This is a genomic window from Streptomyces sp. NPDC021093 (assembly GCF_044333135.1).
Taxonomy (GTDB): Bacteria; Actinomycetota; Actinomycetes; order Streptomycetales; family Streptomycetaceae; genus Streptomyces.
Genome location: NZ_JBIRQJ010000011.1, coordinates 169,446 through 283,652, shown reverse-complemented (window position 1 = coordinate 283,652; position 114,207 = coordinate 169,446). Strand labels below are relative to the sequence as shown.

The window sequence follows — 114,207 nt, the reverse complement described above, 5'->3', positions numbered from 1 at the left end:
GTGTCCTCAAACGCCGGACGGGCTGAAAATTCAGCCCGTCCGGCGTTTGAGGACCGCGCGGCCGCAGGCCGTGCACCAGCCCGCCGCAGGCGCTTCGCACCCGCACGCGCCGCCTCCCGCCTACTCGTCCAGGAAGCTCACGTCCAGCCCCGCCAGCCGCTCCCCGTCCGCCAGGATGTTCAGCTCGACGATCCTCCCGTCCACGACCGTGAAGTCCATCACCGACATCGTCCGGCCGTTGATCACCGTGACCAGCCCCGGCGCCCCGTTGACCAGCGCGATCCGCGCGAACTGCGCCGCCCGCGAGAACATGAGCGCGTTCGAGACGACCTCCCGCGCCCCCCTGATCACCCTCGACGCCCCCGGGACCGCCGTCCCCACGTCCGCCCGCAGCACGCACTCCGGGTCCAGCAGCGCCAGCAGGCCGTCGAAGTCGCCGCCCCGGGACGCCGCCAGGAACGCGCCGACGATCTCGCGCCTGCGTACCGCGTTCGTGTCCGGTGCGGGCGCGGTGCCCTGGACCCGCCGGCGGGCCCGGCTCGCGAGCTGCCGGGTCGCCGCCGGGGTCCGGTCCACCAGCGGCGCGATCTCCTCGAAGGGCACAGCGAACATGTCGTGGAGGACGAAGGCGAGCCGTTCCGCGGGGCCCAGCGTCTCCAGTACGACGAGCAGTGCGAGCCCCACCGAGTCCGCGAGCAGCGCCTGCTGCTCCGGGTCGGCGTCGTCGCGGCGCACGATCGGGTCGGGTACGTGGGTGTCATCGAGCGGGTCGAGCGGGGCCTCCCGGCGCGAGGTCCGCGAGCGCAGCTGGTCGAGGCAGACGCGGGCGACAACGGTGGTCAGCCAGCCGGGCAGGTTGTCGATGCTGCCCGCCTCCTGGCGGCCGAGCCGCAGCCAGGCCTCCTGGACGGCGTCCTCGGCCTCGCTGGCGGAGCCCAGCATGCGGTAGGCGACACCGCGCAGGCGGTCGCGGTTGGCCTCGAACTGCCCGGCCAGGAAGTCGGGTTCGCTCTGTGGGGTGGTGACGGGTTCCATCGGGCCCTCGTTCTCGCTCTCGTTGCTCGTCTTCGTCAGCGCCATGAGGTCGCAAGGGACTGACGATCCTCGGACGGCGAATGTGACGGGGGGCGGCCCCGGCCGGGCCCTGACCGGGCTCCGCCCCCGGCCGGCCGCCCCGTCAGGCCCCCGGCACCCGGTCCAGGAAGCCCTTGACCGAGGAGACCCGGCCGTCCTCGGCAACCGTGGCGACGTCGAAGCCCGCCACCGGCGCCGACCCGTCGGTCAGGGAGACCAGTTCCCAGCCGAAGCGGACGATGTCGTGGTGCCCGTCGGGCGCACCGCTCAGCCGGAACTCGAACCCGGGGAACTGGGCGAGCGCCCCGGCGATCATGGCGGTCACTTCCGCGTGCCCGCGCACGTCGGCGGCCGGGTCGGTGTAGGCGGCGTCCTCGGTGAAGGCGGCCGCGACGGCCTTGGCGAGGTCGTCGGCCCCGGTGGTGGTGTTCCAGGCGGCGAAGTAGCGCTGGAGGGTGGTCTCGAAGGCGGCGCTCATGGTCGTGTCCTCGTCTTCCGTGGATCCGTGGATCCGTGGTCTCTACCGCTGTGCGGGCCGGCCGGGATCGGTACCGGCAGAAGTACGATCTCCCGCCGGCGCGGCACCGTCGATTACCCCCGAGGTAACTCCCCTGCCGCTCAGGGCATTTCCGGGCCGAGTGGCACACCCCGCCACAGCTCGCGCGGCGGGCCGTCCGCCGTGGGCGCGCCCCAGATCCGTACCGCACCCGCGTCCGTACCGTCGTACGACGGCCATCCGGGGTCCCCGTGGGCCACGAACCCGGCCCAGGCGCGGACCAGTTGCACGGACAGCTCGTCGTCGGCCGCGGTCGGCGGCCCGCCGACGAGGAACTCCAGGTGCGGGTCGTGGTGGTTGCCGAAGGCGAAGGGGATGTCCGCGCAGTGCCAGGCGCGCACCACGGGCCGCCCGGTGGAGTCCGTACGGCGGCGGGCGAAGCGGGAGAGGAAGGTGCGGCCTCCGGCGCCGACATGGGCGTCGGCGACGCGGTTGCTGTACTCGGCGAACCTCAGGTCGCCGAACAGCGCGAGGTAGACATCGAGGACGGAGGCGTCCGGCATGCGCTCGCGGTAGCCCTCGACGAGGGGACCGGGAAGGCCGAAGTCGTCGCAGAAGGAGGACAGTTGGGGCTCTGTGGTGATCTTCGCGCTGCTGCCGACCGCGTCCAGGAGCCAGTACTCCTCGGTGGTGTGGCAGACCAGGAGATCCACGCCTTCGACGGGCGCGGCGGCGTGTGCGGCGAGGGGGTCGGCGGGCAGGACCGTGCCGTCGGCGACCGGGCCGTACAGGACGGGGTCGTAGTGCCGGGAACCGGAGCCCGGGTCCCGGCGGAGGGTCTCGGCCACCTGGTCGGAGGCGGCGACGAGGTCCCGCGGGGAGGCGGCGAGCAGCCCTTCGGCGGTGGCGGGGACGCCTGCGGCCGCGGCGATCCAGCGGGTGTTCTCGGCTGCGGTGTCCCGCGAGAAGCACGGGCCGACGGCGCTGTGTGCGACGACCCGCCGGAACAGCCCGCGCGCCTCGTCCATGAGCATGAGGCTCACCGCGGAGGTCGCCCCTGCCGACTGTCCGGCGACGGTCACCCGGTCCGGGTCGCCGCCGAAGGCCGCGATGTTCGTACGTACCCAGCGCAGTGCGGCGGCCTGGTCGAGGAGGCCGCGGTTCTCCGGGTGGGCGTCGCCGCCGCCGGGGACGTGCCCGAACCCTTCGAAGCCGATCCGGTAGTTGACGGTGACCACGACCAGGCCCGCGCGGGCCAGGGCCGTGCCGTCGAAGTCGGGCTGGGCACTGGAGCCGAAGGTGTAGGCGCCGCCGTGGATCCAGACGAGCACCGGCAGCGGTCCGTCCACGCCCGCGGCCCACTCGCCGGCGCGCGGCGCCCACACGTTGAGCGTGAGGACGTCCTCGTCGCCGGGTGCCCAGGCGGGTGCGCCTGGCAGTTCCGCGGACTGCGGACAGACCGGGCCGAAGGCGGTGCAGTCCCGGACGCCGTCCCACGGGGCGGGCGGCTGCGGGGCCCGGAACCGGTGCGGGCCGAACGGCGGTGCGGCGTAAGGGATTCCGAGGTGAGCGGCGATGCCGGGGGCGGCCGTCAGGCCCCGTACCCGGCCCTGCTCCACCCGTACGACGAAGCCTTCGGACGCGGCGTCCGCAGCCCCGTCCGGCACGCAGTCCACCGCTCCGCCCACCACTCCGTCCGCCGCGGCGTCCGCAGGCCGGAGCAGCCGCTCCCACCTGACCTCACCGTCCTCCCGCTTCTCCGTCGGCTCCAGCCCTGCGGCCCGTGCGACGGCCTGTGAGGCCAGGTGCTCCGGGTGGACGTGGGCGCACAGTGCGCCGATGCCCGGCTGCCTCGACAGCCACTCCGCCAGGCCGCGGGCCGCCTCGGTCGCGATGCCGCGGCCCTGCAGGCCGGTGCCCACCACCCAGGCGATCTCGGCGACCCCGGCCTCGACCGTCGCCTGGACGGTGCCCGCCAGGCGGTTCTCGTCGCGCAGCCGGACGACCCAGTTGAACCAGCCGACGGCCGGGTCGGGCGAGCCGGCCGCCAGGCGTACGTACCGGGTGTGCAGCGCTTCGGCGGACAGCGGTTCCCCGCCGATGAACGTGTGCAGGGCGGGGTCGGCGAGGACCTCGGCCATCTCCGCTGCGTGCGCGGCGGCGAGGGGGACGAGGTCGAGGCGGTCGGTCCTGAGGACCTCGGGCTGCGGCAGTTGGTGCGGGCGGGGCATGCGGTGCGGGTCTCCGTCTGTCGGTGTGCCGTCACGTTAGCCGCACGCCCGTCTACGATCCCAGGGAGTTTCCGCGACTCGATCAGGACCCAGCCCGTACCGACCCACCAGGGAGAACCCGATGGCCGACGAGACCGACCTGACCCACCTGCGCCGCTGCGTGCGGCTCGCCGCCGAGGCGCTGGCCGCAGGCGACCAGCCGTTCGGCTCCGTACTCGTCGGCGCGGACGGCTCGGTGCTCGCCGAGGACCGCAACAAGGTGGGCGGCGGCGACCACACCCAGCACCCCGAGTTCGCGCTCGCCCGCTGGGCCGCCGCACACCTGACGCCCGAGGAGCGGCGGACCGCGACCGTCTACACCTCCAGCGAGCACTGCACGATGTGCGCCGCCGCACACGGCTGGGTGGGCCTCGGCCGGATCTCGTACGCCAGCTCGTCCGAGCAGCTCATGGGATGGCTCGCCGAGTTGGGTGCCGGCGCACCGCCGCTGACGATCCTCCCGGTGCAGCAGGTGGTACCGGGCATCACGGTGGAGGGGCCGGTGCCGGAGCTCGCCGAGGAGATCCGCGGACTGTTCCGCAAGATGCTGGGAGCAGGCTGACTCCGCCTCGCGGACGGGCGTGAACAGCGCACGGAGGAGCGTAACTTCGCCTCGTACCCGCCGAGTTGACCGATTCGTTGCGGTACGAGGTCTTCTGGCGGGCGGTGTCCCGGCCGTAGGCTCCTGGCCGTGTACGACAAGGGTCTGCCCCTCGCCGAGCCCCGCTCCGAGCCCTGTCCCGGGTCCCGCTCGCTCCACGCCTTCGCCACCGCTCCCGCCGCCACGGTCTGTGTCCTCGTGGCGGCGCTGCTCACCGCGCTGTCCGGGCGGTACGGCTACCACCGCGACGAGCTGTACTTTCTCGTCGCGGGCGACCATCCGGACTGGGGCTATGTCGACCAGCCGCCCCTGACCCCGCTCCTGACCAGGGCGTTCAGCTCGGTGTTCGGGGACAGCCCGGCCGGGCTGCGGGTCGCGGGGACGCTCGCCTGCGTACTGCTGGTGCTGCTGGTGACCGCGGTGGCGCGGGAGCTGGGCGGCGACCGGCGGGCCCAGACCCTCGCGGCGGTGTGCGCGGCGACGTCGACGTTCGTGCTGGCCGTGGGGCACATGGTGACCACGGCGACGTACGACCTGGTCGCGTGGTCGGCGATCAGCTGGCTGTTCCTGCGGCTGCTGCGGTCCGGCGACGCCCTGTGGTGGGTGCCGGTCGGGGCGGCCGTCGGCATCGGCGTGCAGAACAAGTACCTGGTGGCGATGCTGGTGGCCGCGCTGCTCGGCGGGCTCGCGATCGCCGAGCCGCGCAGGCTGCTGCGCAGCGGGTGGCTGGGCGTCGGCATCGCGGTCGCGGTGCTGATCGCCTGGCCCAACCTGTGGTGGCAGGAACAGCACGGCTGGCCCCAACTCACCGTCGCGGGCGGCATCGTGGCCGACGACGGCACCGAGAACCGGCTCCTGTTCGTACCGCAGCAGCTGCTCTTCCTCTCCCCGCTGTACGTTCCGCTGTGCGTCGCGGGCTGGCTGCGGCTGTGGCGGCACGCGGAAGCGCGCTGGGCACGGGCGGTGGCCTGGGCGTACCCGCTGCTGTGCCTCCAGGTGGTCGGCACGGGCGGCAAGCCGTACTACGCGCTGCCGCTGCTACTGGTGCTGCTCGCGGCGGGCTGCGAACCGGCGGTGGAGTGGCTGGCGCGCGGGACGCGGCGGCTGCGGCGGGGGCTGCCGGCCGGGGCGGTCGCGGTGACGGCGGCGATGAGTCTGGCGGTGGGGCTGCCGGTGCTGCCGCCGAGCGAGCTGAAGTGGGTCGTCGGGATCAACCCGGAGCAGGGCGAGCAGGTGGGCTGGCCGGAGCTGGCGGACGCGGTGGCGGCGGGCTGGCAGCGGATACCCGAGGCCGAGCGGGCCACGTCGGTCGTCTTCACGCAGAACTACGGCCAGGCCGGCGCCCTCGTACGGTACGGGCCCGCGCGCCGCCTCCCCACCCCGTACTCCGGCCACATGAGCTTCGCCGACTGGGGCCCGCCGCCGGACACGGCGGACGGCCGGGTGCTCCTGCTCCAGCAGCGCGGCACCGGGGCGGGGACCGGGGCGTTCTTCCGCGACTGCCGCCGGGTGGGCCGCGTCGACAACGGCCGGGACGTGGAGAACGAGGAGCAGGGCACAGCGGTCCTGCTGTGCGCGGGCACGACCGAACACTGGTCCCGACTCTGGCCCCGCCTAAGGCACTTCTACTGACGGACGAGCCTCCGCCCCCTTGGGCAGCGGGGCCGCCCCCCGGGGGCAGTGGGGTCTCCCCTGCTCCTTAAGAGCTTGGGGAAGGGTGGGCAAGGGGGCGGCCCCCACGCGGACCGCGCCCTCTCACGACCGCACGCGCCCGCCCCACCTCACTCCTCCGCCCCGCGAACCCGCACCACCGTGTCCGGCCCCGGCGACATCACCGTCTCCCGCCCGTCCGCGAACCGCACCCGGTACGGCGGCGTCCCGTCCGGCCCCAGCACTTCGACGATCTCCGCGACCCGGTCCTGCTGGCCCACGATCCTGCCGTGTGTCAACAGCCGGTCGCCCACACTCGCTCGCATCGGGACTGACCTCCTGAGCTCGGACGAGGTCGGACGAGGTCCGATCTGCGGGGCCAAGTCTAGGTCCGCCCAAGGGAGTTGACACCCGCCGGTACCACCGGGTGTCAATACTGGCCGACTCCCGCCGTCGACTCCCGCCGCCAGCTCCCGCCGCCGGCTCCTGCCGTCAGCTCCGCACCCGCTGGGTGACCGCGATGCACACCAGCACCGCCACCGCCGCGACAGGAGCCGCCACCGGCAGCACCTCGCCGAGCAGCAGCACGGACCAGACCAGTGTCAACAGGGGCTGGGCCAGCTGGAGTTGACTCGCCCTGGCGACCCCGATCTCGGCCATCCCCCGGTACCACACCACCAGCCCCAGGAACTGCGACCCGATCGCCACCCACAGCAGTCCGGCCACGCTGTGCACGGTCGGGTGCAGCGGTTCGACGGTGAGCGCGACCGCCGCCACCGGTACCGCCACCGGCAGGCACATGACCAGCGCCCACCCGATGACCTGCCACCCCGGCATCTCCCGGGCGAGGCCTCCGCCCTCGGTGTATCCGGCGGCGCACACCAGCAGCGCCCCGAACAGGCAGAGGTCCGCCGCCGAGAGTTCCCCGCCGCTCTGCTGCACCGTGAAGCCGATGACCACGGCCGCTCCGGCGAGTGCCGCCGCCCAGAAGGCGCGCGAGGGCCGGTTCCCGGTGCGTACGGCCGAGAAGACGGCCGTGGTCAGCGGCAGCAGACCCACCACCACCGCGGAATGGGCGGTGGTGGACGTCTGGAGCGCGAGCGTGGTCAGCATCGGGAAGCCGAGCACGACCCCGATGCCGACGACGGCGAGGCCGCCCCAGTGCCGGCGGTGCGGCACGGGCACCCGCAGGGCGAGCAGCGCGCTCCCGGCGACGAGCGCGGCGAGCACGCTGCGCACGGCGACCAGGGTCCACGGCCCGAAGCCTTCGAGACCCCACGCGGTGGCGGGAAAGGTGAGCGAGAAGGCGACGATGCCGAGGGCGGCGAGCAGGGTGCCGTTGCGGGCCAGGGGCGCGGTGTCGGGACCCGCCGCAGGGGTCGGGGCCGTCCCCCGAGCCGCAGCCGTCCCCGGAGCCTCCGGCCCCGCAACTGCTATCGAGGGAACGGGAGTAGCGCTATTCTGTGCTGTCATGCATGAGCGTAGCAGCGTCGCCGACCTGGCATCTGTCCTCCGAGCAGATCTTCACCGCTACTCCCCTGGTGGAAAGCTGCCGTCCAGCCGTGCCCTCGTCGAGCGCCATCACGTCAGCCCCGTCACCGTCTCCCGGGCCCTCGCGCAGCTCGCCGCCGAGGGTCTCGTCGTCACCCGCCCCGGCGCCGGTGCCTTCCGGGCCGAGGCGCGCGAGGAGTCCCGGCCGGCCGGTGACACCTCCTGGCAGGCGGTCGCGCTCAGCGCGGACGGGGCCACCGATCTCGTACCGCGCACGGTGGACGCGTCCGGTGTCCTGGTGACCCTGGCCGCGCCCGCCGCCGGAGTCATCGAGTTCAACGGCGGCTATCTGCACGCCTCCCTCCAGCCCGAGCGGGCGATGGCCGCCGCCCTCGCCCGCGCCGGGCGGCGGCCGGGCGCGTGGGGGCGCCCGCCCACCGACGGCATCCCCGAGCTGCGCGAGTGGTTCGCCCGTGGCATCGGCGGGGCGGTCACCGCCGCCGACGTGCTGATCACCGCCGGCGGACAGAGCGCCCTCACCACCACACTGCGCGCACTCGCCCCGCCCGGCTCCCCGGTCCTGGTGGAGTCACCGACCTACCCGGGCATGCTCGCCATCGCACGGGCCGCCGGGCTGCGGCCGGTGCCGGTGCCGGTGGATGCCGACGGGGTACGTCCCGACCTGCTCGAAGCCGCCTTCCGGGCGACCGGGGCCCGGGTCTTCATCTGCCAGCCGCTGTTCCAGAACCCGACCGGCGCGGTCCTGTCGCCGGAGCGCCGCCCGGAGGTGCTGCGGATCGCGCGCGCGGCGGGGGCGTTCGTGGTCGAGGACGACTTCGTACGCCGTCTGGTGCACACCGACGCCGGGCCGCTGCCCCGCCCCCTGGCCACCGACGACCACGACGGGGTGGTGGTCCACGTCTGCTCGCTCACCAAGGCGACCTCGCCCAGCTTCCGGGTGTGCGCGCTCGTCGCACGCGGGCCGGTCCTGGAGCGGCTGCGCGCCATCCAGGTGGTCGAGAACTTCTTCGTGCCGCGTCCCCTCCAGGAGGCCGCCACCGAACTGGTCGGCTCCCCCGCCTGGCCCCGCCATCTGCGCACCGTGGCAGGGGAGTTGAGGAACCGCAGGGAGACCCTCACCGCCGCCCTCCGTCTCCGGCTGCCCGAACTCGGCCTCGCGCACGTTCCGTCCGGCGGCTACCACCTGTGGCTCCGCCTCCCGGACACCGCCGACGAGAGCGCGGTGGTGTCCGCCGCGCTGCGGGCCGGGGTGGCCGTCGCCCCCGGCCGCCCGTACTTCAGCGCGGAGGCCCCCGCCGGGCACATCCGGCTGAGCTTCGCGGCGGTGGCGTCCGCCGCCGAGATCACCGAGGGCGTACGGCGGCTGCGCACGGCCTGCGACGGGCTGACCGGGTAGCACCCGGCAGGGGGGCAGGCCCGCCCGCTCTCACCCCAGGCGTACGTCCACCCCGTGCTCGCCCAGCACGTCGAGCGCGGAGTCGAAGAACGCCACCAGGTGGGTGCGGGCGGTATCGGATTCGGGCCAGTCGAGGACGAAGGGCGCGGTCGCGCCGAAGCCGCCGCGCAGACAGTCGCTGAGGGCGTCCAGATTGGCCCCGAAGTAGCCGCCTGGCCCGTTGACGGCCTCCCCGAGGGCGAGGAAGAGGGCGGAGCGGTCGGTGATGTGCCGCCCGTCGATCACGTACGTACGCCCGGCGGGGGCGTCCTCGCCCACGACCGGCCGGGAGAAGTGGTGCTCCTGGACGGCGGCCAGCCACGCCAGGCGGCCCTCCGGGTCGAGGTCGGTCCAGCCGCCGGGGCGGGTGAGGGCGCTGATGTCCACGGGACGCTGATCATCGCTCATGGGGGCATTGTGCCCGTACGGGCAGGGGGCCGCCGAGCGGAGACGGCTCACCCCCTCCGCCCGGAGACCCGCGCTCCTCGTTACCGGTAGTGGTCCGCCACCACCCGTTCCATCGCTCCCGTCCGGTCCGTCCCGACCTGTCGTGCCGAGAAGAACACGTGGCCCCGCACCTCGGGGTACGACGCCGCCAGCGTCAGGTGCCGGGACAGTTCCGCGGGGTCCTGCCACGCCGCCGGCTGGGCCGGGTCGCCCGCCTTGTAGAGGGCCTCGCCCACGTACAGCTCGGTCCCCGTGCCCCGCACCGTCGCCGCCCACCACCGCACCAGTTCCGCGTAGTCCGCCGGCGGGAAGCCGATGTTCCAGTAGAGCTGTGGGCAGACGTGGTCGATCCAGCCCTCCCGCACCCACTTGCGCGTGTCCGCGTACAGGTCGTCGTACGTGCCGAAGCCCGCCCGGGTCCGCGACCCCTCGGGGTCCCGGGCGAAGTTGCGCCACACCCCGAACGGGCTGACCCCGAAGCGCACCCCCGGCCGCACCTCCCGGATCCGCTCGCTCATCTCCCGTACGAGCAGGTCGGTGTTGTGCCGCCGCCAGTCGGCGAGTTCCCCGAAGCCCGCCCCGTGCGCCGCGTAGGCGTCGGCGTCGGCGAAGGTCTGTCCCGCCACCGGGTACGGGTAGAAGTAGTCGTCCCAGTGGACCGCGTCCACCTCGTAGCGCCGTACCGCGTCGAGCATCGCGTCCTGCACGAAGCGGCGGACCTCCGGCAGGCCGGGGTTGTAGAGGAGCTTGCCGCCGTACGCGACGATCCACTCGGGGTTCCGACGGGCCGGATGGGCCGCGGAGAGGCGCCCGGGGTCTGTGTGATTCGCCACCCGGTAGGGGTTGAACCAGGCGTGCAGTTCCAGACCCCTGCGGTGGGCCTCCTCGACGGCCGTGCCGAGGGGGTCCCAGCCGGGGTCGCGGCCCTGTTCCCCGGTGAGGCACTCCGCCCAGGGTTCGTACGGGGAGGGCCACAGGGCGTCGGCGGTCGGGCGCACCTGGAACACCACCGTGTTCAGCCGTCTGCGTACCGCGGTGTCCAGGTGAACCAGCAGCTCAGCGCGTTGTTCATCGGCGCTGAGGCCCTTGCGGGACGGCCAGTCCAGGTTGGCCACGGAGGCCAGCCACATCCCCCGCATCTCCCGTCCGGCGGGCGGCCCTGTACGTGCTGCGGAGCTTCCGGTCAGGGCCAGTGCGGAGAGCGCGCCGACCGCGCCCGCCACAAGCCTCCTTCGTGCGATATGTCCCACAAAACAACACCTCACCGTTCCGGTACGGACCTGCCTTCCGGCACAGCATGCCCGCCCCTCCCGGCCGCCACCGCGCAGACGCGGAGTAACGTCGGGGGTTCGGATACGTAGAGCGAAAGGCACGATGTGACCGACATCGAACGCGTCGGAGTAGTGGGCTGCGGCCAGATGGGCGCCGGCATCGCGGAGGTGTGCGCCCGCAGCGGCCTTGAGGTCAAGGTCGCCGAGACCACCGGCGAGGCCCTGGAGATCGGCCGCACCCGGCTCTACAACTCCCTCTCGAAGGCCGCCGAGCGCGGCAAGATCTCCGAGGAGGAGCGCGACGCGACGCTCGCCCGCCTGAGCTTCACCACCGACCTCGGGGAGTTCGCGGACCGCGACCTCGTCATCGAGGCCGTCGTCGAGAACGAGCAGGTCAAGACGGAGATCTTCCAGGTCCTGGACCAGGTGGTGACCCGCCCGGACGCCATCCTGGCCTCCAACACCTCCTCCATCCCGCTGGTGAAGCTGGCCGTCGCCACGTCCCGTCCGGACGCCGTCATCGGCATTCACTTCTTCAACCCGGCCCCGGTGCAGAAGCTCGTCGAGCTGATCCCGGCCCTCACCACGTCCGAGGGCACGATCAGCCGGGCGCACGCCATGGTGGAGAAGATCCTCGGCAAGCACGCGATCCGCGCCCAGGACCGCTCAGGCTTCGTGGTGAACGCGCTGCTCATCCCGTATCTGCTCTCCGCGATCCGGATGTTCGAGTCGGGCATCGCCTCGCGCGAGGACATCGACAACGGCATGGAGCTGGGCTGCGCCCACCCGATGGGTCCGCTGAAGCTCGCGGACCTGATCGGCCTGGACACGGTCGCCTCGGTGGCGGACTCCATGTACGCCGAGTTCAAGGAGCCGCTGTACGCCGCCCCGCCGCTGCTCCAGCGGATGGTGGACGCGGGCAGGCTCGGCCGCAAGACGGGCTCGGGCTTCTACCCGTACGGCTGACACAGCGTCACATGCCTTCGCAGCGCCCCCCGCACTCCTGATTCGCACGGAGTGTGCGGGGGCGCGCGCGGTGTGCGGGGTGTGCTCGCATATGCCCCGCACACACGCTCGCGCCATACGGGCAAAGGGAGTTGACTCATCGTCAACAACAGCTGAACCAACTCCCCCGTGAAGGAGCGGACATCGTGACCACCGGCCCCGAACAGAGCGTGGTCGTAGAGGAAGTCTCGGAGATTCGCCGCCGCCTCGACGTGGGGATCGCCCACATCGAGGGACGGCTCGCCGTACACACACTGCGTGACGACCAGAACGACAAGGACCTCGCCGATCTGATCACCCGCGTGAGCGTCCTGGAACACTCTCGCTGGCCGCTGCCCGCGGTGGCGGCGCTCACCGCACTCGGCGCGCTCGCCGTCGCCGTCTGGCAGGCCATCGGCCACTAGCGGCCGACCCCGGCCCACGGGCCGACCCCGGCACCGGACTTCCGCTATCCCAGCCGCAGGTGATGCAGCATCAGCAGCCCGGCCGCCATGTTGGCGGCCGGGACCTCACCCCGCGCGATCATGTCGGGGATCAGCTTCAGCGGTATCCACTCGCGGCGCGAGGACTCGAAGTCGTCCACCGGGTAGCCGGTGTAGGTGGCCCCCTCCGCCCAGTAGAGGTGGTGCCGGGCGTCGGTGAGACCGTTCGACGGCTCGACGGTGAGGAGGTGCTGCAGCGGTCCTGGCCGCCAGCCCGTCTCCTCCTCCATCTCGCGGGCCGCTGCCGCTTCGACCTCCTCGCCGTCCTCGACGACGCCCGCGGCCAGTTCCCAGCCCCAGCTGTCGGTGATGAAGCGGTGGCGCCAGAGCATCAGCACCTCGTTCGCCTCGTTGACGGCTGTCGCGACGGCGACCGCGCGCAGGCGGATGAGGAAGTGGTTCAGATGACGGCCGTTGGGGAGTTCGACGTCCGCGAGATTCACCCGGAACCACGGGTTCTCATACACAGTTTGTTCGTTTAGGTTCGTCCACTGCACGGTTCTGCCACCTTCCGGCAATTGGATGCACGTAGATGGCAACATCGCAGCAGGGAGCACGCTGGGGGAACCAGCGCCCGGCGGCCCTTACAGGGGAATACGCAGAGCCCCGTCGATCATTTCGGCCGCCTCGTCGGCCTGGGCGCATCCGCTGGCCGCCAGATGCTCTCGCACGGCACGCAGCCGGTCTCTCAGCCGCTGGGACTCCATGCCCCGCGCCTGCTCGGCCATCTCGACCGCGGTGGCCACCGCCCGGTCGGCCTCCCCCTGCCGCAGTTCGACATGGGTGAGGATGGCGAGCCGGTGCACCCGGCCGCGGTCGTGTGCGCGGGTGTCGACCGCCGCCGCCGCGTGCTCCCGCGCGGTCGCGAGGTCCCCCATGCTGAGCAGTGCCTCCGCCACCTGCACATTAACCAGGCCCGGTTGTACGTAGCCGGTCTCGTCCGGCTCGTGGCCGGGGCGGATGCGGTCGGCGGCCTTCTCGGCCCGCCGGATGCAGGCGAGCGCGCTGCCCCCGTCCCCGAGGTGGGCGTACGACTTGGCCTGCATCGCATACAGGTCGGCAGCGAGCGCCGGGCTGATTTCCCGCCCGGCGGTGCGCAGGGCGGCCTCCGCGAAGGCGACCGCCTGCCGGTACTCCCGCATGAACAGCGACTGGTTGACGAGCAGGGCGATGACGTACGCGCCAAGACCCCGGTCGCAGCTGGCCTTGGCCAGCCGCAGTGCCTGGTGGAAGTAGCGCTGCGCGAGCCCCTGGGCGTCCGAGTCGTAGGCGCAGATGCCCGCGATGGCCACCAACCCGCCGGTGGCACGGTGCAGTTGGCGCCCCGTGGTGTCGTTGTAGCCGCCGCGCAGCAGGGGCGCCGTCTCGGAGTTGAGGAAGCCGACGATGCGGGAGCGGGTCGCGACGCCACCGGCCTTGCGGTACATCTGCTCGTAGTGCGCCCGGGCGGCCTTGAGGGTCTCGATGTCCGCGAGGTTCACATGGGTCTGCCCGGACCGGGAGACGTCGCTGTCCTCGGGCGGGTTCTCCCACTCCCAGACCGGCATCACGGCCGGCGTGCCCGTGACGGCGGGGGCGCCGAGGACGTGCGGGCGCTGCTGCTCGTCGGAGCGCCACAGGGCGGTGGCCCGCTCCACGAATCCGCAGAGGGAGGAGCCGGAGCTGCTGCCCGGCGAGACCAACTCGCCCTGGAATCCGCCGAGTCCGATGTCGTCGAGCGCCACCTGCCGGTGCAGCCGTGCGCTGAGCACCTCGCAGATCAGGTCGGGCACCTGACCTCGTGGACGCTGCCCCTTGAGCCATCGGCGGACCGCCGTGTGGTCGTAACGCAGCGCCAACCCCCGTTTCCCTCCCGCGTGGTTGACGTGCGCGGCCAGACCGGCCTGGGAGACCCCGGCCTCGTCCAGCAGAGCATCGAGAAGAGCATTGGGCTGCATCGGAGCGCCTCCGGCTGACTCGGTCGTGCACCAGCGTAGTACCGGGGTATTCACACGGGGAGTGAACGGAATGCCTGCATCCAGGCCCCTCACCCACTCCCGCCGCACCCCGTGAACCGGTTGACTTAACTGCCTCGCAAGAGGCGGCCGGGCCGCCGGCTCCCCCCTCCATCAGCGCGGCGGCCCGATCCCACCCCCGTCCGTCCCGCCCGGCTGACCTGCACCTTCCGCGGCGGGACGGACGGCAGCCGCGCCGGGCCGCACCCCCTTCGGCCCGAACTCCCCTCAGCGGTGCGAGGGTTCGGGGCGCTGGCGGCGGGAGGCCGCCGTGCCCTGCACGGGCACCCGCAGCCGGTCGTTGCGCAGCACCACAAGCGCCACGTCGTCGCACACCAGCCCGCCGGTGTGCCGCAGCAGCGCCCGCTGTACGCCCGCGACGAGCGCGACGGGCGACACCGGCAGCTCGGCCGCCGCCCCGGTGAGCGCGGACCGCAGCGAGAAGAACTCCCCGTCCGCGTTCCTGGCGTCCTCCGCGCCGTCGGTGTGCAGTACGAGGAGTTCCCCGGGCAGCAGCGTGACGCACAGCTGCGCGGGCAGCTCGGCGGGCAGCGGGAACGGACCGAGCGGCGGCAGCGGATCCCCGCCGACGACGGGCTCGGCGCTCCTGCGCAGCCGGTAGGGCCACGGGTGACCGCAGTTGAGGGCCAGCACCTCGCCGTCCGCGTGGATCTCCAGGAGCAGTACGGTGACGAACTCCTCGGCCTGCGGTCCTTCCGGCTCCGCCGCCGCGGAGGCCGGCTGCTCGTCCCGGGCGCGCTCGCGCAGATGCCGGTGCAGGGCCCGCTCCAACCGCCGCATCACGCCCCCGAGTTCGCGCTCGTCGTGGGCGGCCTCGCGGAAGCTGCCGAGCAGGGCGGCGACCGCCCCGATCGCCGGGAGGCCGTGCCCCCGTACGTCCCCGATCACCACCCGCACCCCGTGCGCGGTCGACATCACCTCGTACAGGTCGCCGCCGACGACGGCCCCCTGACTCGCGGAGAGCTGTCCTGCGGCCAGGGCGAGGCCTTCGAGGCGGGCGGGCAGCGGTCTCAGCAGCACCTCCTGGGCGGCGCGCGCGACCTCCTTGATCCGGCGCAGCTCCCGCAGCGGCCCGATCCTCACCCCCACCCCCAGGGCCACTCCGCCGAGCACGAAGCACCCGCAGGTGACGAGGTCCGGGAACGGGCGGGACAGCTCCCGGGCGACGACGGCGGCGAGCCAGAGGCCGAGGAACGCGGCACCGAGCGCGTACCGGGCGGAACAGGTCCCGCGGCGGATGCACTGTCCCGTCCGTGGGCACCGCACCACCCCGATGCGCCGCCGCGGCCTGTGGCGCAGCCCCGCCCTCTGACTGATCATTCCTGACGGCCCCCTCGGAGCACTTCGCAGCGGCGCGGCCGGTCGGCCGGAATGATTCTGTCTATCGTTCGTGCCGCGATGCGTACATCGCCCGCCCATCTCACCCAAATGAGTGAGGGGCACACCCGTGTCCCGGATGTGCCCCTCGGTAACGCGCTCAACAGCGGTGACACGCCTGCACCATCGCCGCTGCGTACCGCCCCCTACGCGCCGCGCAGTACGGCTCCCGTGTGCTCGGCCGCGAGTGCCACCGCGGCGTCGCGGGCGGCCGAGGCCTCCTCGACGGTGAGCGTGCGGTCGGCGGCGCGGAAGCGCAGCGCGTACGCCAGGGACTTCTTGCCCTCGCCGAGCTGATCACCGGTGAAGACGTCGAACAGGCGGATGTCCTCCAGGAGTTCACCCGCACCCTCGCGCAGCAGGTCCTCCACCCGTACGTTCGTCACGTCGGCGTCGACGACCAGGGCGACGTCCTGGGTGGCGACGGGGAAGGTGGAGATCCGGGGCGCCTGCAGCGCACCCCGGCCGGCCTTCTCCAGCACGTCCAGGTCGAGCTCCATCGCGCAGGTGCGCTCGGGGAGGTTCATCGCCTTGATGACGCGCGGGTGCAGCTCACCGGCGTACCCGATGACCTGCTCCGCACCGTCCACGACGACCGACAGCGCGGCGCAACGGCCCGGGTGCCAGGGCGCGTTCACGGCGGCGGCGACGAGCAGCTCGGCACCGGCCTCACGGGCCAGGCCGCGGGCGGCCTCGATCGCGTCGGCCCAGGTCGCCGGGCGGCCCTTGCCCCACCAGCCGGCCTGCTCGCGGGCGCCCGCGAGGACGGCGGCCGCGTGCCGGGGCTGGGCGGGCAGCGAGGCGTTGAGGCCCGCGATCTCGTCGTCCGTGGGACGGCGGTCGACCGGCAGCCGTACGGCCTTGGTCTCCTCGCCGGACGGCAGGAAGACGAGTCCGGTCTCGAAGAGCGCCAGGTCGTGCGCACCGCGCCCGTCGTTGCGGCGCAGCGCGCCGAGCAGCCCCGGGAGCAGCGTCGTACGGAGCGCGGGCTCCGTGTCGGCGAGCGGGTTGACCAGCTTGACGGTGTTGCGGCGCGCGTCGTCGGCGGCCAGCTGGAGCTGGTCGAAGGCGGCGTCCCCGACGAACGGGTAGTTCAGCGCCTCGACGTAACCGGCGCCCGCCAGGGAGCGGCCGATGCGGCGGTGCAGCCGCTGGCGCTCGGTGAGGCCGCGGCCCGAGGGCGGGGTCGGCAGCGTGGAGGGCAGGTTCTCGTACCCCTCCAGCCGGATGACCTCTTCGGCCAGGTCGTTCGGGAACGCCAGGTCGGGCCGCCAGGACGGCACGGTCACGACGAGCTCGTCCGAGCCGTAGACGTCGCAGCCGACCTGCTGGAGGCGGCGCACGACGGTCTCGCGGCCGTACAGCACGCCCGCGACGCGGTCCGGGTGGTCCGCCCGCATGGAGATCGAGCGGGGCGCGGAGGGCGCGATGACCTCGGTGACCCCGGCGTCGGCGGTGCCGCCCGCGAGGAGGACGAGGAGGTCGACGGTGCGCTGGACGGCGGCGGGACCGGCCGCCGGGTCCACACCGCGCTCGAAGCGCTTGGACGCCTCGGAGGTCAGCTTGTGGCGGCGCGACGCACGCGCGATGGTCAGCGCGTCGAAGTGCGCGGCCTCGATGACGACGTCGGTGGTGCCGCGCGCCTCGCCGGTCTCCGCGTCCGTCTCGACGTCGGCGATCTCGGTGTTGGCGCCGCCCATGACGCCCGCGAGGCCGATCGGCCCGCGGTCGTCGGTGATGACCAGGTCCTCGGCGTCGAGGACGCGCTTGGCGCCGTCGAGCGTCGTGAACTTCTCGCCCTGCTCGGCACGGCGGACACCGATGGTGCCCTGGACGCGCGAGCGGTCGTAGGCGTGCAGCGGCTGGCCGAGCTCCAGCATCACGTAGTTGGTGATGTCGACGGCGAGCGAGATCGGGCGCATGCCGGCCTTCTGCAGCCGTCGCTGCATCCAGATCGGCGAGCGGGCCTCGGGGTCGAGACCGGTGACCGTGCGCGCGGTGAAGCGGTCGCAGCCCTGCGGGTCGCTGATCTTCACCGGGTAGCCGTACGAGTTCGGGGCGGGCACGTCGAGCAGCGCCGGGTCGCGCAGCGGCAGGCCGTACGCGGTGGCCGCCTCGCGGGCGATGCCGCGCATCGACAGCGCGTAACCCCGGTCGGGGGTGACGGCGATGTCGAGGACCTCGTCGACGAGCTCAAGCAGCTCGATGGCGTCCGTGCCGGGCTCGTACTCCATCGGCAGCACGATGATGCCGTGCGTGCCGTCGTCGCCCATGCCCAGCTCGTCGCCGGAGCAGATCATGCCGTGCGAGGTCTTGCCGTACGTCTTGCGCGCGGCGATCGCGAAGTCGCCGGGCAGGACGGCGCCCGGGAGGACCACGACGACCTTGTCGCCGACGGCGAAGTTGCGGGCGCCGCAGACGATCTCCTGCGGCTCGCCGGTGCCGTTGGCGGTGCCGACGTTCACCGTGCAGAAGCGGATCGGCTTCTTGAAGCCCTCCAGCTCCTCGATGGTCAGGACCTGGCCGACGACCAGCGGGCCCTTGAGGCCGGCGCCGGTCTGCTCGACCGTCTCGACCTCCAGACCTGCGGACACCAGCTTGGCCTGCACGTCACGGCCGGTCTCGGTGGCGGGGAGGTCTACGTACTCCCGCAGCCAGGAAAGCGGGACCCGCATCAGATCTCCATCCCGAAGGGCCGAGTGAAACGCACGTCACCCTCGACCATGTCTCGCATGTCTTCCACGTTGTGCCGGAACATCAGCATCCGCTCGATGCCGAAGCCGAAGGCGAAGCCGCTGTACTTCTCCGGGTCGACGCCGCAGGCCGTGAGGACCTTCGGGTTGACCATGCCGCAGCCGCCGAGCTCGATCCAGCCCTCGCTGCCGCAGGTGCGGCAGGGACGGTCCGGGTTGCCGACGGACTCGCCGCGGCAGACGTAGCAGACCATGTCCATCTCGGCGGACGGCTCGGTGAAGGGGAAGTAGTTGGGGCGCAGCCGGGTCTTCATGCCCTCGCCGAAGAGCGCCTGGACCATGTGGTCGAGGGTGCCCTTCAGGTCGGCCATGGTCAGGCCCTCGTCGACGGCCAGCAGCTCGATCTGGTGGAAGACCGGGGTGTGCGTGGCGTCGAGCTCGTCGGTGCGGTAGACGCGGCCGGGGCACACGACGTACACGGGCGGCTCACGGCGCTCAAGGAGCGCGCGGGCCTGCACGGGCGAGGTGTGCGTGCGCAGCACGACACCCGACTCGTCCGTCTTGGCGCCGCCCGCGCCCTGTACGAAGAAGGTGTCCTGCATCTGCCGGGCCGGGTGGTCCGGCACGAAGTTCAGGGCGTCGAAGTTGAACCACTCCGCCTCGACCTCGGGTCCCTCCGCGACCTCGTAGCCCATCGCCACGAAGACGTCGGCGACGCGCTCCATGAAGGTGGTCAGCGGGTGGCGGGCGCCGGCCGGGGTGCGGTCGTACGGCAGCGTGACGTCCACCGCCTCCTCGACCAGCACGCGCTCGTCGCGCTCGGCCTCCAGGACCGTCAGCCGGGAGCTGAGGGCCTTGTTGACGGCGCCGCGGGCCATGCCGACGCGCTTGCCCGCCTCGGCCTTGGCCTGGGGCGGGAGCGCGCCGATCTCGCGGTTGGCGAGGGACAGCGGCGAGGTGGGCCCGGTGTGCGCGGTCTTGGCGTGCGTCAGCGCGTCGAGGTCGGCGGCGGCCTCGAAGGCGGCCAGCGCCTCGTCCCGCATGCGCTCGATCTCTTCGGGTTTCAGCGCCTCGACCTCGACAGGGTCGTACGACTTATTGGGTGCGGACATCTCTTCCCGTACTTCCGATGGCTGGTGGGCGGCCCCGCTCGACACGTGTGAGGACGCAAAGGTGCCAAAGGTCGAGTCTAAAGGGCCAGGGGAGGCGAAGGTGCCCGAGGGCGGCTCAGGCCAGATAGGCCGGGGCCCCGACGGGCAGGATAAATCGGAATTCGGCGCCACCGCCGGGCCCGCGGCCGACCGTGATCGTGCCGCCGTGCGCCTCGACGATGCCCTTGACGATGTACAGCCCAAGACCGGTGCCGCCCCGCTTGCTGCCCCGCCAGAAACGGGTGAAGACGCGGCTCAGCGATTCCTCGGGAATGCCCGGGCCTTCGTCGCTGACGGTCACGGCCGTGCCCTTCTCGTCGTCCTTGCCGGTGGCGGGTGCCACCTCAATGGTGACCATTCCCTCGCCGTGCCGCACCGCATTTTCCAACAGGTTGCCGAGCACTTGGTCGACCTTGTCCGGGTCGGCCCACAGGTCCGGCAGCGGGTGCTGGATCTGCACCAGAAACCGGTCGGCGGCCTGACCTGCCGAAATGCGTGCGTGAACATGCCGTCCGACGGCGGCGGCGACATCGACGGGCTGACGGCGCAGTTCGAGCCGTCCGGTGTCGATGCGGGCGATGTCGAGGAGTTCGGCGATCAGCCGGGCGATGCGGTCGGCGTCGTTGTCGACGGTCTCCAGCATCATCAGCTTCTGGTCGTCGGTGAAGCGCTCCCACTTCCTGAGCAGGGTCCTGGTGAACCCCTTCACCGAGGTCAGCGGCGACCGCAGCTCATGGGCGACCGTCGCGATCAGCTCGGCGTGGCTGCGCTCGGTGCGCCGCCGCGCCTCGGTCCCGCGCAGCGACACCACGACGCGGCGCACCGGACCGCACGGCTTCGTTCGTACGTACCGCGCGGAGACCAGCACCTCACGCCCGCCCGGCAGCAGCAGATTGCGCTCCGGCTGGCCGCCCCGGATGGCGAGCCCGCCGTACGGGTCGGTGAGGGTCCACCAGCGGCGGCCCTTGAGGTCCTCCAGCGGCAGTACGTCGACGAGCGGCCGGCCCAGCGCGAGGGCGGCCGGCACGGCGCTGATGCGTACGGCGGCCGCGTTGAAGCAGACGATGCGGCCGGTCTCGTCGGCGACCACCAGACCGTCCGGGAGGTCGTCGGGACCGATCCCGGACGCGTCCAACTCCCGTACGCCTACGACCTGTTCCGACACTTCCGCAACCATCCCCGCCCCGCCTCCACCCGTCCGACAGTGCGGCGGGCCCGAGCCCGTCACCCTACTCCGAACCTGTTGCCCTCAGGCAGTGGTGCGTACCCGCTGTGCGCGCGCGGATGCATAGAGGCACACGGCGGCTGCCGTGGCCAGGTTCAGACTCTCGGCCTTTCCGTGGATCGGGACGCGCACGACGGCGTCCGCGAGGGCGCGGGTCTCCTCGGGGAGCCCCCAGGCCTCGTTGCCGAAGACCCAGGCGGTGGGGCCGCCCATGGTGCCGGCGTCCAGCTCGTCGTCGAGGTCCCGGTCCCCCGCGCCGTCGGCGGCCAGGATCCGTACCCCGGCCGCCTGGAGCTTCGCGACGGCCTGCTCCACGGGCACGCCGACGGCGACCGGCAGGTGGAAGTGCGAACCGACCGACGCACGCACCGACTTGGGGTTGTACAGGTCCACGGAGGCGTCGGTGAGCACGACCGCGTCGGCGCCCGCCGCGTCCGCGCAGCGCAGCACCGTACCGGCGTTCCCGGGGTCGCGCACGTGCGCGAGGACGGCGACCAGCTTGGGCTTCGCGGCGAGGATGTCCTCGAACGGGGAGTCCAGGAAGTGGCAGACGCCGACGATGCCCTGCGGGGTGATGGTCTGCGAGATCTCCGCGAGCACGTCGTCCCCGGCCAGGTGCACCCGGGCGCCGGCGGCGTGCGCGGCGTCCACGATGTCGGCGTACCGCTCGGCGGTCTCCACGGTCGCGAACAGCTCGATCAGCGTCGGCTGCCCGTCGGGCCCCCGGTGGTCGACGGCCTCCCGCACGGCCTGCGGTCCCTCGGCGATGAACCGGCGCTCCTTGCCCCGGAAGCTCCGCTTGGCCAGCCGCTTGGCGGCGGTGACGCGGGGGGAACGCGGGGAGATCAGCTCGGGGGTGCCCATGGGTGTGCGGCTCACTTCTCTACGTACGTACGAGGGGGCGGACTGTGCCGGCCCGGGGGCGACCCCCGGGCCCCCGGGAAACAACCGGACCCGCAGGCGCGGAATGCGCCTGCGGGTCCGGCTTCAAGCCAAGAAGAACTCTGCCTGCCTGAGGACTAGGCGGCGGCCTTCGGGGCGTTGACGTCGCTCGGAAGCGCCTTCTGGGCGACCTCGACGAGCGCGGCGAACGCGTTCGGGTCGTTGACGGCCAGCTCGGCGAGGATCTTGCGGTCCACCTCGATGTTGGCGGCGTTCAGACCCTGGATGAGGCGGTTGTACGTCATGCCGTTCTCGCGGGCAGCGGCGTTGATGCGCTGGATCCACAGACGGCGGAAGTCGCCCTTGCGCTTCTTGCGGTCGTTGTAGTTGTAGACCAGGGAGTGGGTGACCTGCTCCTTGGCCTTGCGGTACAGGCGCGAACGCTGGCCGCGGTAGCCCTTGGCGGCTTCGAGGATTGCCCGGCGCTTCTTGTGGGCGTTTACTGCGCGCTTGACGCGTGCCACTTTTGACTCCTTGTAGCGGGGTCGTGGGGGTGTTCACACGACCCGAAAACGAATTGGTCCCGGTCTCGATCCAGCGCCTCCGGCAGATGTGCCGGAGACAGCGGAATCACTTGCCGAGAAGCTTCTTGATCTTCGCGGCGTCGCCCGGGGCCAGCTCAACGGTGCCGGTGAGGCGGCGCGTCACGCGGGACGACTTGTGCTCGAGCAGGTGGCGCTTGCCGGCGCGCTCGCGGAGCACCTTGCCGGAGCCGGTGATCTTGAAGCGCTTCTTGGAACCGCTGTGCGTCTTGTTCTTCGGCATCGCGCCGTATCTCCTCGTCAGTGCCGCTCCCCCGGCCCCCGGTGCGGGCACCGGACTGCAGGAGCGTCAGATCTTTGGTTGGGGGTTTCCGGTCCGGGATCCGGGGGCCGCCTGGGTGGCGGCCCCGTGGATCACGCCTCGGAAGGTGCCTCGGCCGGGGCCTCGGCAGCGACTTCGGCAACCTCGGCCGCGGGCTCGTCGTCCTGGGCAGTGGTGCCCTGACGCTCCGCCTTGCGGGCGGCCTGGGCCTCGCGGGCCTCGGCCATCGCCTCGGTCTTCTTCTTGTGCGGGCCAAGAACCATGATCATGTTCCGGCCGTCCTGCTTCGGGTTGGACTCGATGAAGCCCAGTTCCTCCACGTCGGAGGCGAGTCGCTGAAGCAGCCGGAAGCCAAGCTCGGGACGGGACTGCTCACGACCACGGAACATGATCGTGATCTTGACCTTGTCACCCTGCTTGAGGAACCGGACGACGTGACCCTTTTTGGTGTCGTAGTCGTGCGGGTCGATCTTCGGGCGGAGCTTCATTTCCTTGATGACCGTGTGCGCCTGGTTCTTGCGCGCCTCACGGGCCTTCATGGCCGACTCGTACTTGAACTTCCCGTAGTCCATGAGCTTGCACACGGGCGGACGGGCGGTCGCCGCGACCTCGACCAGGTCGAGGTCGTACTCCTGCGCCAGCTCAAGGGCCTTTGCGAGGGGAACGATGCCGACCTGCTCGCCGCTGGGGCCCACAAGCCGTACCTCGGGAACGCGAATCCGGTCGTTAATGCGGGGCTCGGCGCTGATGGATCCTCCTCAGTAGCACCACACGGCTGTCTGGCAGACAGCCACGTAACGTCTTATTTCTTCGGACCAACCGCATCGGGATACAAAAAATGCCCCGGACGGGACACAGGCAGGGCTCCTGGAAAAACCGGAGCACCGCCGCGTCTGAAACCGCGGGGCGCACACATCGGACAGTTCCATCGTCCGTACGGAACGATGGGGACCGTCTTCTGACCGGTGACCCGCCGTCCCGGAGGACGGTCAGGTGGGAGAAAAGGAGCCTCCACTTGTGGGCCGGGCACAGATGTGTCCGGCCGGTCGCTCGACCAGCCTACCAGGGTGGCCGGGAAGGGGCGAACCGGTCCGGTGTGCGGGGGCCCGCCCACCGGGACCTATCGTTGACGTCATGAGCGACGCGACCAGCACTGACGACAACACCACCCCCGCCTTCGACGACATGACCCGCGACATCGCGGACGTGCCCGCCGTCGAGGTGATCACCACGGTCGCCGTGCACCTGATGAGCGCCGCCGCCGTGAACCTGGGTCTCGCCGAGGGCGGCGAGGAGCAGAAGGACCTGGACGAGGCCCGCAAGCTGATCCAGGCGCTGGCCGGCCTGATCACCGCCAGCGCGACCGAGATCAGCTCCTTCCACGCGGCGCCGCTGCGGGACGGGCTGAAGTCCCTGCAGCTGGCGTTCCGCGAGGCGTCGGTCGTGCCGGACGAGCCGGGACAGGGCCCCGGCGAGAAGTTCACCGGCCCCGTCTACGGCTAGTCCCCCGGCCCTTTTACAGCGCTGCCTCGTCCGCTTGCAGCGCTGCCTCGTCCGCGTGGTTGCGCGGGCTGTCGGCGCGGTGCGTCAGCCGGTGAGCAGGGACTCCCCGGGAGGTGTGCTGCCCGGCGGCAGCAGGGCCAGGTCGAGTCCTCGTACGAGCCGGGCCCTGAGCACCTCGTCGGAGGCGAGGGCGTTCGCGATGCGGCGGACGGTGTCGGCGGGGACGGCGTCCGGGGCGAGTACGAGCGCGAGGGTGCCGTCGGCCTCACCGGGGCCGAGATGGGCCCGGAGCACACCGGGCTCGGCGGCGACGAGACGGCGGACCGCTTCGACGACGGCCGGGTCGTCCAGCGGCCGGGGGCTGGTGCGGCCCTCGGCGAGGGCGCGCAGGGCGGGTCCGGTGAGCTGGTAAGGCACGGGGCCCGCGAGGTCCAGGACGACGGTGTCGGCCTGCTCGTGGGCGGCTGCCTGGAGCGCCTGGTGCAGCGGGACGGCGACGGGGCGGGCGGCGGGGTCCCAGCGCGCGAGGGCCTCGATGGAGGTGAAGGCGGGCAGTGCCTTCCGGTCCCCCGAGCGGAGGGTCGGAACGGCCATGTCGCTCGTCTTCTCCCGCTTCAGCCCGGTCTCCGGGTCGGTCTCGACCTCGCCGAGAACGGCGACGATGGGGACGAGGAGGCGGGCGGCGGGCAGCGCGTCGAGGACGCGCCGGTGGGCCTGCTCGTCCTTGTTCCCCTCCGCCCAGGCCGCGAGGGCCGCGGTGAGGGTGGGGTCGGCGGTGCCGTCGTCGTCGGAGAAGCCGGGGTCCGGAATGTTCTTGAGCTGCACGGGTCGAGGGTATCGGGCGGGGCCGGAGCATCTTCAGCCCGTCCGGCGTTTGAGGACGCGCGGCGCAGCCGGGCACGGGGCGCAGCCCCGGAGATCGGCCCCCACCGGCCCGCGCGCCTCAGCGCGGTCGGCCTCCGCGCCACACCACGACCGCCGCCGCCAGCACCAGTACTCCCGCACCGCCCGCGACCAGCGCCCACACCTCCGGTCCCGCCGACCGGTCGGCGGGGCTTTCCGGGCCCGCGCCGAAGTAGCGCTTCGGGTAGCCCGCCGCCGTCGACCGCACCGCCGCCCCGCGTCCGCCCGCGGCGATCGCCGCCGCCGGGTCGACCATCCCGTGGCCCCGGGAGTCGTCCCGGCCGCCCTGCGGAGAGTCCCGCGCGGTCTTCGCGAGGAGGCGTTTGATCTCGGCCGGGGGGAGCGCCGGGTGCGCGGCCCTGACCAGGGCCACCGCACCCGAGACGAAGGCGGCCGCCGCGCTGGTGCCCCAGCCCTCGTAGTAGCTGCGGTCGGGGTCCGCGATCACGATGTCGTCGCCCGGCGCGGCCACGGTCGCGTACCACCGCCGCGTGGAGAAGGAGGCGTGCGTGCCGGCCTCGTTGACGGCCGTCACCGCGATGACGCCGGGGTAGGCGGCCGGGTAGGAGATGTGGTCGCCCTTCTCGCCGCCGTTCCCCGCGGAGGCGACGACGACGGCGCCCTTGCTCAGTGCGTACTGGACGGCCGCGTCCTCCTCCGCCTCCGGGTGCGCGGACTCGCTGTCGTCGCCGAGCGAGAGGTTGATGACGTCGGCGCCCTGGTCGACGGCCCAGCGGATGCCCTTGGCCAGGGCGTTGCCGCGGGACTCGCGGGCCTTGTCGCGGGCCGGGTCGCCGCCTTCGAGGATGACCCGGACGGGCAGGATCTTCGCCTCGGGGGCGATGCCGAGCACGCCGTCGCCGCGGTCCTGGCCGTGTCCGTGGCCCGCGATGATGGACGCCATCGCGGTGCCGTGCCTGGCCCACGAGCGGTCGCCGCTCCGCGCCCCGAAGCCGACAAGGTCGTTGCCCTTCAGTACGTTGCCGCGCAGGTCGGGGTGGCGGTCGTCGACGCCGGTGTCGAGGACGGCGACCGTCGTTCCCGCGCCCTTGGTGGTACGCCACGCCTCCTGCGTGTGCATGGCGGCCAGGCCCCACTGCTTGTCGCGGATGGCGTCCGCGTGCGCGGCGGGCACCGGCAGCACGACGAGCGCGGTGGCCGTGAGAGCGGACGCCGCGGCGGTGGTCGCGGTGCGCCGCCGGGGGCCCGGACGTGAGGTGCCGAGTCGTCGGGGACTCGCGCGTCGGGGGGTCATCCGGGCTGCTCCGTGGGCGAGTTGACGGTTCTGCGCAGCCCGCGCTCGACACGGTCCGCGATGCCCTTGGCCTCGTGCGCGAGGCCCGACTCGGCGGGGGCGGAGGTCGCGCCGACGGCGGTGGCGAGCGTGGCGGGCTGAGGGTCGGTGACGGTGCGTCCGTCGGCGAAGCCGGAGACCGCGTACACGACGACGGGCACGTCCTTGAGGATGCTGATCGCCCAGCTGGCCCGCTGCCCGTCGCCGAATCCGGCCGCGACGGTGCCGGGCACCGGGAACGTACGCGGCATCAGATCGGTGCGCTCGGCGAGCTTTTCGCGGGCGAAGCGGGTGCGCAGGGCGTTCGTCGCGGCCTCGTCGGCCTGGGTGAAGACCATGCCGACGGTGGTGACGCTGCTGGTGGTGGCGTCGGTGTAGGTGGCGCGCAGCAGGCGGGTGCAGCCGACGGGGCCGAGGGCCTTGAGGAGGAGGGGGTCCAGGGCGTTCGTACAGGTGCTGTCGGGGGCGACGGCGACCCGGGTCCAGGCCCGGTCGGCGCCGCCGGGGCCCGCTCCGGAGCCCTTGAGGGCGCGTGGGAAGAGGGTGTCGACGGGGACGCTGCGCCAGGCGGTGCGGGCGTCGGCGAAGCGGGTGCTCGCGGTGGGCGTCCGGGGGGCGTCGGAGGCGAGCCAACTGCCGGCGGCGGCGCCGACGATGAGGCCGGTGCCGAGGATGGTGGAGGCGGTGAGGGTGGCCAGGCGGGCGGGGGTGCGGGGCGGGCGTGGGGCGGTCGCGGGATGGGGCGGTTGCTCGGGGCGCGGGGCGGTGGCGAGCGCGTGCGGTCGCGGGAGGGGGCGCTCCGCGTGGGGGCCGCCCCCTTGCCCGCCCGTTCCGCCCCCGGGGGGCGGCCCCGCCGCCCAAGAGGACGGCGGTGGCGGCGTGGTGGACGGAGGTGGCGGCAGCGTGTCTACAGGGGACGGTGCGGGGGACCGCAGCGGCGGCGTGGTTGTGGGGGGTGGGAAAGGGGGGACGGGTGGGGTGACGGGGTGGTGTGGTTCGGTGGTCATCCCGGCCCCCAGGTCCGTCTGTTGTCGTACTCCCGGCTTGTGCCCTTCAGCAGCCCCGTCACCCGGGCTGCCAGCGGGATTCCGTCACTCTACGGGCTGGCCGGGCCGCGACGGGAACCGATGTGCGGCATGGGGCCGATCTGACCGGATCGTCCCCCTCCGGCTCTCTCCTGCCCGAATGGAACCAGCGGCCCGTCAGGGCCTACCGGGCGGTAATCCACTCTGGCAAGCTGCGCCCATGACTCCTCGTACAGCTCCCCGAGCCGACGACCGTGCCCGTTACGACCGGGCGACCGCGCATCTCGACGGTCCGCTGGCCGTCGTCGACCTGGAGGCCTTCGACGACAACGCCGCCGATCTCGTACGTCGCGCGGGCGGCAAGCCCGTACGGGTGGCGAGCAAGTCGGTGCGGTGCCGGGCGCTGCTGGAGCGCGTACTGGAGAAGGACGGCTTCGCCGGGGTGATGTCGTACACCCTGGCCGAGTCGCTGTGGCTGGCGCGGTCCGGTTTCGATGACGTGCTGCTCGCCTATCCGTCCGCCGACCGCGGAGCGTACGCGGAGCTGGCGGCCGATCCGAAGCTGGCCGCCGCCGTGACCGTGATGGTGGACGATGCCGCGCAGCTGGAGCTGATCGAGCGGGCGCGGGACGGCGGGACGGAGGAGATCCGGGTCTGTCTGGAGCTGGACACCTCGCTGCGGATGCTGGGTGGGAGGGTGCGGATCGGGGCGCTGCGTTCGCCGCTGCGCGAGCCCGCGCAGCTGGCCGAGCTGGCCCGGTCGATCGACCGGCGGCCCGGCTTCCGGCTGGTGGGGATCATGGCGTACGAGGGCCATGTCGCGGGCGTCGGCGACTCGATCGCCGGGCGGCCGGTGCGCTCCCGGCTGGTGCGCGCGATGCAGGGTGCGGCGCGCCGCGAGCTGGCGGTGCGGCGGGCTGCCGTCGTACGGGCGGTCAGGTCGGTCGTACCCGATCTGGAGTTCGTGAACGGCGGCGGCACCGGGAGCGTGGAGAGCACCGTCGCGGAGGACGCCGTGACCGAGGTGGCGGCCGGGTCGGGGCTCTACGTGCCGCGGCTGTTCGACAACTACCGGTCGTTCAGCGGGCGTCCGGCCGCCCTCTTCGCGATGCCGGTCGTACGGCGTCCGGGGGTCGGGGTCGTGACGGTGCTCGGCGGCGGGTATCCCGCGTCGGGCGTCGCAGGGCCTGACCGCTCCCCCGTGCCGTACCTGCCCGAGGGGCTGCGGTACGACGGGCAGGAGGGGGCGGGCGAGGTGCAGACGCCGCTGCTCGGGGCGGCGGCGGACGATCTGCTCATCGGTGACAAGGTGTGGTTCCGGCACGCCAAGGCGGGTGAACTGTGCGAGCGCTTCGCCCGGTTGCAGCTGATCGAGGGCGACCGGGTGACGGACACCGTGCCCACCTACCGGGGCGAGGGCCACACCTTCCTGTGAGGCCCCGCCCGGGGGCGGGTCGCGAGGCAGCGGCGGGGGTCAGGTCGTGTTGCGGATGCCCTGGGTGATCTTGTCCATGCCGTCCAGCGGCGGTCCGCCGGGGCCCTCGTCGAAGTTGAAGCGGACCAGGATGATCGACCCGGGGCCCAGGCTGCTGGGGAAGGCGAGGGACTGGACGTGGCCGCCGGCGCCCTTGCCGGTGACGACCTTCCAGCGGACCAGGTAGCCCTGCTTGCCCGCGACGGTGACGGCCTCGGACTTGACCTCCGTGTGGGACTTCACGCCGCCGTACTTCTGGCGGCCGAGGGAGTCCTTGTTGTAGGCGAGGTCGGTGGCCTTCGCGATGTCGGCCTTGGCGACGGCCTCCGGGGTGGTCTGGTCGGAGGGCGCGGTGCGCGAGGTGACCGTGCCGTGGTGGCAGAAGCCGCCGTCGGCCGGGCAGTCGTACGTCTCCTTGGTCTGCATGGTGGCGGCTTCGCGGTCGCCGCCGAACTCGGGCCGCTCCCAGCCGTCGAGGATCGGCAGCGTGATGCCGTTCAGCTGGTCCGGGAGGGTGCCGGCGTCACCGGCCGGGGCCGAGGCGGGCGGCGGGGTGGGCACGTTCTGCCCGCCGCCGGGGACCTCGGGGGAGGACGAGGGCGCCGCGACCGGAGGCGCGGGGTCGTCGTCCTTGCCGAGGACGACGACGCCGGTGACGATCGCGGCGACCAGGACGACTCCCGCGGTGACGACCGCGATGAGCGCGCTCTTGCTGAGCCCGCCGCCCGAGCCGCCCCCGGCGGGCGGTGCCGGCGGGGGCTGCGGGGTGGCGTACTGCTGCGGGGCGGCGCCCGGGTATCCGTAACCCTGCGGCTGCTGCGGCTGGCCGAACTGCGGCGCCTGCTGGGGTGCGGGCGCCGGGGGCTGCTGGGGCTGGCCGGGGGCACGGGTGTGCGCGCTCCAGGCGTTGCCGTCCCACCAGCGCTCCTGGGTGGGAGCGCTGGGGTCCTGGTACCAGCCGGGCGGGGTCGTCATGCTCATGCGGCTCACCTTAAGGGCAGGCCTAGGGCCTGTCCGGCGGATCTTGCCGCGGTCGCATGCCCTGGCACGCACATCTGCGGCGTTGTCGTCAATCGACGACGCTCCGCGTCGCCTCAATCCTCCGCCTTGCATCTGCACGCACCAGACCCCGCTCCGCCGAACCGAACGGGCAAGGTCACCCCATGCAGCCTGATCCGCCGGACAGGCCCTACAGCGGGGTGACGTATGCGCCCGAGATGCCGCCGTCGACCAGGAAGTCCGTCGCGTTGACGAAGGACGAGTCGTCGCTGGCGAGGAAGGCGACGGCCGCCGCGATCTCGGTCGCCTCGGCGAACCGGCCGAGCGGGATGTGCACCAGACGGCGGGCCGCCCGCTCCGGGTCGGACGCGAACAGTTCCTGCAGGAGCGGGGTGTTGACGGGCCCAGGGCAGAGCGCGTTGACGCGGATGCCCTCCCGGGCGAACTGCACGCCCAGCTCGCGCGACATGGCCAGCACGCCGCCCTTGGACGCGGTGTACGAGATCTGGGAGGTCGCGGCCCCCATGATCGCCACGAAGGACGCGGTGTTGATGATCGAGCCCCGGCCCTGGCGCTGCATGTACGGGAGGGCGGCCTTGCAGCAGAGGTAGACGGAGGTGAGGTTGACGTCCTGGACGCGCTTCCAGGCCTCCAGGCCCGTGGTGAGGATGGAGTCGTCGTCGGGCGGGCTGATGCCGGCGTTGTTGAAGGCGATGTCGACGCTGCCGTAGGTGTCGTACGCGGCCTTGAAGAGCGCGTCGACCTGTTCGGCGTCGGTGACGTCGACCTTGACGAAGGTGCCGCCCACTGCTTCGGCGGCGGCCATGCCCGCCGTCTCGTCGATGTCGCCGCAGACGACGTTCGCACCCTCGGATGCGAGGCGGCGGGCGGCGGCGAGGCCGATCCCGCTGCCGGCTCCGGTGATGACGGCGGTGCGTCCGACGAGGCGGCGGCAGATGATCTCTTCAGTGGTCATGGTTCAGGCCTCCGTGCTGATGAAGACGTTCTTGGTCTCGGTGAAAGCGGTGAGGGCGTCGGGGCCCAGTTCGCGGCCCAGGCCCGACTGGCCGTAGCCGCCGAAGGGGGTCCAGTAGCGGACGCTGCTGTGGGAGTTGACGGCGAGGTTGCCCGCGCGGACTGCCTGTGCGACGCGCAGTGCGCGGCCCACGTCGCGGGTCCAGACGGATCCGGCGAGCCCGTACTCGGTGGCGTTGGCGAGGCGGATCGCGTCGGCCTCGTCGTCGAAGGGGAGGACGACGGCGACGGGGCCGAAGATCTCCTCCACGGCGGCGGGCGCGTCGGCGTCGAGGCCGGTGAGGACGGTCGGCGGGAACCAGAAGCCGGGGCCGTCGGGGGCCGTCCCCCGGATCGCTTCCGCACCCTCGGGGACGTACGAACGCACCTTCTCCAGCTGGGACTTGGAGATCAGTGGCCCCATCTGGGTCTTCTCGTCGGAGGGGTCGCCGACGACGATCGACTCGATGGCGGGGGCCAGGAGTTCGAGGAAGCGGTCGTACACGCCGCGCTCGACGAGGATGCGGGTACGGGCGCAGCAGTCCTGGCCGGAGTTGTCGAGGAACGACATGGGGGTGGCGGCGACGGCGGCTTCGAGGTCGGCGTCGGCGAAGACGATGTTGGGGCTCTTGCCGCCGAGTTCGAGGGTGACGCGCTTCACACGGTCGGCGCACTTGGCCATGATCTGCTTGCCGACGCGGGTGGAGCCGGTGAAGACGATCTTGCCGACGCCGGGGTGTTCGACGAGCGCGTTGCCCGCGACGGCGCCCTCGCCGGGGAGGACCTGGAAGAGGTGCTCGGGAAGGCCTGATTCCAGGGCGAGTTCGGCGAGCCGGAGTGCGGTGAGGGGGGTGGTCTCGGCGGGCTTGAGGAGCACCGCGTTGCCCGCGGCGAGCGCGGGGGCGGTGGCCCAGGCGGCGATCGGCATGGGGAAGTTCCACGGGGCGATCACGCCGATGACGCCGAGGGGTTCGAGGATCGTGACGTCGAGGCCGCCGGGGACGGGGATCTGGCGGCCGTTGAGGCGTTCCGCTCCCCCGGCCGCGTAGTCGAGGAGGTCCCGGACGTTGCCCGCTTCCCAGCGGGCGTTGCCGAGGGTGTGGCCGGCTTCGCGCACTTCCAGCTGTGCGAGTTCCTCGATGTGCTGGTCGACGGTGGCGGCGAAGCGGCGGAGGTGGCGGGCGCGGTCGGCGGGGGCGGCGGAGGCCCAGGTGCGCTGGGCTTCTGTCGCGCGTGCTACTGCCGCGTCGACGTCTGCCGTGGTCGCGGCGGGGACGGTGGCGATGACTTCGCCGGTGGCGGGATTCAGGATCTGCAAGGGGTTCGGTTCCTTACGGGGGTGGGGCGGTGTCCGGGGGGTGCGGTCGGGAGGGTGGGGCTTCGTGTGGGGGGGCCGCCCCCTTGCCCACCCGTCCCGCCCCTGGGGGGGGCGGCCCCGCTGCCCAAGGGGGCTAGGGGGCGGCGGCTTCAGCCGCCCGAGGGGGCTAGGGGGCAGGCTTTTAGGGGCGCGGGGAACTGCGCGGCCAGCCACGACGTGCCCGCACATGCCCACCGGCCCCGCACAGGGCGGAGGAGCTACATCCGCTCAAAGGTGCGCCGGAGCTCCCAGTCCGTGACCGCCGCATCGAACGCGTCCAGCTCGACCCGCGCCATGTTGGCGTAGTGCGCGACGACCTCGTCCCCGAAGGCCGCCCTGGCGATGGGGCTCGCTCCCCACAGCTCGGCCGCCTCGCGCAGCGTGGTGGGGACGTGCTCGTAGTCGGCGGTGTACGCGTTCCCGGTACAGGGCTCGGGGAGTTCGAGCTTCTGCTCGACGCCGTGCAGTCCGGCGGCGATCAGCCCGGCGACGGCCAGGTAGGGGTTGACGTCGCCGCCGGGGAGCCGGTTCTCGAAGCGCATCGAGGGCCCGTGGCCTACGACGCGCAGCGAGCAGGTGCGGTTGTCGTGGCCCCAGGCGACGGCGGTCGGGGCGAACGAGCCCGGCTGGAAGCGCTTGTACGAGTTGATGTTGGGGGCGTAGAGCAGGGAGAAGTCGCGCAGCGCGGCGAGCTGTCCGGCGAGGAAGTGGCGCATCAGCGGGGACATGCCGTCGGGGCTGTCGGCGTCGCCCGCCATGACGCTGCGGTTGTCGGCGTCGCGCAGCGAGAGGTGGATGTGGCAGGAGTTGCCCTCGCGCTCGTTGTACTTCGCCATGAAGGTGAGCGAGACGCCCTCCTGGGCGGCGATCTCCTTGGCGCCGTTCTTGTAGAGGGCGTGCTGGTCGCAGGTGGTGAGGGCCTCGTCGTACTTGAAGGCGATCTCGTGCTGGCCGGGGTTGCACTCGCCCTTGGCGGACTCGACGGTCAGCCCTGCGACGGCCATCTCGTTGCGGATGCGGCGCAGCAGGGGCTCGACGCGGCCGGTGCCGAGGATGGAGTAGTCGACGTTGTACTGGTTGACCGGGGTCAGTTCGCGGTAGTTGGCGTCCCAGGCCTGCTCGTAGGTGTCCTTGAAGACGATGAATTCGAGCTCGGTGCCCGCGTGGGCGGTGAGTCCGAGCTCGGCGAGGCGCTCCAGCTGGCGGCGGAGTATCTGCCGGGGCGCGGCGACGACGGGTGAGCCGTCGTGCCACAGCAGGTCGGCCATCAGCAGGGCGGTGCCGTCGTTCCAGGGCACGCGGCGCAGGGTGGCGAGGTCGGGACGCATGGCGAAGTCGCCGTAGCCGCTGTCCCAGGAGGACATGGCGTAGCCGTCGACGGTGTTCAGGTCGACGTCGACGGCGAGGAGGTAGTTGCAGCCCTCCGCGCCGTTGGTCAGTACGTCGTCCAGGAAGAACGGGGCGGCGAACCGCTTGCCCGTCAGGCGCCCCTGCATGTCGGGGAAGGCAAGGACGACGGTGTCGATCTCGCCGTCCGCGACCAGGGCGCGCAGCTCTTCGAGCGGGAGCGGGGGTGTGCGGTCTGCGGGACCTGGCTGTGCTGCCACGGGGATGTACCTCCTGCGTCGGCCGGGAGCTCTAAGGTATGACCCAAGACCATTGATTGGGAAGGGGGTTCGGGCGCGTGTCGGACGAGGTGCGAAGCGATGAGGTACGAAAAGACGGGGTACGGAGCGGCGGCGTACGCGACGACAGGCTGACGGCCGTGCTGCGTCCCGTGCGGGCGGGCAACGGTTTCGAGGAGGCGCTGGAGCAGGTGCTGCAGGTGCTCCGCCTCGGGCTCGTACCGGCGGGCGAACGACTGCCCGCCGAGCGGGAGTTGGCCGACCGGCTGCGGATAAGCCGGGTCACCCTGCGCGAGGTGCTGAAGGTGCTCCAGGAGCAGGGGCTGGTGGAGAGCCGGCGGGGGCGGTACGGGGGTACGTTCGTATGCCGTCGGCCCGAGACCCCCGGCGAGGCCGAACTGCGGCGCCGGGTCGGGGCCTTGGACGTGGAGGACGCGCTGCGGTTCCGCGAGGTGCTGGAGGTCGGCGCGGCCGGGCTCTGCGCCGGGGAGGGCCTGGCGGGAGCGGACGCGGACCGGCTGCGAGCCGCGCTGGCCGCGACGCACGACGCACCGCTGGCCGACTACCGCCGTGCGGACACCCTCCTGCACCTGACGCTGGCGGAGCTGTCCGGGTCGCCCACGCTGGCCGCCCGGTACGCCGCCGTACGGGCCGAGGTGAACGAACTCCTCGACTGCATCCCCCTGTTGGTGCGCAACCTGGAGCACTCGCAGGCCCAGCACACCGCCCTCGTCGAGGCCGTGCTCGACGGGGACGCGGAGGCGGCGCGCGAGATGATGCGGGAGCACTGCTCGGGGACGGCGGCGCTGCTGCGGGGGTTCTTGACCTGACCGCAATACCTGACCGCAATACCTGACCGCGATTCCTGACCGCGACATCTGACCGCGACACCTGACGGCGAACCTGACCGCGATCATTCCCGGTGATTCCCGGCGCGCCCTGCGGGGAAGTAACTTCCCCGTAATCGCACGGGGGTTGCGCACTCCCGCCACGGCCGCAATGGTGTGGAGCCACACCATTGCCAGGCAACGGCGGGAGCGGCCCATGGCCACGGAAGAACGCACAGGCCCAGCGAGCCCGGAAGGGGCGTCAGGGCCGGGAGGGGCTGCGGGGGCGGCAGGCCCGGCGGGCCCCGAGGGTTCCGACTACCTCAAACGGCGCGCCCTGCGCCGCGGCAGCGCGGGCTGGCTGCTGCTCACCGGGCTCGGCGTCGCCTATGTCGTCTCGGGCGACTTCTCCGGCTGGAACGTCGGTCTCTCCAAGGGCGGCTTCGGCGGTCTCGCCATCGCCACCCTGCTGATGGGCGTGATGTACGCCTGTCTGGTCTTCGCCCTCGCGGAGCTGTCCGCCATCCTCCCCACCGCGGGCGGCGGTTACGGCTTCGCCCGCCGGGCGCTCGGCACCTGGGGCGGCTTTCTCACCGGCACGGCGATCCTCATCGAGTACATCCTCGCCCCGGCCGCGATCTCCATCTTCATCGGCGACTACGTCGAGTCGCTCAACCTCTTCGGACTGACCTCCGGCTGGCCGGTCTACCTCGCCTGCTTCGTGATCTTCATCGGCATCCATCTGTGGGGCGTCGGCGAGGCGCTGCGCTTCAGCCTGGTCGTGACGGCCATCGCGGTGGCGGCGCTGCTGATCTTCGCGGTGGGTGCGTTCACCGAGTTCAACGCGGACAACCTCAATGACATCCCGGTGGACAACGGCGCGTTCGGCGCGAACTCCTGGCTGCCGTTCGGGCTGATCGGGATCTGGTCGGCGTTCCCGTTCGGCATGTGGTTCTTCCTCGGTGTGGAAGGAGTGCCGCTGGCCGCCGAGGAGGCGAAGGACCCGGTGCGGTCGATGCCGCGCGCCCTGTCGATCGCGATGGGCGTCCTGATCCTGCTCGCGATGCTGACGTTCTTCGCGGCGACCGGTGCGCGCGGCTCGGCCGCCGTGCAGGACGCGGGGAACCCGCTGGTCGTGGCGCTCCAGGGCGACGGTGCGGCGACCGGGCTCAGCCGGTTCGTCAACTACGCGGGCCTGGCCGGTCTCGTCGCCTCGTTCTTCTCCCTGATCTACGCCGGTTCCCGCCAGCTCTTCGCGCTGTCCCGGGCCGGCTACCTGCCCCGGTTCCTGTCCCTCACCAGCCGCCGCAAGGCGCCGTACCTCGGGCTGCTCATCCCGGGCGCGATCGGTTTCGCGCTGGCCGCCTCGACCGGCAACGGCGCCAGGATGCTGAACATCGCGGTGTTCGGCGCGACCATCTCGTACGCCCTGATGGCGCTGTCGCACATCGTCCTGCGCCGCCGCGAACCCGGGCTGCCGCGCCCGTACCGGACCCCCGGCGGCATCGCCACGTCGTCGACGGCCTTCGTGCTGGCGCTGTTCGCGCTGGTGGCGACGTTCCTGGTGGACAAGACCGCGGCGTTCACCGCGCTCGCCGTGTACGGCGTCGCACTCGCCTACTTCGCCCTCTACTCTCGGCACCGTCTGGTCGCGTCCGCGCCGGAGGAGGAGTTCGCGGCACTGGCCGCCGCCGAGGCCGAACTCGACCGCAAGTAGCTTTCGCACCCCCGTAGTTGGAGGATCCGCCCGTGCCCCGCAAGCCCCTCGTCGGCATCAGCACGTATCTGGAACAGTCCGTGAAGTGGGGCGTCTGGGACCTCCCGGCCACCCTGGTCCCGGCGGGCTACCCGCAGCTCGTGCAGGCGTCGGGCGGCACCGCCGCCCTGCTGCCGCCCGACGACCCGTCGTACGCGGCGGAGGTCGTGGCCCGTCTCGACGCCCTGGTGATCGCGGGCGGGCCCGATGTGGAGCCCGTGCGGTACGGGGCGGAGCGCGATCCGCGCACCGGGCCGCCCGCCGTGCGGCGGGACGCCTGGGAACTCGCCCTGATCCGGGCGGCCCTGGCCGACGGCACCCCGCTGCTGGGCGTCTGCCGGGGCATGCAGCTGCTGAACGTGGCGCTCGGCGGCACCCTCGTCCAGCACCTCGACGGGCACGCGCGGACGGTCGGCGTCTTCGGGGAGCACCCGGTGACACCGGTGCCGGGCACCCGCTACGCGGCGGCCGTGCCGGACCCGGACGACGTACCGACGTACCACCACCAGGCCGTTGACCGGCTCGGCGAAGGCCTGGTGGTGTCGGCCCACGCGGCGGACGGCACCGTCGAGGCCGTCGAACTCCCGGGCACCGCCTGGGTGTTGGGCGTCCAGTGGCATCCGGAGATGGGCCAGGACCTGCGGGTGATGCAGGCCCTGGTCGCGGCCGCCGCCTCCGAATCCGGCGTCAGGCTCCCTTGAACTTCCAGATGAACGGCTCCGTGGAGTCGTCGTCCGCCGCCCAGTGCACCTCGATCTCCTTGGCACCCTTGGGGATCATGTAGGTCTCGCAGATGACGTGGCTCTGGCCCGGCTTCCAGTTCTCGATGTCGCTGTCGGACTCACAGCCGGGGGCGTCGTCGGAGGCGCCGATCAGCAGACCGCCGCGGGCGCCGTCGGCGTGGATCTCGACGTTGTCGCCGACGTCCGGGTAGTCCGCGACGGGCTTGCCGCTCTTGTGGGTGTACTTCACATGGGCGACGACGGGCACCAGACCCTTGGCCTTCGCCGGGTCGTCGACCATCTTCTTGGCGTCGGCCTCGGTGCCGACGTCCACCTTCTGGGCGACGATCTCGTACGTGACCTGTCCGGCCTCCTTCTCCTTGAAGGGGCTGGTCACGGCCTCGCCGGTGCCCAGCTCCTTCTTGCCCGCGGCCTCCCCTGCGCCGCCCGCGCCGCCGGCGCCGTCGGCCGGGGGCTTCTCGGCGCCGCCGGTCTCCTTGGCGGCTCCGGCAGCACCGCCCTTGGCACCCTCGGCCTTGTCGTCCCCGTTGCAGCCCGTCAGGGCGAGCGCCAGGACGGCGACGGGGGCGGCGGCACGCAGGGCGAGCTTCTTCCGGTGGGACACACGAACTCCTCGGCAGATGACAGTGAAGGTGCCCGTGGGGAACCGGACACCGCCCGCAGTGGCACCGGGCACGGCGCACCCTACGAAGCGGACCGCTGCCCGCCGACCCCGGGGTCGGTGACTGTCCGTATGACACCGGGCACCCACCGCGTGCTCACGCGATGGTTTCGCTCTCCTCACCCGCCCTCCTCCGGACTGCACCCCCACCGCTCCGCGTGCGGTGCCCGGCGACCGAGGAACCAGGGGCGCGGGGAACTGCGCGACCAGCCACGACGCACCCGCACGGCGCCCACCCACACACCTCCCCCCATCACCCCGCACCGCGCCCAAGCGCCCCGCACCGGCCTTCCCCCCTACCCCCTCCGGGTAAGCCCCAGCAGATCCCTCCCCGGCCCCGCAGGACCCGGCCCCGTGGGCCAGACCGCCCGCAGGTCGCGCCGCAGGACCACCCCCTCCACCTCCACCCGCACGAGCCGCCGCGACGCCACCTCCTCCCCCACCGCCAGCTCACTCAGCACGCTCGGCCCGGCCCCGCTCACCGCCGCCGCCTTCACGGCGGTCGTGGAGGACAGCTCAAGGAGGGGTTCCGCCAGCCCCCCGTACGGGGCCAGCGCCGCGTCGAGGACCTGCCGGGTCCCCGACCCCTCCTCCCGCAGGATGAGCGGCGTGGCCGCCAACTCCGCCGCGGCCAACGGTCGTCCGCGCCGCGCCCACGCGTGCCCCGGCGCCGCCACCACTATCAGCCGGTCGTGCCCGATCACCACTCCGTCGAGCCCCTCCGGCACCGCGAGCCCCTCCACGAACCCCAGGTCCGCGGCCCCCTCCAGCAACTGCCGTGCCACAGCTGCCGAGTTGCCCGCCAGCAGCGACACGGCCGTCCCCGGCCGCTCCGCCTGCAGCGCGACCAGCCAGCCCGGCAGCAGGTACTCCGCGATCGTCATGCTCGCCGCCACCCGCAGCCGCGAGTCCCGCTGACCGCGCAGCGCCCGCGCGCCCGCGTCGAAGGCCTCCGCCGCCTCGACGATCCGCCCGGCCCAGTCCGTGACCAGCGCTCCGGCGGCCGTCAGCCGTGATCCCCGCGGCGAGCGCTCCACCAGCGTCACCCCCAGCTGCCGCTCCATCGACCGGATCCGGCCGCTGGCCGCGGGCTGCGAGATGCCCCGCTCCCGGGCGGCCCGCCCGAGGCTCCCGAGCCGGGCGACGGCGAGGAGCAGTTCCAGCGCCGCCAGGTCGGGGACACGGTGCGACAGCTGTACGGGTACCGGCGACTCGGGGCTCATAACCCCAGCTTATGTGCCCATAGAGACATAGTGCCTGGTGGGGGCGGGTCCTTGGGCCGACGCTGGATACATGGCCACCACCGCGAACCCCCTCGCTCCCACCCCAGCGCTCCCCGCCTCTCCCCGCACCTCCCCCCTGCGCCACCTCGGCCCCAACTGGTACGCCACCGTCATGGGCACCGCGATCCTGGCCACCGCCGGCACGGCCCTCCCGTACCGTTCCCCCGTCCTGCACACCGCGCTGACCTGCGCCTGGGCGCTCGCCGCAGTCGTCCTGGTGACTCTCCTGCCGGCCCGCGCCGCCCACTGGCACCACCACCGCGACCAGGCCCGCGCGCACCTCCTCGATCCGGCGGTCGCGCCGTTCTACGGCTGCCTGGCGATGGCCGTGCTCGCCGTCGGCGGCTCGACGATGGCCGTCGGGCAGGACGTTCTCGGCCCGGACGCCGCGCTCGCCGTCGCGTCCGTGCTCTGGGTGACCGGCACCGCCCTCGGACTGCTGGCCGCGCTGGCCATCCCGTACCTGATGGTCGTACGGCACCGGATAGAGGGGCCGGGGAGCGCTTCGCCGGTGTGGCTGCTGCCGGTGGTCGCGCCGATGGTGTCGGCGGCGCTGGGACCGCAGCTGATCCCGCACCTGCCGCAGGGGCAGCTGCGGACCTCGATGCTGCTCGCCTGCTACGCCCTGTTCGGGCTGAGCCTGCTGGCCACGCTGCTCCTGCTGCCGCTGATCTTCGCCCGGCTGATCGTGCACGGCCCGCTGCCGCTGGCGCTCACTCCCACGCTGTTCCTGGTGCTCGGCCCGCTCGGCCAGTCGACCACCGCCGTCAACCAGCTCGCGGACGTCGCTCCGGGGGCGATCGGGGCGACGTACGCCCACGGCTTCCAGGCCTTCGCCGTCGTCTACGGGGTTCCGGTGCTCGGCTTCGCCCTGCTGTGGCTGCTGCTGGCCGTCGCACTGGTCGTCCGGGCCGCCCGCGCCGGAATGCCGTTCGCGATGACGTGGTGGGGCTTCACCTTCCCCGTCGGTACGTGCGTGACGGGAGCCGCCGGCCTGGCCAGGCACACCGGGCTCGAAGCCCTCGGGTGGCTGGCGACGGGTCTGTTCGTCCTGCTGGTGGCGGCGTGGGCGGTGACGGCGGTCCGTACCGTACGGGGCCTGTTCAGCGGCGCGCTGCTCGCAGCGCCGCGCTGAGGGCGGCCGGGGCGTCGGCCAGCGAGGGCCCGTACCAGGTGAGCATGCGTCCGTCGACGAGCGCGGCCGGGAGCCCGGGGAAGGCTTCCGGCCCGTCGTCGGCGGTGAAGCGGTAGGGCTCGTCGGGGAGGACCACCAACTCGGCGCCGTCGGCGACCAGTTGGTCGATGCCGATCTTCGGGTAGCGGTCCTCGTGGGCGGCGTACGCGTTCTCGACGCCGAGCCTGCGCAGCAGGTCGCCCGCGAAGGTGTCCCGGCCGAGCACCATCCAGGGCCGCCGCCAGACCGGCACGACGGCCCGACGGGCGGGTGCCGCGGGGGTCACCGCGGCCCACGCCTTCTCCGCCGCGGTCAGCCACTGGGGGCGGCCGGCCGCCCCGCACGCGCGCAGCACCCGTTCCAGCTCGGTGAAGGCCTGCCGCAGGGTGCGCACCTCGGTGACCAGGACTTCGGTGCCCGCCGCCCGCAGGGCGGCGAGGTCAGGTTCCCTGTTCTCCTCCTCGTTGGCGACGACGAGGTCGGGGCGCAGCGCGAGGACCGCCGGAACGTCGGGGTTCTTGGTGCCGCCGATGCGTACGACACCGGGCCCGAGGTCCGCCGGGCGGGTGCACCAGTCGGTGGCCCCGACCAGCGCGCCCGGCACGGTGACGGCGATCGCCTCGGTCAGCGACGGCACCAGCGAGACGATCCGCACCGCGCGCTCACCGCCGCGATTCGTCGGCGGCGTCGATGTGTTCGGCGACCGCCACGACCACGATCCGGGTGTCCGGTTCGGTGGCCCGCCACCGGTGCCGCACCCCGCCGGACAGGTGCAGGGTGTCGCCGCGGGACAGCCGGTAGGCGCGGCCCTCCGCCTCGACCTCCACCGCGCCGTCCGCGACGTACATCAGCTCGTCGTTGCGGTGCTGGTACTCGCGGCCCGCGTCCTGCATGCCGGTGAACTCCACGGCGTGCAGCTGGTGGTGGCCGCGCACCAACGGCCGTACCCCGGAGCCGAGTTCGAGCCCGGGGTCGTCGGCGGCCCGCAGCAGGTCGACGGAGAGCGCGGAGTCGGCGGCGGCGAGGAGCTGCACCGCCGTGGTCTCCAGCGCCTCGGCGACGCGCTGGAGGGAACGCATGCTGGGGCGGGCCCGCTCGTTCTCTATCTGGCTGAGGAAGGGCACCGACAGTCCGCTGCGCTGGGCCACCACGGCGAGGGTGAGCTCCAGGGCGCGGCGCCGCCTCCGGACGGCCGTGCCGACCCGGAGGATCTCCTTGTCGTCCTTCTTGTCGTCGTCCTTCACGGCTTTGTCGACCTCGACGACCTTGTCGCTCTTTGGCATGGCGGCTCCTCTCCCTTCCCCATCTCGTTCTTTCCACCGACGCACAGCAGACTACGCAGCTTCATGCCATGGTTTCGTACACATGTCACACCTGCGTTACCCACCTGCTCCGTCCTCAAGTCCCTGACGAGTCCCGGACGGGCCCCGGACGGCCGAAAAGAGCCGGGCCCCGCCGTTCGTCGTGAACGGCGGGGCCCGGCGGGGAAAGCGGGGGGAAGGGGACGATCAGCCCGCGGCAGGGGCCATCTTGTCCGCGATTCCCGGGTTCTCCTTCATCCAGGCCTCGACGGCCTCCGGCTCGTGACCCGTGCCGCGCTTCTGGATCTCGTCCTCCAGGCTGGCGAGCTGCTTCTCGTCCAGCTTGAAGTCCTTGAACCACTTGGTCAGCTGCGGGTAGTTCTTGCCGAAGTCCTTGTTGCCGATGATGTGCAGGCGGTCGCCCTCGCCGAAGAGCTTCTTGGAGTCGGTGAGCTTGTTCATCTCGTACGCGTTGTACGCCCAGTGCGGCGTCCACAGCAGTACGGCGACCGGCTCCTTCTTGGCGTACGCGCGCTTCAGCTCGGTCAGCATGGCGGGCGTGGAGCCCTCGACGAGCGTGTACTCCCCGTCCAGGCCGTAGCCGGGAAGGACGTTGTCCTTGACGTTCTTCATGGCGGCGGCGCCGGGCTCGATGCCGATGATCTTGCCCTTGAACCGCTCGCCCTTGCCCTTGAGGTCCTCCAGGGACTTGACGTCCTTGACGTAGGACGGCACGGCGATCTCGACGGAGGTGGGTCCGTACCAGGAGCCGACGTCGGTCAGCTTGTCCTTGTACTTGTCCCAGTAGTTCTTCTGCGTGTACGGCAGCCAGCCGTCGAGCTGGACGTCGACGTCACCGGCGGCGAGACCCGCGTACATCGGACCGACCTCGAACTGCTTGAGGTTGATCTTGTAGCCGCGCTGCTCCAGGACGTTCTTCCACAGGTACGTGGCGGCGATGTCCTCTTCCCAGGGGAACCAGCCCATCTCGACCGCACGGTCCCGCTCGTCCTTGCCGCCTGCGGCCGGGGCGCTCTTGGCCACCGGGGCGAGCTTCTCGACCAGGCCGGGCTGGGTCTTCAGCCAGACGCGGACGGCCTCCTGCTCCTTGCCCTTGCCGGACTTCTGGATCTGCGCCTCAAGGCTGGTGAGCTGCTTCTCGTCCAGCTTGAAGTCCTTGATCCACTTGCCGACCTCGGGGTTGTCCGCCGAGAAGCCCTTGCGGGCCAGCGTGTGGACGCCGTCGCCCTTGCCCCAGGCGCCCTTCGGGTCCTTGAGCTTCTTGAGCTTGTACTCGTTGTACGCCCAGTGCGGCGACCACAGCGGAACCACGATCGGCTCCTTCTTGGCGTACGCGCGCTTCAGCTCGGCCAGCATGCCGGGCGTGGAGCCCTCGACGAGCTTGTACTCCTTGTCGAGGCCGTAGGCGCCGAGGACCTTGTCCTTGAGCAGGCCCATCTCACCGGCGCTGGGCTCGATGCCGATGATCTTGCCGCCGAACTTGTCGGCCTTGCCCTTGAGGTCGTCCATGGTGTTGACGTCCGTCATGTACTCCGGGACGGTCAGCTCCAGGGAGGTCGGGCCGTACCAGGCGCCCATGTCCTCCAGCTTGTCCTTGTACTTCGCCCAGTACTGGGCGTGCGTGGTGGGCAGCCAGGCGTCGGTGTTGAGGTCGATCTGACCCGTCGACTGACCGGTGTAGAGGGCGCCCGCCTCGTACTGCTTGGCGTCGACCTCGAAGCCGCGCTGCTCCAGGATCTCCTTCCAGAGGAAGGTGGAGGCGATGCCCTCGTCCCACGGGATGTAACCCATGGAGATCTTCTTGCCCTTGCCGATCTGCGCCGGGTCGGACGCGGTGTCGGCCTTCTTGCCGCCGAACATGCTCATGCTGCCCGCGACGAGCGCGAGGACCACGATGCCCGCGACGGCCACGACGGGCTGCGGACGGTACGACCAGATCTTCGTGCCGCCGGCCATGGCGCGGGCCTTGGCCAGGGCGCGCCGGCCCAGCGGGGAGACGGCGGTGCCCAGCGAGCTGGTCATGCGGTCCAGGTACATCGCCAGGATGACGATGGAGATGCCCGCCTCGAAGCCGAGGCCGATGTCGACGTTGCCGATCGCGCGGTAGACGGCGCCACCGAGGCCGCCGGCGCCGACCATGCCCGCGATGACGACCATCGACAGGCAGAGCATGATCTTCTGGTTGATGCCGGCCATGATCGTCGGCAGGGCCAGCGGCAGCTGGATGCGCTTGAGGATGTCGCCGGGCCTGGTGCCGAACGCCTCGGCCGCCTCGACCAGTTCACCGTCGACCTGCCGGATGCCCAGCTCGGTCATGCGCACGCCCGGGGGCAGCGAGAAGATGATGGTGGCGATGATGCCGGGGACGGCGCCGACGCCGAAGAACAGGATGCCGGGGATCAGGTAGACCATCGCGGGCATCGTCTGCATGAAGTCCATGACCGGCCGGGTCACGGCGCTGACGCGGTCCGAGCGCGCGGCCCAGATGCCCAGCGGGATCGCGATGATCATCGTGATGATGGTCGCCACGAGCACGAGCGAGAGGGTCGACATGGCGTCGTCCCACAGCTCGATGGAGTCGATCAGCGCGAAGCCGACGAAGGAGAGCACACCGGCGGTCAGACCGCGCAGCCAGAAGGCGACGACGGCGAGGATGCCCGCCATGAGCAGCGGCTGCGGGGCACCAAGGACGGCGTAGATGCCCTCCTGCATGCCGCCGACGACGGTGGAGATGAAGTCGAAGAGCCACGCGAGGTTCTTGGTCAGCCAGTCGACTGCGGAGTCGACCCACTGGCCGAGGTTGAGCCTAGGCACCTGCGGACACCTTCTTCACGTTCGTGGCGTCCTGCTGGTCGGCCTCGTCGTCCTCCATGGGCGCGGGCGCGGTCGGCTCCATCGGCTCGCCGAGCACGGCGAGCAGCCGGGAGCGCGGGACGACGCCGATCAGGGAGCCCTTCGCGTCGGTCACGGCGACGGGCACCCCGCTCGTCGAGCACGGCGTGAACAGCTCGATGATCGGGGTGTCCGCGGCGACCGTGGCGGGGGCGGCGGCGAGCACGTCCTGCGGGTTGCGCAGTTCCTTGCCCTCGTCGTCCTTCGTCCCCATCGCGGTGTGCGGCTCGGCCATGATGGCGCCTGCCGTCAGCACGCGGGAGCGGTCGACGTCCTGGGTGAAGGAGGCGACGTACTCGTTGGCGGGCGTGACGAGGATGTCCTCGGCGGTGCCGAGCTGGACGATACGGCCGTCCCGCATCACGGCGATGCTGTCGCCGAGGCGCATGGCCTCGTTGAGGTCGTGGGTGATGAAGACGATGGTCTTCTTCAGGGTCTTCTGGAGTTCGAGCAGCTGGTCCTGCATGTCGCGGCGGATCAGCGGGTCGAGCGCGCTGAACGACTCGTCCATGAGGAGCAGGTCGGCGTCGGTGGCGAGCGCACGGGCGAGGCCCACGCGCTGCTGCATGCCGCCGGACAGCTCGTCGGGCCAGGACTTCTCCCAGCCCTTCAGGCCGGCCATCTCCAGCGCCTCGTGGGCGCGCTTCTCGCGCTCGGCGCGCGGGACGCCCTGCACTTCGAGGCCGTACGCGGCGTTCTCCAGCACACTGCGGTGCGGGAAGAGCGCGAAGTGCTGGAAGACCATGGAGATCTTCTTGGCGCGCACGTCGCGCAGGTCCTTCGGGGACAGGGCGGTCAGGTCCTGTCCGTCGAAGAGGACGCGTCCCGCGGTCGGGTCGAGCAGTCCGTTGAGCATGCGCAGCAACGTGGACTTGCCGGAGCCCGAGAGGCCCATCACGACGAATATCTGGCCGGGCTCGACGCTGAACGAGGCGTCGATCACCGCGGCGGTCGTACCTTCGGCGCGCAGCTCGTCGCGGTCGGAACCGTTTTCGAGCTTCTTGACCGCCTCGCTGGGTCGTCTGCCGAAGACCTTGTACAGGTTTTCGGCTTGCAGCCTGGACACATACACCTCACGCGTTGAACCGATGACGACCTGCCACCCCCGTGGGCAGGTCGTGGAGCGGCGCGGATTCGGCCCGCTCTCACCCGCCGGAAGATGCAGCTTCAAATCAAGAAGTTGAACTTCGGACCAGGCTCGCTCCGAAGGCGCCCCTGCCCCGGGCGGCACGAGCCAAACGGAAAGTGATCCAGTTCACTTACGGATCTCCGACGCGCGGGGAGGGGGTCGCGGAGCCGTGCGGTGCAGGCGGGGCCGGGGGCGGAGGCAGGTCGTGGAGGCGGAGCCGGTCGGTCGGTCAGGGGCGGCGTCGGTCGAGGAGGCGGAGCCGGTCGGTCGATCAGGGGCGGCGTCGGTCGTGAAGCCGGAGCCGGTCGGTCGGTCCGGGGCGGTGTCGGCCGTGGAGGCTGAGCCGGTCGGCCGGTCCGGGGCGGTGTCGGCCGTGGAGGCTGAGCCGGTCGGCCGGTCCGGGGCGGTATCGGCCGTGGAGCCCGAGCCGGTCGGCCGGTCCGGGGCGGTATCGGCCGTGGAGCCCGAGCCAGTCGGTCGGTCCGGGGCCGAGGCCGGCCGTGGAGCCGGAGCCGGTCGGTCGGTCCGGGGCGGTATCGGTCGTGGAGCCGGAGCCGGTCGGTCGGTCCGGGGCGGTGTCGGTGGTGTGCGGCATCATCGGGGGCGTGACTCGACGTCTGATGCTCCTCGACACCGCTTCCCTCTACTACCGGGCCTATTTCGGGGTCCCCGACTCGGTCCGCGCCCCCGACGGCACCCCCGTCAACGCGGTCCGCGGCCTGCTCGACTTCATCGCCCGCCTGGTCCAGGACCACCGGCCGGACGACCTGGTGGCCTGCTGGGACAACGACTGGCGCCCGCAGTGGCGGGTCGACCTCATCCCCTCCTACAAGGCGCACCGCGTCGCCGAGGAGATCGAGGGCGGCCCCGACGCGGAGGAGACCCCCGACACCCTCTCCCCGCAGGTCCCGGTGATCGAGGAGGTCCTCGCCGCACTCGGTATCGCCCGGGTGGGCTCCGACGGGTACGAGGCGGACGACGTGATCGGCACCCTGACCGGCCGCGCCGAGGGCCCGGTCGACGTCGTGACCGGCGACCGCGACCTGTTCCAGCTCGTCGATGACGCCCGCGGGCGCCGCATCCTCTACCCGCTCAAGGGCGTCGGCACGCTCCAGGTCACCGACGAGGCCTGGCTGCGCGAGAGGTACGGAGTGGACGGCCCGGGGTACGTGGACCTGGCCCTGCTGCGCGGCGACCCGAGCGACGGCCTGCCGGGCGTGCCCGGGATCGGCGAGAAGACCGCCGCCAAACTGCTCGACACGTACGGGAACCTGGCCGGGATCATGGCCGCCGTCGACGACCCCGCCGCGAAGCTCACCCCGTCCCAGCGCAAGAAGCTGGACGAGGCGCGGCCGTACATCGCGGTGGCGCCGAAGGTGGTGCGGGTCGCGGGGGACGTACCGCTGCCGCCGTTCGACGCGGCACTGCCGTCCGCGCCGCACGACCCCGTGGCGCTGGACGCGCTGGCCGAGCGGTGGGGCTTGGGAGGTTCTTTGCAGCGCCTGCTCTCGGTGCTCCAGCGATGAGCTGTTAGCTTAGCTTAGGCAAGCCTAAGTAATTAAGTGATGCAGTCGTCCAGCGTTTTGGGGAGAACACCGTGGCAGAACGACCGGCCCGCAAGGCACCGCGAGCGCACGAGGCGACGGTGCTGCGCACCGAGCGGATCACCCCGCACATGGTGCGCGTCGTCCTCGGCGGCGAGGCCCTCGCGAGCCTCGGCGCCGACGAGTTCACCGACCACTACGTCAAGGTGCTCTTCCCGGCACCCGGCGTGACCTATCCGGAGCCCTTCGACATGGCCCGCATCCGCGAGGAGTTCCCCGCGGAGCAGTGGCCGGTCAACCGGACGTACACGATCCGCAGCTGGGACGCGGAGGCGGGCGAGCTGGCGATCGACTTCGTGGTGCACGGCGACGAGGGCCTGGCCGGCCCGTGGGCGGCCCGCGCCCGGGCCGGCGAGACGGTCCGCTTCCTGGGTCCCGGCGGCGGGTACGCCCCGGACCCGGCGGCGGACTGGCACCTCCTGGTCGGCGACGAGAGCGCGCTGCCCGCGATCGCGGCCTCGCTGGAGCGGATGCCGACGGGTGCGGTGGTGCACGCCTTCGTCGAGGTCTCGGACGCGGCCGAGGAACAGAAGATCGTGACGCCGGACGGCGTCTCGGTGACCTGGCTGCACCGGGGCTCCGCGCCGGTCGGCGAGCAACTGGTCGCAGCGGTGCGGGAGTTGGAGTTCCCGGCGGGTGACGTGCACGCGTTCGTGCACGGCGAGGCGGGCTTCGTGAAGGACCTGCGCCGGCACCTGCGGATGGAGCGCGAGATCCCGCGCGAGCGGCTCTCGATCTCCGGTTACTGGCGCCTCGGCCAGGACGACGACGCGTGGCGCGCGGTGAAGAGGGAGTGGAACGAGCAGGTGGAACGCGAGCAGGAGACTGCGTCGGCCTAACGGCACCCGCGGGAGCCGCACCCTCGGAGCCACACCCAGCCCCCTTGGGCACAGGGGCCGCCCCCTGGGGCGGGACGGGTGGGCAAGGGGGCGGCCCCCGCGCGGAGCCGCCCCCTTCGCTCCGGCCTGCGCCCGCTCCCGCACCGCCCCCGAGCACCCTGCGGGCCGCTGGTCGCGCCTGCGGCGGGCCACGCCCCTCCCCGCCCCTTCCCTGAACCGCTGGCCGCGGGGCCAGGGGCAGCACGCCTCGCACCGGCGGGGGCTGATGTCCGGGGCTCCGCCCCGTGCACGGCCTGCGGCCGTGCGTCCTCAAACGCCGGACGGGCTGGGTGCGCCACCCGCCCCCGCCCCATAGATCCGCGCCGACGCCTCCGCCTGCGCGATCCTCCTCAGTGATGCGAACATCGCGTCCCCCAGCACCATCCCGATCACCACACTCTCCAGTACGTCGTCCCGCGCCCCCCGCCCCCCGACGTACTCCAGGTCCGCCCGCGCCACCTTCTCCGCCGCCTCCGCGTACGCGTCGAGCGCCACCGCGAACTCCTCGTGGCCGAGCCGTTCCGCCTCGCTCAGCGTGCGGGCGAGTGCCTCGCTGTCCGGGTGGCCCTGCGGCACGAACCAGCCGCGCCGCTCCGACAGTTCGGCCACCTGTCTGCGGGCCGCGTCCGACGGCTCCCCGGCTCCGACCGCGCTCGGCGACGCCACCGCTCCCGCCACCGCGCCGAGCAGTTTGTGCGTCGGCTGCGTGGTGTCGTCCACCGCCGCGAGGATCTCGCCGATCCGGGCAAGCGACAGCTTCCCCGCGCCCAGGAGCGCGCGGATCAGGCGCAGCCGCCGCTCGTGCTCGCCCCCGTACTTCGCCTGGTTCGGGCTGGTCAACTCCCCTGCGGGGAGCAGCCCTTCACGAACGTAGTACTTGATCGTCGGGACCGGAACGCCGGTCCTGCGGCTCAACTCACCTATGCGCACTGCCCGTTCACCTCTCTTCCTACTCAAGGGCCTTGCCAACTCCCAGCCCCGCATGGATAGTTTAGCTATCCGATAGTGGCGAGTACCACTATCCATTGCATTCATGGGGGAAACTCATGCCTGACTGGCGTGCCTGGCACCGACCTCTGGTCGTCTTCTCGGCCCTGATGATCGCTTCCACCGTATTAACCGGCATCGGACTGATCGTCGACGACCGCACGGTCGTCAACTCTCCGGTGTGGTTCAAGCCGTTCAAGTTCTCGGCGTCGTTCGCCGCCTACGGCCTGGCGCTGGCCTGGATGGTGTCGCTGCTGCCCCGGGGACGGGCGGCCAAGGCCGGCAAGTGGGCCGGGAGCGTCGTCGCCGTGGCGAGCCTCCTGGAAATGGTGCTGATCGTGGGCCAGGCGGTCCGCGGCAAGCGCAGTCACTTCAACTCGGAATCCTCGTTCGACGGCGCCGTGTTCGCCGTGATGGGCCTGACCGTGGCGGTGCTGTGGCTGGGCACCCTGGTCATAGCCGTACTCCTGCTGAGGGCCCGGATCCTCGACCGGGCGACCTCCCTCGCTGTGAAGGCCGGTGCGGTGCTCGCCCTCGCCGGGACCGCGCTCGGCTTCCTGATGACGCCGCAGACCTCCGCCCAACGCGAGGCGGGCATCGAGGACACCACCGGGGCACACGGCGTGGGCATCACCGACGGCGGCCCCTCGATGGCCGTGACCGGCTGGGAGACCACCGGCGGCGACCTGCGCGTACCGCACTTCGTCGGCATGCACTCGCTCCAACTCCTGCCGCTGCTCGCCCTGTTGCTGGTGGCGCTGGCCCCGCGCGCCGCCCGGCTCGCCGACCCGGTGATCCGGCTGCGCCTGACGGCCGTCGCCGCCACCGCGTACACCGCCCTTCTCGCCCTGGTGACCTGGCAGGCGCTGCGCGGACAGGCGCTGATCCGTCCGGACGCGACGACCCTGATCGCGGCGGGCGCGATCGCCGTCCTCACCGCCGCCGGGATCGCCTTCTCCCTCCGCGCCCGCCCCGCGCACCACCGCGGCCCCGACCGGGACGACAAGGAACTCGCGGCATGACCCACACCCTCTTCGGCCTGGCGTTCTTCCTCGCCTCCCCGTTCTGGCTGCTGATGATCCTCGCGCCGCGCTGGGGCTGGACCGTACGGATCGCGCTCTCACCGCTGACGGTGCTGCCGGTCCTGGCCGTCTATCTGGCGATGGCGGTCCCGGTCTTCCCCGAGCTGTGGGCGGCGGTCAGCAGCCCGAGCCTGGCGGGCTTCCGGGAACTGACGGCCCTGGGAGGCGGCGCGGGCGCGATCTGGGCGCAGGTCATCGCCTGGGACCTCTTGATCGGGCAGTGGATGTTCCTGGAGGCGCGGAAGATGAATCTGCATCCGCTGCTGATGGGCCCGCTGCTGCTGTTCACGATCCTGCTGTCGCCGCTCGGCCTGCTGGTCTTCCTTGCGATCCGCGCACTGCACACGGCAAGGACCCGCCGGGCGGCCCCCGACCGGAGCGCCTACAGCGCCGCGGGCCGCAGCTGACCGGAGAATCGTGGGCGGGGCGACCAACCCACCGTCCCACCTCCTCCGAATACCCGGTGGGAGTGGACCGCCCGCCCCGCCGTCAGCGAAGGAAAGTCGCGTGAGAGAAGCCGTCCGCGTTCAAGGCACACCCGCCCCCGGACCCGATGGGCTCCAGGAGCTCATCGGCCGGGTGGCCAGGGGCGACCAGGAGGCATTCGGCCGGGTGTACGACCTGGTCAGCGGACCTGTCCTGGGCCTGGTCCGCAGCGTGCTGCGGGATCCGGCGCAGTCCGAGGAGGTCGCTCAGGAGGTCCTGGTGGAGGTGTGGCGCACCGCCGCCCGCTTCCAGCCGGCCCGGGGCAGCGGCATGACCTGGGTGCTCACCATGGCGCACCGCCGGGCCGTCGACCGGGTGCGCTCGGCACAGGCGTCGGCCGACCGCGAGCAGCGGGCCGCGCTGCTCGACCGTACGCCCGCGTACGACGAGGTCACCGAGCAGGTCGAGGCGCGCCTCGAACGCGAGCAGGTGCGCCGCTGTCTGCGCACCCTCACCGAGCTCCAGCGCCAGTCGGTGACCCTCGCGTACTACCGCGGCCTCGCCTACCGCGAGGTCGCCGAACTCCTCTCCGTGCCGCTGGGGACGGTCAAGACCCGTATGCGCGACGGACTGATCCGGCTGCGCGACTGCCTGGGGGTGGGCGCATGAGCACCGCCGAACTGCACACGCTGACCGGGGCGTACGCACTGCACTCCCTGCCCGATGACGAGCGGGCGGCCTTCGAACGCCATCTCGCCGCCTGCCCGTCCTGCACCCGGGAAGTGGCCGAACTGACCTCCACCGCGGCCCGGTTGGGCCGGGCGATGACCGAGACGCCGCCCGGCCACCTGAAGGACCAGGTGCTGCGGCGGATCGCCACCGAACGCCAGGAAGGCCCCTTGACGGTACGTCAGGGACACCCGCGGACCCGGTACGGTCGGACCGCCTCCCGCTTCGCCCTGGCCGCGTGCGTGGCGGCTGCCGCCGCGTTCGGCGGGATCGCCGTGTGGCAGCACCAGGAGGCGAAGGACGCGCAGCAGCAGGCGCAGGCGGCGCAGGGCAGGGCCGAGGCGCTGGCAGCGGTGCTGGCCGCGCCGGACGCGAGGGCGACCACGGGGAAACTGGCGGACGGGGCGTCGGCGACGGTCGTCGTCTCACGCAGCCGCGACCGGGCCGCTTTCGTTACCTCCGGACTGCCGCGGCCACCGGCGGGCAAGGTCTACCAGCTGTGGTTCGACGACGGCGGCACCATGCGCGCGGCGGGCCTGCTGAACCCGGCCGCGCGCACGGACGCGGTCCTGCTGGACGGCCCGGTCGGCAGGGCGTCTGGCATGGGCATCACGGTGGAGCCGGCCGGCGGATCCGCCGCACCGACGTCGGCGCCGGTCGCACTGATGGGGTTCCCCGCATGAGCCGTACGAGCCGTACGAGCCGTACGAGCCGCACGAGGTCGGACGGCAGTACGAGCCGCACGAGGTCGGACGGCAGTACGGCGCCCCGTACCGCCGTCGCCCTCTTCACCTCCGACCTGCGCGTCCACGACCAGCCCGTGCTGCGGGCCGCGCTGCGCGACGCCGACGAAGTGGTGCCGCTGTTCGTGCTCGACGACGGGGTACGGGCCGCGGGCTTCGCGGCGCCGAACCGGCGCGCGTTCCTCGCCGACTGCCTGGCGGACCTGGACGCGGAGCTGCGCGACCGCGGCGGCCGGCTGGTGGTCCGTACCGGAGCGGTCGTCGAGGAGGTCGCCCGGGTGGTGACCGAGACCGGAGCGCGGGCGGTGCACGTGGCGGGCGGGGCGAGCGGGTACGCCGCGCACCGCGAGGAACGGCTGCGGACGGCGCTCGCGCGGGCCCGCTGCGAGCTGACGGTGCACGATGCGGTGGTCACGGTGCTGGCACCGGGCGCGCAGACCCCGGCGGGCTCGGACAAGGACCACTTCGCGGTGTTCACGCCGTACCACCGCAGGTGGGAGGCGGCGGGCACGCGCGCGGTCGTCGCGGCACCGAGGACGGTACGGGTGCCGGAGCGGGTGGCGAGCGACCGGCTGCCGTCGCGCGCGGCGATCGGGTCCACCTCCCCCGCCCTGGCGACGGGCGGCGAACGCACGGCCCGCAAGCGCCTCAACTCCTGGCTTTCGGACACCGCTTCGGGCATCGAGGCGTACGAGGCCCGCCACGACGACCTGCCGGGCGACGCGACGTCGAGGCTCTCCCCGTACTTCCACTTCGGATGCCTGTCACCGGTGGAAGCGGTGCACCGGGCCCGGCGGAAGGGCGGTACGGGCGCGGAGGCGTTCGTACGGCAGCTGGCCTGGCGGGACTTCCACCACCAGGTGCTCGCGGCACGCCCCGCCGCCTCCTGGTCCAACTACCGTGACAGGAACGACCGTTGGCGCTCCGCCCCGGAGGAGATCGCGGCCTGGAAGGCGGGCCTGACCGGGTACCCGGTGGTCGACGCGGCGATGCGGCAGCTCGCGCACGAGGGCTGGATGCACAACCGGGGCCGGCTGCTGGTCGCCGCCTTCCTCACCAAGACCCTGTACGTGGACTGGCGGGTGGGCGCCCGGCACTTCCTCTCCCTCCTGGTCGACGGCGACGTGGCGAACAACCAGCTGAACTGGCAGTGGGCGGCGGGCACGGGCACGGACACCCGCCCCAACCGCCTGCTGAACCCCCTCACCCAGGCGAAGCGCTTCGACCCGCAGGGCGACTACGTACGGCGCTGGGTCCCGGAGCTCGCGGACCTCGCGGGCCCGGCGGTCCACCAGCCCTGGCGCCTGGAAGCCCGGGTCCGGGCCCGCTTCGCCTACCCGGCCCCGATCGTGGACCTGGCCGAGGGACGCACGCGCTTCGAGAGGGCACGCGCGATCAGCCCGTCCGGTGTTTGAGGACGCCCGGCGCAGCCGTACCGACTCCGCCCCTAGACCCGCACCCGCGCCGCCACCGGCACATGGTCGCTCCCCGTCCCGCCAAGAGTCCACGCCTCCACCGGCACCACCCCACGACTCAGCACATGGTCCAGCCGCGTCAGCGGAAACGCCGCGGGCCAGCTGAACCCGAACCCCCCGCCCACCACGTCCTGCACCGGCCGCAGCCTGCCCACGAGAGGAGCCAGGCTGCGGTCGCCGGTGCTGCCGTTGAGATCCCCGAGCAGCAGCACCTTGTCCCGCCGCTCCTGGGCCAGCACCCGGTCCAGCTCCTGGATGTTCCGGTCGCGTGCACCCGTACCGAAGCCGAAGAGACCGACCCGTACCGACGGCAGGTGCACCACGTACACAGCGACCGGACCGCCGGGGGTACGGACCTCGGCCCGCAGCGACCTGCTCCAGCCCGGGTCGAGGACGACCCGCCGGGTGTCGGCCAGGGGGTGGCGGCTCCACAGGGCGACGGTCCCGATCCGCACGGAGTACGGCAGCGCCTTGTCCAGAGCCCGCCGGTAGGCCGGGAGCGCACCGTCGGTGATCTCCTCCAGCGCCACCAGGTCCGGGCCTGCGGCGAGCAGGGTGCGCGCGGTTCCACCGGGGTCGGGGTTCTCGGCACCCACGTTGTGCGTCACGACGGTCAGATTCGGCTTCTCGGCGGCCGACCCGGCAGCCACCGCCGGCCAGAACGCGCCGAGCCACAGCACGGCGGCGACCCCCGCCGCCACGGCGGCCGACGCCGAACGCCGCCGCACCGCCGCTGCCAGCGCGAAGGGAACGGCCAGCCCGGCCCAGGGCAGCACCGTCTCCAGCAGACTGCCCAGATTGCCGACGGAGTTGGGCACGGCGGCGTGGACGAGCGGCAGGAACCCCACGAGAACAGCACAGACCGCTGCGACCCTCCCCCGCCGCCAGTGGCTGCCACCGGGAGCGGGAACGGGACTCAGCCGCTGGACCCACCGACGGAACGGCGCCGGGGCAACGGGATCCGCCGCGACGGGATCCGGCCCCGCGGGATCCTGCCCAACGGGATCCGGCCCAACGGAATTCTGCTCATCAGGATCCGGCTCGGAAGGATCCGATCCCGAAGCCCCGTCCCCGGACCGTGTCCCCGCCTCCGCCTCCGCCTCCGCCCCCGCCTCCGAGAACCCCCCGCCGATGTACACGTCCGGATAGGGATCGTTGCGTACGTGCGTCATGCCATGCTGCCCTTCGGAGGAAGTGTGCGCTCGGACCTGTTTCGGCTCATCGGCTTCACCCCGCCGCATCCGCCTTCAGCGCCGGGCACGTGCCGCCCGGCTCCGTGCGCAGCTCGAAGTGCCACATCTCGTTGCCGTAGACCTGGCACAGGCCGTACGCCGCGCCCTTGCGGATGAGCCAGTCGTCCGCGTTCGTGGGGCCGATGTCGATCGCCCTGCCCAGCGCGTGCTCGGACGTCTCCGGCGTCTTCACGAACTGCCGCGCCCGCTCAAGACCGCCGTACTTGATCACGCCCTCGTCGAGCAGCCGGTGCTGGTACTCCTTGCTGCGCCAGCCCGAGGTCACGAAGAAGTCGACCCCGTCCTTCTTGGCGTCCTTCGCCGCCGCCTGGACCGCCTTGAGCAGGGCGGGGTCGAGGTTGCGCAGAGCGGAGTGCCCGGTGTCGAAGGGCGTCAGCGTGCGGGCCGCGGGGACGGCGCCGTCGCCCGCGTCCGCCGCACCGTCCTCGTTCGGCGCACCGTCCTCGTTCGGGGCACCGCCCTGGTTCGGCGCACCGCCCGCCGGAGGCTTCCCGTCCGGCCCCGGCCGTCCGCCGGGCGGCACCGCCGGGGCTCCCGCCCCCGCCTCCGCCGCCTCCACCCGCGTCCCCATGCCCGAGTCGGTCGTCAGGACCGCGGCCGCTCCCACTCCCACCGCGCCCGCGAGGACGAGTCCTCCCGCCGTCCCCCAGATGCGGGCCCGCTTCACTTCACGCATGTGTTCCTCCGGACGGCGTGTGTCCCCCGGATCCGGGGGCCGCTGTGCAATACCTCCAGTGGAGCGGGCGCCGTGTTGCCCGGACGTTTCGAGTTCCGGATACGTTCCCGATATGCCCGCCGTAGTTCCATGGGGCGGCGGACCGGACGCCCGTACGACAAGCACCACGAACAGAACGAGTGCGCCAAGCACCACAAGCACAGGGAGAACCCGCCGATGCGCGTGCTGATCGTCGAGGACGAGCTCTATCTCGCGGAGGCCGTCCAGGCGGGGCTCCGGCTGGAGGCCATCGCCGCCGACATCGCCGGGGACGGCGACACCGCCCTCGAACGCCTCGGCCTGTACCCGTACGACGTGGTCGTGCTCGACCGCGACATCCCCGGCACGCACGGCGACGACGTCTGCCGCACCATCGTGGAGCGCCGGCTCGGCTGTCGCGTGCTGATGCTGACCGCGGCGGGCCACCTCGACGAGAAGGTCACCGGTTTCGAACTCGGCGCCGACGACTACCTCACCAAGCCCTTCGACCTGAAGGAGCTCGTCGTACGGCTGCGCTCGCTGGCCCGTCGCCCCAAGGACAGCGCTCCGCCGATCCTCGAACACGGGGATCTGCGCCTGGACCCGTTCCGCCGCGAGGTGTTCCGCTCGGGCCGCTACGTCTCGCTCACCCGTAAGCAGTTCGCCGTACTGGAGGTCCTGATGGCCGCCCGGGGCGGTGTCGTCAGCGCGGAGAGCCTGCTGGAGAAGGCCTGGGACGAGCACGCCGACCCGTTCACCAACGCGGTCCGCATCACCATTTCCACCCTGCGCAAGCGACTCGGCCAGCCGTGGGCCATCCACACCGTGCCCGGCGTCGGCTACCGCCTCGACGAAGGATCAGACCCCTCCGTATGAACGCCGTGAACACCCCCCGCACCCCCCTCCGCACTGCCCAGGACCCTGCCGCGACCCGTCCCCGCCGCCTCTCCGCCCGCCTTCGGCTGACGCTCAGCTACGCCCTGTTCGCCGTCGTCGCGGGCGCGCTCGCCCTGGCCGTCGTCTACGTGGCCATGTACAAGATCCCCAACTACCCGCTCACGGCGTCGAATCCGCGCGACAACGCCGTCGCCCCCACCCGGGGCGAGATCCTGCACCAGGTGGTGCAGTACTCCGCCCTCGCCCTCCTCGTCGTCACCGTGATCGGCCTCGCCGGGGGCTGGATCATCGCGGGCCGGGTGCTGCGCCCGCTGCAGGAGATCACCCGGGCGGCCGACCGGGCCGCCGCCGGTTCGCTGGAGCACCGCATCGGACTCACCGGCAGGCGCGACGAGTTCACGGATCTCTCCGACACCTTCGACCACATGCTGGGCCGCATCCAGGAGTCCTTCGAGGCACAGCGCCGCTTCACCGCGAACGCCTCGCACGAGCTGCGCACCCCCCTCACCGTCTCCCGCACCATGCTGGACGTCGCGGTCGCCGACCCGTCGGGCCAGGACTACGGGCGGCTGGTCTCCCGGCTGTACGAGACCAACCAGCGCGGCATCGAGATCGTCGAGGCGCTGCTCCAGCTGTCGGCCCTGGACCGCACCGAACTCGCCCTGGATTCGGCCGACTTGGCGGAGGCCGCCACCGAGTCCCTCGGCCTGATCGGCGAGGAGGCCGCCGAGCGGGGCATCACCGTCTCCGCCGAAACCCTGCCCGCCCCGGTCACCGGCAACGCCGTCCTGCTGCGCCAGGCCGCCCTCAACCTGCTGCAGAACGGCCTGCGGCACAACCTGCCCACCGGCGGCACCGTCACCCTGACCACCGGCACCACCCCCGCCGGGCAGTCCACGCTGACCGTGACGAGCACCGGCGAGCAGCTCCGGCCCGAGGCGGTCGCCACGTACGCCGAACCCTTCCTGCGCGGCCGTGGCCGGCTGGCGGGCACCACCGGGGGCTCGCCGCGCGGCCACGGCCTGGGGCTGGCCATCGTCTCCGGCATCGTCGACGCGCACGGCGGCACCCTGGACCTGCGTCCGGCCCCCGGCGGCGGCCTCACCGCGTCGGTCACCCTCCCCGGACCCCGCTGACCCCCTTCACCGGGTTCCCCGGGGCCCCTCTCCCGCCGTCAGCAGCAGCTGCCGCACATCGAGGTACCCGGACCGGAATCCCGCCTCCGAGTACGCCAGGTAGAAGGACCACAGCCGGCGGAACGTCAGGTCGAAGCCGAGTGCGTCCACCTGGCCCGCCCGCCCCTCGAAGCGCTCGCGCCACAGCCGCAGGGTCTCCGCGTAGTGCGCGCCGAAGCCGTCCGAGCGGGTCACCCGCAGCCCGGTGCGCGCGGCGGTGATCTGCTCGATGGCGTCCACCGAGGGGATCAGCCCGCCGGGGAAGACGTACTTCTGGATCCAGGTGTACGTGTTCCGGCTGGCCAGCAGCCTGTCGTGCGGCATGGTGATGGCCTGGAGGGCGACCTTGCCGCCGGGGGCGAGGAGCCGCTCCAGGGTGGCGAAGTACTCGGGCCAGAACTCCTCCCCCACCGCCTCGATCATCTCGACGCTGACCACGGCGTCGTAACTCCCGCTCACCCGGCGGTAGTCGCGCAGCAGAACCGTCACCCGGTCCTCGAATCCCGCCTCCGCGATGCGCCGCATCGCCAGCTCCCGCTGCTCGGTCGAGAGGGTGACGGTGGTGACGCGGGCCCCGCGCCGGGCCGCCCGGATCGCCAACTCGCCCCAGCCGGTGCCTATTTCGAGCACCTCGCTGCCCGCGCCGACATCCGCGAGGTCGAGCAGCCGGTCGATCTTGCGGCGCTGGGCGGCGGGCAGGAGTTCGTGCGTCGCCGGGAGGGCGGGGAAGACGGCGGACGAGTAGGTGAGGGTCTCGTCGAGGAAGAGGGCGAAGAGGTCGTTGGACAGGTCGTAGTGGTGGCTGATGTTGTCGCGCGACCCCTCGGGGGTGTTGCGGCGGGCGGCGGGCTGCTTCAACGCCCAGACCCCGCGCAGCCGTTGAAGGGGGCGCGGCACCAGGGCCGCCGCGTGGTCGGCGAGTACGGTCAGTACGCCGACGAGGTCCTCCGCCACCCACTCCCCGGCCATGTAGGACTCGCCGAAGCCGATCAGTCCGCCCGCGCCGACCCGCCGGTACAGGGCGCCGGGCGCGTACACCCGCATGACGGGGCCGCCGCGCCCCAGCGTCGTACCGTCCCGGAACCTCACGGTCAGCGGCAGCCCGGCCAGCGCGCGCCGCACGATCAGCCGGGCGGCGGCGGTGCGCACCGCGGACGCCTTCGGCAGCCGGGCCACATCGGGCCAGCGGCCCGCGTCCACGCGGAAGGCAGCGGCGGGCACGGTCTCCGGGGACACGGCCGTCGCGGGACCGGCCGTCGCGGGACCGGCCGTCGCGGAACGGGCCGTCACGGGACGGCCCGTCGGGGGCAGGGACACGCTCATTCGACACCCTCCTGGGGTTGATGACAGGGACATGGCCGCACGGCGGCCGCAGGCGAGGGTGCCCGTCGGCGGGACAGACCGGCGAGGACACCCAACTCCTTCTTCACATCGGCCAGTTGACCCTTCGACAGGGCCCGTCCGCAACAGGTGGCGGCGGCGTGGCCCGTCAGCGTGTCGGACCTCGGCGAAGACTCCCCCTACTTCTTCGGAACCGTGGGCCCGGTGGATTGGTCGATGCCCCGGAAGAAGGAACCGGTCCGCAGGACCAATCCGCCCCCGTACCCCGCTGCGAATCACTTGCGTGAGCGGAAAACAACGCACCTTCGCAAGCGCGGCCGGCGGTCTGGTCGCCGGATTCGCGGCGCTGTGCGCCGCGGAACTGGCGGCAGCGGCGGTACGCCCCGAGGCTGGCCCGGTGGCCGCCGTGGGCGGCGCGGTCGTGGACCGCACGCCCGCCGCGGTGAAGGACTTCGCGGTCCGCACCTTCGGCACCGCCGACAAGCTGGTCCTCCAGCTCGGCATCCTGACGCTGCTGGCCCTGTTCGCGGTGACGGTGGGCCTGCTGTCCGCCCGGTACCGCCGCACCGGGGTGCTCCTGGTCCTCGCCTTCGGCGCGCTCGGCGCGTGGGCGGCCCTGGAACGCCCCGACGGACGGCCCCCGGACGCACTGCCCTCGCTGATCGGCGGTCTGACGGGCTGCGCGGTGCTGTTTCTCCTCACCTCAAAACTGGGCCCCCGGCCGTCTCCCGCGGCTGAGGAGACGGCCGGGGCGCCCGGGTCCTGGCCGGACTCCGACAAGGGGAATGTGGGCTCCCGTTCCGGCCCGGCCGGCCCCGACCAGGCCGGGGGCCCGCCGGATGCGGCTTCCCCGGCCGCCCCCGACGGGCGGAGGCGGGGCGCTGCGGGACCTGCCTCCGCCCGTACGGAAGACTCGCCGGACGACGGTCCCGTGGCCTCGGGGCCGCACCGCCCGGACCTCCCCCGGAACATGGTCCCGGGGCCCGTCGGGAGCGACGGTGCCCGCACGGACACCGCGCACGCGGACGGCGAGGCCCCGAACAACACGGACGCGACGCCCGCCGTCACGCCCCGCACCCCCGCCCCCGACCGCCGCGCTCTTGACCGCCCCGCCTTCGACCGCCGTGCCTTCGTGATCGCCGCGTCCGCCGTTGCCGCCGCGTCCGCCGGTGCCGGGCTGCTCGGCCGTCGGCTGAACTCCGGGCGGCAGGCCGACGCCGCCGCCGCACGCTCCCGGATCGCGATTCCCGCACCGGCCGAGCGGGCCCGCCCTGTGCCTTCAGGCGCCGAGCTGCGCGTGCCCGGCCTGGGCCCGCTGACCACCCCCAACCGGGACTTCTACCGCGTCGACACCGCCCTCGTCGTGCCCCGCGTGGACGCCACCCGCTGGCGCCTGACGATCCGCGGCAAGGGCGTGTCCCGCCCGCTGACCCTCTCGTACGAGGACCTGCTCAGGCGCCCGCTGATCGAGCGCGACATCACCCTGACCTGCGTGTCCAACCAGGTCGGCGGCCCCTACGTGGGCAACGCGCGGTGGATCGGCGTACGGCTGGCGGACCTGCTCCGCGAAGCGGGCGTACGGCCGCCCAGCGGCGGCGGCCCCGCCGACCAGCTCGTGGCGCGCTCCGTCGACGGCATGACGCTCGGCTCGCCCGTCGAGACGGTCCTGGACGGCCGCGACGCCCTCCTCGCCGTGGGGATGAACGGGGAGCCGCTCCCCTTCGACCACGGCTTCCCGGTCCGCATGCTCGTCCCCGGCCTGTACGGCTATGTATCGGCGTGCAAGTGGATCCAGGGCCTCGAACTGACCTCGTTCGACGACTTCGACGCGTACTGGGTGCGCCGCGACTGGGCCCGCGAGGCGCCGGTCAAGACGCAGTCGCGCATCGACACCCCGCGCCCCTTCGCGTCGCCGAAGGCGGGCGAGGTGACGGTCGCCGGGGTCGCCTGGGCGCAGCACCGGGGCATCGCCCGGGTGGAAGTGCGCGTCGACGGCGGCCCGTGGCAGGACGCCGAGCTGGCCGCCGAGACCAGCCGCGACACCTGGCGGCAGTGGCGGTGGCCGTGGCGGGCCGCCGCCGGGAGCCACACCCTCGAAGTCCGCGCGACGGACCGCGAGGGCGACACCCAGACCGAACGCCGCGTCGGAACGGTCCCCGACGGCGCGACCGGCCTCCATTCGGTGGTGGTCTCCGTGACCTGACCCCGAACGCACCATCCCCCCACCCCAATTCCCGCGCACTGTCCAAGGAGAACGTCATGAGCACCACCCGTACCCTCGCCCGTCGTGCCGCCCTCGCCGTCGCCGCGGCGGCCGTCGTCCCGCTGGCTCTCACCGGCTGCTCGGACGACGGCAAGTCCACGGACGCCGCCGCCAAGTCCTCGCCCTCGCAGGAGGCGAGCACGGGCGCGGCCCCCTCCGACACGGCCCCGGCTTCCGGCCCGTTCGGCCCGGGCTGTGCCGGTGTCCCGAAGGAGGGCAAGGGCAGCTTCGACGGCATGGCCAAGGACCCGGTGGCCACCGCCGCGTCCAACAACCCGGCCCTCTCCACCCTGGTGACCGCGGTCAAGAAGGCAGGCCTGGTCGACACCCTCAACAACGCCCAGAACATCACGGTGTTCGCGCCCACCAACGACGCCTTCGCCAAGCTCCCGAAGGCCGACCTGGACGCGGTGCTCGCCGACAAGGCCAAGCTGACCAGCATCCTCACCTACCACGTGGTCGGCCAGAAGCTGACCCCGAAGCAGCTGGAGAGCGGCACCTACCCGACCCTCCAGAAGTCCACCCTCACCACCTCGGGATCCGGCGAGGCGTACGAGGTCAACGACGCGTCGAAGGTGGTCTGCGGCAACGTCCCGACCGCCAACGCGACGGTCTACATCGTCGACACCGTCCTGATGCCGAAGGCCTGACGGCACCCGGGCGAAGGACCCGGACGCAGGCTCGTCCGCCGGCACGGTCGTCCGCGGTCGTCCGCGGCCGTCCGCGACGCCTTGGGCGCGCCCCCGAGTTTCCCCTCGGGGGCGCGCCCCCGTGCGCTTCGGGCACTGCCGCCGACCGCACAGCGGTCCGCCCCTCCGTACCCTTGTCCCGACATGAACCGAAGACCCCGCCGCCGCAGGCCCACCCCGTCCCCGCTTCCCCAGCGCCTCGGCATCGACCCCGTCCACCTGAAGTTCCCGCCCGCCGGGACGGCAGGCACAGCAGGCACGACAGGCACGGCAGGCACAGCAGGCACGGCAGGCACAGGCTGCCCGCCCAGCGCCCGCTCCCACCTCCTCGCCACCCTCTCCGCCGCCGGCCCCGGCACCGTCGACCGCATGCTCCGCACCGGCGCGTTCGTCACCGCCGACGGCACCCCCCTCGCCCCGGACGCCCCCTACACCCCGGGTCTCGACATCTGGTTCCACCGCGACCTCCCCGCGGAGCCCCCGGTCCCCTTCGCCCTCCAGGTGGTCCACCGCGACGACCGCATCCTGGTCGCGGACAAGCCGCACTTCCTGGCCACCACCCCGCGCGGCAGCCACATCACCCAGACCGCGCTCGCCCGCCTCCGCCACGACCTCGGCATCCCCGCCCTGAGCCCGGCGCACCGCCTGGACCGGCTGACCGCGGGCCTGGTGCTCTTCGTCGTCGACCCGTCCGCCAGGGGCGCGTACCAGAACCTCTTCCGGGACCGCCAGGTCCGCAAGGAGTACGAGGCGTTGGCCCCGTACGACCCGGACCTCGCCCTCCCCCGCACGGTCCGCAGCCGGATCGAGAAGGTCCCCGGCATCGTCGCCGCCCGCGAGGTCCCCGGCGAGCCCAACAGCGAGAGCCGCATCGAACTGGCCGAACACCGGGCGGACCTGGCCCGCTACCGCCTCACCCCCCGCACCGGCCGCACCCACCAGCTGCGCGTCCACATGAACGCCGTCGGCCTCCCCATCCTCGGCGACCCGTACTTCCCGCACCTCACGGACCCGGCCCCGGACGACTTCTCCCGCCCGCTCCAACTCCTCGCCCGCACCCTGGAGTTCACCGATCCCCTCACCGGCGCCCACCGCCGCTTCGAGAGCCGCCGCACCCTCCGGGCCTGGGCGGACCCCGACGGCTGGGCAGCATGACGAAGGCCCCGGCCGGATCAGAGTCCGACCGGGGCCCAGCGCATCAGCGGGCTATCCCACCGAGCTGTACGCCACCACTCCCCGCCGCACCGCGTCCACGGCCTTCCGGGCGTTCTTGGCGACCGTGCTGTCCTCCCTCGGTGCCGCGGCGGCGACCTGCCCCAGCACGTCGATCACCTGCTTGCACCAGCGCACGAAGTCACCGGCCGGCATCTCCGCCTCGCGCAGCACCTCGTCGAGGTTCCTGCCGGAGGCCCACAGGTGGACCGCCCAGGCGAATCCGAGGTCGGGCTCGCGCTGGCCGACGCCCTCCGCCTGGTTGATCCTGTGGTCCTCCTCCAGGGCGTCGAGCCGGCCCCAGATCCGCACCATCTCGCCGAGCGCCTCCTTCGCCGCACCCCCGGGCACCTTCGGCGCCACCGCGTCGTCGGACTGGCGCGCCTCGTAGACCAACGCCGAGACGCACGCGGCCAGTTCGGCCGGGCCAAGGCCCTCCCAGACGCCCTCGCGCAAGCACTCCGAGGCCAGCAGATCCAGCTCGCCGTACAGGCGCGCCAGCCGCTTGCCGTGCTCGGTGGCCTCGTCGCCGCGCAGGTAGTCCAGCTCGGTCAGCAGGGCGTAGATCCGGTCGAAGGTACGGGCGATGGTGTTGGTCCGCCCCTCGATCCGCTGCTCCAGCTGCCGGGTGTCGCGCTGCAGCCGGTAGTACCGCTCCGCCCAGCGGGCGTGGTCCTCGCGCTCGTCGCAGCCGTGGCACGGGTGCGCGCGCAGTGCGGCCCGCAGCCGGGCGATCTCCCGGTCGTCGGCCGCCTCAGCCCGCCCCTTGCGGTGCCGCTCGGGCGCGATGTGCCCGGCCTTGGAACGCAGTTGGGACGCGAGGTCGCGCCGCGACTGCGGAGAGCGCGGGTTGAAGGACTTCGGGATCCGCATCCGGTCCAGCGCCTCCACCGGCACCGGGAAGTCGATGCCCGCGAGCCGCTTGACCTGCCGCTCGGCGGTCAGCACCAGGGGCCGCGGCCCGTCGTGCTGCTCGAACCCGCGGTGCCCGTTGGTGCGGCCCGCCGGAACTCCCGGGTCCAGCACCAGTGCCAGGCCCGCGAACTTCCCCGTCGGCACGTGGATGACGTCACCGATCTTGAGCTTCTCCAGCGAGCCTGCCGCAGCCGCCCGCCGCTGGGCCGCGCCCTGCTTGGCCAGGTCGGTCTCCCGGTCCTTGAGCTCACGGCGCAGCGCCGCGTACTGGGCGAAGTCCCCGAGGTGGCAGGTCATGCCCTGCTCGTAGCCCTCAAGACCCTCCTCGTTCCGCTGGACCTGCTTGGAGATGCCGACGACCGACTTGTCCGCCTGGAACTGCGCGAAGGAGGTCTCCAGGAGCTCGCGCGAGCGGTGCCTGCCGAACTGCTGGACCAGGTTGACCGCCATGTTGTACGACGGCTTGAAGCTGGAGCGCAGCGGATACGTGCGCGTGCCGGCGAGGCCCGCGAGCGCGCCCGGGTCCATGCCGCGCTGCCAGAGCACCGCCGCGTGTCCCTCGACGTCGATGCCGCGCCGCCCGGCCCGCCCGGTGAGCTGGGTGTACTCGCCGGGGGTGATGTCGGCGTGCTGCTCGCCGTTCCACTTGACGAGCTTCTCCAGCACCACGGACCTGGCGGGCATGTTGATGCCCAGTGCCAGGGTCTCCGTCGCGAAGACGGCCTTCACCAGGCCGCGTACGAACAGCTCCTCCACGACCTCCTTGAAGGTCGGCAGCATGCCCGCGTGGTGCGCGGCGATGCCCCGCTCCAGGCCTTCCAGCCACTCGTAGTAGCCGAGGACGTGGAGGTCCTCGCCCGGGATCGCGGCGGTCCGCTCCTCGACGATCTCGCGGACCCGCTGCCGGGCGTCCTCGTCGTTGAGCCGCAGCCCCGCGTACAGGCACTGCTGGACGGCGGCCTCGCAGCCGGCCCGGCTGAAGATGAACGTGATCGCGGGCAGCAGCCCTGCGGAGTCGAGCCGCTCGATGACCTCGGCCCGGCTCGGCGTCCAGATCCGGGTGCGGGAGCGGCGCTCGCGCTCCCGGTCGGCCTCGCGGACCATCTTGCCCTTGCGCCGGTCGCGCGGATTGTACGTCTTCTGGTTCTCCATGCGGGCCATGCGCAGCAGGTCCGGGTTGACCTCGCGGCGCCCGCCGCGGCCGTCGTCGGACTCCTCGAAGAGGTCGTACATCTTCCGCCCGGCCAGCACGTGCTGCCACAGGGGGACGGGGCGGTGCTCGGAGACGATGACGGCGGTGTCGCCGCGCACCGTGTCGAGCCAGTCGCCGAACTCCTCCGCGTTGGACACGGTCGCCGACAGCGACACCAGGGTCACCGACTCGGGCAGGTGAATGATCACCTCCTCCCACACTGCTCCGCGGAAGCGGTCGGAGAGGTAGTGCACCTCGTCCATGACCACATAGGCGAGGCCGAGCAGGGACTGCGAGCCCGCGTAGAGCATGTTGCGCAGCACCTCGGTGGTCATGACGACCACGGGCGCGTCCGCGTTGACGCTGTTGTCACCCGTCAGCAGCCCGACCTTGTCCGCGCCGTAGCGCTTCACGAGGTCCTGGTACTTCTGGTTGGACAGCGCCTTGATGGGCGTGGTGTAGAAGCATTTGCCGCCCTGCGTGAGGGCGAGGTGCACGGCGAATTCGCCGACGATCGTCTTGCCCGAGCCGGTGGGTGCCGCGACCAGTACGCCCTTGCCCGCCTCCAGCGCCTGGCAGGCCTCGATCTGGAACGGGTCCAGGTCGAATTCGTACATGGCGCGGAAGGGGGCGAGCGCGGTGGCCTCCTCGGCGGCGCGGATCCGGGAGGCGGCGTATCGCTCGGCTGGTGAGAGGTCCTCTGTCATCTTGTCTTCGAGCCTACCCGCCACCTCTGACACTCAGCCCGATCTTTATTCACCCTTGGAATCCGGCCGCGGGACCCGGCTCTCGCGGGGCGCCGGGACCGGGGTGGACCGGGGTTTCCGTGCGGCCCGGCCCGGCCCCCGTCACCGGCCCGGCGCGTCCTGCAGCAGCACCCGCACGGCCCCCGGCACGCACTGCGCGGTCAGCGGCAGCGCCCCGAGCGGCTCCCCGTCGGCGTACGCGGTGATCCCCGCCGCCGACAGCTCGATCTTCTTCGCCCGGTGGGTGCTGATGGCGGGGTGGCCCAGATGCGTCCCCCGGTACACCTTCGGGAAGACCCGGACGAGGGTCGTACGGGAGCAGTCGCCGACCACCGTCACGTCGAACAGGCCGTCGTCTAAGCGGGCGCCCGCACAGATCCGCATGCCGCCGCCGTACGACGTCCCGTTGCCGACGGCGACGAGCGTGGCGGCGATCTCCCGCACGGGCCCGTCGTCGAGGCGCATCCGGTACGGGGTCGGCCGGAAGGACGCGAGTTCGGCGAGGATCGCCAGGTCGTACTTGAAGCGTCCGGCGGGCAGCCGCATCCGGTTGCCGCGGTCGTTGACCCGCGAGTCGAACCCGGAGGCCAGCACCCCGCCGAACCACCGGCCGCCGGTCCGCCCCAGGTCGATCTCCCGGGCCCGGCCGGCCAGCAGCGCCCCGGCCGCCCGGCGGGCGGCCGCCCACGGGTCCCGTACCGGAAGGCCGAGCGCCCGCGCGAAGTCGTTCCCGGTGCCCACGGCGACCACCCCGAGCGGGACGGCGGTGCCCGCGACGGCCTGCAGCGCGAGGTTGACCATGCCGTCGCCGCCGACGGCGACCAACGCCCCGGTCCCGGCGGCGACGGCCTCGCGCGCCCGCCGCAGCGCGTCGTCGGCGTCGATGCCCAGCACCGTACGCACGGAGAAACCGGCCTCCCGCAACGCGGCAGCGGCCGGCTGCGCGGCCTGCGCGCCCCGGCCGCGGCCCGCGGTGGGATTGACGAACAGCGTGATCTCACCGCTCGTGGAACCGCTCACCGAGCTGGCCACAGAAAGGTCCCCCCAGACGTCGTCCGGGGGGACCCTACAAGATCAGGTGATGTCGTCGTAGCCGTTCAGCTGCTTCGGGCCCTTGGTGCCGGACTGCTCCGGCAGCATCCGGGCGGCGGAGACCGGTTCGACCTCGTGGCCCAGGGGCTCGGGCGTCAGGTCGAGGTCGGACGCCTCGTCGTCGTCGAGAGCTGCGTCCGGGTTGTTGCGCCGGCGCCGCTTGTCGTTCAGCAGCGAGAAGCCGACGGCGAGGAAGTAGAGGACGACGATCGGTCCGGAGAGGGCGAGCATGCCGACCGGGTCGGTCGTCGGGGTGATCACCGCACCGAAGACGAAGACGCCCATGATGACGCCGCGCCACCACTTGACCATCGTCTTGCCGCTGAGCACGCCGGTGAGGTTGAGCATCACCAGCACCAGCGGGAGTTCGAAGGCCAGGCCGAAGACCAGCACCATGCGCAGGGTGAAGTCGAGGACGTCACCGAGCGAGAGGATGTTCGCGGAGCCTTCCGGCGTGAGGCTGATCAGCACCTTCACGCTGACGGGAAGGATCATGTACGCGAGGTAGGCGCCCATCGCGAAGAGCGGCACGGCTGCGCCGACGAAGGCGTACGTGTACTTCTTCTCGTTGCGGTGCAGGCCCGGGGCGACGAAGGCCCACAGCTGGTACAGCCAGATCGGGCTGGAGACCACCAGACCGGCGGTGAGGCTGAGCTGGATGGTGACGCTGAAGGGTGCCATCAGCGTGTTGAACGAGACGATGGCGCAGTTGCCGCCGTCGCTCGTCTGGCCAGGACCGCACTTGGGCACGGACTGGGTGATGAACTGCATCAGGTCCTGGCTGTAGACCAGGGCCACGATGGTGACCGCCAGGATCGCGAGCACGCCCTTGGCGAGCCGGTTGCGGAGCTCACGCAGGTGCTCGATGAGGGGCATCCGCCCCTCGGGGTCCTTCTCCTGCTTGCGGGCAGACTTGAGCAACCCACGTCCTCATCTCGTGCGGCGGGCCGTCACCGGTTCAGGTGCTGCACCGGATCTTGCTGCTGGCGGAAGCCGGTGTCAGCGCTTGGTGTCGGTCGGCTCGGTCACCGGGCGCGAGCTGGTCACGTCCCCGGGGGCCGCCTTGATCGTGCGGGGCGCCGACACGTCCTGGGCGGTGCCCGGAGCCGGCGGGTCCGCAGGAGCGGCGGTGTCCGAGTCGTCCTTCTTCATCGCCTTCGCCTCGCTCTTGAGGATGCGGGCGGACTTGCCCAGCGAACGCGCCATGTCGGGAAGCTTCTTGGCGCCGAAGAGCAGCACGATGAGCAGAATGATCAGGATGATTTCGGTGGGACCGAGCCTACCCATTGTGTTTACCTTCTTCACCGAGGCGACGGAGTCTGGTTGCCCGACCGGCCGGACACCTGTCCGGTCGCCGCGCTGGCAGCGATCGTAACCCGTGGGGGTAAACGCAGGGCAATGCTTGTGCGTCCCCCCGGTTGCGGCCCGCCGCCTCGATCGGGGCCGCACACTTCGAGCGTACCGCCCCTGTCGGCACTGGTGGAGACCAGTGCGGTGAGTGGGGCGGGACCCGGTGCTACCGCAGTGCGTCACCGGTCCGCGCCAGGCTTTCCGCCGACCGTTCCAGGTCCCCCGCGGCGACGTTGATCCGCTGCGAGGCCTCCGCGACCTGGCGCCCCAGACGGCGCACTTCGACGAAGACCCTGATTGCCAGGGCGCCGAGCACGGCGAGTCCGAGGAATCCGAGAGCGATGGCGAGCATGGGCCAGAACATGGGCAGAGCCTAAGGGGTCGGATCGGGTCGGATCGGTGTGCGGAGCGCGGAGGTCAGAGCGCGGAGTGCAGGCGCAGCGTGCGCACGCCGCCGCGCGTGAGGAGTTCCACGATCCGCTCCCCGGCCGGCTTGCGGACCGCGTTCCCGCACTCCGGGCAGGTGAAGGAGTAGAAGGTGGTACGACGGCTGCCGCCGATCGCCAGCCGCAGCGCGTCCGCGTCCAGCTCGAAGCGGGCGCGGCAGTCCGGGCAGGCCGCCTTGAAGAAGACCGCCTCCACCGGAGCGGCAAAACCAGACATCACAGACATGTCCCCAGCTCTCCTCGTGCCTTGTTCTCCACGCGTGGTTCTTTACGCCCGCTCCGCGGGACACCTTGCTGCGCGAGCTGCTACGCGAGCCCGTCCGGCCCCTCGGCCGGCTCCGACTCGTACGCCGCGAGGGCGTCCCTGGCCGCCTCCCGCGCACTGACCGCGAGCCCGACCGGCGACACGATCCGCCCGTCCCTGCCGAGACGCAGCGCGAGCCGCCGCAGCGAGGTGGGGTCCGGGGTGCGCAGCGTGACCCGCAGCCCCCCGTCGGCAAGTTCCTCGGCACTGTCGTGCGGGTAGTACTCGGCGACCCAGCGCCCGCCGGGCCCCACCTCGACCACCACCTCCGGGTCCTCCGCGGCCGGCTGCACGAGCCCCTCCGACAGGTCCCGCAGCTCGATCTCCGGCGGCGCCGACGGCTCGTCGAGCAGCTTGATCTCCGCGACCCGGTCCAGGCGGAACGTACGCCGCGCCTCGGACAGCCGGCACCACGCCTCCACGTACGTATGACCCACCGCGAACAGCCGGATCGGGTCCACCTCGCGCTCGGTCAGCTCGTCCCTGGCCGGCGAGTAGTAGCGCAGCCAGAGCCGCCGCCGCTCCGAGATCGCCCGGTCGACGTCCGCGAAGACCCCGCCCTCCGACTCGAACGTCACCGAAAGCCGCGAGCTCGCACCGGCCGCCTCACCGGCCGCCGCCTCCAGCTTCGCCGTCGCCCGCAGCAGCGCCTGCCGGTCGCCCTCGCGCAGACCGGGCAGCGTGGACACCGCCCGCGCGGCCACCAGCAGCGCCGTCGCCTCGTCCGCCGCCAGCCGCAGCGGCTCCGCCACGTCGTCCGGGTTGTGCCACCAGATCCGCTCGCCGTCGGTGTCGATGTCGAGCAGGTCACCGCCCCTGAAACTCGTCCCGCACATCGGCAGCACGTCCAGGTCCGAGATCAGCTCGTCCTGGGTGATGCCGAAGGCCCGCGCCACGTCGTCGACGTGCGCCCCGGGCCGTTCCCGCAAATACGTCACCAGCGACAGCATCCGCCGCGTCTGGTCGATGGCATTGGTCGCCATGAGAAGTCCCCGCCCTCAGCCCTTGGCCACGGCGCGCAGCCGGTCCACGACGTCCGCCCGCAGATCAGCGGGCTCCAGCACGACCACGTCCGGGCCGAATTCCACCAGCCAGGCATCAAGACCGTGCCCGTACGGAATCGCCAACTCGTCCCACCCGTCGCCCAGTTCCCGCACCGCGGTCGCCCGCGAACGCAGCGGATACCCCGACCCCGCCCGCAGCCTGATCAGCGCACTGCGGGTCGCGGTCTCCCCCGCCCAGCTCTCCACGGTCTCCCGTACGGTCACCACGTCCGGCACCTCCACGGTGAAGGCCCCCGCCCGCGAGCGCACCTTGCCCGTGATCCGCGACAGCCTGAAGACCCGCTCCGCCCCCCGGTCGCGGTCCCAGCCCGCCAGGTACCAGTGACCGCGCCAGCACTCCAGCGTCCACGGCTCCACATGCCGGGTCTCCGGACGGGCCGCGGTCGCCTTGCGGTAGTCGAACACGACAGGACGGCGGTCCCGGCAGGCCAGCATCAACGGCTCGAACGCCGCCTCGTGCACCGGAATCCGCGGCTCCAGCGCACTGTGCTGCTGCGTCGCGTACGGGTCGTCCGCCTCCGGCATCCCGGCCGCACGCAGCTTCTGCAGCGCACCACTGGCCGCCCCCGCGAGCCGGGCCTGCTGCCACACCTTCGCGGCAAGACCCAGCGCGGCGGCCTCCTCCGCGTCGAGCGTGATGGCCGGCAGCCGGTTGCTGTCCCGGCGGGCCAGATAACCGACGTCGCCGTCCAGGTTCTCCACGGTCTCGATGACCAGACCCAGTTCGCGCAGATCGTCCTTGTCCCGCTCGAACATCCGGTTGAAGGACTCCTCGTTGCCCGCCTCCAGGTAGGCCTCGATGGACTCCTTCAACTCACGCTTGCTGAGCGGGCGCCGGGTCCCCAGCAGGCACAGCGCCAGGTTCATCAAACGCTCGGCCTTGGCAATCGCCATCGACGCCCTCTCTCCCGAAGTGCGCCGTGAACCGTCCCGGCGCTACGACCGTCGACCGTACCGCCCCGGGGTGTCGCGGCAAAAGCCGAGGGCAGAAGCAGAGGGCCCCCGCCGGTCCGGCAGGGGCCCTCGTACCACTGCGCGCGGATGCGCGCCGCTACTCTCCGCGATCAGACGGAAACCAGGTCGCAGACGAAGATCAGCGTCTCGCCCGGAGCGATCACACCGCCGCCCGCGCCACGCTCGCCGTACGCCAGGTGCGACGGGATGGTCAGCCGACGACGGCCGCCGACCTTCATGCCCTGCACACCCTGGTCCCAGCCCGCGATGACCTGACCGGCGCCGAGCTGGAACTCCAGCGGGTTGCCGCGGTTCCACGAGGCGTCGAACTCCTCGCCGGTGGAGAAGGCCACACCGACGTAGTGGACCTTCACGTAGTCGCCGGCCTTGGCAACGGCGCCGTCGCCCTCCCAGATGTCCTTGATCTCAAGGTCCTTCGGGACGTCACCCTCGGGAAAGTCGATCTCGGGCTTCTCGATGCTCACTGCTCTGCTCCTACTTCGTACCTGTCGGGACAACCGGGACAGTCTTACATTGCCGCCAGGATGTCCACCACGAAGACCAGCGTGGAGTTGGCCGGCAGGGTCTCGCCCTTGGCCTCCTTGCCGTAACCCATCTCCGGCGGGATCACCAGCAGAACGCGGCTGCCGACCTTCTTGCCGACCAGACCCTGGTCCCAGCCCGGAATGACCTGACCCGCACCGATCGCGGTGACGAACGGCGAACCCGTCTTCCAACTGGCGTCGAAGAGCTCCGCCTTCGGCTTGCCCTCGTTCAGCTTCCAGGCCGCACCGCTGTACTGCATGTACACGGTCTGGCCCTTCTTCACCTCCGCGCCGTCACCCTCGATCAGCGTGTCCGAGACCAGCTTCTTCGGCGGGTCGTTCTTCGGAATCGTGATCGTGGCGGCCTCTTCCTTGTCCGCCTGGATCTGCGGCAGGTCCGCGGCGATGTCCTTCTGCTTCCCCTCCGCCTTCTTGGGGATGATCTTCTGGATGTCCAGCACGAAGACCAGGTTGTCCTTCGGACCGACCTTCATCTCCGGCTTGCCCTGCGGACCCCACGCGGCAGCCGGCGGAGCCACGACCAGCACCCGGCTGCCGACCTTCTGCCCCAGCACACCCTGCGCGAACGCCGGAATGACCGTCGGCGAACCCGCCGAGATGACCTGCGGCGGCGCGGCCTTCTCCCCGTACGAACCACCCAGCGACTGGGCGCCCTTCCAGATCCTGGCCTCGTAACCGGCCATCACGAGGTCGCCCTTCTTGACCTCGGCGCCGTCCCCCTCCGAGACCGTCTTCACGACGAACTTCCCGCTCGGCTCCTTGTCCGGGATGGTCAGCTGGGGCTGCTTGCCCGCCTCGCCCTTCACCGTCGGCATCGGCGCGGCATCCGTCACCGGCTTGGGCGCCTCGGGCTGCTTCTCCTGCTCCGCCGCCTTGTCGGGCGACGAGGACGAGCTCTTCCCGTCCGTCGGTTCCTTGTCACCGCCCCCACAGGCGGTCAGCGCCAGGGCCGGAACGATCAGGAAGGCTGCAAGTCGGCGTCGCACAGGTGTCCTCGGGGTTGCTGGGACTGGTCAGTGGCCGCCACTCTACGGCCCGGTCCCCCCAGGACGGCGGAGGGCGTGCAGAGGGCCCCGCAGACAAAGGTCCACGGGGCCCCGGGAGTGAGAACACTCCGCCGCACGCCCGCCGGAAAGCCCGATCACCCTCCTGCCGGCGTCCCGGCTACATGCCCGCGATCAGCTTCTCCACCCGGTCGTCCACCGACCGGAACGGGTCCTTGCACAGCACGGTGCGCTGCGCCTGGTCGTTGAGCTTCAGATGCACCCAGTCGACGGTGAAGTCCCGCCGCTGCTCCTGCGCCCGCCGGATGAAGTCCCCGCGCAGCCGCGCCCTGGTCGTCTGCGGAGGCACCGACTTGCCCTCGAAGATCTTCAGGTCGTTGCAGATCCGGGCCGCCTGGCCCTTCTTCTCCAACAGGTAGTACAGACCCCGGCGCCGGTGGATGTCGTGGTAGGCGAGGTCTATCTGCGCGACCCTCGGGTGCGACATGGGCATGTTGTGCTTCGCCCGGTACCGCTCGATCAGCTTGTACTTCATGACCCAGTCGATCTCGGTGCCGATCCGGTCCAGATCCTCCGCCTCGATCGCGTCGAGGGTCCGGCCCCACAGCTCCAGCACCCTCGCCACATTGCCCTCACGGATCCCGCGACGGTCGACGAAGTCCACGGCCTTCTCGTAGTACTCGCGCTGCACCTCCAGCGCGGACGCCTCCCGCCCACTGGCGAGACGCACCTTGCGCTGGCCCGTGATGTCGTGACTGACCTCACGGATCGCCCGGATCGGGTTCTCCAGCGTCAGGTCCCGCATCACCGTGCCCGCCTCGATCATGCGCAGCACGAGATCGGTGGCACCGACCTTCAGCAGCATGGTCGTCTCGGACATGTTCGAGTCGCCCACGATCACATGCAGACGGCGGTAGCGCTCCGCGTCCGCGTGCGGCTCGTCACGGGTGTTGATGATCGGCCGGGAACGGGTCGTCGCGGAACTGACGCCCTCCCAGATGTGCTCGGCACGCTGACTCACGCAATACACCGCACCGCGCGGCGTCTGCAGCACCTTGCCCGCACCGCACAACAACTGGCGCGTCACCAGGAACGGAATGAGGATGTCCGCGAGCCGCGAGAACTCACCGTGACGGGCCACGAGGTAATTCTCGTGACAGCCGTAGGAGTTCCCGGCGGAATCGGTGTTGTTCTTGAACAGATAGACGTCGCCCGCGATTCCCTCCTCGTGCAGGCGGCGTTCGGCGTCGACGAGCAGGCCTTCGAGAATGCGCTCGCCGGCCTTGTCGTGGGTGACCAGCTCGGTCAGGTTGTCGCACTCGGGTGTTGCGTATTCCGGATGCGATCCCACGTCGAGGTACAGGCGGGCGCCGTTCCGCAGGAAGACGTTGCTGCTGCGGCCCCATGACACAACACGGCGGAAGAGGTAGCGCGCCACTTCGTCAGGAGACAGTCGGCGCTGTCCCCTGAACGTGCACGTGACGCCGTACTCGTTCTCCAGCCCGAAAATGCGGCGGTCCATGTCTGAACATTACGCCTGATGGCCTGAGCTGAAACCGGGTTCGACGGCACCGATTCGATCATTTTCAAAAGCCCCGTCGATGTTTACGGCCGCTGCGCCTCCCTCGCCCACCAGGCCGTCAGCCGGAGGAACCGTCAGCACCCGGCGCGTCGACAGCAGAACCAGCAGCGCCAGCACCCCGCCGACCGACGCCACCGCGAAACTCGCCGCCGTACCGCCCAGTTCGACCGCGGGCCCCGCCGCACCCGTACCGACCGCCGAACCCACCCCGAACGTCGTCACCAGCCACGAGAACGCCTCCGTCACCGTCCCGCGCGGCGCATGACGGTCCACCACGATGAACGCACACGCCAACGCCGGCGCCAGGAACACCCCCGCCACCCCCGCCAGCACCGACATCGCCACGATCCCCGGCGTCAGCATCAACGGCAGATACCCCGCCGCCAACAGCGCCACGATCACCCGCAGCCGCGGCTCCGGAGCCCCCGCCCACTGCCGCGCCCCGTACACCAGACCGCCCAGCAGCGCACCGAGCCCCAGCGCCGCCATCAGCACCCCGTACACCCACGACTTCCCGTGGTCGTCGCCGTACGCCACCCCCGCCACCGTGATCGACCCCAGCGCCACCCCCACGAAGAAGAACGCCCCGAGCAGCGCCAGCAGACCCGGCGAACGCAGCGCCCCCAGCCAGTGCGCCTCGCGCGGCGCCGAACGCCACTTGCGCGACGGCTCCGAGACCACCACCGAGAGCGCGCCCAGCACACCTATCCCGTTGATCACCAGCAGCGCGGCCGCCGGGGACCACAACGACACCAGCAGCGTCACCAGCAACGGGCCGACCGTGAACATGATCTCCTGGGCGACCGCGTCCATCGCGTACGCCCGGTGCACCTTGTCCCCGTCCCCCAGCACACTCGGCCACAGCGCCCGCAGCCCGCCCTCAAGAGGCGGCGTGAAGAGACCCGCGACCACCACCGCCGCGTACGCGAGCACCGGGTGGCCGATGCCGGACAGGCACAGCAGCAGCACACCCAGCGCGGACAGGAACGCCGCCGGGAGCTGCACCCTCGGCTGCCCCTTCAGGTCCACCGCCCGCCCGAGCAGCGGCTGCCCGACCGCGTTCGCCACCCCGTACACCGCCGCCAGCGCACCGCCCAGCGTGTAGCTCCCGCCCTCGGCCCGGGTGAACAGCATGATCGCGATCGGCGCCGTCGCATTCGGCAGCCGCCCCACCAGCGTCCCGGCCAGCAGGCGCGCGGCGTGCCGCGTCCCGAGCAGTTCGGCGTATCCCGCGGCCATCTGTTCCGCCCTTCGCCTCGGCGCCGTCAGCGCGCAGGTTTTACGTATAACGTCCGGCGTCATACGTACCATGTGCACAGCCCGGAGGTCCACCGCACGACCCCGGCCCAGGCACGTACGGAGAACCCGGTGACCACCCCCGCCCACCCCGCCCGCACCACCCCCACCAGCCGGGACGTCGCCCGGGCGGCAGGCGTCTCCCAGGCCACCGTCTCCCTCGTCCTCGGCGACAAGTGGCAGGGCCGCGTCTCCGAACGCACCGCGGGACTCGTCCGCGCCACCGCCGCCGACCTCGGCTACCGCCCCAACCAGGCCGCCCGCAGCCTGCGCCTCGGCCGCACCCGCACCGCCCTCCTCGTCGTCCCCGCCCTCACCAACGAATTCTTCGCCCGCGTCTACGCCGGAGCCGCCGCCACCGCCGCCGAGCACGGCTTCGGCGTCGTCCTCTACCCCTCCCCCGACGGCATCGGCCCCGCCCGCGACCCCTTCGCCTCCGCCCGCACCGCCCTCGACGGCGTCATCGCCTCCTCCATGGCCACCGGCGCACTCGGCGCGCTGCGCAGCGCGGGCCTCCCCCTCGTCATGCTCGACAGCGACCCCGACGACACGGACGACACCGACGGCACCGGGGGCACCCGGGACACGGGAAGCACTGGTGGCGCCGAGGGCGCCGCCGCCCACGTCAACCTCGCCATCGCCGACGGCATGCACCAGATCGCCGCCCACCTCCTCGACCTCGGCCACCGCCGCTTCGTCCACCTCGCGTCCGCCGTCGACTCCTGGACCTTCGACGTGCGCGCCCGCGCACTCGCCGAAACCCTCGGCGCGACCCCCGACGCCTCGCTGCGCACCGTACGGGCCGCCCTCGACGTGCACAGCGCCCGCGAGGCCACCACCCGCACCCTCACCGAAACCACCACCCGCCCCACCGCCCTGATCTGCGACGACGACATCCTCGCTGCCGGCGCCTGCAAGGCCCTGCACCGCCTCGGACTGCGCGTCCCCGACGACGTCTCCGTCACCGGCTTCGACGACCTCGCCCTCGCCACCGCCCTCGAACCCGAGCTGACGACCGTACGACTCCCCGCCGAACAGGTCGGAAACCGCGGCATGGCCGCCCTCATCGCCGTGCTTGAGGGACGGACCCCCGACAGCACCGACCTCCCCGTCGAACTGGTCGTACGGGGCACCACCGCACCGCCCCCTCCCGCGCCCTGACACACGTGTGGCCCCGGACCGCGCTCACGGTCCGGGGCCACACGCCGACTCCTGGGGAACTACTCCTCCTCGGTGTCCGAAGGCACCTCGGTCGGCGCCGACGCATCACCGTCGGCCTCAAGCAGCCGCGACAGCTGCCGCCCCACGATCCGCTTGAACTTCCGCTGCTGCGGCCGCGTACGATCCAGCACGGCCACTTCGAGCCGCTCCGCCGGAATCTCCCGCTCCGTACCGTTGGTGTCCCGCGACAGCGCCTGCACGGCAAGCTTCAGCGCCTCCGCCAGACCCATGTCGTCACGGTGCCGCTGATCCAGATAACTGCTGATCTGCTCGGCATTGCCGCCCACCGCGACCGAACCGTGCTCGTCCACGATCGACCCGTCGTGCGGCAACCGGTAGATCTGGTCGCCCTCCGGCTCCGTACCGACCTCGGCGACCACCAGCTCCACCTCGTACGGCTTCTCCGCATTGCTGGAGAAGATCGAACCGAGCGACTGGGCATACACGTTCGCCAGACCGCGCGCCGTCACATCGTCACGGTCGTAGGTGTACCCGCGCAGATCGGCGTACCTGACGCCACCGATCCGCAGGTTCTCGTACTCGTTGTACTTGCCGGCGGCCGCGAAGCCGATCCGGTCGTAGATCTCGCTGAACTTGTGCAGCGCACGGGACGGGTTCTCGCCGACGAAGACAATGCCGTCGGCAAACTGCAGCACAACCAGGCTGCGTCCACGGGCGATGCCCTTCCGAGCGTATTCCGCCCGGTCGGCCATGGCCTGCTGGGGTGAGACATAGAACGGCGTCGACACCGGCTATCCGTCCCTTTCTGTCAGAGGCAAAAACATCAAAGAAGCTGAAGAATCTCGGGAATTCACACAGAACCCCGGAACTCAGAGCAGCGCGGCCCGCGGACCGTCGGGCTGCACCAGACGCTTCTCCAGAATCGTCCGGGCCAGCTCGGCGGACTCGTCGTCCGTCAACCGCCGGAAACCGTCCTCCGTGATGACGGTCACGATCGGATAGATCCGCCGCGCCACATCGGGCCCGCCGGTCGCCGAATCGTCGTCGGCCGCGTCGTAGAGCGCCTGGATGACCAGCGTCGTGGTCTCCTGCTCCGTCAGGTCCTTCCGGTACAGCTTCTTCATCGAGCCGCGCGCGAACACGGAACCCGACCCGGTGGCCGCGAACCCGAGTTCTTCCGAGCGGCCGCCCGTGACGTCGTACGAGAAGATACGGCCCTTCTCGCGGTCGACGTCGTAACCGGCGAAGAGTGGCACAACGGCCAGCCCCTGCATGGCCATTCCGAGATTCGACCGGATCATCGTCGAGAGGCGGTTCGCCTTGCCCTCGAACGAGAGCGTGGCGCCTTCCACCTTCTCGAAGTGCTCCAGCTCAAGCTGGAAGAGCTTCACCATCTCGACGGCCAGACCGGCCGTGCCCGCGATCCCGACCGCCGAGTACTCGTCGGCCGGGAAGACCTTCTCGATGTCGCGCTGGGCGATCATGTTCCCCATGGTCGCGCGCCGGTCGCCGGCGAGGACGACCCCGCCGGGGAACGAGGCGGCCACGATGGTCGTCCCGTGCGGCGCTTCGACGACGCCCTGCACGGGCGGCAGCACCCGGTTGCCGGGGAGCATCTCGGGCGAGTGCTCACCGAGGAAGTCCATGAACGAGGACGACCCGGGCGTCAGGAAGGCAGCTGGTAGACGCCCGGTGCTACGAGTGTTGGCTTCCACGCGTTTCCCTCCAGGTATGCGATGGCCCGACGCAAGGTGTCGGGATCATCTCCCAACTGGCCGATGGCCGCATTGCAGTTGAAGCACAGTACGCCTCGGACCCTACCCGTCTCGTGGCAGTGATCCACATGCACGGCGGGAGCCTTCAGACAGATCGTGCAGACGCCGGCTTGGGAGGCGATCATTTCGTCGCGTTCGGCTTCGGTGAGGCCGTAGGAGCGTTTCAGGTGGTCGGCACGCCCCTGTTCCGCCCGGCACGGTTTGCACCGCGTGGCCAACCCGTCCGAAGCGGTGGCATTGCGATGCCATTCGCTGTGCGGCTTGATCTGGCCACAACCGCGGCACTCTTTGTAGCCAGGCGGAACATGCACTTTTTCGCGAACCGCTTTTCCCAGCGCTTCTTGGCGTCGACGGTAATGCTGAGCACCATATTCCGCGACACATTGTCGACACCTGACTTGAAGCCCATCAGGCCGCGAACGGTTGGCAGCGAATTGCTCCAGAGGAAGAACTCGAGAGCATCCCGTACAGCGTTTCTCTTTCACAACCCGAACCGTGTCCGATTTGCCCTACTGACCGCCCTTTTGTACGAATCCGCGCACGAACTCCTCGGCATTTTCCTCAAGCACGTCGTCGATTTCGTCGAGTACAGAGTCCACGTCGTCCGAAAGCTTTTCCTGTCGTTCCTTGAGGTCTTCCGAGCCCTGCGCCTCCGCAGTCTGCTCTTCGGTCTCCTCGGTGGAACGCGTCGCCTTCTGCTGTCCGCCGCCGGTGTCCTTGGTCGCCATCTCTACCTCACCCCGCTCGGTTGGATGCTTTTGCTGCTGGTCGCTTACCGGACCCTTGATCAGACCCTATAACCGGGGTCCGACATCCGCTCCGTACTTCTGTGATTCCCACTTGTCGCGCATTTCAGCCGCGCCACCGTGTGTCAGCCGCGCATCAGCCGCACATCAGCCGCCCGACAGCACCCGGACCAGTTCGTCCGCCGTGCGACACCTGTCCAGCAGCTCCTTGACGTGGTTCCTGGTGCCCCGCAGCGGCTCAAGCGTCGGTACCCGCTGGAGCGAGTCCCGCCCCGGCAGGTCGAAGATCACCGAGTCCCAGGAGGCCGCCGCGACGTCGTCCGCGTACTGCTCCAGGCAGCGGCCGCGGAAGTACGCCCTGGTGTCCTCAGGAGGCTTCGTCTCGGCCCGCTCGACCGCGCTCTCGTCCAGCAGCCGCTTCATCTTTCCGCGGGCCGCCAGACGGTTGTAGAGCCCCTTGTCAGGCCGTACGTCCGCGTACTGGAGGTCGACCAGGTGGAGCCTGGGCGCGTCCCATTCGAGGTTGTCGCGGCGGCGGTAGCCCTCCAGGAGCTCCCGCTTGGCGATCCAGTCCAGTTCCCCGGACAGGCTCATCGGGTCGTTCTCCAGACGGTTCAGCACGTCCTCCCACCGAGTGAGGACGTCCTTGGTCTGGTCGTCGGCGTCGGCCCCGTACCGCTCCTCCACGTACTTCCTGGCCAGCTCGAAGTACTCCATCTGCAGTTGTACGGCGGTCAGTGAGCGGCCGCTGCGCAGCGTGACCAGATGCTGCAGGGAGGGGTCGTGGGAGACCTGGTGCAGGGTGCGCACCGGCTGGTCCACGGCGAGGTCGACGTTGATGAAGCCGTCCTCGATCATGGACAGCACCAACGCCGTCGTCCCCAGCTTCAGGTACGTCGAGATCTCGGAGAGGTTCGCGTCACCGATGATCACGTGCAGCCTGCGGTACTTCTCGGCGTCGGAGTGGGGTTCGTCGCGGGTGTTGATGATGGGGCGCTTGAGGGTGGTCTCCAGGCCGACCTCCACCTCGAAGTAGTCGGCGCGCTGGCTGATCTGGAAGCCGTGTTCGTGTCCGTCCTGGCCGATGCCGATGCGTCCGGCGCCGGTGATGACCTGGCGGGAGACGAAGAACGGGGTGAGGTGGCGCACGATGTCCGAGAAGGGGGTCTCCCGCTTCATCAGGTAGTTCTCGTGCGTGCCGTAGGAGGCGCCCTTGTTGTCGGTGTTGTTCTTGTAGAGCAGGATCGGCTGGGCGCCGGGGAGCTGGGCCGCGCGTTCGGCGGCTTCGGCCATGATGCGTTCGCCGGCCTTGTCCCAGAGGACGGCGTCCATGGGGTTGGTGATTTCCGGGGAGCTGTACTCGGGGTGCGCGTGGTCGACGTAGAGCCTGGCGCCGTTGGTCAGGATGACGTTGGCCAGGCCGATGTCCTCGTCGGTGAGCTGGCTGGAGTCGGCTGCTTCGCGGGCGAGGTCGAAGCCCCGTGCGTCCCTGAGCGGGTTCTCTTCCTCGAAGTCCCAGCGGGCGCGGCGCGCCCGGTGCATCGCCGCCGCGTAGGCGTTGACGATCTGGGACGAGGTGAGCATGGCATTGGCGTTGGGGTGCCCGGGGACGGAGATTCCGTATTCCGTCTCGATGCCCATTACTCGCCGTACGGTCATGCGGCCCTCCTTGCCCGGCGCTGCCCCCGTCCTGGGGCGGCGCTCAAGTACCGCTGGATTTCGGGTGCGTGTGCGGTGCCCGTCCCCGCACTGTGCGTCCGGCGGTGGCGGTAGGGAAGAGCCTAGAACGCCTTTGCGCTGGTGGGGAGATCAATACCGTCATTGCTGTGTTGTGGCTGGGTTGTGCTGTGGTTTCCGGTGGGTTTCTGCGGTTGCCGTTGGTCTCCGGTGGAATGCAGTCGGCTGCGGATACCGGGCGGGGTGTCCGCAGGTATCCGCAGCCGGGCTGTGATTTACAGGTACTGGCCTGTGTTGGCCACCGTGTCGATGGAGCGCCCGGTGTCCGCGCCCTGCTTTCCGGTGACGAGGGTGCGGATGAAGACGATCCGCTCGCCCTTCTTGCCGGAGATGCGGGCCCAGTCGTCGGGGTTGGTGGTGTTGGGCAGGTCCTCGTTCTCCTTGAACTCGTCCACGCAGGCCTGGAGGAGGTGCGCGACTCGCAGGCCCTTCTGGTTGTGGTCGAGGAAGGCCTTGATCGCCATCTTCTTGGCCCGGTCGACGATGTTCTGGATCATCGCGCCGGAGTTGAAGTCCTTGAAGTAGAGGACTTCCTTGTCGCCGTTGGCGTACGTGACTTCCAGGAAGCGGTTCTCCTCGGATTCCGCGTACATCTGCTCGACGACGGACTGGATCATGCCGTGTACTGCGGCGTCCTTGGAGCCGGTGTGTTCGGCGAGGTCGTCGGAGTGCAGTGGCAGGGTTGCCTTGAGGTACTTCGCGAAGATGTCCTTGGCCGCTTCCGCGTCCGGGCGCTCGATCTTGATTTTGACGTCGAGTCGTCCGGGTCGGAGGATCGCGGGGTCGATCATGTCTTCGCGGTTGGAGGCGCCGATGACGATGACGTTCTCCAGGCCTTCCACGCCGTCGATCTCGGCGAGCAGCTGGGGGACGATGGTGTTCTCCACGTCCGAGCTGACGCCGGATCCGCGGGTGCGGAAGAGGGATTCCATCTCGTCGAAGAAGACGATGACGGGGGTGCCTTCGCTCGCCTTCTCGCGGGCACGTTGGAAGACCAGGCGGATGTGGCGCTCGGTCTCGCCGACGTACTTGTTGAGGAGTTCGGGTCCCTTGATGTTGAGGAAGTACGACTTTCCTGCGGGCTGGCCGGTGACTTCGGCGACCTTCTTGGCAAGGGAGTTGGCGACTGCCTTGGCGATGAGTGTCTTGCCGCAGCCGGGCGGGCCGTAGAGCAGGATGCCCTTCGGGGGCCGCAGTTCGTGCTCCTTGAAGAGGTCGGGGTAGAGGTAGGGGAGTTCGACCGCGTCGCGGATCAGCTCGATCTGGTTGCCCAGGCCGCCGATCTTCTCGTAGTCGACGTCCGGGACCTCTTCGAGGACGAGTTCCTCGACCTCGCTCTTCGGGATGACTTCGTAGACGTAGCCGGACCTGGGTTCCAGCAGCAGGGCGTCGCCGGGGCGGATGGTGACGTCCAGCAGCGGCTCGGCGAGCCTGACCACCCGTTCCTCGTCGGTGTGCCCGGTGACCAGGGCGCGTTCGCCGTCCTCAAGGATTTCCTTGAGGGTGACGATGTCCCCGGCGCGCTCGAACTCCATGGCTTCGACCACGTTGAGTGCTTCGTTGAGCATCACTTCTTGACCGCGTCGGAGCTCTTCGAGCTCGACGCCTGGGCTGACGTTCACCCGGAGCTTGCGGCCCCCGGTGAAGATGTCGGCCGTGCCGTCCTCGATGGCTTCCAGGAACACACCGAAGCCGGCCGGCGGCTGTGCGAGCCGGTCCACTTCTTCTTTGAGGGCCACGATCTGGTCGCGGGCCTCGCGGAGTGTGTTGGCGAGCCGCTCGTTCTGGGCGGACACGCCTGCCAGGTTGGTCTGCAGCTCGACGATCCGCTCTTCGAGAATCCTCGTATGACGCGGAGAGTCGGCGAGCTTGCGTCGCAGGACGGCGATTTCCTGCTCTAGATAGGCAACCTGTCCGGCGGGGTCCTCGGACCCTCGCGCGGGCCGGATGCCGCGGTTGATGTCGTCGTCGTGGGCTGCCACGGTCCTCACCTCCTCCAAGGGGAGCTGGACGCTTCCTGACCCTACCTGGGTGGGTGCTGGTTGAAACCCCTAGATCACAAACAGGATCGAGGAGTGTCTGATCTTCACCCTTGCGTACTCCCTCACACTGGGGGGATACCCACCCAGCAACATCGGAAAGCGGGCGGTTGTATCGTCGAAGTGTTCAACACCCGTCAGGGCTGGCTTCAATTGGTGCATACCGCGCAGGGAACGGCAGGAGATATGACCGTGCAGGAAGAGGCTCCCACCGCAGAAGGTGCCCAGGTCGGGGACCCTCTTGAGGTGTGGATCGACCAGGACCTCTGCACCGGCGACGGGATCTGCGCGCAGTACGCGCCGGAGGTCTTCGAGCTCGACATCGACGGGCTGGCGTACGTGAAGAGCAGTGACGACGAGTTGCTGCAGGCCCCCGGGGCCACGACGCCGGTACCGCTGACTCTGCTGAACGATGTGGTGGACTCCGCGAAGGAGTGCCCGGGCGACTGTATTCATGTACGTCGCGTTTCGGACAGGGTCGAGGTGTACGGGCCGGAGGCGGAGTAGTTCCTTCCGGCCCGGTCGCGGGTCAGACGCCGCGGGCGTCGGTGGTGGCGGAGCGGGTGAACTTCCCGTTCCGCCACTGCCATTTGATCTTCTGCTTGGTGTCGGGGCAGCAGCGGGCGACGGTCTCGGCGGAGTAGCCGAGGAGGGTCGCGGTGACGGTGTCGCCGGTGATCGCGAAGTCGGTGGCGTTCTGCTGGTCGGCGGGGTCGAGGAGGGTCGCGACGACGCGGTGGGGTGCGGTGAGTACGTAGATTCCGCTGGGGGGCGTGCCGAATCCGCTCTCGCAGCGGACGACGGCGACGGTTTCGGGGTGGTGGTCCCCGTCGAGGTCGCCGGAGGCGTGCTGCACGACGCGGTGCTTGCCGCCGCGGCATTTCAGCGGGTACGTGGCGGCTGCCGCGTCGGGGGCGGGGCGGGCGGCCGCCGGGCCGCCGGGGGCGTTCTGCGGCGTGGCCCTGGAGGCGGTGGCCGCTGCGGGCTGGATCAGTCCTGCGAGGGCGACGACTGCGGCTGTGGCGGCGGCGGTGGCCAGCCAGTGCATCGCGCGGGGCCGGGTGTGTGCGAGGTCCGGGAGCGCGGGGGTCTGCACGCGGGGTGTCTCCTGTGGGCTGTGCCGGGAGGGGCGCCGGCGACGGGAGGGAGGCTGGCATCGTGCCACACGGGGTGGGCGGGGCGGAACGCCGGGGTGCGGGCCCGCGGGCAAAGTCTTGGTACGGAGACTGCGTGCCGGGTTTGCGTACGGAGGCCGTGTGGCGGGGTTGCGTACGGGCACCTCGTGCGGAGGCGTACGGAGGCCTCGTGCGGAGGTTGCGGGCAGGGGGTTCGCGCGGTGGTTGCGTACGGCAGGCTCGCGCGGTGGCTGCGTGCGGCAGGCTCGCGCGGTGGTTGCGTACGGCGAAGGCGAAGGGGCAACGGGAAGGCGCCGCCGTCCAGTTCTCGTGTCGGTCCGGGAACTGGACGGCGGCGCCGGTCTGTTGGGGCGGCGGGCAGGTGTCAGGCCTGCTGGCTGTTGCCGCGCTCCTTGTTGGGTCCCTCGTAGTCCTCGCCGTAGGCGCCCTTGGAGGGGCGGCGGCGGCGCATGGGGGGCTCGACGCCGTCGGCGAGGCGCCGGGCGGTGACGAGGAAGCCGGTGTGGCCGATCATGCGGTGGTCGGGGCGGACTGCGAGGCCTTCGACGTGCCAGTTGCGGACCATCGACTCCCACGGCTGGGGTTCGGCGAAGCAGCCGATCTCGCGGATGGACTCGACGGTCCTGGCGAGCTGCGTGGTGGTGGCGACGTACGCGCACATGATGCCGCCGGGGACGAGCGCCTTGGAGACGGCTTCGAGGGTTTCCCAGGGGGCGAGCATGTCGAGGACGACGCGGTCGACCTCGGTGTCGGAGAGGTTGTCCTGGAGGTCGCCGACGGTGAGGGTCCACGCGGGGTGGGGGCCGCCGAAGTAGCGCTCGACGTTGCCCTGGGCGATGTCCGCGAAGTCCTGGCGGCGCTCGTAGGAGTGCAGCATTCCGTGGTCGCCGATGGCGCGCAGCAGGAAGGCGCTGAGGGCGCCGGAGCCCACTCCGGCTTCGACGACGCGGGCGCCGGCGAAGATGTCGGCGAAGGCCAGGATCTGCCCCGCGTCCTTGGGGTAGACCACGGCTGCGCCGCGGGGCATGGACAGGACGTAGTCGGGGAGCAGGGGGCGGAGAGCCAGGTAGGCGACGTTCCCCGTGGTACGGACAACACTGCCCTCGGACGCCCCGATCAGCTCGTCGTGCGAGAAGGCACCCTTGTGGGTGTGGAACTGCTTCCCGGCTTCGAGCGTGAACGTGTAGTGGCGGCCCTTGGGGTCAGTCAGCTGGACCTGGTCCCCGACCTTGAAGGGCCCGCGTCGTCGGGCGGCACCGGTCGGTTCGGACATGTGACCAGCCTACCGGCTGTTTGACGGGCCTCGTGCCGCGTCCCCGTCCGCCGGGGGCCCTACTGCGGGCGGGCCATGGCCTTGACGAAGGCGCGCTCGACGTCGGCGGTGGAGAGGACTCCGTAGATCTCGCCGGTTTCCTCGACGACGAGGTATTCGGTGGCGGGGTTGGCCCGGAGCCGGTCGAGGAGGGCTTCGCCGGCGAGTTCGGCGGGGACGCGCAGGCGGTCGGTGAGGTCCTGGGCGAGGCCGCTGACGGCGACCCAGGGGCGGCGGTGCTCGGGGACGGCGCCGATGGCTGCTTCGCGGACGACGGCGGTGGGTTCGCCCTGTCCGTCGACGACGACGAGGGCGCGGGCGCCTGCTTCGTTGGCGCGGCGGAGTGCTTCGGAGAGGGGGGTGGCGGATTCGACGGGGACGGCGCGCCGGGTGAGGGTGCGGGCGCGCAGGTCGGGGAGGTGTTCGCGGAGGCGGGCCATGCGGAGGCTGTTGCCGGCGCCGGTCCAGATGATGGCGGCGAGGATCGCGGCGAGGAGTGCGTCGAGGACGGTGTCCATGCCGGTGATGTCCTGGGTGCGGTTGCCGAGGGCGCCGGTGTGGGTGAGGAGGGGAAGGCCGATGAGTACGGCGACGGCGAGGGCGCGGCCGATCCAGGCGGCGGCGACGGTGCCGGTCATGGGGTTGCCGGTGATTTTCCAGACGACGGCGCGGAGCATGCGGCCGCCGTCGAGCGGGAGGCCGGGGAGGAGGTTGAAGGCGGCGACGATGAGGTTGGAGACCATCAGGCCGGCCAGGAGGACGCCGGGGACGGTGCTCGCTTCGACGAGGCCCATGGCGAAGTAGAAGACGCCGCCGAGGGCGAGGGAGAGGAGGGGGCCGACGAAGGCGAGGACGAATTCGCGGCCGGGGGTCTCGGTCTCCTTCTCGATCTCGGAGACTCCGCCGAAGAACTGGAGCTGGATGCGCCGGACGGGGAGTTTGAAGCGGAGGGCGGCGACGGTGTGGGCGAGTTCGTGGACGAGTACGGAGGCGTAGAAGGCGACCGCGAAGAAGAGGGAGACGAGGTAGCGGGCGGCGCCGAGTTCGGGCAGGACGAGGTCGAGCTGGCCGCCGAAGACCCAGGTGATGAGGGCGGCGACGACGAACCAGCTGGGGGCGACGTAGACGGGGACGCCGAAGGGGCGGCCCATGAGGAGGCCGCCACCGGGCTCGCCGGGGCGTTCGGGGCCGCCCTTGGCCGGGGCACCGGTCGCGCCCGAGGTCGCGGGGGCGTCGGTGGTGTCCGCCGTGCCGGTGGTCGCGGGGGCGTCGGCGGCGGCGGTCTTGTCGGTGGTCGTGGTGGCCCCGGCGGCGCTCGCCTTGTCCGTGGTCGCAGCGGCCCCGGCGGTGCTCGGCTTGCCCGTGGTCGGGGGGGCGTCGGTGACGTCAGTCTTGCCCGTGGTCGCGGGGGTGTCGGCGGCGCTCGACTTGCCCGTGGTCGCAGCAGCCTCGGCGATGCTCGACTTGCCCGTGGTCGCGGTGACCCCGGCGACGTCAGTCTTGCCCGTGGTCGCGAGGGTGTCGGCGGCGCTCGACTTGCCCGTGGTCGCAGCGGCCTCGGCGGTGCCCGTCTTGTCGGTGGCGCTCGCCTTGTCGGTGGCGTCGTTCGCGTCCGTGGCGTCCGTCGGGTCCGTGCTGTCCGCCGCGTCCGTGGTGCCCTTGGTACCTGTGGCGTCCGTGGTGCCCTTGGCGTCCGTGGTGCCCGTCATGTCCGTCGCGTCCGTGGCGTCCGTCGTGTCCGTGCCGGGCTTGGGGCGTCCGCTGTCGCCGCTCTCGTCCACGGTGTCCCTTCGTTGGTGCTGCTTCGTCTCGCCGGTGGAACATCGTACGGAAAACGTTCGTAAATCCTCTGTCTCCCTGATGCCGTTGTGCGGGGCATTGCCCCGATCATGCAGTGCGGGAGGGTCTGCCGTCGATGGTAGAGGGGCGTTGTCGGTGGTGGGCCGTAGGGTCGGAGTCATGAATACGAGTACCGGTCCGGCGGCCGCGGCGAGGCGGCCCACTTCGCTGTCGCCCTCACGGGCGAGCGACTTCATGCAGTGCCCGCTGCTGTATCGGTTCCGGGTGATCGACAAGCTGCCGGAGAAGCCGAGTGAGGCGGCTACCCGGGGGACGCTGGTGCATGCCGTCCTTGAGCGGTTGTTCGACGATCCGGCGGTGGAGCGGACGGCTCCGAAGGCGCGGGCGATGGTGCCGGGGCAGTGGGACCGGCTGCTGGAGTCGAAGCCGGAGCTGTCCGGGCTGTTCGCGGAGGATGCCGGGGGCGAGCGGCTGTCGCGGTGGCTTGGGCAGGCGGAGGACCTGGTCGAGAAGTGGTTCACGCTGGAGGATCCGACGCGGTTGGAGCCGGCCGAGCGGGAGCTGTTCGTCGAGACGGAGCTGGAGTCGGGGCTGCGGCTGCGCGGGGTGATCGACCGGGTGGACGTGGCGCCGTCGGGCGAGGTGCGGATCGTCGACTACAAGACGGGGAAGGCGCCGCGTCCGGAGTATGCGGAGGGTGCGCTGTTCCAGATGAAGTTCTACGCGCTGGTGATCTGGCGGTGGAAGCGGATCGTGCCGCGCAGGCTTCAGCTGGTGTATCTGGGCAGCGGCGACGTGATGACGTACGACCCGACCGAGGTGGATCTGGAGCGGATGGAGCGGAAGCTGCATGCGCTGTGGGAGGCGATCAAGGAGGCGACGGAGACGGGCGAGTGGCGTCCCCGTCCGACGAAGCTGTGCGGCTGGTGCGACCACCAGGCGGTGTGCCCGGAGTTCGGCGGCACCCCGCCGCTGTACCCGCTGGAGGTCCGTCCGCGGGAGGTGTCGGAGTAGGGGGCCGTGGGCCCGGGTGGTGGGCAGGGCAGAATGGGGCCGTCTAGCGAAGGAGTACCTGTGGCTATCCGCGTCCTACTGGTCGACGACCAGCCTCTGCTGCGTACCGGATTCCGGATGATTCTGGAGGCCGAGCAGGATCTTGCGGTCGTCGGTGAGGCCGGGGACGGTCTGCAGGCGCTCGATCAGGTGCGGGCGTTGCAGCCCGATGTGGTGCTGATGGACATCCGGATGCCGCGGATGGACGGTGTCGAGGCGACCCGGCAGATCACGGGTCCCGGCCGGGACGGTCCGGCGAAGGTGCTGGTGCTGACCACGTTCGATCTGGACGAGTACGTGGTGGAGGCGCTGCGGGCGGGGGCGAGCGGGTTCCTGCTGAAGGACGCGCCCGCGCACGAGCTGGTGCAGGCGATCCGGGTGGTGGCGGCGGGTGAGGCGATGCTGGCGCCGAGCATCACGCGTCGGCTGCTGGACAAGTACGCGGATCATCTTCCGTCCGGCGAGGACGAGATGCCGGACACTCTGCACACGCTGACGGAGCGCGAGGTGGAGGTCCTGAAGCTGGTGGCGCGCGGTCTGTCGAACGCGGAGATCGCGGCGGACCTGTTCGTGAGCGAGACGACGGTGAAGACGCATGTCGGGCACGTGCTGACGAAGCTGGGGCTGCGCGACCGGGTGCAGGCGGCGGTCTATGCGTACGAGAGCGGCCTGGTCCGTCCCGGCGCGGGCGGCAGCTAGCGGTACGGAGCGCTTGAGCGTTACGAGCACGAGGGGAAGGGCCCCCGCCGGACATTCCGGCGGGGGCCCTTCCGCGTACTGGCTGTGTCGCCCGTACTGCCTGTACCGCTTGTTCTGCGTGTACAGCCCGTTCTGTCTGTACCGCTTGTGCGGTCAGCCCTTGCTGATTTCCCAGAAGCGGAAGACGGTCGAGCTGTCGAGGGTCCATTCCAGGCCTGCGACGTCGTTGCGGGCGACGGCGTACTGCTTGCCCTGCCACAGCGGGAGGACCGGTACGTCCTCGGCGACCAGGTTCTGCAGCCGGCCGAATTCCTCGTTGGTGCTGCCGCGGTCGGCGACGGCCGCTGCGCCGGGGAGGATGCGGCGGGTGATCTCGGTGTTCTCGTAGTGGTTGGAGAGGACGTTGCCCTTGCCGAAGAAGGGCTGGGTGAAGTTGTCGGGGTCCGGGTAGTCGGGGATCCAGCCCTTGACGTAGACGCCGTACTTTCCGGCGGCGATGTCCTTCTCGTACTGCTCCTCGCCGACGGACTTGACGTCGGCGTCGAACAGGCCGCTGCGGTTGAGCTGCCGGGCGAGGGCCTTGAACTCCTGGACGGTGGCGGGTCCGTAGCGGCTGGGGGTGGCCCAGAGGGTGAGCTTGACCTTGCCGGTGATGCCTTCTTCACGCAGTGCCTGCTTGGCCTTGGCGGGCTGCGGGCGGCCTCCGTACCGGTTGAAGAAGGCGGTGTTGTGGCCGGAGATGCCGGCCGGGACGATCGAGTACAGCGGGGTGGCGGTGGAGCGGTAGACGTCGCGGACGAGGGCGTCGCGGTCGACGAGGTGGGCGATGGCGCGACGGACGCCGAGCTTTCCCGCGACGGGGTCCTTGGTGTTGAAGACCAGGTGGTGGACTTCGGCGCTGCTGCCCTCGACGGCTTCGACGGGGTTGTCGCCGCTGAGGTCGTTGGTCTCCGTGCGGGCGATTTCCTTGGCGTCGAGGCCTCGGTAGGCGAGGTCGATCTCGCCCTTCTTGAGGGACTCCCCCAGTGCCTTCTGGTTGTCGTGGAAGAGCTTGAGGGTCATGCCGGTGTTCTTGATCTTCGCGGTGCCGCGGTAGCTGTTGTTGACCGTGAAGACGGCCTGCCCCTTGTCGAAGGAGTCCAGCCGGTACGGTCCCGAGCCGACCGCCTTGTGGTCGGTGCGCAGTGCGCCGGCCGGGTATTCGCGGTGGTCGACGATCGATCCCGCACCGGAGGCGATCTTGCTGGGGAAGGTGGCGTCGGCGACCTTGAGGTGGAAGACGACGTGCTGGTCGTCGGGGGTCTCGATGCTCTTGATGGAGGAGAGCATGACGGCGGGACCGGCGGGGTCGTTGATCTTCAGGGTGCGCTCGAAGGAGTACTTGACGTCCTTGGAGGTGAGCGCGTTGCCGTTGCTGAAGGTGAGGCCGCTGCGCAGGGTGCAGCGGTAGACGGTGCTGCCCTCGTCGAAGGCGCAGCTCTCGGCGGCTTCGGGTGCGGGTTCGGAGCCGCCCTTGGGGAACGCCATCAGTGACTGGAAGACGTTGTTGAACAGGAGCCAGGAGCCGGGGTCGTAGCCGGATGCCGGGTCGGTGGCCTTGATCTCGTCGGACATGCCCATGGTGACGGGTTTGCCGGTTCCGGTCGTGTTGCCTTCGCCGTTGCTGCTGCTGGCGTTGCCGCAGCCGACGAGGAGGCCTGCCGAGAGTCCGGCGGCGAGGGGGGCCGTCAGCCATGGCTTGCGTATCTGCACCGCTGTCTCAGATCTTTCGTGGGGGACTTGCGTCGTACTCGTACGTGGGGGGGGTGGAAGGGCGCCGGGGCGGGGTCCCAGGACGGGGCCCCGCCCCGGAGATGGAGCCCGGAACGGGGTCCTGGTCAGGCGACGCCGCGGCCGAGTTCCCAGAGCTGGAGGTCGGCGGCGAAGTTGACCGCCCATTCGGTGCCGGTGATGTCGCTGCGGGCGGCGATGTACTGCTTGCCCTGCCACAGCGGGAGGATCGGCACGTCCTCGGCGACGATGTCCTGGATCTTCTCGAAGGCCGGGGTGGCGGAGCCGCGCTGGGCCTCGCGGCGGGACTGCGGGATGAGCGAGGAGCGGATCTCGTTGTTGGTGTACGGGCTGTTGAGGAAGTTGTCCTTGTCCAGGAACGGGGCGACGTAGTTGTCGCCGTCCGTGAAGTCGGGGAACCAGCCCATGCCGTACACGGCGTACTTGCCGGCCTTCTGGTCGGGGCTGAAGGTGCTCCACTTGACGCCCTGGAGGGTGACGTCGAAGAGCTTGGAGTCGTTGAGCTGCTGCTGCAGGACCTCGAACTCCTTCTTCGTCGCGGCGCCGTAGTGGTCGGTGGTGTGCGTGAGGGTGACCTTGACCGGGGTCTTGATGCCCGCGTCGCGCAGCAGGTCCGCCGCCTTCTTGGGATCCGCCTTGGGGTACTTGTTGAAGAAGGAGTTCTTGTGACCGGTGATGGTCGTGGGAATCAGCGAGTAGAGCGGTTCGGCGGTGGAGCCGTAGACGGTGCTGGTGAGCTTGGTGCGGTCGATGATGCTGGCCATGGCCTGGCGCACGGCCTTGTTCTTGACCGACGGGTCGGTGGTGTCGAAGCCGAGGTAGCGGATTTCGAGGCCGGAGAGCTCGACGAGCTTGATCTTCTGGTCCTGGGAGGTGGACAGGTTGTTGATCTGCTCGGGCGTGATGGTGCGCGACATCATGTCGATCTCGCCGGTCTTGAGCGCCTTCTCCATGGCTGTGGAGTTGGCGTAGGAGCGGATTTCGACCTTGTCGTTCTTCAGCTCGACGCTGCCCTTGTAGAGGGGGTTCTTGGTGAAGACGGCCTTGGTGACGGCCTTGCCCTTGGCCTCGATGTTGACCGTGTAGGGGCCGGAGCCGCTCACCTCGAAGCCCGCACGGAGCTTGTCCGGGGCGTAGACCTGGTTGTCGACGATGGAGCTGGCGGGGGTGGCGAGCTTGTACGGGAAGGTGGCGTCGGACGTCTTGAGGTGGAAGACGACCTCGTTGTCCCCCTTGGCCTCGACGGTGTCGATGTTGGTGAGGAGGGAGACGGGGCCGGTCTTGTCCTTGATCTTCAGCGAGCGCTCGATGGAGAACTTCACGTCGGCGGCGTCCAGCGGCTTGCCGTCGGAGAACTGGAGTCCGGGGCGCAGCTTGCAGCGGTAGCTGGTGTTCTCGGTGTCCGTGAAGCCGCACTGTTCGGCGGCCTCGGGGATCGGTGCGCCGCCGCCGCGGGGGACGCGCATCAGGGTCTGCAGGGACGGCCGCAGGATGTTCCAGGCGCCGACGTCGTAGGCGTGGGCCGGGTCGAAGGGGGCCGGCCCTTCCGGCGTCGCCTCGAAGGTGTCCGTGGTGCCCACGACAATGGGCTTGCCGGCCGCATTCCCGCTGTCCGAGCTGCCGCAGGCGGCGAGTACGGGCGTGAGCAGGCCGACGATCGCCGGCAGCACCAGAGTCTTGCGGTTCATCCTGGAAGTTCTCCCTCAACCGGCACTGCAATGCAATGCAGCTTTTGTACGAACACTTCGCCATTTTCCGCCTGTTGGGGCGGGCGGACCGGGCCGGATACCGAACCGCAGAGGGGTGCGGCGAAGTTCTCGCGTTGAGATTAGTGGGAATGCGGGGGCCGCCCTACCCGTGCCCTGCTCCGGGGTTGGCACGCCGGAGTACGGGACCTTTCGTACAGGTCTTCACCAATCGGGACACAAGGGTAGGTAAAACGGCCCGCCGACCGGGGTTCTCGCGTTGCCGCACCCGTGCCGACGGACCGTCCAGTGACCAAGCTCACCCAAGGAATACATGTACGGAGGCGTGAATTCCCAATAAGGGATCTCACGCCATACACATGCTTCGCTGCCCTGTGTTTCCGCCTATTCAAAAAGCCGCGCGAAAGCCACGCTGGGTGTCCGGATCAGTTCATTCCCGTAATCAGGGTCCGGAGAAATGCGAGATCGACCTCTTCGAGCGAGGCGACGACGACGCGGCCGTCCGCGGGGGCGATCGGCGCCACCGAAGGTACGGCGACCACCCGGCAGCCCGCCGCCTCGGCGGCGGCCACTCCGGTCGCGGTGTCCTCGACGACCGCGCATCTCGCCGGGTCGGCGCCGAGCCGGGCCGCCGCGTGCAGATAGGGGTCGGGGTGCGGCTTGGTGCGGGCGATCTCGTCACCGGCGACGGTGAGGGCGAAGGCGTCGGGGCCGAACGACGGGAGGATCCGGTCGATGATGCGCCGGTGCGAGGCCGAGACGAGGGCCATGGGGATGTCGTACGACCGGAGTTCGGCCAGCAGCCGTGCGGCGCCCGGCATGAGCGGTACTCGGCTGCCGATGCGGGCCTCGAAGCGGTCGTTGAGCAGCACGGTCAGTTCGGGGAGCGTGATGTCGGCGCCGGTGGACTCGATGAGGAAGCCGGCGCTGCGGGTCATCGGCCCGCCGACGACCACCTCCCGCCAGGCCTCGTCCAGTTGGTGCCCGAGCTCGGCGAAGACCGCCTTCTCGGCGTCCCACCAGAAGCCCTCGGTGTCGACGAGGGTGCCGTCCATGTCGAGGAAGACCGCCTGGAGGGCGGGGTCTTCGGCCGGTGGGGTCTCCCCTGCTCGCACGGAGTTGAGAGCTTGGGGATGCGTACTGGGCGCGGGGACCGTGCTTGTCATCCGGGCACACCTCTCCTGGGGGACGAGAAGGCCGACCACCCTCCGAGTGGGGAGAGCGGCCGGCCTGCACTGGGCCGACCAGTGTACGTCCGGCCCGGTGAACACGCGTTCCTGTATTGCTGCGCGCAGATTAACGCGCGTTGAAGTAGGTGGCGTCCGGGTGGTGGATGACGATCGCGTCGGTGGACTGCTCGGGGTGGAGCTGGAACTCCTCGGAGAGGTGGACGCCGATCCGCTCGGGCTTGAGCAGTTCGGCGATCTTGGCGCGGTCCTCCAGGTTGGGGCAGGCGCCGTAGCCGAGCGAGAAGCGCGCACCGCGGTACTTGAGGGCGAACATGTCCTCGACGTCCTTGGGGTCCTCGCCGGCGAAGCCGAGCTCGGAGCGGACCCGGGCGTGCCAGTACTCGGCCATGGCCTCGGCCAACTGGACGGAGAGGCCGTGCAGTTCGAGGTAGTCGCGGTAGGCGTTGGCCTCGAAGAGCTTGGCGGTCTCCTCGCCGATGCGCGAGCCCACGGTGACGACCTGGAGGCCGACGACGTCGACCTCGCCGGACTCCTCGGGGCGGAAGAAGTCCGCGAGGCACAGGCGGCGGCCGCGGCGCTGGCGAGGGAAGGAGAAGCGGGTGCGCTCGGAGCCGTCCTCGTGCAGGAGGATCAGGTCGTCGCCCTTGGAGACGCAGGGGAAGTAGCCGTAGACGACGGCCGCTTCGAGGAGGCCTTCGGTGTGCAGCTTGTCGAGCCAGCCGCGCAGGTGCGGGCGGCCCTCGCTCTCCACCAGCTCCTCGTAGGTGGGGCCGCCCTTGCGGGCCTCCTTGAGGCCCCACTGGCCCTTGAAGAGGGCGCCCTCGTCGAGCCAGGAGGCGTACTCCTTGAGCTGGATGCCCTTGACGACGCGGGTGCCCCAGAAGGGCGGCTCGGGGATCTTGTTGTCGGTGGGGGTGTCGGAGCGGACCGAGCCCTCGGGCTCCTCGACCTCCAGGACCGCGACGTTGTCCCGCTTGGGGACGCGGCGCTGCTTGAGTTCGGGGAGGACGGCGCCGGGGACGCCGCGCTTGACCCCGATGAGGGCGTCCATCAGGCGCAGGCCCTCGAACGCGTCGCGGGCGTACCGTACTTCGCCCTCGTAGATCTCGTGCAGGTCCTGCTCGACGTACGCGCGGGTGAGGGCGGCGCCTCCCAGGATGACGGGGAAGTCGGCGGCCATCTTGCGCTGGTTGAGCTCCTCCAGGTTCTCCTTCATGATCACCGTGGACTTGACCAGCAGTCCTGACATGCCGATGACGTCGGCGCGGTGTTCCTCGGCGGCTTCCAGGATCGCGGAGACGGGCTGCTTGATGCCCAGGTTGACGACGTTGTAGCCGTTGTTGGAGAGGATGATGTCGACGAGGTTCTTGCCGATGTCGTGAACGTCGCCGCGGACGGTGGCGAGCACGATGGTGCCCTTGCCGTCGTCGTCGGTCTTCTCCATGTGCGGCTCCAGGTAGGCCACCGCGGTCTTCATGACCTCGGCGGACTGGAGCACGAACGGCAGCTGCATCTGGCCGGAGCCGAAGAGCTCGCCGACCACCTTCATGCCTTCGAGCAGCGTGTTGTTGACGATGTCGAGGGCGGGGGTGTCGGTGAGGGCCTCGTCGAGGTCGGCCTCCAGGCCGTTCTTCTCGCCGTCGATGATGCGGCGCTGGAGGCGCTCGCCGAGCGGCAACGCCATGAGTTCCTCGGCGCGGCCCGCCTTCATCGACTTCATGTTGACGCCCTCGAAGAGCTCCATGAGCTTCTGCAGGGGGTCGTAGCCCTCGGCGCGGCGGTCGTAGATCAGGTCGAGAGCGACCTTGACCTGCTCCTCCTCCAGCCGGGCGATCGGCAGGATCTTGGAGGCATGCACGATCGCGGAGTCGAGTCCGGCCTTGACGCACTCGTCGAGGAACACGGAGTTGAGGATGACGCGGGCGGCCGGGTTGAGGCCGAAGGAGATGTTGGAGAGGCCCAGGGTGGTCTGGACGTCGGGGTGGCGCTTCTTGAGTTCGCGGATCGCCCCGATGGTGGAGATGCCGTCGCCCCTGGACTCCTCCTGGCCGGTGCAGATGGTGAAGGTGAGGACGTCGATGAGGATGTCGGACTCCTGCACCCCCCAGTTGCCGGTCAGGTCGTTGATGAGGCGCTCGGCGATGGCGACCTTGTGCTCGACGGTGCGGGCCTGGCCCTCCTCGTCGATGGTCAGCGCGATCAGTGCGGCGCCGTGCTCGGTGGCGAGCTCGGTGACCTTCGCGAAGCGGGACTCGGGGCCGTCGCCGTCCTCGTAGTTGACGGAGTTGATGACGGCGCGCCCGCCGAGCATCTCCAGGCCGGCCTTCAGGACGGGGAGTTCGGTGGAGTCCAGGACGATGGGGAGGGTGGAGGCGGTGGCGAAGCGGCCGGCGAGTTCCTTCATGTCGGCGACGCCGTCGCGGCCCACGTAGTCGACGCAGAGGTCGAGCATGTGGGCGCCCTCGCGGATCTGGTCGCGGGCCATCTCCACGCAGTCGTCCCAGCGGGCGTCCAGCATGGCCTCGCGGAACTTCTTCGATCCGTTGGCGTTCGTCCGCTCGCCGATGGCGAGGTACGAGGTGTCCTGGCGGAACGGGACGGTCTGGTAGAGGGAGGCGGCGCCCGGCTCGGGGCGCGGTTCGCGGACGGCGGGAGTCAGACCGCGGGCCCGGTCGACGACCTGCCGCAGGTGCTCGGGCGTCGTACCGCAGCAGCCGCCGATCAGGGACAGGCCGTAGTCGTTGACGAAGGCTTCCTGGGCGTCGGCCAGGCCCTCGGGGCCGAGCGGGAAGTGCGCGCCGGCCTTGGTCAGGACCGGCAGGCCGGCGTTGGGCATGCACATCAGGGGCGTACGGGAGTGGCGGGCGAGGTAGCGCAGGTGCTCGCTCATCTCCGCGGGGCCCGTCGAGCAGTTGAGGCCGATGAGGTCGATGCCGAGGGGTTCCAGGGCGGTGAGTGCCGCGCCGATCTCGGAGCCCAGCAGCATGACGCCGGTCGTCTCGAAGGCGAGCGAGCAGATCAGCGGCACGTCGATGCCGAGGGCCTCCATGGCCCTGCGGGCGCCGATGAGGCTGGACTTGGTCTGCAGGAGGTCCTGCGTGGTCTCCACGATCAGGGCGTCGGCGCCGCCGGTGAGGAGGCCCTCGGCGTTCTGCTGGTAGCCGTCGCGGATGACGTCGTAGGTGATGTGGCCGAGCGAGGGCAGCTTGGTGCCGGGGCCCACGGAGCCGAGGACCCAGCGGGTGCGGCCGTCCTGCGCGGCGAACTCGTCGGCGACCTCGCGGGCGATGCGGGCGCCGGACTCGGAGAGTTCGACGATGCGGTCGGCGATGTCGTATTCGTTGGCGGCGGAGTGGTTGGCGCCGAAGGTGTTGGTCTCCACGCAGTCCACGCCGACCGCGAAGTACTCCTTGTGCACGTTGCGGACGATGTCCGGGCGCGTCAGGTTCAGGATCTCGTTGCAGCCTTCGAGATCCTGGAAGTCTTCGAGGGTGGGGTCCTGTGCCTGGAGCATCGTGCCCATCGCGCCGTCGGCCACCACTACGCGGGTGGCGAGTGCCTCCCGGAGGGCTTCGACTCGGGTGCGGGCGTCGGGCGTGGAGTTCGGCAACGAGGCCATGGATGTGCTCCCAGGGTTGCGACGGCTGTCGGCTTTGCACCCGCCCAGGTGGCGGGCGCACCCGGTCAGGGTAGCGGGGCCGGTCCCAGGAGTCTGCAGGTGTCCCGGTCGGCGGACAGTAGGGCGGCGCTGGAGACGGTGGCCCGAGTGGGTGACGCCTCGGTGACAGGGGTCGGCAACGGCCGATACTGTTCAGCATTGCCGAACATCGGCTCTTTTGGACTGTTGAACTGTGGGACTTCTCGGATTCCCAGTGGAGAGGTGATCGGGCGATGGCTCGCAATATCCAGTCGCTGGAGCGGGCGGCCGCGATGCTGCGGCTGCTCGCGGGCGGCGAGCGGCGGCTGGGCCTGACGGAGGTGGCGGCCGCGCTGGGTCTTGCCAAGGGCACCGCGCACGGCATTCTGCGCACCCTGCAGCACGAGGGCTTCGTCGAGCAGGACCCGGCGTCGGGCCGTTACCAGCTGGGCGCGGAGCTGCTGCGGCTCGGCAACAGCTTCCTGGACGTGCACGAGCTGCGCGCCCGCGCCCTGGTGTGGACGGACGATCTGGCGCGTTCCAGCGGCGAGAGCGTCTATCTGGGGGTGCTGCACCAGCAGGGCGTGCTGATCGTGCACCACGTCTTCCGGCCCGACGACAGCCGCCAGGTGCTTGAGGTGGGGGCGATGCAGCCGCTGCACAGCACCGCGCTGGGCAAGGTGCTCTCCGCGTACGACCCGGTGGCGCACACCGAGGCGGTGGAGGCCGGCCGGGAGTCGTTCACCGCGCACACCCTCACTTCGGCGGAGCACTTCGAGGAGGTGCTCGATCTCACCCGGGCGCGCGGCTGGGCCGCCGACGTGGAGGAGACCTGGGAGGGCGTGGCGTCGATCGCGGCCCCCATTCACGACCGGCGGCGGATGCCGGTGGGCGCGGTGGGCATCACGGGTGCGGTCGAACGGGTGCGGCCCGACGGGGAGTTGAAGCCCGAGCTGGTGGCCGCGGTACGGGACTGTGCGCGCGCGGTGTCGCGGGATCTGGGTGCCGGGCGGTTCTGAGCGGTGTCGGGGCCGGTCCGCAGCCCGCTGGGATGCCGGTCACAGAACCCTTGACGCGCTGGTAACAGGGGTGAAAACTGCCGTTCATCGGTCGGCATTGTCGAACACCTAACGGCATAAGAGTTAGGGTGGGGAACAAGCCAGGAACCGACTGGGCCCTCATCGAGGGTCTGAACCTGGACGAAGGACAAAGGAGTCGCGGGTGTCCAGCCTCGACATCTTCACCGGCGAGACCATCGGTACCGCCGTGCTCATCCTGCTGGGCGGTGGCGTCTGTGCGGCGGTCACCCTCAAGCGCTCGAAGGCGTTCAACGCCGGCTGGGTCGCCATCACCTTCGGGTGGGGCTTCGCGGTGCTGACCGGTGCGTACATCTCCGCCGGTCTCTCCGGAGCCCACCTGAACCCGGCCGTCACGGTCGGCCTCGCGATCAAGGGCGTGACGCCCTGGGGCGACACCCCGGTCTACTTCGCCGGTCAGCTGCTGGGCGCGATGATCGGTGCGCTGCTGGTGTGGGCGACGTACGCGGGCCAGTTCCGCGCCCACCTCACCGACCCCGGGGCTGTCGAGCTGAAGAGCGCGAACCCGGGCCAGGTGCACGGAGTCTTCTTCACCTCGCCCGAGATCCGCAACGCCGCGCAGAACCTGGTCACCGAGGTCATCGCCACCGTCGTGCTGGTACTGGCGATCCTCACCCAGTCGATGATTCCCGGCGTGTCTCCCGAGGACCCGAAGGGCCCCGGGGTGATGGGCGCGATGATCACCGCGTTCGTCGTCGTCGGCATCGGTCTGTCCCTCGGCGGTCCGACTGGATACGCCATCAACCCGGTCCGTGACCTCGGTCCGCGCATCGTGCACGCACTGCTCCCGCTGCCCAACAAGGGCGGTTCGGACTGGAGCTACGCCTGGATCCCCGTGGTCGGTCCGCTGCTCGGCGGCGCGATCGCGGGCGGGATCTACCAGCTTGCCTTCGCCTGATCCGGCAAGCTGCCGATCCGGCCCGGTAACGGGGCCGGCCCAGCCGATCCGTACGGCACGAGACGTACGACACAAGACTTCGAGGAGCACACCGTGAGCGACGCACACACCACCGGACCGTTCATCGCGGCCATCGACCAGGGCACCACCTCCAGCCGCTGCATCGTCTTCGACAAGGACGGCCGGATCGTCTCGGTCGACCAGAAGGAGCACGAGCAGATCTTCCCGAAGCCGGGCTGGGTCGAGCACGACGCGACCGAGATCTGGGAGAACGTCCAGGAGGTCGTCGCGGGGGCGGTCGTGAAGGCGGGCATCTCCGCCGCCGACGTCAAGGCGATCGGCATCACCAACCAGCGCGAGACCACGATGATGTGGGACAGGACGACCGGTGAGCCCGTCCACAACGCCATCGTCTGGCAGGACACCCGCACCGACGCCCTGTGCAAGGAGCTCGGCCGCAACGTCGGCCAGGACCGCTTCCGCCGCGAGACCGGCCTCCCGCTGGCCTCGTACTTCGCGGGACCGAAGATCCGCTGGCTGCTCGACAACGTCGAGGGCCTGCGCGAGCGCGCCGAGCGCGGCGAGATCCTCTTCGGCACCATGGACTCCTGGGTCATCTGGAACCTCACCGGCGGTGTCAACGGCGGTGTGCACGTCACCGACGTCACCAACGCCTCGCGCACCCTCTTGATGAACCTGCACACGATGGCCTGGGACGACAAGATCCTGACGTCCATGGACATCCCGGCCGCCGTCCTCCCGGAGATCAGGTCCTCCGCCGAGGTGTACGGAACTGCCGCTTCCGGTGTGCTGGCGGGTGTGCCGGTCGCGTCCGCGCTCGGTGACCAGCAGGCGGCGCTGTTCGGCCAGACCTGCTTCTCCGAGGGCGAGGCCAAGTCGACGTACGGCACCGGCACGTTCATGCTGATGAACACCGGCGAGGAGCCCGTCAACTCGTACAACGGCCTGCTGACGACCGTCGGCTACCAGATCGGCGACCAGAAGCCGGTCTACGCGCTCGAAGGCTCGATCGCCGTCACCGGTTCGCTGGTGCAGTGGATGCGCGACCAGATGGGCATGATCAAGACCGCGGCCGAGATCGAGACGCTGGCCTCCAGCGTCGAGGACAACGGCGGCGCGTACTTCGTGCCCGCGTTCTCCGGTCTGTTCGCCCCGTACTGGCGCTCCGACGCCCGCGGCGTGATCGCCGGTCTCACCCGGTACGTCACCAAGGCGCACATCGCACGCGCCGTCCTGGAGGCGACCGCGTGGCAGACCCGTGAGATCACCGACGCCATGACCAAGGACTCCGGCGTCGAGCTGACCGCCCTCAAGGTCGACGGCGGCATGACCTCCAACAACCTGCTGATGCAGACCCTGTCGGACTTCCTGGACGCGCCCGTCGTCCGTCCGATGGTCGCCGAGACCACGTGTCTGGGCGCTGCCTACGCGGCCGGCCTCGCGGTCGGCTTCTGGTCCGGCACCGACGAGCTGCGCGCCAACTGGCGCCGGGCCGCCGAGTGGACCCCCCGCATGGACGACGCCCAGCGGGACCGCGAGTACAAGAACTGGCTCAAGGCCGTCGAGCGCTCCATGGGCTGGCTCGACGACGAAGAAGTCTGAGGCGATCCGCGGCGGATCGACAGGGATCCGCCGCGATCCGCAGAAGTAGATCTGAAACAGAGATCTGAAGAGGAGCAAGCGACATGACCACCCTGCAGAGCGTCCCGGCCCCCGGGATGCGACCGGCCGACGGTTCCACAGCGAGCCGCGCCGAGACCCGGGAGCGGCTTTCCAAGGCGACGTACGACCTCCTGGTGATCGGCGGTGGCATCCTGGGCATCTCCACCGCCTGGCACGCCGCACAGTCCGGGCTGCGGGTGGCGCTGGTGGACGCCGGCGACTTCGCCGGCGCCACCTCCTCCGCCTCCTCCAAGCTGCTGCACGGCGGTCTGCGCTACCTGCAGACCGGTGCGGTCAAGCTGGTGGCGGAGAACCACTTCGAGCGGCGTGCGGTCTCCCGCGACGTGGCTCCGCACCTGGCCAACCCGCTGACCTTCTACCTCCCCGTCTACAAGGGCGGCCCGCACGGCGCGGCCAAGCTCGGTGCGGGCGTCTTCGCCTACTCCGCGCTGTCCGCCTTCGGTGACGGTGTCGGTCACGTCATCTCGCCGTCGAAGGCGGCCCGTGACGTCCCCGAGCTGCGCACGGACAACCTGAAGGCCGTCGCGGTCTACGGCGACGACCAGATGAACGACTCGCGGATGGCCCTGATGACGGTCCGCGCGGCCGTCGAGGCCGGGGCGACCGTCCTCAACCACGCCGAGGTGACCGGGCTGCGCTTCACGCACGGCCGGGTGACGGGCGCGGAGCTCAAGGACCGCATGGACGGTACGGAGTTCGGCGTCGACGCCCGTCTGGTGCTGAACGCGACCGGCCCGTGGGTGGACCACCTGCGCAAGCTGGAGGACCCCAACTCGGCGCCCTCCATCCGCCTCTCCAAGGGCGCGCACCTCGTCCTCAAGAGGACGTCGCCGTGGAACGCCGCGCTGGCGACGCCGATCGACAAGTACCGGATCACCTTCGCGCTGCCGTGGGAGGACCAGCTCCTGCTCGGCACCACCGACGAGGAGTACGAGGGCGACCCCGCGGACGTCAGCGTGAACGAGAAGGACATCACGCAGATCCTCGACGAGGCCGCGTTCTCGATCCGCGACCAGCAGCTCTCGCGCGACCTGATCACGTACTCCTTCGCGGGTCTGCGGGTGCTGCCCGGCGGGCCCGGCGACACCTCGAAGGCCAAGCGCGAGACGGTCGTCACCGAGGGCCGCGGCGGCATGCTGTCGGTGGCCGGCGGCAAGTGGACGACTTTCCGCCACATCGGCCGCACGGTCATGAACAAGCTCGCCGCCCTCCCCGGCCACCCGCTGGGCGAGGACATGGAGCCGATCTCGCACCTGCCCAGGAAGCTTCCGCTGCCGGGCATCTCCAACCCGAACGCGGTCGCGCACCGGCTGCTGGTCGACGGCGGCACCCCCGGCCCCCGGATGTCCCCGGAGACCGCCCGCCACCTGGCCACGCACTACGGCTCGCTGTCCTTCGACATCGCGCGCCTGGCGAGTGAGAACCCGGCACTGGCCGAGCGCATCCACCCGGACGCCCCGGAGATCTGGGCGCAGGTCGTGTACGCGCGCGACCACGAGTGGGCGGAGACCGCGGACGACGTGCTGCGCCGCCGCACCACCCTGACGATCCGGGGCCTGGCGACGGACGACGTACGGGCGAAGGTCGAGCGGGTGCTGAGCCGCGAGGCATAGGCGGCCGAGCGGTACGGGCCTCTCCCGGGGCCACCGCACGGCGGCGGGCGGCGCTTTCCGGAGCCCGCCCGCCGCCGCTCCACGAGGCGGGCCGCCGCCGTGTTCCGGGCCCGCCCGCCGTCGTTCCTGGCCCTTGGTCCGCCGTGCGACCATTGGTCGGATGTCTGGCGGTGGGCCGGGCGGGGAGCAGGAGGAAGCCCATGGCCGTCACCGACGAGGCCATCGAACGCATCAAGGCCATGATCGTCTCGGGTGCGCTGCGCCCCGGCGACCGGCTGCCCAAGGAGAGCGAGCTCGCCGCCGAGCTCGGCCTGTCGCGCAACTCCCTGCGCGAGGCGGTGCGGGCACTGTCGCTGATCCGGATCCTGGACGTGCGGCAGGGCGACGGCACGTACGTCACCAGTCTCGATCCGCAGCTCCTCCTGGAGGCGGTGAGCTTCGTGGTGGACTTCCACCGCGACGACACCGTGCTGGAGTTCCTGGCCGTACGGAGGATCCTGGAGCCCGCCGCGACGGCGATGGCCTGCCTGCACATCGAAGAGGCCGAGCTGGACACGCTGGAGGAGCAGCTGACGGCGCTGGGTCCGGCCCCCTCGGTGGAGGAACTGGTCGCTGCCGACCTGGAGTTCCACCGGTCGATCGTGCGGGGTTCGGGGAACTCGGTGCTCTGCTCGCTGCTCGACGGGCTGTCCGGGCCGACCACCAGGGCCCGGATCTGGCGCGGACTCACCCAGGAGGACGCGATCACCCGCACGCTGCACGAGCACCGGGCGATCCTGGGCGCGCTGCGGGCCAGGGACGCCGAGGCGGCCAAGTCGTGGGCGACGGTGCACATCGCGAGCGTGGAGCAGTGGCTGCGGTCCACGCTGTAGCGGTGGGTCCGCGCGGTGGAAGCCGGACCCGGGCTCGGGCCATGGCTCGGACTCGGACCATGGCTCAGACTCGGGCCAGGACTCGGCCAACAACGAAGATCCGACGTCTCTGATCTGGCCGATTTCGATTGATTCCGTGCCCGGAGGGCACGCTTCCCGCATGCTTAAGTGAGGGAACTGGACGGGGGAAACGTCGTATGAAGACGGATGAAGGAGGCGCTGGGTGATCGAGCTCGACGGGGTTCCCGAGCTGGTCGACCCGGTCATGGTGGCCGCGTTCGAAGGCTGGAACGACGCTGGTGACGCCGCCTCCGCAGCGGTCGCACACCTGGACCGGGAGTGGAAGGGCGAGGTGTTCGCGGCGCTCGACGCCGAGGACTACTACGACTTTCAGGTCAACCGTCCCACCGTCTTCCTGGAGAACGGCGTACGGAAGGTCACCTGGCCGACGACCCGGCTCTCGGTGATCCGCACCGGTGGCGAGAAGCCGCGCGACCTGGTGCTGGTGCGCGGAATCGAGCCCTCCATGAGGTGGCGCTCGTTCTGCAACGAGATTCTGGGCTTCGCGCACGAACTGGGTGTGGAGATGGTGGTGATCCTGGGCGCACTGCTCGGCGACACCCCGCACACCCGGCCGGTTCCGGTCAGCGGGGTCACCTCCGACCCCGACCTGGCACGGACGATGGATCTTGAGGAGACGCGGTACGAGGGCCCCACGGGCATCGTCGGCATCCTCCAGGAGGCGTGCACGCACGCGGGAGTGCCCGCGGTGAGTCTGTGGGCCGCGGTGCCGCACTACGTGTCGCAGCCGCCGAACCCGAAGGCGACGCTGGCCCTGCTGAACCGGCTGGAGGACCTCATCGGGCTGCGCATCCCGCTCGGTGAGCTGCCCGAGGACGCGCGGGCCTGGCAGGTCGGCGTGGACCAACTGGCGGCGGAGGACAGCGAAGTCGCGGAGTACGTGCAGTCGCTGGAGGAGGCGCGGGACACCGCCGATCTTCCGGAGGCCTCGGGCGAGGCCATCGCCCGCGAGTTCGAGCGGTATCTGCGGCGCCGCGATCCGGGTGCCGGTCCCGGCGGCGCGGGCGCGGGGCCCGGCGGTCCCAGCCACGCGACGGACGGCGGTGACGCGTCCGCCGGCGGTGCGTACCTGCGCGACACCGCCGGAGGCCGGACCCGGCCGCCGAAGAAGCCCCGTACGGGCACGGACGAGGAGTCCGACGGCGGGGACGACGGTGGTGGTGGCGACGACGGTGCGCCCCCGGGCGATTCCGGGGGCGGCGGGGAGTGACCGGCGAGTGACCGGTGAGGGGCGGTGCCTGAGAAGGCGCCGCCCCTCTCGTCTGCGCTCTGTCTGTGCTCCTTACTCTGTTCCTGCTTCTCTGTGCCGAATTGACCGGGGTTCCCTATTCCGCTTTTGTTCAAACGCAGTTGGCGTGATTCGGGTGGACGGATCGGCGAGGCGGTAGCAATGTGGGCCACCGAGGATCCGTAGAGACCGATGGCACGCAACGCACGGCACCCGAGGGGAGCGGTGGAAGCGATGACCGATCAGGTACACCCCGGAGAAGGCCCCGGAACACCGGGTCCTGGTCCCGGCGGAGCGGGATTCACCTACCAGGACGCCGAGCCGGAGCTGATCGTCGTCGCACTCGGCGAGGCCCGGCTGCGGGCCGGGGCCGAGGGCGTCCGGTCGGCTGTGGGCTCGGACGTATCGGCCCTGAACATGTTTCTGAGCGACGAACAGCTCGTGCTGGAGCCGCTGTTCGGCCACGAGGAGCGGCACACGAACGCGGCCCGCGAGGACGAGGAGCTGTCGCTCTTCTACCGTGTACGGGGCGCGGAGGACCGGGCGCGCGAGCTGACCGCGCGGCTGGCGGCGCTGCCCGGCATCGAGACGGCGTACGTGAAGCCCGGCGCGGTACCGGCCTCGTACCCGCAGCAGTCGTATCCGGGGCAGTCGTATCCGGAGGAGGCCAAGCGCCTCAAAGAGGGTGCGCCCGCGACTCCCGACTTCACCGGCCGGCAGGGCTATCTGCGGCCCGCCCCCGAGGGCATCGACGCCCAGTGGGCGTGGGCCAGGCCCGGCGGTTCAGGCGAGGGCGTCTCGGTCATCGACATCGAGGGCGCCTGGCAGTTGGGGCACGAGGATCTGGCGGACCGGCTCGCCGGTGTCGTCATCGGCACCCCCGTGCAGGACCTGGCCTGGCGCAACCACGGGACGGCCGTCCTCGGCGTGATCGGCGGCGACCGCAACGAGCGCGGCATCACGGGCATCGCCCCGCAGGCCCACACCGCGGCGGCGTCCTTCAGGGGGCTCGGCACTGCGGCGACGATCCAGGCGGCGGCCGCCCGCCTCTCCCCCGGTGACCTCGTGCTGATCGAACTGCACCGGCCAGGACCGCGGTTCGACTTCGCCGAGCGCGACGACCAGCGCGGCTACATCGCGCTGGAGTGGTGGCCGGACGACCTGGCGGCGATCCGCTGGGCGACCTCGCGGGGCGTCATCGTCGTGGAGCCGGCCGGCAACGGCGCGGAGAGCCTGGACGACGCCCTGTACGAGCGCAGGCCGGACGAGTTCCCCGAGCAGTGGCGCAATCCCTTCAACCCGTCGCACGGGTCCTCGGGGGCCGTTCTGGTGGGTGCGGGCGCTCCCCCGCCCGGGACGCACGGCCGCGATCACGGTCCTGACCGGTCGCGGCTCGCGTTCTCGAACTACGGAGCGCGCATCGATGCCCAGGGCTGGGGCCGGGAGACCACCACCACGGGCGGCTCCTGGGACCGCGCGGGCGACCTCCAGGGCGGCGCCGAGGAGATCGCCTGGTACACCGACACCTTCTCCGGCACGTCGTCGGCCTCGCCGGTGGTGGTCGGTGCGCTGGCCTCGCTGCAGGGCATCCTCAAAGCGGCGAACCTGGGGCCGATGAGCCCGCAGCGGGCCCGCGAGGTGCTGCGGGCGACGGGTTCCCCGCAGCAGGACGCGCCCGGCCGGCCGTCCTCGCAGCGGATCGGCAACCGGCCCGACATCAAGTCCGCGATCACCCGGCTGCTGCCGTCCGCGGTGGGCACCGGACAGGCCGAACGGTACTGGGACGAACTGCTCCCGTACCCCCGTGAACTCCCGCCGCGGCTGCGGCTGTTCGTGGCGGGCGCTTGGCGCAACCTGAACGACCCGGCCCCCGACATCCGCCAGGCGGTGCACGCCGCCTTCGCGGGGGGCCGGCCGGACGTACGCGTGTGGTTCTCGGACGAGGAGATCGTCGGTCTCGTCGTCACCGGCTGAAACGAACGCCCACAGAGCGACGCAACGACGGAAGGTGGCACAGCATGAGCACCACCCCGCAGATGCAGGGCCAGAGTTACGGGCAGAGCTACGGCCAGCAGCAGTTCGGCCAGGGCCTCCAGGGCCACCAGCAGGGTTCTGACAGCACCGCCCCACCGCCGCCCCAGCAGTTCGGGCAGCAGCAGGTTCCGCAGTACATGCAGCAGCAGCTCCAGCAGCTCGGCCAGCAGCAGCCGTACCAGCAGTTGCTGCAGCAGCTCGGCCAGGGCCAGCAGGGCCAGCAGGGCCAGCAGGGCCAGCAGGGCCAGCAGCAGTTCGGGCAGCTGGGCCTGGAGCAGCAGGTCATCAAGAGCAACACCGCCACGCAGTACTGGGACGTCGTACAGCCCCTGCCGGGCCAGCCGCCGATCCTGTACCTGCTCGTCGACAACGCCTGGCGCCAGCTGGTCAACCCGAGCCAGATCGTGCACGACGCGGTCCAGCGCGCGTTCGCGTTCGGGCACCGGGTCATCGGCTTCTACGACGACCAGACCCCGACGATCCTGAAGGCGATCGTCGTCACGAAGTAGTCGCCACGAAGCAGTCGTCAGGAAGTAGTCGTCACGAAGCAGGTTCCCTGCACAGACCGGCGGCGCCGGGCGGTGGATTCTCCCCCCGCCCGGCGCCGCTTCCATGCTCACTCCGTGCTCACTCCGTGCTCACTCCGTGCTCATGAGGTTCAGGCGCAGCTGAACCGGGCCGCCGCCCAGTCGGCGTGGTCGCCCGACTTGGAGCCGTTGGTGTCGGTGACCTTCAGGCGCACGTGCCGGGCGCCGTCCAGCCGCACGTCCACCGGGACGGTCGCGGAGGCGCCCGTCACCTTGGGCGAGGTCCAGAGCACCGTGCCGTCCGCCTCGACGGAGAAGGCCACCTCGCCGTAGCCGTTGATCTCGTCGTCGATGCCGGCGTCGGCGGTGAACGCGGTGCACCGGCCGCCCGTGTAGACCTCGATGTCGGAGTCGGCGTGCGTGCCGATGCCCTTGTCGTACGTCTTCCCCGCGAGGGTGATCCTCTTGCCGTCCGTCGCGCCCGATTCGCCGTTGCTGCGGTCGCGTTCGGGCGGACCGTAGCCGTTGGCGGACTTCAGCCACACCATGTCGCTCGCCCAGGTGGCGGCCGTCGGCGGCGGGGGCATCACGGAAGCCCCGAAGCGCTGCACCGCGGTGCGGTCCTGGCCGGCCGCACGGTAGCGGGCGGTCGCGGTGAGCGTGGTGTCGCCCACTCCGGCGTCCTTGGGCGGGGTGACGGCGACCTCGACCCGGTGCGTCGTGCCTGCCGGGATCCGGCCGACGGTGACAGGGGTGACCTGCCAGCCCGCCGGGGCGTCCAGCGAGACGGTGACACCGGTGGCGTCGCGCCTGCCCGCCGTCACGTCGACGGCGGCCTTCCCCGCGACGCCCGCGCCCAGCTCCTGCCCGGGGGCGGCTGCCACGGCGGCGGCCGCACCGGCGTCGGAGCCGCCCACCGCGCTCGTGTCGGCCAGTTCCAGCTCGAAGGCCCGGTCGGTGCGCAGCGGTGCGGTCTTCACCCTGACGACTCCGCCGCGGTCGTCCTGGTCGTACCACCAGCCCTGTACGGCCTTGTCGTACGCCGACCTGCTCTTCAGCCGCGGCAGTTCGCGCCCGCCGAGTTCGACCTCGTCCGGTGCGGAGTTGGTGTGGACGGTGAAGGCGTAGGGCCGCTTGGTCTGCTTGCCCCGGAAGTCGCCCTTGCTCGCGCCGATCCGGATGCTCACGTCGCCCTCGCCGCGGCGCGGGGCCTCGACGTCGGCGCGCTGGGTGGCGTACTTCCCGGTCCGGTGCTGGCGGGTCACGCCGTCGTCCTCATAGAGGGTGAAGGAGGACTTGCCCTGCGGGTAGACGTCCCAGGCGAGCGGGGAGTCCGCGGTCCGGTCCGCGTACGAGCGGATGCCCGGCCACATCGGCACGCTGGCGCCCGCCTTCACGAACAGCGGGAGGGTGTCGAGGGGAGCGCTGTGGTTGTCGACGGTCGTGGGCCCCTCATAGAGGCGGCCGCTCCAGTAGTCGACCCAGGTCCCCTTGGGGAGGTAGATCCCGTCGCGTTCGGCGCTGTCCTGGTACACGGGTGCGACGAGGAAGTCCTCGCCCGACATGAACTCGTACTTGGCGGCGTCGGTGCCGGCCTTCGGGTCTTCCGGGTACTCCAGCGCCAGCGGACGCACCATGCCCACACCGGACTTGGTGGCCTCGTGGGCGTACGAGTACTGGTAGGGCAGCAGCGACTCCTTCAGCTTGAGGTAGTCGCGGTTGATGGAGGTGTACGGCTCCCCGTAGCGGAAGGGCTGCTTGTCGTTGGCGGCCCAGCCGTCCATCGTCATGGTCGTGCCGAGGAACATCTTCCACTGGAGGTCACGGGTGTACGTCTTGGCGCTGCCGCCGAAGATGCCGTCGACGTCGCCGGTGGTGTAGGCGAGCCCGGACATGGTCGATCCGGCATAGGTCGGGATCTGCCAGCGGATGTACTCCCAGCTGCCCGACTGGTCGCCGGACCACTGCACGCCGCAGCGCTGGGCGCCCGCCCAGCTCTCCGGGGCCCAGGTGAAACCGCGGGCGTCGCTGTTGGCTTCGATGCCCTTGTGGGCGTCCTTGCAGCCGTCGAGGGCGAACTTGTAGCCGTCGCCGACCCAGGCGACGTCCAGCTTGGCGACGCGCTGTCCCGCCTTCACCTGGTCGGCGAGCTTGTCGATGCCGTCCTCGGTCCACAGGCCGAGCTGCATCTTGCGGTCCTGCAGCCCCTTCGCGGTCTCGGCGAGGTCCTCGTAGCCGCAGCCGTAGCCGTCGTTGACGAGCATCCACCCGTTGGGCATGTCGTTCTCGACGTAGCCGTCGGCGACCTTGAGGGAGTCGGCGAGCGTGCGGCGCTCGCCGCGGTTGGCGTTGTGCAGGTAGCAGTCCGCGTCGCCGATCTCCATGCCGTAGATCGGCGGCAGGAAGGGCTTGCCGGTCAGCTTGGTGTACTGCCCGATGACGTCCTTGGCCGCGTCCTTCCCCTCCCCCGCGAAGTAGTACGCGTCGAAGCGCTGCTCCTTGGCGGCGGTGGTGACCGCGGGTCCGGCCGAGCCGAAGTCGTACGTGTTGGGGGCGTAGGTGTTGCGGTAGACGCCGTAGCCGGCCGTGGAGAGGTAGAACGGCACGGAGTTGGGGTGGCCGCCGTCGTCCCAGTTGTAGTCGACGCCGACCTCGACCTTCTTGCCGCGGTGCGAGGTGTTGCCGCGGCCGTTCTGCATTCCGGCACCGTAGAACTGCTCGTCGGCGCGGGGTGCGAGGGTCTGCGTGGTCGTGTCCTTGCCGTCGGCGCCCCTGCCCCAGCTCAGCCCCTTGGACTCGGCCCAGACCCGGGTGCCGTCGGCACGGTGGAGGGCGAAGCGCAGCGGGCTCTTGTAGGCGCGCAGGGTGAGCTTGGAGGTGCTCAGCTCATAGCGGTCGCCCTTGTCGCTCCAGCGGGTCCTGGGCGGCTTGTCGCCCTGCGGCAGGACGATGTCCTGACCGGTCGGGTCGGTGAACCTCCCGTCCGGCGCGAGCTCGATCCGGAACGTCTCGTCGGAGACGAAACTGACGCGGGCCTCGGCGCTGCCCGCGTGGAGGCGGTACGAGGCGGCGGGTCCTGCCTCGAAGCCGGTGAGGTCGCCGACGGTGGTGTCGGCGGGGGCGGCAGCGGCGCTCTCCGCACCGGAGGCGGGCCCGGCGAACCCGAAGGCCAGCCCGAGCAGGGCGGCAAGGGCCGCGGCTCTGAGGCGAGTTGGTGATCTCATCCCGCCGTACTAGCGCGTGGGCGGCGGGCGGGACCATGGACTTACGCGGAACATACGTGGACTTCCGCAGCACAGCGCGGGGCGGGGGTCGTCATCGCGCGGGTGCACGGGCGGGTGGTCTTCGCGCGGGTACGTCGTGGCTGATCGCGCAGTTCCCCGCGCCCCTAAAAGCCTGCCCCCTAGCCCCCTTGGGCAGTGAACCCGCCCCAGCCTCCTTGGGCAGCGGGGCCGCCCCCCGGGGGCAGTGGGGTCTCCCCTGCTCCTTAAGAGCTTGGGGAAGGGTGGGCAAGGGGGCGGCCCCCACGCGGAGCACGCCCCCTCACGGCCGCACACGCTCGCGACCGCCCCTCCCACACATTCCTAGAGCGCGACCCCGAGCAGTGCGTCCACTGCCCGAGAGACCACTCCCGGCGCCCCTTCCTCCGCACCCCCGGCGGAAGCCTGCAGCTCCGCCCACCGGTCCACCGCGAGCAAGGCGGCAGGCGCGTCCAGGTCGTTCGCCAGCGCCACCCGCATCTCCTCCACGACCGCCTCCGCCGAAGGACCGTCCGGCCGTGACACCGCCGCGCGCCAGCGGCCCAGGCGGGCCACCGCGTCCGCGAGGACCTGGTCGGTCCATTCCCAGTCGGAGCGGTAGTGGTGCGAGAGGAGGGCCAGGCGGATCGCCGCCGGGTCGACGCCCTCGCGGCGCAGGGCCGAGACGAAGACCAGGTTGCCGCGCGACTTCGACATCTTCTCGCCGTCCAGGCCGACCATGCCCGCGTGCACGTACGCCTTCGCGAAGGGGTGCTCGCCGGTCAGCGCCTGCGCGTGCGAGGCGCCCATCTCGTGGTGCGGGAAGGCGAGGTCGGAACCGCCGCCCTGCACGTCGAAGCCCATGCCCAGGTGCTCCAGGGCGATGGCGACGCACTCGATGTGCCAGCCGGGACGTCCGGCGCCCAGCGACGCGCCGTCCCAGCTGGGCTCGCCCTCGCGGGCCGCCATCCACAGCATCGGGTCGAGGGGGTTCTTCTTGCCGGGGCGCTCGGGGTCGCCGCCGCGCTCCGCGGAGAGGATCCGCATCGCTTCCGCGTCGAGCCGGGAGACCTCGCCGAAGTGCGGGTCGGCCTCGACGGAGAAGTAGATGTCTCCGTCCAGCTCGTACGCGGCGCCCGAGTCCCGCAGCCGCTCGACGAGCGGCACGATGCCGGGAATGGCTTCGACCGCGCCCACGTACTGCTGCGGGGGCAGCATCCGCAGGGCGGTCATGTCCTCGCGGAAGAGGGCGGTCTCGCGCTCGGCGAGGCCGGTCCAGTCGATGCCGTCGCGGATCGCGCGCTCCAGGAGCGGGTCGTCGACGTCCGTGACGTTCTGGACGTAGTGGACCTGCCTCTTGGTGTCGAGCCACACGCGCTGTACGAGGTCGAACGCGTTGTAGGTCGCCGCGTGCCCCATGTGGGTCGCGTCGTACGGCGTGATGCCGCACACGTAGATACGGGCGACGGGACCGGGGTCGAGGGTGATCAACCCGTTGGTCGCGGTGTCGTGGATCTGGAGGTCGCGGCCCTTGCCAGGCAGGGCGGGGACCTCAGAAGCGGGCCAGGCATGCATGCCACGAGCGTAACCGGACGCAGGTTCCGTTTACGACCCGGTTCGAGATCTTGACCGAATACGCCGTCTTGTGAAGCCCCGCCCGGAACCCATATGTCAGGACAACAGGTCAACTGGGCACCCGCTGAGCCCCCTGCGACCGCTCAAGCACCGCGCCCGTGCGGCCCCCTGCGACCGCTCAGACCGGCGGCCACGGGATCGCGGGCCACTCCCCGCTCGGCGCCGGATGCACGCCCGCGGTGCGCAGTCCGGCCACCCTGGCCCGCAGTGCGTCCAGCTCCACCGCGGTGACGAGTTCGGCCAGTCGGGTGGCGAGCGGGGTCCCGTCGCGCAGGCCCGCTTCGAGCCGCTCCAGCACCTCGACCGCTTCGGCGGGCAGCGGCTCCCCCGCCCAGCCCCACAGCAGCGTGCGCAGCTTGTCGTCGGCGTGGAAGGTGACGCCGTGGTCGATGCCGTAGAGGCGGCCGTCACCTGCGGGCAGCAGGTGGCCGCCCTTGCGGTCGCCGTTGTTGATCACCGCGTCGAGTACCGCGAGCCGCCGCAGCCGTACGTCGTCGGCGTGCACGAGGAGCGCGGTGCGGCCCTCCGCGATCTCGGCCAGGACCACCGGTTTCCAGCCGTCGCCGGGTTCTCCGTCCTCCATGAGGGCGAGGAGCGCGCCGCCCTCCTCGGCGTCCCCCTCGATCCACAGCTGGCACATGCCCTCGCCGTACGGGCCGTCACGCAGCACCGTCGGCGGGATCAGGCCCCATCCCGTGGCCTCGGAGATCTCGTACGAGGCGACCTCGCGGCGCGCGAGGTTGCCGTCGGGGAAGTCCCAGAGGGGCTGTTCCCCCGCGACCGGCTTGTAGACGCACCGGGCGCTCTCGCCCTCGTACGAGATCTCGCAGTAGAGCACCGCGTTGGAGGCTTCCCTGACCTGGCCGAGCACCTTGAGTTCGCCCTTGGCGAGGAGGGTCGACGGGTCGGCGGGCGGTGTCACAGCCCCCGCCGGTATCCGTTCTGGCGCGGGCATACGTGTCCCTCCGGGTCGAGCGGCAGGCTGCACAGCGGGCACGGCGGGCGGCCCGCGTTGACGACGTCCAGGGCCCGCTTGGCGAAGGCCCTCGCCTGGGCCCCGCTGAGCCGCACGCGCAGCATGGGCGGCCCGTTCTCCTCGTCCTGGAGCATCCGCTCCTCGGCCTCGGCGAGGTCTTCCTCGGTGTCGACGTCCAGCTCGACCAGGGCCTGCGCCTCGACGATCATGCGCTGGTCCTCGCCGTCCCAGGCGAGCGCCATGGTGCCGACCCGGAACTCCTCCTCGACGGGGGCGTCCAGGGGGGCGGTGTCGTGCACGTCGGAGGGGGCGACGGCCGGGACGGGGGCGTTGCCCCCGGTGCGGCGCACGACCTCGTCGAGCAGTTCGTCGATGCGCTCGGCCAGGGCCTCGACCTGGGTCTTCTCCAGGGAAACGCTGGTGACGCGACCGGCCGCCGAAGCCTGGAGGAAGAAGGTACGGCGGCCAGGCAGCCCGACCGTACCGGCCACGAAACGCTCCGGCGGGTCGTAGAGGAACACCTGACGGGACACGTCCTGATCTCCATCGGTTCGGGGGTTGGGGAGCCGACTGCCGTGCGGCAATGGCTTACGGCGCGACCACCCTACTGTGCACGTCGATCACGCCGCCCCGGCACACGGCCGTCACGGCGCACCGGCGCCGCCTCCCACGGCCGCTTCGCCGTCGTCCTTGCCGTCCGGGACCCCCTGCGGGGCGAGTCCCGACAGGTCTCCGGTGTCCCCGAGCCGCACGAGAAAGGGCCGCAGCCTGGTGTAGCGGATCACCGTCAGGGAACACGGGTCGACGTGAATGCGCTGGAAGAGGTCGAGATGCATGCCGAGGGCGTCCGCGACGAGGGACTTGATGATGTCGCCGTGCGAGCACATGACGTAGCAGGCGTCGGTGCCGTGCTCGGCGTCGATCGTCGCGTTCCAGTCGTGCACGGCGTCCACCGCGCGCGCCTGCATGGCGCGCAGGGACTCGCCGCCGGGGAAGGACGCGGCCGAGGCGTGCCGTTGCACGACCTCCATCAGCGGGTGGTCGGTGAGTTCGCCGAGCTTGCGCCCGGACCACTCGCCGTAGTCGCACTCGTTGATCCGTTCCTCGGTG

The 114,207-nt window shown here is 71.2% G+C and carries 99 protein-coding genes (1 of these 99 cut by a window edge); 35 read left to right on the top strand and 64 right to left on the bottom strand.

Annotation, left to right across the window (positions count from 1 at the left end):
* Positions 1-120: 120 nt before the first annotated feature.
* From ACH4SP_RS32535 to ACH4SP_RS32525, 3 genes are all read right to left on the bottom strand, one after another.
* Positions 121-1,035: a sigma-70 family RNA polymerase sigma factor gene (locus tag ACH4SP_RS32535; RefSeq protein WP_398420320.1), complete on the bottom strand. Its 915-nt coding sequence runs from the start codon at positions 1,033-1,035 to the stop codon at positions 121-123.
* A gap of 142 nt (positions 1,036-1,177) precedes the next feature.
* Complete coding sequence (locus ACH4SP_RS32530) at positions 1,178-1,552, bottom strand: nuclear transport factor 2 family protein (protein ID WP_398420216.1); 375 nt, start codon at positions 1,550-1,552, stop codon at positions 1,178-1,180.
* Between the two features lie 140 nt (positions 1,553-1,692).
* Positions 1,693-3,801, bottom strand: coding sequence for a GNAT family N-acetyltransferase (locus ACH4SP_RS32525; RefSeq protein WP_398420214.1), 2,109 nt, complete (start codon positions 3,799-3,801; stop codon positions 1,693-1,695).
* A gap of 121 nt (positions 3,802-3,922) precedes the next feature.
* On the opposite strand from ACH4SP_RS32525, the gene ACH4SP_RS32520 reads away from it, so the two are divergent.
* Positions 3,923-4,402: a nucleoside deaminase gene (locus tag ACH4SP_RS32520; RefSeq protein ID WP_398420212.1), complete on the top strand. Its 480-nt coding sequence runs from the start codon at positions 3,923-3,925 to the stop codon at positions 4,400-4,402.
* 129 nt (positions 4,403-4,531) lie between these two features.
* The gene (locus ACH4SP_RS32515; RefSeq protein ID WP_398420209.1) at positions 4,532-6,073 is read left to right on the top strand and encodes a glycosyltransferase family 39 protein; all 1,542 of its coding nucleotides are present in this window, start codon (positions 4,532-4,534) and stop codon (positions 6,071-6,073) included.
* Positions 6,074-6,222: 149 nt separating this feature from the next.
* Here the strand turns inward: ACH4SP_RS32515 and ACH4SP_RS32510 are convergent, their stop codons facing one another.
* Positions 6,223-6,417, bottom strand: coding sequence for a DUF1918 domain-containing protein (locus tag ACH4SP_RS32510; protein WP_398420207.1), 195 nt, complete (start codon positions 6,415-6,417; stop codon positions 6,223-6,225).
* Between the two features lie 166 nt (positions 6,418-6,583).
* Positions 6,584-7,564 carry a DMT family transporter gene (locus ACH4SP_RS32505; protein WP_398420205.1) on the bottom strand — a complete coding sequence of 327 codons (981 nt, stop codon included), beginning with the start codon at positions 7,562-7,564 and terminating at the stop codon, positions 6,584-6,586.
* On the opposite strand from ACH4SP_RS32505, the gene ACH4SP_RS32500 reads away from it, so the two are divergent.
* Positions 7,563-8,999, top strand: a complete 1,437-nt coding sequence (locus tag ACH4SP_RS32500; RefSeq protein ID WP_398420203.1) for a PLP-dependent aminotransferase family protein — start codon at positions 7,563-7,565, stop codon at positions 8,997-8,999. The genes ACH4SP_RS32505 and ACH4SP_RS32500 overlap by 2 nt on opposite strands.
* A gap of 30 nt (positions 9,000-9,029) precedes the next feature.
* Here the strand turns inward: ACH4SP_RS32500 and ACH4SP_RS32495 are convergent, their stop codons facing one another.
* Both ACH4SP_RS32495 and ACH4SP_RS32490 read right to left on the bottom strand, forming a co-directional pair.
* A complete protein-coding gene (locus tag ACH4SP_RS32495) occupies positions 9,030-9,446 on the bottom strand; it encodes a barstar family protein (protein ID WP_398420201.1) in 417 nt (138 codons plus the stop codon).
* An 80-nt stretch (positions 9,447-9,526) separates the two neighbouring features.
* Positions 9,527-10,708, bottom strand: a complete 1,182-nt coding sequence (locus tag ACH4SP_RS32490; RefSeq protein WP_398420200.1) for a glycoside hydrolase family 10 protein — start codon at positions 10,706-10,708, stop codon at positions 9,527-9,529.
* 153 nt (positions 10,709-10,861) lie between these two features.
* Here ACH4SP_RS32490 and ACH4SP_RS32485 point away from each other — a divergent pair, with 153 nt between their 5' ends.
* Together ACH4SP_RS32485 and ACH4SP_RS32480 are read left to right on the top strand one after the other, a co-directional pair.
* A complete protein-coding gene (locus ACH4SP_RS32485) occupies positions 10,862-11,722 on the top strand; it encodes a 3-hydroxybutyryl-CoA dehydrogenase (protein WP_398420198.1) in 861 nt (286 codons plus the stop codon).
* A 185-nt stretch (positions 11,723-11,907) separates the two neighbouring features.
* Positions 11,908-12,165: a hypothetical protein gene (locus ACH4SP_RS32480; protein ID WP_398420196.1), complete on the top strand. Its 258-nt coding sequence runs from the start codon at positions 11,908-11,910 to the stop codon at positions 12,163-12,165.
* A 44-nt stretch (positions 12,166-12,209) separates the two neighbouring features.
* Here ACH4SP_RS32480 and ACH4SP_RS32475 read toward each other — a convergent pair whose 3' ends face one another.
* From ACH4SP_RS32475 to infC, 10 genes are all read right to left on the bottom strand, one after another.
* On the bottom strand, positions 12,210-12,740 hold the full coding sequence (locus ACH4SP_RS32475; RefSeq protein WP_398420195.1) for an NUDIX domain-containing protein: 531 nt from the start codon (positions 12,738-12,740) through the stop codon (positions 12,210-12,212).
* Positions 12,741-12,827: 87 nt separating this feature from the next.
* A complete protein-coding gene (locus tag ACH4SP_RS32470) occupies positions 12,828-14,180 on the bottom strand; it encodes a transcriptional regulator (protein ID WP_398420193.1) in 1,353 nt (450 codons plus the stop codon).
* A gap of 285 nt (positions 14,181-14,465) precedes the next feature.
* Entirely contained in the window at positions 14,466-15,578 is a 1,113-nt protein-coding gene (locus tag ACH4SP_RS32465) for a PP2C family protein-serine/threonine phosphatase (protein ID WP_398420191.1), read from the bottom strand.
* A 203-nt stretch (positions 15,579-15,781) separates the two neighbouring features.
* A complete protein-coding gene (gene pheT / locus ACH4SP_RS32460) occupies positions 15,782-18,310 on the bottom strand; it encodes a phenylalanine--tRNA ligase subunit beta (protein WP_398420189.1) in 2,529 nt (842 codons plus the stop codon).
* A complete protein-coding gene (gene pheS, locus ACH4SP_RS32455; RefSeq protein ID WP_398420187.1) occupies positions 18,310-19,440 on the bottom strand; it encodes a phenylalanine--tRNA ligase subunit alpha in 1,131 nt (376 codons plus the stop codon). Before pheS ends, pheT begins: the two co-directional genes overlap by 1 nt.
* Positions 19,441-19,555: 115 nt before the next feature.
* Positions 19,556-20,656, bottom strand: coding sequence for an ATP-binding protein (locus tag ACH4SP_RS32450; protein ID WP_398420185.1), 1,101 nt, complete (start codon positions 20,654-20,656; stop codon positions 19,556-19,558).
* Between the two features lie 72 nt (positions 20,657-20,728).
* The gene (locus ACH4SP_RS32445) at positions 20,729-21,568 is read right to left on the bottom strand and encodes a TrmH family RNA methyltransferase (protein ID WP_398420318.1); all 840 of its coding nucleotides are present in this window, start codon (positions 21,566-21,568) and stop codon (positions 20,729-20,731) included.
* 155 nt (positions 21,569-21,723) lie between these two features.
* Entirely contained in the window at positions 21,724-22,110 is a 387-nt protein-coding gene (gene rplT, locus ACH4SP_RS32440) for a 50S ribosomal protein L20 (protein WP_266655864.1), read from the bottom strand.
* Between the two features lie 106 nt (positions 22,111-22,216).
* Positions 22,217-22,411: a 50S ribosomal protein L35 gene (gene rpmI / locus ACH4SP_RS32435; protein ID WP_189827454.1), complete on the bottom strand. Its 195-nt coding sequence runs from the start codon at positions 22,409-22,411 to the stop codon at positions 22,217-22,219.
* A gap of 131 nt (positions 22,412-22,542) precedes the next feature.
* On the bottom strand, positions 22,543-23,199 hold the full coding sequence (gene infC / locus ACH4SP_RS32430; RefSeq protein ID WP_398420316.1) for a translation initiation factor IF-3: 657 nt from the start codon (positions 23,197-23,199) through the stop codon (positions 22,543-22,545).
* A gap of 385 nt (positions 23,200-23,584) precedes the next feature.
* Between infC and ACH4SP_RS32425 the strand changes: the two genes are divergently transcribed.
* A complete protein-coding gene (locus tag ACH4SP_RS32425; protein WP_398420183.1) occupies positions 23,585-23,953 on the top strand; it encodes a DUF1844 domain-containing protein in 369 nt (122 codons plus the stop codon).
* Between the two features lie 84 nt (positions 23,954-24,037).
* Here ACH4SP_RS32425 and ACH4SP_RS32420 read toward each other — a convergent pair whose 3' ends face one another.
* The 3 genes from ACH4SP_RS32420 to ACH4SP_RS32410 form a co-directional block, all read right to left on the bottom strand.
* A complete protein-coding gene (locus ACH4SP_RS32420) occupies positions 24,038-24,778 on the bottom strand; it encodes an SseB family protein (protein ID WP_398420182.1) in 741 nt (246 codons plus the stop codon).
* A 118-nt stretch (positions 24,779-24,896) separates the two neighbouring features.
* Positions 24,897-26,111, bottom strand: coding sequence for a type VII secretion-associated serine protease mycosin (mycP, locus tag ACH4SP_RS32415; protein WP_398420180.1), 1,215 nt, complete (start codon positions 26,109-26,111; stop codon positions 24,897-24,899).
* Positions 26,108-27,157: a hypothetical protein gene (locus ACH4SP_RS32410; protein WP_398420178.1), complete on the bottom strand. Its 1,050-nt coding sequence runs from the start codon at positions 27,155-27,157 to the stop codon at positions 26,108-26,110. The genes mycP and ACH4SP_RS32410 overlap by 4 nt, the downstream gene beginning before the upstream one ends.
* 238 nt (positions 27,158-27,395) lie before the next feature.
* On the opposite strand from ACH4SP_RS32410, the gene ACH4SP_RS32405 reads away from it, so the two are divergent.
* Positions 27,396-28,610 (top strand): amino acid deaminase/aldolase, encoded by a 1,215-nt coding sequence (locus tag ACH4SP_RS32405; protein WP_398420176.1) that lies wholly within the window; start codon positions 27,396-27,398, stop codon positions 28,608-28,610.
* Between the two features lie 39 nt (positions 28,611-28,649).
* Here the strand turns inward: ACH4SP_RS32405 and ACH4SP_RS32400 are convergent, their stop codons facing one another.
* The 4 genes from ACH4SP_RS32400 to ACH4SP_RS32385 all read right to left on the bottom strand — a co-directional run bounded on the left by ACH4SP_RS32400 (position 28,650) and on the right by ACH4SP_RS32385 (position 33,626).
* A complete protein-coding gene (locus tag ACH4SP_RS32400) occupies positions 28,650-29,630 on the bottom strand; it encodes a DUF2510 domain-containing protein (RefSeq protein ID WP_398420174.1) in 981 nt (326 codons plus the stop codon).
* Positions 29,631-29,838: 208 nt separating this feature from the next.
* Positions 29,839-30,624, bottom strand: a complete 786-nt coding sequence (locus ACH4SP_RS32395) for a 3-oxoacyl-ACP reductase (RefSeq protein ID WP_398420172.1) — start codon at positions 30,622-30,624, stop codon at positions 29,839-29,841.
* Between the two features lie 3 nt (positions 30,625-30,627).
* Positions 30,628-31,980 carry an aldehyde dehydrogenase family protein gene (locus ACH4SP_RS32390; RefSeq protein ID WP_398420170.1) on the bottom strand — a complete coding sequence of 451 codons (1,353 nt, stop codon included), beginning with the start codon at positions 31,978-31,980 and terminating at the stop codon, positions 30,628-30,630.
* Positions 31,981-32,237: 257 nt separating this feature from the next.
* A complete protein-coding gene (locus ACH4SP_RS32385; RefSeq protein ID WP_398420168.1) occupies positions 32,238-33,626 on the bottom strand; it encodes a glutamine synthetase family protein in 1,389 nt (462 codons plus the stop codon).
* An 89-nt stretch (positions 33,627-33,715) separates the two neighbouring features.
* Here ACH4SP_RS32385 and ACH4SP_RS32380 point away from each other — a divergent pair, with 89 nt between their 5' ends.
* The 3 genes from ACH4SP_RS32380 (at position 33,716) to ACH4SP_RS32370 (ending at position 36,928) form a co-directional block, all read left to right on the top strand.
* On the top strand, positions 33,716-34,474 hold the full coding sequence (locus ACH4SP_RS32380) for a FadR/GntR family transcriptional regulator (RefSeq protein WP_398420314.1): 759 nt from the start codon (positions 33,716-33,718) through the stop codon (positions 34,472-34,474).
* A gap of 214 nt (positions 34,475-34,688) precedes the next feature.
* Entirely contained in the window at positions 34,689-36,188 is a 1,500-nt protein-coding gene (gene eat, locus ACH4SP_RS32375; RefSeq protein WP_398420166.1) for an ethanolamine permease, read from the top strand.
* A 32-nt stretch (positions 36,189-36,220) separates the two neighbouring features.
* Positions 36,221-36,928, top strand: a complete 708-nt coding sequence (locus ACH4SP_RS32370; protein ID WP_398420164.1) for a gamma-glutamyl-gamma-aminobutyrate hydrolase family protein — start codon at positions 36,221-36,223, stop codon at positions 36,926-36,928.
* On the opposite strand, the gene ACH4SP_RS32365 is transcribed toward ACH4SP_RS32370, so the two are convergent.
* Entirely contained in the window at positions 36,915-37,574 is a 660-nt protein-coding gene (locus ACH4SP_RS32365; protein WP_398420162.1) for a hypothetical protein, read from the bottom strand. The genes ACH4SP_RS32370 and ACH4SP_RS32365 overlap by 14 nt on opposite strands.
* Before the next feature lie 353 nt (positions 37,575-37,927).
* Positions 37,928-38,854: a LysR family transcriptional regulator gene (locus ACH4SP_RS32360; protein ID WP_398420160.1), complete on the bottom strand. Its 927-nt coding sequence runs from the start codon at positions 38,852-38,854 to the stop codon at positions 37,928-37,930.
* Positions 38,855-38,924: 70 nt separating this feature from the next.
* On the opposite strand from ACH4SP_RS32360, the gene ACH4SP_RS32355 reads away from it, so the two are divergent.
* Complete coding sequence (locus ACH4SP_RS32355; RefSeq protein ID WP_398420158.1) at positions 38,925-40,049, top strand: TDT family transporter; 1,125 nt, start codon at positions 38,925-38,927, stop codon at positions 40,047-40,049.
* Here the strand turns inward: ACH4SP_RS32355 and ACH4SP_RS32350 are convergent.
* The 4 genes from ACH4SP_RS32350 to ACH4SP_RS32335 all read right to left on the bottom strand — a co-directional run bounded on the left by ACH4SP_RS32350 (position 40,018) and on the right by ACH4SP_RS32335 (position 45,368).
* The gene (locus ACH4SP_RS32350; RefSeq protein WP_398420156.1) at positions 40,018-40,743 is read right to left on the bottom strand and encodes a helical backbone metal receptor; all 726 of its coding nucleotides are present in this window, start codon (positions 40,741-40,743) and stop codon (positions 40,018-40,020) included. The two genes, ACH4SP_RS32355 and ACH4SP_RS32350, sit on opposite strands and share 32 nt — an antisense overlap.
* Before the next feature lie 7 nt (positions 40,744-40,750).
* Positions 40,751-41,371, bottom strand: coding sequence for a helix-turn-helix domain-containing protein (locus ACH4SP_RS32345; protein WP_398420154.1), 621 nt, complete (start codon positions 41,369-41,371; stop codon positions 40,751-40,753).
* A 225-nt stretch (positions 41,372-41,596) separates the two neighbouring features.
* The gene (locus ACH4SP_RS32340; protein WP_398420153.1) at positions 41,597-44,224 is read right to left on the bottom strand and encodes an ABC transporter permease/substrate binding protein; all 2,628 of its coding nucleotides are present in this window, start codon (positions 44,222-44,224) and stop codon (positions 41,597-41,599) included.
* Complete coding sequence (locus ACH4SP_RS32335; RefSeq protein ID WP_398420151.1) at positions 44,217-45,368, bottom strand: glycine betaine/L-proline ABC transporter ATP-binding protein; 1,152 nt, start codon at positions 45,366-45,368, stop codon at positions 44,217-44,219. The genes ACH4SP_RS32340 and ACH4SP_RS32335 overlap by 8 nt, the downstream gene beginning before the upstream one ends.
* A gap of 683 nt (positions 45,369-46,051) precedes the next feature.
* Here ACH4SP_RS32335 and ACH4SP_RS32330 point away from each other — a divergent pair.
* Both ACH4SP_RS32330 and ACH4SP_RS32325 read left to right on the top strand, forming a co-directional pair.
* Positions 46,052-46,957: a 5'-3' exonuclease H3TH domain-containing protein gene (locus tag ACH4SP_RS32330; protein WP_398420312.1), complete on the top strand. Its 906-nt coding sequence runs from the start codon at positions 46,052-46,054 to the stop codon at positions 46,955-46,957.
* Between the two features lie 71 nt (positions 46,958-47,028).
* Entirely contained in the window at positions 47,029-47,874 is an 846-nt protein-coding gene (locus tag ACH4SP_RS32325) for a siderophore-interacting protein (protein WP_398420149.1), read from the top strand.
* Between the two features lie 309 nt (positions 47,875-48,183).
* On the opposite strand, the gene ACH4SP_RS32320 is transcribed toward ACH4SP_RS32325, so the two are convergent.
* The gene (locus tag ACH4SP_RS32320; protein ID WP_398420145.1) at positions 48,184-48,843 is read right to left on the bottom strand and encodes a MerR family transcriptional regulator; all 660 of its coding nucleotides are present in this window, start codon (positions 48,841-48,843) and stop codon (positions 48,184-48,186) included.
* 116 nt (positions 48,844-48,959) lie between these two features.
* Between ACH4SP_RS32320 and ACH4SP_RS32315 the strand changes: the two genes are divergently transcribed.
* From ACH4SP_RS32315 to ACH4SP_RS32295, 5 genes are all read left to right on the top strand, one after another.
* The gene (locus ACH4SP_RS32315) at positions 48,960-49,922 is read left to right on the top strand and encodes a hypothetical protein (protein WP_398420143.1); all 963 of its coding nucleotides are present in this window, start codon (positions 48,960-48,962) and stop codon (positions 49,920-49,922) included.
* Positions 49,919-50,389, top strand: coding sequence for an ABA4-like family protein (locus ACH4SP_RS32310; RefSeq protein WP_398420141.1), 471 nt, complete (start codon positions 49,919-49,921; stop codon positions 50,387-50,389). The genes ACH4SP_RS32315 and ACH4SP_RS32310 overlap by 4 nt, the downstream gene beginning before the upstream one ends.
* A gap of 100 nt (positions 50,390-50,489) precedes the next feature.
* A complete protein-coding gene (locus tag ACH4SP_RS32305; RefSeq protein WP_398420139.1) occupies positions 50,490-51,077 on the top strand; it encodes a sigma-70 family RNA polymerase sigma factor in 588 nt (195 codons plus the stop codon).
* Positions 51,074-51,820, top strand: a complete 747-nt coding sequence (locus ACH4SP_RS32300) for an anti-sigma factor domain-containing protein (protein ID WP_398420137.1) — start codon at positions 51,074-51,076, stop codon at positions 51,818-51,820. The genes ACH4SP_RS32305 and ACH4SP_RS32300 overlap by 4 nt, the downstream gene beginning before the upstream one ends.
* Positions 51,817-53,295, top strand: coding sequence for a cryptochrome/photolyase family protein (locus ACH4SP_RS32295; RefSeq protein WP_398420135.1), 1,479 nt, complete (start codon positions 51,817-51,819; stop codon positions 53,293-53,295). Before ACH4SP_RS32300 ends, ACH4SP_RS32295 begins: the two co-directional genes overlap by 4 nt.
* 32 nt (positions 53,296-53,327) lie before the next feature.
* On the opposite strand, the gene ACH4SP_RS32290 is transcribed toward ACH4SP_RS32295, so the two are convergent.
* The gene (locus ACH4SP_RS32290) at positions 53,328-54,203 is read right to left on the bottom strand and encodes an endonuclease/exonuclease/phosphatase family protein (protein ID WP_398420133.1); all 876 of its coding nucleotides are present in this window, start codon (positions 54,201-54,203) and stop codon (positions 53,328-53,330) included.
* 379 nt (positions 54,204-54,582) lie between these two features.
* Positions 54,583-55,284, bottom strand: coding sequence for a M15 family metallopeptidase (locus tag ACH4SP_RS32285; protein ID WP_398420131.1), 702 nt, complete (start codon positions 55,282-55,284; stop codon positions 54,583-54,585).
* A 216-nt stretch (positions 55,285-55,500) separates the two neighbouring features.
* Here ACH4SP_RS32285 and ACH4SP_RS32280 point away from each other — a divergent pair, with 216 nt between their 5' ends.
* Positions 55,501-56,178 carry a response regulator transcription factor gene (locus ACH4SP_RS32280; RefSeq protein ID WP_398420310.1) on the top strand — a complete coding sequence of 226 codons (678 nt, stop codon included), beginning with the start codon at positions 55,501-55,503 and terminating at the stop codon, positions 56,176-56,178.
* Positions 56,175-57,335 carry a sensor histidine kinase gene (locus tag ACH4SP_RS32275; RefSeq protein WP_398420130.1) on the top strand — a complete coding sequence of 387 codons (1,161 nt, stop codon included), beginning with the start codon at positions 56,175-56,177 and terminating at the stop codon, positions 57,333-57,335. Before ACH4SP_RS32280 ends, ACH4SP_RS32275 begins: the two co-directional genes overlap by 4 nt.
* Positions 57,336-57,341: 6 nt before the next feature.
* On the opposite strand, the gene ACH4SP_RS32270 is transcribed toward ACH4SP_RS32275, so the two are convergent.
* Complete coding sequence (locus ACH4SP_RS32270) at positions 57,342-58,697, bottom strand: class I SAM-dependent methyltransferase (protein WP_398420127.1); 1,356 nt, start codon at positions 58,695-58,697, stop codon at positions 57,342-57,344.
* 301 nt (positions 58,698-58,998) lie between these two features.
* Here ACH4SP_RS32270 and ACH4SP_RS32265 point away from each other — a divergent pair, with 301 nt between their 5' ends.
* From ACH4SP_RS32265 to ACH4SP_RS32255, 3 genes are all read left to right on the top strand, one after another.
* Complete coding sequence (locus ACH4SP_RS32265) at positions 58,999-60,918, top strand: molybdopterin-dependent oxidoreductase (protein ID WP_398420125.1); 1,920 nt, start codon at positions 58,999-59,001, stop codon at positions 60,916-60,918.
* Positions 60,919-60,974: 56 nt separating this feature from the next.
* Positions 60,975-61,628, top strand: coding sequence for a fasciclin domain-containing protein (locus tag ACH4SP_RS32260; RefSeq protein WP_398420123.1), 654 nt, complete (start codon positions 60,975-60,977; stop codon positions 61,626-61,628).
* Positions 61,629-61,811: 183 nt separating this feature from the next.
* Complete coding sequence (locus ACH4SP_RS32255; protein WP_398420121.1) at positions 61,812-62,822, top strand: RluA family pseudouridine synthase; 1,011 nt, start codon at positions 61,812-61,814, stop codon at positions 62,820-62,822.
* Positions 62,823-62,873: 51 nt separating this feature from the next.
* On the opposite strand, the gene ACH4SP_RS32250 is transcribed toward ACH4SP_RS32255, so the two are convergent.
* From ACH4SP_RS32250 to ACH4SP_RS32195, 12 genes are all read right to left on the bottom strand, one after another.
* Positions 62,874-65,693 carry a DEAD/DEAH box helicase gene (locus ACH4SP_RS32250; protein ID WP_398420119.1) on the bottom strand — a complete coding sequence of 940 codons (2,820 nt, stop codon included), beginning with the start codon at positions 65,691-65,693 and terminating at the stop codon, positions 62,874-62,876.
* A 141-nt stretch (positions 65,694-65,834) separates the two neighbouring features.
* On the bottom strand, positions 65,835-66,764 hold the full coding sequence (locus ACH4SP_RS32245) for a diacylglycerol kinase (RefSeq protein WP_398420117.1): 930 nt from the start codon (positions 66,762-66,764) through the stop codon (positions 65,835-65,837).
* Between the two features lie 42 nt (positions 66,765-66,806).
* Positions 66,807-67,700 carry a twin-arginine translocase subunit TatC gene (tatC, locus tag ACH4SP_RS32240; RefSeq protein WP_398420308.1) on the bottom strand — a complete coding sequence of 298 codons (894 nt, stop codon included), beginning with the start codon at positions 67,698-67,700 and terminating at the stop codon, positions 66,807-66,809.
* Between the two features lie 123 nt (positions 67,701-67,823).
* On the bottom strand, positions 67,824-68,111 hold the full coding sequence (gene tatA / locus ACH4SP_RS32235) for a Sec-independent protein translocase subunit TatA (RefSeq protein WP_398420116.1): 288 nt from the start codon (positions 68,109-68,111) through the stop codon (positions 67,824-67,826).
* A 229-nt stretch (positions 68,112-68,340) separates the two neighbouring features.
* On the bottom strand, positions 68,341-68,538 hold the full coding sequence (locus tag ACH4SP_RS32230) for a hypothetical protein (protein WP_398420114.1): 198 nt from the start codon (positions 68,536-68,538) through the stop codon (positions 68,341-68,343).
* Between the two features lie 53 nt (positions 68,539-68,591).
* A complete protein-coding gene (locus ACH4SP_RS32225; RefSeq protein ID WP_398420112.1) occupies positions 68,592-68,846 on the bottom strand; it encodes a hypothetical protein in 255 nt (84 codons plus the stop codon).
* A gap of 80 nt (positions 68,847-68,926) precedes the next feature.
* Positions 68,927-69,907: a helix-turn-helix transcriptional regulator gene (locus ACH4SP_RS32220; RefSeq protein WP_398420110.1), complete on the bottom strand. Its 981-nt coding sequence runs from the start codon at positions 69,905-69,907 to the stop codon at positions 68,927-68,929.
* A 15-nt stretch (positions 69,908-69,922) separates the two neighbouring features.
* On the bottom strand, positions 69,923-70,882 hold the full coding sequence (locus ACH4SP_RS32215) for a helix-turn-helix transcriptional regulator (RefSeq protein ID WP_398420109.1): 960 nt from the start codon (positions 70,880-70,882) through the stop codon (positions 69,923-69,925).
* Positions 70,883-71,052: 170 nt separating this feature from the next.
* Positions 71,053-71,427 (bottom strand): FKBP-type peptidyl-prolyl cis-trans isomerase, encoded by a 375-nt coding sequence (locus tag ACH4SP_RS32210; RefSeq protein WP_398420107.1) that lies wholly within the window; start codon positions 71,425-71,427, stop codon positions 71,053-71,055.
* 44 nt (positions 71,428-71,471) lie between these two features.
* Positions 71,472-72,494: an FKBP-type peptidyl-prolyl cis-trans isomerase gene (locus ACH4SP_RS32205; protein WP_398420105.1), complete on the bottom strand. Its 1,023-nt coding sequence runs from the start codon at positions 72,492-72,494 to the stop codon at positions 71,472-71,474.
* Positions 72,495-72,672: 178 nt separating this feature from the next.
* Positions 72,673-74,034, bottom strand: a complete 1,362-nt coding sequence (pafA, locus tag ACH4SP_RS32200) for a Pup--protein ligase (RefSeq protein ID WP_398420103.1) — start codon at positions 74,032-74,034, stop codon at positions 72,673-72,675.
* A gap of 9 nt (positions 74,035-74,043) precedes the next feature.
* Positions 74,044-75,333 (bottom strand): MFS transporter, encoded by a 1,290-nt coding sequence (locus tag ACH4SP_RS32195; protein WP_398420101.1) that lies wholly within the window; start codon positions 75,331-75,333, stop codon positions 74,044-74,046.
* Between the two features lie 129 nt (positions 75,334-75,462).
* Between ACH4SP_RS32195 and ACH4SP_RS32190 the strand changes: the two genes are divergently transcribed.
* The gene (locus tag ACH4SP_RS32190) at positions 75,463-76,551 is read left to right on the top strand and encodes a LacI family DNA-binding transcriptional regulator (RefSeq protein ID WP_398420099.1); all 1,089 of its coding nucleotides are present in this window, start codon (positions 75,463-75,465) and stop codon (positions 76,549-76,551) included.
* A 59-nt stretch (positions 76,552-76,610) separates the two neighbouring features.
* Here ACH4SP_RS32190 and prcA read toward each other — a convergent pair whose 3' ends face one another.
* The 6 genes from prcA to arc form a co-directional block, all read right to left on the bottom strand.
* Positions 76,611-77,360, bottom strand: a complete 750-nt coding sequence (gene prcA / locus ACH4SP_RS32185) for a proteasome subunit alpha (RefSeq protein ID WP_398420096.1) — start codon at positions 77,358-77,360, stop codon at positions 76,611-76,613.
* Positions 77,361-77,441: 81 nt separating this feature from the next.
* Positions 77,442-78,287, bottom strand: a complete 846-nt coding sequence (prcB, locus tag ACH4SP_RS32180) for a proteasome subunit beta (RefSeq protein WP_398420094.1) — start codon at positions 78,285-78,287, stop codon at positions 77,442-77,444.
* Entirely contained in the window at positions 78,239-78,832 is a 594-nt protein-coding gene (locus ACH4SP_RS32175) for an endonuclease domain-containing protein (protein WP_398420092.1), read from the bottom strand. Before ACH4SP_RS32175 ends, prcB begins: the two co-directional genes overlap by 49 nt.
* 24 nt (positions 78,833-78,856) lie before the next feature.
* Complete coding sequence (locus tag ACH4SP_RS32170) at positions 78,857-79,075, bottom strand: ubiquitin-like protein Pup (protein ID WP_345224656.1); 219 nt, start codon at positions 79,073-79,075, stop codon at positions 78,857-78,859.
* A gap of 165 nt (positions 79,076-79,240) precedes the next feature.
* Positions 79,241-80,752 (bottom strand): depupylase/deamidase Dop, encoded by a 1,512-nt coding sequence (gene dop, locus ACH4SP_RS32165; protein ID WP_398420089.1) that lies wholly within the window; start codon positions 80,750-80,752, stop codon positions 79,241-79,243.
* 293 nt (positions 80,753-81,045) lie between these two features.
* Positions 81,046-82,812 (bottom strand): proteasome ATPase, encoded by a 1,767-nt coding sequence (arc, locus tag ACH4SP_RS32160; protein ID WP_362425058.1) that lies wholly within the window; start codon positions 82,810-82,812, stop codon positions 81,046-81,048.
* A gap of 243 nt (positions 82,813-83,055) precedes the next feature.
* Here arc and ACH4SP_RS32155 point away from each other — a divergent pair, with 243 nt between their 5' ends.
* The gene (locus ACH4SP_RS32155; protein WP_398420086.1) at positions 83,056-83,376 is read left to right on the top strand and encodes a ferredoxin; all 321 of its coding nucleotides are present in this window, start codon (positions 83,056-83,058) and stop codon (positions 83,374-83,376) included.
* Between the two features lie 22 nt (positions 83,377-83,398).
* On the opposite strand, the gene ACH4SP_RS32150 is transcribed toward ACH4SP_RS32155, so the two are convergent.
* From ACH4SP_RS32150 to ACH4SP_RS32140, 3 genes are all read right to left on the bottom strand, one after another.
* The gene (locus ACH4SP_RS32150) at positions 83,399-83,965 is read right to left on the bottom strand and encodes a hypothetical protein (protein ID WP_398420084.1); all 567 of its coding nucleotides are present in this window, start codon (positions 83,963-83,965) and stop codon (positions 83,399-83,401) included.
* 404 nt (positions 83,966-84,369) lie between these two features.
* The gene (locus ACH4SP_RS32145) at positions 84,370-85,278 is read right to left on the bottom strand and encodes a tRNA (adenine-N1)-methyltransferase (RefSeq protein WP_398420083.1); all 909 of its coding nucleotides are present in this window, start codon (positions 85,276-85,278) and stop codon (positions 84,370-84,372) included.
* Positions 85,279-85,337: 59 nt separating this feature from the next.
* Positions 85,338-86,774 (bottom strand): site-2 protease family protein, encoded by a 1,437-nt coding sequence (locus ACH4SP_RS32140; protein WP_398420306.1) that lies wholly within the window; start codon positions 86,772-86,774, stop codon positions 85,338-85,340.
* Positions 86,775-87,276: 502 nt separating this feature from the next.
* Here ACH4SP_RS32140 and ACH4SP_RS32135 point away from each other — a divergent pair.
* On the top strand, positions 87,277-88,131 hold the full coding sequence (locus tag ACH4SP_RS32135) for a RecB family exonuclease (protein WP_398420081.1): 855 nt from the start codon (positions 87,277-87,279) through the stop codon (positions 88,129-88,131).
* Between the two features lie 60 nt (positions 88,132-88,191).
* Positions 88,192-88,869, top strand: a complete 678-nt coding sequence (locus tag ACH4SP_RS32130; RefSeq protein ID WP_398420079.1) for a response regulator — start codon at positions 88,192-88,194, stop codon at positions 88,867-88,869.
* Between the two features lie 153 nt (positions 88,870-89,022).
* On the opposite strand, the gene ACH4SP_RS32125 is transcribed toward ACH4SP_RS32130, so the two are convergent.
* The 4 genes from ACH4SP_RS32125 to metH form a co-directional block, all read right to left on the bottom strand.
* Positions 89,023-90,621 carry an ABC transporter substrate-binding protein gene (locus ACH4SP_RS32125; RefSeq protein ID WP_398420077.1) on the bottom strand — a complete coding sequence of 533 codons (1,599 nt, stop codon included), beginning with the start codon at positions 90,619-90,621 and terminating at the stop codon, positions 89,023-89,025.
* Between the two features lie 125 nt (positions 90,622-90,746).
* Positions 90,747-92,348 (bottom strand): ABC transporter substrate-binding protein, encoded by a 1,602-nt coding sequence (locus ACH4SP_RS32120; RefSeq protein ID WP_398420075.1) that lies wholly within the window; start codon positions 92,346-92,348, stop codon positions 90,747-90,749.
* A gap of 443 nt (positions 92,349-92,791) precedes the next feature.
* Positions 92,792-93,532 (bottom strand): HAD family hydrolase, encoded by a 741-nt coding sequence (locus tag ACH4SP_RS32115; protein ID WP_398420073.1) that lies wholly within the window; start codon positions 93,530-93,532, stop codon positions 92,792-92,794.
* Between the two features lie 130 nt (positions 93,533-93,662).
* Positions 93,663-97,175, bottom strand: coding sequence for a methionine synthase (metH, locus tag ACH4SP_RS32110; protein ID WP_398420071.1), 3,513 nt, complete (start codon positions 97,173-97,175; stop codon positions 93,663-93,665).
* Between the two features lie 272 nt (positions 97,176-97,447).
* Between metH and ACH4SP_RS32105 the strand changes: the two genes are divergently transcribed.
* The 8 genes from ACH4SP_RS32105 (at position 97,448) to ACH4SP_RS32070 (ending at position 107,229) form a co-directional block, all read left to right on the top strand.
* The gene (locus ACH4SP_RS32105; protein ID WP_398420069.1) at positions 97,448-98,212 is read left to right on the top strand and encodes an IclR family transcriptional regulator; all 765 of its coding nucleotides are present in this window, start codon (positions 97,448-97,450) and stop codon (positions 98,210-98,212) included.
* 202 nt (positions 98,213-98,414) lie between these two features.
* Entirely contained in the window at positions 98,415-99,188 is a 774-nt protein-coding gene (locus ACH4SP_RS32100; protein WP_398420067.1) for an MIP/aquaporin family protein, read from the top strand.
* A gap of 93 nt (positions 99,189-99,281) precedes the next feature.
* Positions 99,282-100,811: a glycerol kinase GlpK gene (gene glpK, locus ACH4SP_RS32095; RefSeq protein ID WP_398420065.1), complete on the top strand. Its 1,530-nt coding sequence runs from the start codon at positions 99,282-99,284 to the stop codon at positions 100,809-100,811.
* Between the two features lie 83 nt (positions 100,812-100,894).
* Positions 100,895-102,505, top strand: a complete 1,611-nt coding sequence (locus tag ACH4SP_RS32090; RefSeq protein ID WP_398420064.1) for an FAD-dependent oxidoreductase — start codon at positions 100,895-100,897, stop codon at positions 102,503-102,505.
* 200 nt (positions 102,506-102,705) lie between these two features.
* Complete coding sequence (locus ACH4SP_RS32085) at positions 102,706-103,377, top strand: FadR/GntR family transcriptional regulator (protein WP_398420062.1); 672 nt, start codon at positions 102,706-102,708, stop codon at positions 103,375-103,377.
* Between the two features lie 223 nt (positions 103,378-103,600).
* The gene (locus tag ACH4SP_RS32080; protein ID WP_398420060.1) at positions 103,601-104,668 is read left to right on the top strand and encodes a PAC2 family protein; all 1,068 of its coding nucleotides are present in this window, start codon (positions 103,601-103,603) and stop codon (positions 104,666-104,668) included.
* Between the two features lie 252 nt (positions 104,669-104,920).
* Positions 104,921-106,660: a S8 family peptidase gene (locus ACH4SP_RS32075; RefSeq protein WP_398420058.1), complete on the top strand. Its 1,740-nt coding sequence runs from the start codon at positions 104,921-104,923 to the stop codon at positions 106,658-106,660.
* Between the two features lie 44 nt (positions 106,661-106,704).
* The gene (locus ACH4SP_RS32070) at positions 106,705-107,229 is read left to right on the top strand and encodes a hypothetical protein (RefSeq protein ID WP_398420056.1); all 525 of its coding nucleotides are present in this window, start codon (positions 106,705-106,707) and stop codon (positions 107,227-107,229) included.
* Between the two features lie 149 nt (positions 107,230-107,378).
* Here ACH4SP_RS32070 and ACH4SP_RS32065 read toward each other — a convergent pair whose 3' ends face one another.
* The 5 genes from ACH4SP_RS32065 to ACH4SP_RS32045 all read right to left on the bottom strand — a co-directional run.
* Entirely contained in the window at positions 107,379-110,471 is a 3,093-nt protein-coding gene (locus ACH4SP_RS32065; RefSeq protein WP_398420054.1) for an NPCBM/NEW2 domain-containing protein, read from the bottom strand.
* Positions 110,472-110,831: 360 nt separating this feature from the next.
* Positions 110,832-112,061, bottom strand: a complete 1,230-nt coding sequence (gene mshC / locus ACH4SP_RS32060) for a cysteine--1-D-myo-inosityl 2-amino-2-deoxy-alpha-D-glucopyranoside ligase (protein WP_398420052.1) — start codon at positions 112,059-112,061, stop codon at positions 110,832-110,834.
* 178 nt (positions 112,062-112,239) lie between these two features.
* Positions 112,240-113,076, bottom strand: a complete 837-nt coding sequence (locus tag ACH4SP_RS32055; RefSeq protein WP_398420050.1) for an SCO1664 family protein — start codon at positions 113,074-113,076, stop codon at positions 112,240-112,242.
* Positions 113,040-113,630: a DUF3090 domain-containing protein gene (locus ACH4SP_RS32050; protein WP_398420049.1), complete on the bottom strand. Its 591-nt coding sequence runs from the start codon at positions 113,628-113,630 to the stop codon at positions 113,040-113,042. Before ACH4SP_RS32050 ends, ACH4SP_RS32055 begins: the two co-directional genes overlap by 37 nt.
* A gap of 111 nt (positions 113,631-113,741) precedes the next feature.
* Positions 113,742-114,207, bottom strand: the 3' portion of a protein-coding gene (locus ACH4SP_RS32045; RefSeq protein WP_398420047.1) for a histidine phosphatase family protein. The gene runs 230 nt beyond the window's last position; the window shows 466 of its 696 coding nt (coding positions 231-696); the start codon falls outside the window, past its right edge; it ends in the stop codon at positions 113,742-113,744.

Bases quoted from the DNA above. Each gene is read 5' to 3' on its own strand.
- ACH4SP_RS32535 (WP_398420320.1), bottom strand. From the start codon at position 1,035: ATGGAACCCGTCACCACCCCACAGAGCGAACCCGACTTCCTGGCCGGG.
- ACH4SP_RS32530 (WP_398420216.1), bottom strand. From the start codon at position 1,552: ATGAGCGCCGCCTTCGAGACCACCCTCCAGCGCTACTTCGCCGCCTGG.
- ACH4SP_RS32525 (WP_398420214.1), bottom strand. From the start codon at position 3,801: ATGCCCCGCCCGCACCAACTGCCGCAGCCCGAGGTCCTCAGGACCGAC.
- ACH4SP_RS32520 (WP_398420212.1), top strand. From the start codon at position 3,923: ATGGCCGACGAGACCGACCTGACCCACCTGCGCCGCTGCGTGCGGCTC.
- ACH4SP_RS32510 (WP_398420207.1), bottom strand. From the start codon at position 6,417: ATGCGAGCGAGTGTGGGCGACCGGCTGTTGACACACGGCAGGATCGTG.
- ACH4SP_RS32500 (WP_398420203.1), top strand. From the start codon at position 7,563: ATGCATGAGCGTAGCAGCGTCGCCGACCTGGCATCTGTCCTCCGAGCA.
- ACH4SP_RS32505 (WP_398420205.1), bottom strand. From the start codon at position 7,564: ATGACAGCACAGAATAGCGCTACTCCCGTTCCCTCGATAGCAGTTGCG.
- ACH4SP_RS32495 (WP_398420201.1), bottom strand. From the start codon at position 9,446: ATGAGCGATGATCAGCGTCCCGTGGACATCAGCGCCCTCACCCGCCCC.
- ACH4SP_RS32470 (WP_398420193.1), bottom strand. From the start codon at position 14,180: ATGCAGCCCAATGCTCTTCTCGATGCTCTGCTGGACGAGGCCGGGGTC.
- ACH4SP_RS32465 (WP_398420191.1), bottom strand. From the start codon at position 15,578: ATGATCAGTCAGAGGGCGGGGCTGCGCCACAGGCCGCGGCGGCGCATC.
- pheT (WP_398420189.1), bottom strand. From the start codon at position 18,310: ATGCGGGTCCCGCTTTCCTGGCTGCGGGAGTACGTAGACCTCCCCGCC.
- pheS (WP_398420187.1), bottom strand. From the start codon at position 19,440: ATGTCCGCACCCAATAAGTCGTACGACCCTGTCGAGGTCGAGGCGCTG.
- ACH4SP_RS32450 (WP_398420185.1), bottom strand. From the start codon at position 20,656: ATGGTTGCGGAAGTGTCGGAACAGGTCGTAGGCGTACGGGAGTTGGAC.
- ACH4SP_RS32445 (WP_398420318.1), bottom strand. From the start codon at position 21,568: ATGGGCACCCCCGAGCTGATCTCCCCGCGTTCCCCCCGCGTCACCGCC.
- rpmI (WP_189827454.1), bottom strand. From the start codon at position 22,411: ATGCCGAAGAACAAGACGCACAGCGGTTCCAAGAAGCGCTTCAAGATC.
- ACH4SP_RS32425 (WP_398420183.1), top strand. From the start codon at position 23,585: ATGAGCGACGCGACCAGCACTGACGACAACACCACCCCCGCCTTCGAC.
- mycP (WP_398420180.1), bottom strand. From the start codon at position 26,111: ATGACCCCCCGACGCGCGAGTCCCCGACGACTCGGCACCTCACGTCCG.
- ACH4SP_RS32410 (WP_398420178.1), bottom strand. From the start codon at position 27,157: ATGACCACCGAACCACACCACCCCGTCACCCCACCCGTCCCCCCTTTC.
- ACH4SP_RS32405 (WP_398420176.1), top strand. From the start codon at position 27,396: ATGACTCCTCGTACAGCTCCCCGAGCCGACGACCGTGCCCGTTACGAC.
- ACH4SP_RS32400 (WP_398420174.1), bottom strand. From the start codon at position 29,630: ATGAGCATGACGACCCCGCCCGGCTGGTACCAGGACCCCAGCGCTCCC.
- ACH4SP_RS32395 (WP_398420172.1), bottom strand. From the start codon at position 30,624: ATGACCACTGAAGAGATCATCTGCCGCCGCCTCGTCGGACGCACCGCC.
- eat (WP_398420166.1), top strand. From the start codon at position 34,689: ATGGCCACGGAAGAACGCACAGGCCCAGCGAGCCCGGAAGGGGCGTCA.
- ACH4SP_RS32360 (WP_398420160.1), bottom strand. From the start codon at position 38,854: ATGAGCCCCGAGTCGCCGGTACCCGTACAGCTGTCGCACCGTGTCCCC.
- ACH4SP_RS32355 (WP_398420158.1), top strand. From the start codon at position 38,925: ATGGCCACCACCGCGAACCCCCTCGCTCCCACCCCAGCGCTCCCCGCC.
- ACH4SP_RS32345 (WP_398420154.1), bottom strand. From the start codon at position 41,371: ATGCCAAAGAGCGACAAGGTCGTCGAGGTCGACAAAGCCGTGAAGGAC.
- ACH4SP_RS32330 (WP_398420312.1), top strand. From the start codon at position 46,052: ATGCTCCTCGACACCGCTTCCCTCTACTACCGGGCCTATTTCGGGGTC.
- ACH4SP_RS32315 (WP_398420143.1), top strand. From the start codon at position 48,960: ATGCCTGACTGGCGTGCCTGGCACCGACCTCTGGTCGTCTTCTCGGCC.
- ACH4SP_RS32310 (WP_398420141.1), top strand. From the start codon at position 49,919: ATGACCCACACCCTCTTCGGCCTGGCGTTCTTCCTCGCCTCCCCGTTC.
- ACH4SP_RS32300 (WP_398420137.1), top strand. From the start codon at position 51,074: ATGAGCACCGCCGAACTGCACACGCTGACCGGGGCGTACGCACTGCAC.
- ACH4SP_RS32295 (WP_398420135.1), top strand. From the start codon at position 51,817: ATGAGCCGTACGAGCCGTACGAGCCGTACGAGCCGCACGAGGTCGGAC.
- ACH4SP_RS32285 (WP_398420131.1), bottom strand. From the start codon at position 55,284: ATGCGTGAAGTGAAGCGGGCCCGCATCTGGGGGACGGCGGGAGGACTC.
- ACH4SP_RS32280 (WP_398420310.1), top strand. From the start codon at position 55,501: ATGCGCGTGCTGATCGTCGAGGACGAGCTCTATCTCGCGGAGGCCGTC.
- ACH4SP_RS32275 (WP_398420130.1), top strand. From the start codon at position 56,175: ATGAACGCCGTGAACACCCCCCGCACCCCCCTCCGCACTGCCCAGGAC.
- ACH4SP_RS32270 (WP_398420127.1), bottom strand. From the start codon at position 58,697: ATGAGCGTGTCCCTGCCCCCGACGGGCCGTCCCGTGACGGCCCGTTCC.
- ACH4SP_RS32260 (WP_398420123.1), top strand. From the start codon at position 60,975: ATGAGCACCACCCGTACCCTCGCCCGTCGTGCCGCCCTCGCCGTCGCC.
- ACH4SP_RS32255 (WP_398420121.1), top strand. From the start codon at position 61,812: ATGAACCGAAGACCCCGCCGCCGCAGGCCCACCCCGTCCCCGCTTCCC.
- ACH4SP_RS32250 (WP_398420119.1), bottom strand. From the start codon at position 65,693: ATGACAGAGGACCTCTCACCAGCCGAGCGATACGCCGCCTCCCGGATC.
- tatC (WP_398420308.1), bottom strand. From the start codon at position 67,700: ATGCCCCTCATCGAGCACCTGCGTGAGCTCCGCAACCGGCTCGCCAAG.
- tatA (WP_398420116.1), bottom strand. From the start codon at position 68,111: ATGGGTAGGCTCGGTCCCACCGAAATCATCCTGATCATTCTGCTCATC.
- ACH4SP_RS32230 (WP_398420114.1), bottom strand. From the start codon at position 68,538: ATGTTCTGGCCCATGCTCGCCATCGCTCTCGGATTCCTCGGACTCGCC.
- ACH4SP_RS32225 (WP_398420112.1), bottom strand. From the start codon at position 68,846: ATGTCTGTGATGTCTGGTTTTGCCGCTCCGGTGGAGGCGGTCTTCTTC.
- ACH4SP_RS32220 (WP_398420110.1), bottom strand. From the start codon at position 69,907: ATGGCGACCAATGCCATCGACCAGACGCGGCGGATGCTGTCGCTGGTG.
- ACH4SP_RS32215 (WP_398420109.1), bottom strand. From the start codon at position 70,882: ATGGCGATTGCCAAGGCCGAGCGTTTGATGAACCTGGCGCTGTGCCTG.
- pafA (WP_398420103.1), bottom strand. From the start codon at position 74,034: ATGGACCGCCGCATTTTCGGGCTGGAGAACGAGTACGGCGTCACGTGC.
- ACH4SP_RS32195 (WP_398420101.1), bottom strand. From the start codon at position 75,333: ATGGCCGCGGGATACGCCGAACTGCTCGGGACGCGGCACGCCGCGCGC.
- ACH4SP_RS32170 (WP_345224656.1), bottom strand. From the start codon at position 79,075: ATGGCGACCAAGGACACCGGCGGCGGACAGCAGAAGGCGACGCGTTCC.
- dop (WP_398420089.1), bottom strand. From the start codon at position 80,752: ATGACCGTACGGCGAGTAATGGGCATCGAGACGGAATACGGAATCTCC.
- ACH4SP_RS32155 (WP_398420086.1), top strand. From the start codon at position 83,056: ATGACCGTGCAGGAAGAGGCTCCCACCGCAGAAGGTGCCCAGGTCGGG.
- ACH4SP_RS32145 (WP_398420083.1), bottom strand. From the start codon at position 85,278: ATGTCCGAACCGACCGGTGCCGCCCGACGACGCGGGCCCTTCAAGGTC.
- ACH4SP_RS32135 (WP_398420081.1), top strand. From the start codon at position 87,277: ATGAATACGAGTACCGGTCCGGCGGCCGCGGCGAGGCGGCCCACTTCG.
- ACH4SP_RS32120 (WP_398420075.1), bottom strand. From the start codon at position 92,348: ATGAACCGCAAGACTCTGGTGCTGCCGGCGATCGTCGGCCTGCTCACG.
- ACH4SP_RS32115 (WP_398420073.1), bottom strand. From the start codon at position 93,532: ATGACAAGCACGGTCCCCGCGCCCAGTACGCATCCCCAAGCTCTCAAC.
- metH (WP_398420071.1), bottom strand. From the start codon at position 97,175: ATGGCCTCGTTGCCGAACTCCACGCCCGACGCCCGCACCCGAGTCGAA.
- ACH4SP_RS32105 (WP_398420069.1), top strand. From the start codon at position 97,448: ATGGCTCGCAATATCCAGTCGCTGGAGCGGGCGGCCGCGATGCTGCGG.
- ACH4SP_RS32090 (WP_398420064.1), top strand. From the start codon at position 100,895: ATGACCACCCTGCAGAGCGTCCCGGCCCCCGGGATGCGACCGGCCGAC.
- ACH4SP_RS32085 (WP_398420062.1), top strand. From the start codon at position 102,706: ATGGCCGTCACCGACGAGGCCATCGAACGCATCAAGGCCATGATCGTC.
- ACH4SP_RS32075 (WP_398420058.1), top strand. From the start codon at position 104,921: ATGACCGATCAGGTACACCCCGGAGAAGGCCCCGGAACACCGGGTCCT.
- ACH4SP_RS32070 (WP_398420056.1), top strand. From the start codon at position 106,705: ATGAGCACCACCCCGCAGATGCAGGGCCAGAGTTACGGGCAGAGCTAC.
- ACH4SP_RS32065 (WP_398420054.1), bottom strand. From the start codon at position 110,471: ATGAGATCACCAACTCGCCTCAGAGCCGCGGCCCTTGCCGCCCTGCTC.
- mshC (WP_398420052.1), bottom strand. From the start codon at position 112,061: ATGCATGCCTGGCCCGCTTCTGAGGTCCCCGCCCTGCCTGGCAAGGGC.
- ACH4SP_RS32055 (WP_398420050.1), bottom strand. From the start codon at position 113,076: ATGCCCGCGCCAGAACGGATACCGGCGGGGGCTGTGACACCGCCCGCC.